We start from the raw sequence: 112,716 nt of genomic DNA, 5'->3' as shown, positions 1-112,716 counted from the left end.
TTCCCGACGCGGTGGTGTTTCCCCGCTCAACGGCGGACGTGGCGCTGATCGCCCGTCTGGCGGCTGAGCCACGCTTTACCTCGCTGATTTTTACCCCCCGCGGCGGCGGCACCGGCACCAACGGGCAGGCGCTGAATCAGGGCATTATCGTCGATATGTCGCGCTATATGAGCCGTATTATCGAGATCAACCCGGAAGAGGGCTGGGTGCGGGTGGAAGCGGGGGTCATTAAAGATCAGCTTAATCAGTATCTCAAACCATTTGGCTATTTCTTCGCGCCGGAGCTGTCAACCAGTAACCGGGCGACGCTCGGCGGGATGATCAACACCGACGCCTCCGGGCAGGGGTCGCTGGTTTACGGCAAAACGTCGGATCACGTGCTTGGCGTACGGGCGGTGCTGCTGGGCGGCGATATCCTCGACACCCAGCCGCTGCCGGTCGAACTGGCGGAAACGCTGGCGAAAAGCAATACCGCCATCGGGCGCATTTACCGCACCGTGCTGGAACGCTGCCGCGATAACCGTCAGCTGATCCTCGATAACTTCCCCAAACTGAACCGCTTCCTGACCGGCTACGATCTGCGCCATGTTTTTAATGATGAGATGACCGAGTTCGATCTCACCCGTATTCTCACCGGCTCGGAAGGTACGCTGGCCTTTATTACCGAAGCGCGGCTGGATATCACGCCGCTGCCGAAAGTGCGCCGCCTGGTCAACGTCAAATATGACTCCTTCGACTCCGCGCTGCGCAGCGCGCCGTTTATGGTGGAGGCCCGGGCGCTCTCCGTTGAAACCGTAGATTCGAAAGTGTTGAACCTGGCGCGGGAAGATATCGTCTGGCATTCGGTGAGTGAACTTATTACCGATGTGCCGGAAAGAGAGATGCTCGGTCTGAACATCGTGGAATTTGCGGGCGATGATGAAGCGCTCATTGACAGTCAGGTTGCCTCGCTGTGCCAGCGCCTTGACGACCTGATGGCGCGTGAAGAGGCGGGGATCATCGGCTGGCAGCTGTGTCACGATCTGGCCGGCATCGAACGTATTTATGCCATGCGCAAAAAAGCGGTGGGGCTGCTGGGCAATGCGAAGGGGGCGGCGAAGCCGATTCCGTTTGCCGAAGATACCTGCGTTCCGCCAGAGCATTTAGCTGACTATATCGCCGAGTTCCGTGCGCTGCTCGACGGCCACGGCCTGAGCTACGGGATGTTTGGTCACGTCGACGCAGGCGTGCTGCACGTGCGTCCCGCGCTGGATATGTGCGACCCGCAGCAGGAGGTGCTGGTGAAGCAAATCTCCGACGAGGTGGTGGCGCTGACGGCAAAATATGGCGGCCTGTTATGGGGCGAACACGGCAAGGGCTTCCGCGCCGAGTACAGCCCGGCCTTTTTCGGCGACGCGCTGTTCGCGGAACTGCGCAAAGTGAAGGCGGCGTTCGATCCGCAGAACCGCCTGAATCCGGGGAAAATTTGTCCGCCGGAAGGCGTGGATGCGCCAATGATGAAAGTCGATGCCGTCAAGCGCGGCGCCTATGATCGGCAGATCCCGCTGGCGGTGCGACAAACCTGGCGCGGCGCGATGGAGTGTAACGGCAACGGCCTGTGCTTTAACTTCGATGCGAAAAGCCCGATGTGTCCGTCGATGAAAATTACCCTCAACCGCATCCACTCGCCGAAAGGACGCGCCACGCTGGTGCGCGAATGGCTGCGCCTGCTGGCGGATCGCGGCGTCGATCCGCTGCGACTGGAAAAGGCGCTGGTCGGCAAGCGGCCCAGCCTGCGCACGCTGATCTCCCGGACGCGCAATAGCTGGCACGCCAGGAAAGGCGAATACGACTTCTCGCATGAAGTGAAAGAGGCGATGTCCGGTTGTCTGGCCTGTAAGGCGTGCTCAACCCAGTGTCCGATTAAAATTGACGTGCCGGAATTCCGCTCGCGTTTTCTGCAGCTTTACCATACGCGCTATCTGCGCCCGCTGCGCGATCATCTGGTGGCGACGGTGGAAACCTATGCCCCGCTAATGGCGCGCGCGCCGGGAACCTTTAACTTCTTTATCAACCAGCCGCTGGTGCGCAGGCTGTCGGCAAAACACATCGGTATGGTCGATCTGCCGCTGCTGTCAACGCCGTCGCTGCAACAGCAGATGGTCGGGCATCGCTCGGCCAATATGACGCTGGAACAGCTGGAAACGCTGACGGAGGAGCAGAAAGCCGGGACGGTGCTGGTGGTGCAGGACCCGTTCACCAGCTATTACGATGCCCAGGTAGTGGCGGATTTTGTTCGACTGATCGAGAAGCTGGGCTTCCGGCCGGTTCTGCTGCCGTTCTCGCCAAACGGCAAGGCGCAGCATATTAAAGGCTTCCTGAACCGGTTTGCGAAGACGGCGAAAAAGACCTCAGAGTTCCTTAATCGCATCGCGAAGCTGGGGATGCCGATGGTGGGCGTCGATCCGGCGCTGGTGCTCTGTTACCGCGATGAATATAAGCAGGCGCTCGGTGAGCAGCGGGGCGATTTTCACGTCCTGCTGGCGAACGAATGGCTGGCGACGGCGCTGGCTTCCAGACCGCCGCGTGAGGTCAGCGGCGAGTCCTGGTATTTCTTTGGCCACTGTACCGAAGTCACCGCGCTGCCCGGCGCGCCCGCACAGTGGGCGTCGATTTTCGCCCGCTTTGGCGCGAAGCTTGAAAACGTCAGCGTCGGCTGTTGCGGCATGGCTGGCACCTATGGACATGAGGCGAAAAACCATGCGAATTCGCTCGGGATCTACGAGCTGTCGTGGCACCAGGCGATGGCGCGTCTGCCGCGTAGCCGTTGTCTGGCGACGGGCTACTCCTGCCGCAGTCAGGTGAAGCGCGTGGAAGGCAGCGGCGTGCGTCACCCCGTACAGGCTTTACTGGAGATGTTGGGATGATCTGGAAACGTGCAGTCACGCTTGAAGCGCTCAATGCGATGGGCGAGGGAAATATGGTCGGGCTGCTGGATATTCGCTTTGAGCATATCGGCGACGATACGCTTGAGGCCACGATGCCCGTCGATGACCGGACGAAGCAGCCGTTCGGCCTGTTGCACGGCGGCGCTTCGGTAGTACTGGCCGAGAGCATTGGCTCCGTTGCCGGCTATCTCTGCACTCAGGGCGAGCAGAAGGTGGTCGGCCTGGAGATTAACGCCAACCATGTGCGCTCAGCGCGTGAAGGTCGCGTAAGAGGGGTCTGTAAGGCGATTCATACCGGTTCCCGCCACCAGGTCTGGCAGATTGACATCTACGATGGGCAGCAGCGGCTTTGCTGTACATCAAGGTTAACCACGGCGATTGTGTGACGTTGTCACCAGAAAAACGTGATCTATATTGCTTTTGGTCATTATTTGCTCAGGGGAAAGTGATATACTGGGCGGGTTTTGACCATAAGCGAGGATGATATGACTAGCCAACTAGACCCGGCCCAACTGGCAATTGAATTTTTACGTCGTGATAAAACGGAGCTTTCCCCGGCTCAGTATCTTAAAAGACTGAAACAGCTGGAGCTGGAGTTTGCCGACCTGCTGACGCTCTCCTCTGCCGAGTTAAAAGAAGAGATCTATTTTGCCTGGCGCCTTGGCGTGCATTGATTCAGCGAAAACGCGCGTAAGATAGCCCTGACCCGGCGCCGGGGTTATTTATTGATCTGGCTTACATAATTGGCGGATCGCAATTTGTGTTAAAAATGACCTTCCGCGATATGAGAACATTCTTATCGCCCCTTCAAGAGCTAAGCCATGATGAGTGCCGGAGATAAGCGCCGGATGGGGCAGGAACCCTTAAGGCTGTTACAGCAACCTTAAGGGTTTTTTCTTTTTCTTCATATTCCTCATTTCACCACGGCTGCTTCAGCCGCTCCTATCTCTGAAATAGACATTTTCTATACATCTTTCCTGTTTTAAGCATAAAGGGCGATTAGCCTGCGCAAAGTCATTATCAATCAATAAATTAAACAAATTCACCCCTTCCTTTTAACCCGTGTGTCAGGGTCTATGCTTAATAAAAGATGTCAAAAAGCGCGAAATAGCCAAATGTCCCTGCTGTTGAGGGGTTGAAGTAATAATCATTATCACTAACATGCTGTTATAGCCTGATGGCTCATTCATGCGAGGTAACCTTATGGAACTGCATTCAGGAACATTTAATCCGGACGATTTTGCCTGGCGCGGGCTGACGTTAACGCCAGCGGCAGCGGCGCATATTCGCGAACTGGTCGCCAAACAGCCCGGTATGCTGGGCGTGCGGCTGGGCGTGAAGCAGACGGGCTGCGCCGGTTTTGGCTATGTGTTGGATAGCGTCCGCGAGCCGCAACAGGACGATCTGCTGTTCGAAAGCGATGGCGCGAAGCTGTACGTTCCGCTTCAGGCCATGCCGTTTATCGACGGAACGGAGGTCGATTACGTCCAGGAGGGATTAAACCAGTTATTCAAATTTCATAACCCGAAAGCCCAGAACGAATGTGGTTGTGGCGAAAGCTTTGGGGTATAGGCGGTACTATGTCTCGTAATACTGAAGCAACAGACGATGTCAAAACCTGGACCGGCGGCCCGCTGAATTACAAAGAAGGTTTCTTCACGCAGCTGCGAACCGACGAGCTGGCGAAAGGGATCAGCGAGGAGGTGGTGCGCGCCATTTCCGCGAAGCGTAATGAGCCGGAGTGGATGCTGGAGTTTCGCCTGAATGCGTATAAAGCCTGGCTGGAGATGGACGAACCGCACTGGCTTAAAGCGCATTACGATAAGCTCAATTATCAGGACTACAGCTACTACTCCGCGCCATCATGTGGCAACTGTGACGACGCCTGCGTTTCGCAGCCTGGCGCGGTGCAGCAAACCGGCGCCAGCGCGTTCCTCAGTAAGGAGGTCGAGGCCGCCTTTGAACAGCTCGGCGTACCGGTGCGCGAAGGGCGGGAAGTGGCGGTCGACGCGATATTCGACTCCGTTTCCGTCGCCACTACCTACCGGGAAAAGCTGGCGCAGCAGGGCATTATCTTTTGCTCTTTCGGCGAGGCGATTCACGATCACCCCGAGCTGGTGAAAAAGTATCTCGGCACCGTCGTGCCCGGCAACGATAACTTTTTCGCCGCGCTGAATGCCGCGGTGGCCTCCGACGGCACCTTTATCTATGTACCGAAAGGCGTGCGTTGTCCGATGGAGCTCTCCACCTATTTCCGTATTAACGCGGAAAAAACCGGTCAGTTCGAACGTACCATTCTGGTGGCGGATGAAGGCAGCTACGTCAGCTATATTGAGGGCTGCTCGGCGCCGGTTCGCGACAGCTATCAGCTGCACGCGGCGGTGGTGGAAGTGATCATCCATAAAGATGCCGAGGTCAAATACTCCACGGTGCAGAACTGGTTCCCCGGTGATAACAATACCGGCGGCATTCTGAACTTTGTGACCAAGCGCGCGCTGTGCGAAGGGGAAAACAGCAAAATGTCCTGGACCCAGTCAGAAACCGGTTCGGCCATTACCTGGAAATACCCGAGCTGCATCCTGCGCGGCGATAACTCAATTGGTGAGTTCTATTCCGTCGCCCTCACCAGCGGTCACCAGCAGGCCGATACCGGCACCAAGATGATCCACATTGGCAAGAACACCAAATCGACGATCATCTCGAAGGGCATCTCCGCCGGTCATAGCCAGAACAGCTATCGCGGACTGGTGAAAATCATGCCGACGGCGACCAACGCGCGCAACTTTACCCAGTGTGACTCGATGCTGATCGGCGCTGACTGCGGGGCGCATACCTTCCCGTACGTTGAATGCCGCAACAACAGCGCGCAGCTGGAACATGAGGCGACCACGTCACGGATTGGCGAAGACCAGCTGTTCTATTGTCTGCAGCGTGGGATCAGCGAAGAGGACGCCATCTCGATGATCGTCAACGGCTTCTGTAAGGACGTGTTCTCTGAGCTACCGCTGGAGTTTGCCGTCGAAGCACAAAAATTATTAGCCATCAGCCTTGAGCACAGCGTCGGTTAAGGAAGTAACATGTTGAATATTAAAGATTTACAGATCAGTGTCGAAGATAAAGCGATTCTGCGTGGACTGAATCTCGAAGTGCGACCGGGCGAAGTCCACGCCATCATGGGGCCTAACGGTTCCGGGAAAAGTACGCTTTCCGCGACGCTGGCGGGGCGTGAAGATTATGACGTCACCGGCGGAAGCGTCGAGTTTAAGGGTAAAGATTTGCTTGAGCTGGCGCCGGAAGAGCGCGCCGGCGAGGGAATCTTCATGGCCTTCCAGTATCCGGTGGAAATTCCCGGCGTCAGCAACCAGTTTTTCCTGCAAACGGCGCTCAATGCGGTGCGTAGCTATCGCGGCCAGGAGACGCTCGACCGCTTTGATTTCCAGGATCTGATGGAGGAAAAAATCGCACTGCTGAAAATGCCGGAAGATTTGCTGACCCGTTCGGTTAACGTCGGTTTCTCCGGCGGCGAGAAGAAGCGCAACGATATTCTGCAAATGGCCGTGCTGGAGCCGGAGCTGTGTATTCTCGATGAGTCTGATTCCGGGCTGGATATTGACGCCCTGAAGGTCGTCGCCGACGGCGTGAATTCGCTGCGGGACGGCAAACGGTCGTTCATTATCGTCACTCACTATCAGCGCATCCTTGACTATATCAAACCTGATTTTGTCCACGTCCTGTATCAGGGACGAATTGTGAAGTCCGGTGATTTCACGCTGGTCAAACAACTGGAGGAGCAGGGGTATGGCTGGCTTACCGAACAGCAGTAATGCGTTGCAGCAATGGCATCATCTGTTTGAAGCGCAGGGCGAGACGCGCTCTGAACAGGCGCAACAGCATTTACAGCAGCTACTGCGTCTGGAGTTGCCGACGCGTAAGCATGAGAACTGGAAATACACGCCGCTGGACGGGTTAACCAACAGCCAGTTCGTCAGCCGCCGGGCAGACATCTCTCCGGCGCAGCGCGATGCGCTAGCGCTGAACGTTGAGGCGCTGCGGCTGGTGTTTGTCGACGGGCAGTTCAGCGAGACGTTGAGCGACAGCCTGGAAGAGAGCGGATTTGATGTTGAGGTCAACGACGATCGGCGGACGCTGCCTGCCGCCGTTCAGCCTGAGGTCTTTTTACACCTGACGGAAAGCCTGGCGCACAGCGTGACCCATATCCGCGTGAAGCGCAACCAGCGCCCGCTAAAACCGCTGCTGCTGATGCACATCACCCAGGGGGTGAACGACGAAGCGGTGAACACCGCGCACTACCGGCATCATCTCGAGCTGGAGGAGGGAGCGGAAGCGACGGTGATTGAGCATTACGTCAGCCTTAATGAGGCGCGCCATTTTACCGGCGCGCGGCTGACCATGAACGTGGCGGCGAACGCCCATCTGCACCATATCAAACTGGCGTTTGAAAACCCGCTCAGCCATCACTTCGCCCATAACGATATCACCCTGGCGGCGGATGCCTCGGCGTACAGCCACAGCTTCCTGCTGGGCGATGCGGTGCTACGGCATAACACCAGCACCCGGCTTAACGGCGAGAACGCCACGCTCCGGATCAACAGTCTGGCGATGCCGGTGAAAAACGAAGTCTGTGATACCCGCACCTGGCTTGAGCACAATAAAGGCTACTGCAACAGCCGTCAGCTGCATAAAACCATCGTCAGCGATAAAGGCCGCGCGGTCTTCAACGGTCTGATTAATGTCGCGCAACACGCCATTAAAACCGACGGGCAGATGACCAACAATAACCTGCTGCTGGGCAAACTGGCGGAGGTGGACACTAAACCGCAGCTCGAAATCTACGCCGATGATGTGAAGTGCAGCCACGGCGCGACAATAGGGCGCATCGACGAAGAGCAGATGTTCTATCTGCGTTCGCGTGGTATCCGCCAGCAGGATGCGCAGCAGATGATCCTTTACGCCTTTGCCGCTGAGCTGACGGAAGCGATTAGCGACGAAGCGCTGAAACAGCAGGTGCTGGCGCGTATCGGCCAGCGCCTGCCGGGAGGCAAAGCATGACTTTTCCCATTGATAAGGTGCGGGCGGATTTCCCCGTTCTGACGCGTGAGGTTAACGGACTGCCGCTGGCCTATCTCGACAGCGCCGCCAGCGCCCAGAAGCCGAATCAGGTCATTGAGGCGGAGGCGGAATTTTACCGCCACGGCTATGCGGCGGTGCATCGCGGCATCCACACGCTGAGCGCGCAGGCAACCGAAAGAATGGAGAACGTGCGCAAGCTGGCGTCGCTGTTTATCAATGCCCGTTCAGCGGAAGAACTGGTATTTGTACGCGGCACCACTGAAGGCATCAACCTGGTCGCCAACAGCTGGGGGCCGGAAAACGTCCATGCGGGCGATAACATCATCATCAGCGAAATGGAGCACCACGCTAACATCGTTCCGTGGCAGATGCTCTGCGCCCGCGTGGGGGCGGAGCTGCGGGTGATCCCGCTGAACGCCGACGGCACGCTGCGACTGGATATCCTGCCGTCGCTGCTGGATGAGCATACCCGTCTGCTGGCGCTGACTCACGTTTCCAACGTGCTGGGCACGGAAAACCCGATTGCCGAAATTACCGCGCAGGCCCATCAGGCCGGGGCGAAAGTGCTGATAGACGGCGCTCAGGCGGTGATGCACCATCCGGTTGACGTCCAGGCGCTGGACTGTGATTTTTATGTCTTCTCCGCCCACAAACTGTACGGGCCGACCGGTATCGGCGCGCTGTATGTCAAAGAGGCGATATTACAGCAGATGCCGCCGTGGGAAGGCGGCGGCTCGATGATCGCCACCGTCAGCCTGACTCAGGGCACCACTTGGACAAAAGCGCCGTGGCGCTTTGAGGCGGGAACGCCAAATACCGGCGGTATTATCGGCTTCGGCGCGGCGCTGGAGTACGTCTCAGCGCTGGGTCTTGCCAATATCAGCGAGTATGAACAAAACCTGATGCATTACGCGCTGGCGCAGCTGGCGGCGGTGCCGGATCTGACGATATACGGTCCGCATAACCGCCTTGGGGTGATCGCCTTTAATCTCGGGAAACACCATGCCTATGACGTCGGCAGCTTCCTCGATAACTACGGCATTGCCGTGCGAACAGGCCACCACTGCGCGATGCCGCTGATGGCGTTTTATCAGGTTCCGGCGATGTGCCGGGCGTCGCTGGCGATGTATAACACGTATGAAGAAGTGGACCGTCTGGTGACGGGGCTGCAACGTATTTATCGCCTGCTGGGCTAACAGGGAGACGCTATGGCCGCGCTGCCGGATAAAGAGAAACTGTTGCGTAACTTTCAGCGTTGCGCGAACTGGGAAGAAAAGTACCTGTATATCATCGAGCTTGGACAGCGGTTGCCGGAGCTGTCGGCGGAGGATCGCCGTGAAGAGAACAAAATAGAGGGGTGTCAGAGCCAGGTATGGATTGTGATGCGTCAGAACGCGCAGGGGCTTATCGAACTGCAGGGCGACAGCGATGCGGCGATTGTTAAGGGGCTGATCGCGGTTGTTTTTATTCTGTATCAGCAGATGACGCCCGAGGATATTGTCAATTTTGATGTCCGCCCGTGGTTCGAACAAATGGCGCTTGCCCGACATCTCACCCCGTCTCGCTCGCAAGGACTTGAAGCGATGATTCGCGCTATCCGTACGCAAGCAGCCACTCTCAGCTAAACTTAACAGACGCACTTTGTCAGCGCCTGACGGCGACGCTAACATGTCTGTCAGGCCTGCAAGCTTCGTAGCCTGGATAAGGCGTGCAGACGCCATCCAATGAAAAATGCCAGGGGGGTAACGATGAAACGCGCGTCTTTGTTAACTGTCATGCTTATCGGCGCTTACAGCGCCATACAGGCCGCCTGGGCGGTGGATTATCCCTTGCCGCCGGAAGGCAGCCGTCTCATTGGCCAGAATCAAACGTATACGGTGCAGGCTGGCGATAAAAATCTCCAGGCGATAGCCCGTCGTTTCGATACTGCCGCAATGCTGATTCTGGAGGCGAACAATACCATCGCCCCGGTGCCGAAGCCGGGCACGTTGATCACCATCCCGTCTCAGATGCTGCTGCCTGACGCGCCGCGTGAAGGCGTTATCGTCAACCTGGCCGAGCTGCGGCTGTACTACTTCCCGCCGGGTGAGAATATCGTTCAGGTCTATCCCATCGGGATTGGCCTTGAGGGGCTGGAAACGCCGGTGATGGAAACGCGGATAGGGCAGAAAATCCCCAACCCGACATGGACGCCGACGGCGGGCATCCGTAAACGCTCGCTGGAGCGCGGCGTGACCCTGCCAGCGGTAGTACCCGCGGGGCCAAATAACCCGCTGGGACGCTTTGCGCTGCGTCTGGCTTACGGCAACGGCGAGTATCTGATTCACGGCACCAGCCAGCCGGACAGCGTTGGGCTACGCGTCAGCTCCGGCTGTATCCGTATGAACGCGCCGGATATCAAGGCGCTGTTCGCCTCGGTGAGAACCGGCACGCCGGTGAAAATCATTAATCAGCCGGTGAAATACGCGGTAGAGCCAAACGGTATGCGTTATGTCGAAGTACACCGACCGCTGTCGCCGGAAGAGGAACAGAACGTGCAGACCATGCCGTATGTTCTGCCGGCGGGCTTTACGCAGTTTAAGGTGGCCAAAGGGGTGGACAGTATGCTGGTCGATAAGGCGCTGTATCGCCGGGCGGGTTATCCGGTTGTGGTTTCGCAGGGTCAGACGCCGACAACCGCTCCCGCAGTGCAATCAGCGCAGAACGGTTCACCAGACAAAGAGATGCAAACCCAGTAGGGGAAAGGAAAACGCGAGGCAAAAAAAATGGCGCACAATGTGCGCCATTTTTATTACTCAGGCACTATTACTTACGGTATTTAGTAGCCTGGTTGTCCAGACGCTGGTTAGCGCGAGCTGCGTCGTCTTTAGCAGCCTGAACGTCGGAACGCATTGCGTTCACGTCGTTGCTCAGCTGGTCAACTTTAGCGTTCAGAGTCTGAACGTCAGAAGACAGCTGATCGATTTTAGCGTTGCTGGAGCAACCAGCCAGCAGAGTAGAACCCAGGATTACCGCGCCCAGTACCAGTTTAGTACGATTCATTATTAATACCCTCTAGATTGAGTTAATCTCCATGTAGCGTTACAAGTATTACACAAAGTTTTTTAGGTTGAGAATATTTTTTTGATGAGAAGATGCTTATTTTTGATCGTTCGCTCAAAGAAGCATCGAATTGTCGGAGAAAGGCAAAAAAAGCTTGTTAAAACAGGATGCTTCCATCGGATTCTTCTTAGATAATCTGCGATTAGATAGTGAAATCCGATTTGCTTTTTTATTAATAGCGACTATCGATAAAATAAAAAAAGCGCCGCGTAGGCGCTTTTTTAAACCAATTAATTCATACGGGAATTATTACAGCACGTGAACAGAGGCGGTGTTGGTAGTACCGCTCGGCACCAGCGCGCCGGAAACCATCACCACCACGTCGCCTTTCTGAGCCAGGCCGCTCTGCAGGGCAACTTCTTTACCCAGACGGTAGAAGTCGTCAGTGGAGGTAATCTCTTTCACCATCTGCGCCACAACGCCTTTGCTCAGCACCAGCTGACGGGCGGTGACTTCGTTGGTGGTCAGCGCCAGGATAGTGGCGTCCGGGAAGTATTTACGTACGGCGCGCGCGGATTTACCGCCCTGGGTGGCGACAACGATCAGCGGCGCTTCCAGTTTCTCAGCGGTTTCAACTGCGCCACGGCATACGGCTTCGGTGATGCGCAGTTTGCGGCTGTCGTTGTTGAAGTCCAGGCGGCTGGACATGACGCGATCGGTACGTTCGCAGATGGTCGCCATGATGGAGACGGCTTCCAGCGGGTATTTACCTTTCGCGGATTCGCCGGACAGCATTACCGCATCGGTGCCGTCAAGGATGGCGTTCGCCACGTCGCCGGCTTCAGCGCGGGTCGGGCGCGGGTTTTTGATCATGGAATCCAGCATCTGGGTAGCGGTGATCACCACTTTACGCGCGCGGATACATTTTTCGATCATCATCTTCTGCGCGAAGATAACTTCTTCTACCGGGATCTCGACGCCCAGGTCGCCGCGGGCAACCATGATGCCGTCGGACGCTTCGAGGATTTCGTCGAAGTTGTTCAGGCCTTCCTGGTTTTCAATCTTGGAGATGATCTGGATGTTCTCGCCGCCGTGCGCTTTCAGGTGTTCACGGATTTCCACCACGTCAGAACGCTTACGGATAAAGGAAGCCGCAACGAAGTCAACGCCTTGCTCGCAGCCGAAGATCAGATCCTGTTTGTCTTTTTCAGCCAGCGCCGGCAGGGCGATAGAGACGCCAGGCAGGTTAACGCCTTTGTTTTCGCCCAGGTCACCGTTGTTCAGCACTTTACAGATAACTTTGTCGCCTTCGATGGCGGTGACTTCCATGCCGATCAGGCCGTCGTCGACCAGAACGGTATTGCCGACGGAGAGGTCGGAAGTGAAGCCTTCATAGGTTACCGCAACGATTTCATTGTTGCCGACAACTGATTTGTCGGTGGTGAAAGTGAAGGTCTGGCCTGCTTTCAGAGAGACGTCGTTGCCGCCTTCCAGTTTGATGGTACGGATTTCCGGACCTTTGGTATCCAGCAGAATCGCGGCTTTCTTGCCGGTTTTGCTCATCACGTTGCGCAGGTTCTGGATACGTTGACCGTGTTCGGCATAGTCGCCGTGAGAGAAGTTCAGACGCATGACGTTCATGCCCGCGTCCAGCATTTTGGTTAACATCTCTTCGGATTCGGTTTTCGGACCGATGGTGCAAACAATTTTCGTCTTTTTCATGACAGTCTTAGTCTTTAAGTTGAGAAGGATAGGGGAAGCCGACTTCCGGGGCGCACCGCCTGGAAGTGAAACCTGTATTACGAAAGTTGTGATGCCTCGCTCTAAGGATAGGTGACATCGAAAGAGCGTGCAGAGGAATGTGTGCTCGCGTTTCAGCCCAACGGGAAGGGATATTTTGTAGTCGTTGAGTTTGACAGGTCAATGTGCTGAAACCATTCAAGAGACAATTGGCGCGCATTATACGCTGATTTTGAACCAAAAGGAAAATGAAAACGGCGTTTCAAATTACATCTGGGCAGTTTCACAACAAATTGTATTTAAAGGCAACATCCTGCCTGAAAGCCCGCGCGCAATAAATGAAGAGGTTGCGCAACGGCGATTTATTCAATTTGGTTATAATCAAATTCTTTTTAATTCATTTCAAATTATTACACTCCTCATTACACTCGTTTGGACATCCATACTGCTATACAGCTAAAAGCGCTGGCAGAGAACACTACGCAGCCGCGGATACCAAAAACCACATGATTGTCCTGAAAAATATTAGCAAAGTGTTTACGCCAGGCCGGCTCTCGATTACCGCTGTCGACAACGTCAATCTGACGGTCGAACAGGGACAAATTTACGGCATCATTGGCTACAGCGGGGCTGGGAAAAGCACCCTGATCCGCCTGCTTAACGGGCTGGAAAAGCCCACGGCGGGCAGCGTGACGATTAACGGCCAGCAGATTTCCACCGCCAGCGGCGAGGCCTTGCGTCAGGCCCGGTTAAAAATCAGCATGGTTTTCCAACATTTCAATTTGCTGTGGTCGCGTACCGTCAGTGAAAACATTGCCTTCTCAATGCAAATTGCCGGGGCGCCGAAGGCGGCGATTAAAGCGCGGGTGGCGGAACTGATTGCGCTGGTGGGGTTAACCGGGCGTGAAAACGCCTACCCTTCACAACTGAGCGGCGGGCAGAAGCAGCGCGTCGGCATTGCCCGGGCACTGGCGAACAGCCCGGACGTCCTGCTTTGCGATGAAGCCACCTCTGCGCTGGATCCGCAAACGACCGATCAAATTCTCGATTTACTGCTGGATATTAACCGTCGCTTTGCGCTGACGATTGTGCTGATCACCCATGAAATGCACGTGGTGCGTAAAATCTGCGACCGGGTGGCGGTGATGGAAAATGGCAAAGTGGTGGAAGAAGGTGAGGTGCTACAGGTTTTCACCCATCCGCAGCAGCCGATTACCCGCCAGTTCGTCAGCCAGGTGGGACAATATGCCGATGAAGAGGCTTTCAACCCGCAGCTGGTGAGTGAACTGGGCGGGACGGTCATCCGTCTGACCTTTACCGGGCACAGCACTCATCAGCCGATCGTCGGCGAACTGACCCTGCGCTACGGCCTGCCGTTCAATATTCTCCACGGCAAGATGAACCAGACGGCGCACGGCGTGTTTGGTCAGCTCTGGCTGCACGTCGCCGCCTCAGAGGAGCAGCTCAATAATATTCTGGCCGATCTGCAAAAAAGCGGCATTGAAACAGAGGTGATTCAACATGGCTGAAAATCTGTTTCCGCATCTGAAATGGGAGCAACTGTTTGCCGCCACCCGGGAGACGCTTTACATGACCGCGCTCTCCGGCGTTGCGACGTTTGTGCTGGGCATCGCCCTCGGGCTGGCGCTGTTTTTAACCGCCCGCGGCGGACTGTTGCAGAACCGCATTCTGTACAGCGTCATTTCGCTGATCGTCAATATCTTTCGCTCGATCCCATTCATCATCCTGATCGTGCTGTTAATCCCGTTCACCAAAGCGCTGGTGGGCACCATTCTCGGCGCAAACGCCGCGCTGCCGGCGCTCATCGTCGGCGCCGCCCCGTTTTATGCTCGTCTGGTGGAGATCGCGCTGCGGGAAGTGGACAAAGGGGTGATTGAAGCGACGCGCTCAATGGGCGCGCGAATGAGCACGTTAATTTTTCGGGTTTTGCTGCCTGAATCCTCTCCCGCCCTGGTGTCCGGCATCACCGTGACGCTGATTGCGCTGGTCAGCTACAGCGCGATGGCGGGAGTGATTGGCGCAGGCGGGTTAGGGAATCTGGCTTACCTGGAGGGATTCCAGCGCAACCACAACGACGTCACGCTGGTGGCGACGGTCACCATTCTGGTCATCGTTTTCATCATCCAGTTCTGCGGCGATGTGATCACTTCTCTGTTAGATAAACGCTAATAACATACGGAACCATCATCATGAAAAAATCACTGACATTACTTGCCGCCGCAACCTTAAGCGCCCTGAGCTTCGCCGCCTGGGTCGAAACGCTGACCGTCGGCGCCTCAAACGTGCCGCACGCCGAAATCCTCGAACAGGCGAAGCCGATTCTGGCAAAGCAGGGGATCGATCTGAAAATTAAACCGTTCCAGGATTACATCCTGCCGAACACCGCCCTTGCCGGGCGCGAAATCGACGCCAACTATTTTCAGCATATTCCCTATCTGAACAGCGTCCTGAAGGATCATGCGGGAGATAAAACCTATGACTTCGTCAGCGCGGGCGCCATCCATATCGAGCCGATCGGTATTTATTCGAAAAAGGTTAAATCGCTGAAAGAGCTGCCGGAGGGCGGGAAGGTGATTATGCGCGATGCGATTTCTGAAGAGGGGCGCATCCTGTCGATTTTCGAAAAAGAGGGGGTGATCAAGCTTAAACCGGGCGTGGATAAGGTCAATGCGCGTATCAGCGACATCGTGGAGAACCCGAAAAAGCTGCAATTCCTGCCGAACGTGGAAGCAGCGCTGCTGCCGCAGATGTACAACAATGATGAAGGCGACGCGGTGGTGATCAACGCCAACTACGCCATCGACGCCGGGCTGGATCCGGTACACGACCCGATCGCCGTTGAAAGCGGCGAGAACAACCCGTATGCCAATATCATTACCGTTCACCGCGGCGACGAAAAGAAAAAAGATATCGTGGCGCTGGTAAACGTTCTTCATTCAAAAGAGATTCAGGAGTGGATCCGCACGAAATATAAAGGCGCGGTGATTCCGGTAAACAACTAATGCCCTTTGCGCCGGGGGAGGTGGACGCCTCTCCCGGTCTGTCGCGCGTTTCATCATAGCATTTCCGTATTTGTTTGATTTTCTTTGTTTTTGGTCATCATCGCCAGAGTGAGATATGCTGTTTATAGATAACCTGCGATGAGAGACAATAATGGGAAACCTGACCAAAGATGATGAACTGTACCGTGAGATGTGCAGAGTAGTGGGCAAAGTGGTGCTGGAGATGCGCGATCTCGGACAAGAACCTAAACATATCGTTATTGCCGGCGTACTGAGAACCGCGCTGGCAAACCAGCGTATTCAGCGCAGCGATCTGGAAAAGCAGGCGATGGAAACGGTGATTAAAGCGCTGGCAGGCTGATGCCTGGGATAAGGGATGGCGAACATCCCTTACAGCCGTCCCGTCAGGCGATTATTAAACTGGAATCTTTAGCAGGGCATTAAATCGACACTGAATAATAAAAAAGGCGCATTTAATTCTCTCATTGTTAATATTTTATAATGCATTGATATCATTTTGCGAAGAGGTTCACAGTTATTTTGAAAATAGTCGGAATAACGTTTTATTCACACAATTGATAATAAATATCACTTCACTTTTAAATATATCCCTTCCCGATTTTAATTGATAACGATCAAAGTCGTACTCCTGGAATATACCCATTATTTATTTCTCTTAACCCTAAAGGATTAGCTCGCTCGCGGTAAAACGCGGCATTTATACGATCCGCTTAGGGCAAGAATTCAGCTGTGGGAGGCAACATCGGGGCGCTGTTTTCATTCGACGTCAAGCCGCCTGGAGCGGGTTGTCAGCACTGCGTTTGCACAGAGGATGCGAAATAAATGAACCAGGTTGAACGTCCAATCTTAGATATCGGCTTAACGCGACTGGAATTCCTGCGCGTATCAGGAAAAGGTCTGGCAGGATTGACCATTGCCCCTGCGTTACTGTCTCTTTTTGGCTGCAGGCAGGAAGATGTCGATAGCGGCACCGTGGGCCTGATTAACACGCCGAAAGGGGTACTGGTCACGCAGCGCGCCCGCTGCACCGGCTGTCACCGCTGCGAAATTTCCTGCACCAACTACAACGACGGCGCGGTGGGGACGTTCTTTTCCCGCATTAAAATTCACCGTAACTATTTCTTCGGCGATAACGGCGTTGGCTCGGGCGGCGGCCTGTATGGCGACCTGAACTATACGCCGGACACCTGTCGGCAGTGCAAAGATCCGCAGTGCATGAAGGTCTGCCCAATCGAGGCTATCCGCTGGCAACCGGAAGAGGGCTGCATCGTCGTCGATCATAAACGCTGTATTGGGTGTAGCGCTTGCACCACCGCCTGCCCGTGGATGATGGCGACCGTTAATACCACCAGCAAAAAATCTTCAAAATGTATTTTATGCGGTGAATGCGCAAACGCCTGTCCGACGGGAGCGCTGAAAATTATCGAATGGAAAGATATTACTGTTTGAGTCTTACAAAGGAAAACATTATGGCTAATGGTTGGACAGGTAATATTTTACGGGTCAATCTTACAACAGGCGATATTACCCTTGAAGATTCCAGTAAATTTAAAAAATTTATCGGCGGAATGGGATTCGGCTACAAAATTATGTATGACGAAGTTCCGCCCGGCACAAAACCTTTTGACGAAGGAAATAAACTGATTTTTGCCACCGGACCGTTAACCGGTTCAGGCGCGCCGTGCAGTTCCCGGGTCAATATCACATCGCTTTCCACCTTTACAAAAGGCAATCTGGTGGTCGATGCCCATATGGGCGGCTTTTTCGCGGCGCAAATGAAATTTGCCGGCTATGACGCCATCATTATTGAAGGCAAGGCGGCGTCGCCGGTGTGGATTAATATCAAAGACGAACGGGTAACGATTGAGAAAGCCGATTTTCTGTGGGGCAAAGGGACGCGCGCCACCACGGAAGAGATCTGCCGCCTGACCTCGCCGGAAACCTGCGTGGCGGCCATTGGTCAGGCGGGTGAAAACCTTGTACCGCTCTCCTGTATGCTCAACAGCCGCAACCACAGCGGCGGCGCAGGGACGGGGGCGATAATGGGGTCGAAAAACCTGAAAGCCATCGCGGTTGAAGGCAGCAAAGGGGTCAATATCGCCGATCGGAAAGAGATGAAGCGCCTCAATGACTACATGATGACCGAGCTGATTGGCGCCAATAACAACCACGTCGTGCCCAGCACGCCGCAGGCGTGGGCGGAATACTCTTCTCCCTCTTCGCGCTGGACCGCGCGCAAGGGGCTGTACTGGGGCGCGGCCGAGGGCGGGCCGATAGAGACGGGCGAAATTCCGCCTGGCAACCAGAACACCGTCGGTTTTCGCACCTGTAAATCGGTGTTCGATCTGGGACCGGCGGCGGAAAAGTACACCGTCAAGATGAGCGGCTGCCACTCCTGTCCGATCCGCTGCATGACCCAGATGAACATTCCGCGGGTGAAAGATTTCGGCGTGCCGAGCACCGGCGGCAACACCTGCGTTGCGAATTTCGTCCATACCACCATTTTCCCCAACGGGCCGAAAGACTTTGAAGATAAAGACGATGGCCGGGTCATTGGCAACCTGATCGGCCTCAACCTGTTCGACGACTACGGCATCTGGTGCAACTACGGCCAGCTGCATCGTGATTTCACCTACTGCTACAGCAAAGGGGTATTCAAACGGGTACTGCCCGCGGAAGAGTATGCCGAAATACGCTGGGATCAGCTGGAAGCGGGCGATCCTCACTTTATTAAAGACTTCTACTATCGGCTGGCGCATCGCGTCGGCGAGCTGAGTCATCTGGCTGATGGCTCGTATGCCATCGCCGAGCGCTGGGATCTGGGGGAAGAGTACTGGGGATATGCGAAAAACAAACTGTGGTCGCCGCTGGGGTTCCCTGTCCACCATGCCAATGAAGCGTCGGCGCAGGTGGGGGCGATTACCAACTGCATGTTCAACCGCGACTGCATGACCCATACCCATATCAATTTCATCGGCTCCGGTCTGCCCTTAAAGCTGCAACGGGAGGTGGCAGCTGAGCTGTTTAGCTCAGAAGACGCCTACGACGAAACCAAAAACTACACGCCGATAAACCCGGCCAAAATCCGTTACGCCAAATGGACGCTGCTGAAGGTGTGTCTGCATAACGCCGTCACGCTGTGCAACTGGGTCTGGCCGATGACCGTATCGCCGCTGAAAAGCCGCAACTATCGCGGCGATCTCGACCTGGAGGCGAAGTTCTTCCAGGCGGTGACCGGCGATGAGACGACCCAGGCCACGCTTGACCTTGCCGCCGAACGCATCTTTACCCTGCATCGCGCCTATACGGTGAAGCTGATGCAAACCAAAGATATGCGCAATGAGCACGATCTCATCTGTTCCTGGGTGTTCGATAAAGATCCGCATATTCCGGCCTTTAGCGAAGGCACCGACAAGATGGATCGCGACGACATGCGCGAGTCGCTGACGCTGTTTTATCAGGAGATGGGCTGGGACCCGCAGCTGGGATGTCCAACGCGCGAAACGCTGAACCGGCTGGGTCTGGAAGACGTCGCTGAGGATCTGGCCGCGCAGAATCTGCTGCCAGCGTAAGGAAAAGAATATGGAACATCCTGAAGTTGCTGGCGTTTGTGACGCGTCAGAGGTGGATCCCGAAAAGCGGCGCTGGCTGCAGCGTCTGCGCCCGACCGGGACGCAGGCGGCGGCAGAGGCCCCGGAAAGTCCGGCAGACATTATGGCGGATTTTATCCGCCAGCATTCGGCTGCGGGTCAGTTGGTGGCGCGCGAACTGTTTTTGCAACCGCCGTATTCAATAGAAGAAACGGAACTTGCGCCGCTGCTGGCGATGCTCGCTGAAGGCTGCGCGGGTAGCGACATTGCCTGCGTACAGGGTTCCCGGGACGACTATTTCTATTCCACCGACAGCATGACCGCCAATTATGCCGGGATGTGTATGCAGGTGGTGGAAAAGGATATGTGTCGCGCTATTGCCGAGGCGGTTCGCTTTGACTGCCGGACCTATCCGCGACCGTATAAGGTCGCCATGCTGGAACAGCCGCCTTATGGCTTTAGCGCCGAACAGATAGCCGCCGCGCTGGCGGCGATGGAGACGCATCCTGACTATGCCGATATCCGTCCGGTGGCGTCATCAAACGGCGTGGCGTATCTGTTCAGCGAACGCGTGATGCGCTACGGAAAAGCCTACGGGCTGTGCGAATGGCTGGAAGTTGAGCAGTTTCAGAACCCCTGAAATTACAGAAAGCGTGGACGCGCGCGACCACAGGATTAGAGGATAACAAGATGTCCTTCACTCGACGAAAATTTGTGCTTGGCATGGGGACGGTCATTTTTTTCAGCGGCGCCGGGCAGACGCTGCTGGCGAATACGAAGCAAACCGGGTCGGCGCGATATGTCATGATCCACGATGAAACCCGCTGCAACGGCTGTAATATCTGCGCCCGCGCCTGTCGGAAAACCAACCACGTTCCGGCGCAGGGAAGCCGTTTATCCATTGCGCATATTCCCGTTTCCGACAGCCAGAGCGAAACCCTGTATCATTTTTTCCGCCAGTCCTGTCAGCACTGCGAGGACGCGCCGTGCATAGAGGTTTGCCCGACCGGCGCCTCCTGGCGCGACGAACGAGGCATTGTCCGGGTTGACGGCTCGCGCTGTATCGGCTGCGGCTACTGTATCGGCGCCTGCCCCTATCAGGTGCGCTACCTCCATCCGCAGAGCAAAGTGGCGGATAAATGCGATTTTTGCGCCGAATCGCGGCTGGCAAAAGGTTTTCCGCCAATCTGCGTTTCGTCATGTCCGGAACAGGCGCTACTTTTCGGGCGCGAGGACAGTCCGCAGATCCAGCGCTGGTTGCACGACAACGTCTGGTATCAGCATCAGCTGCCGGGCGCAGGCAAACCTCAGCTGTACCGTCGGTTCGGTCAACATTTGATTAAAAAGGATAATGTATGAACGCGTCGCAGAATGCTGAACAGTTACATTCCCGGCTGGTGAATTATGTGCCGCTGTTTTCCCCTGAGTACTGGCCGGTGTGGCTGGTGATTGCCGGACTGCTGCTGGTGGCGATGTGGCTGGTGCTGGCGCTGCACGCCTGGCTTCGTTTCCGTTCCGCCGGTAAGGCCGCTGCCGGAGAGGGAGAAAAGGTTTATCTGTATCCGAAAGCGGTGCGACTGTGGCACTGGTCGAACGCGCTGCTGTTTCTCCTTCTGCTCGGCAGCGGTCTGATAAACCACTTTTCACTGGTGAGTCCGCCGGTGATGAAAAGCTTGCTGACGGTTCATGAAATCTGCGGATTCTTGCTGCTGGCGTGCTGGCTGGCTTTTGTGCTGATCAACGCGCTGGGCGGCAACGGCCATCATTACCTCATTCAGCGTCAGGGCTGGGTCGCCAGGGCGATGAAGCAAACCCGCTTTTATCTTTTCGGCATTATGCAGGGACAAGCGCATCCGTTTCCGGCTACGCCGCGGGCAAAATTCAATCCGCTACAGCAGGCGGCCTACGTGGGCGTGATGTACGGCCTGCTGCCGTTGCTGTTGCTGAGCGGACTGTTGTCGCTCTATCCGCAGGCGACTGGCGATCTGTTTCCCGGCGTGCGCTACTGGCTGCTTCAGGTGCATTTCGCGCTGGCGATCGTCAGTCTGTTTTTTATTTGCGGCCATCTCTATCTTTGCACTACCGGACGCACTCCTGGGGAGACATTTCGCTGCATGGTAGATGGCTATCATCGGCATTAACGCAATGATGATCACCCGAGAAGATCTCCGCAGCTGGCGGGTAGGGGCGGTAATGTACCGCTGGTTCCTGCGGCGCTTTCCCGATGGCGGCAGCTACGTCGATGTCCATCGGGCGCTGAGCCGGGAAGGATACCCCGACTGGGCGAACAGCCTGGTGGAATATGCCTGGTCACGCTGGATGGATGACGAAAATTTCGCCCGACAGGATATATCCGCCATGTCGCGCGCCGCGCCAGTCGATGAGGCGGCGAATAGCCAGCAGATAGCCAGCGCCAGCGATAACGCCATGCTGGGATGCGCCGGAGATAATATGAAAATCGCCAGTGCGGGTTACGCGACCCAGATTGCCAGCGCAGGCTACTGCGTGCGGCTTGGCAGCGTCGGTTACAACAGCCATATCAGCAGTTCTGGCGATCGCGCGCGCATTGTCGCTGCGGGAAATTCCACGCGCATCAGCAGCGCCGGTAACGGTACCCGCATCGCCAGCAGCGGGATGCGCGCGCGGGTGAGCGCCTTAGGCGAAAGAAATCGCGTTGCCTGCAACGGCGATTTAAGCCAGCTGGTGAGCTTTGGCGCCGATGCCAGAATTGCCAACGGCGGCGACAACGTTCATATCGTTTGCCACGGCGAAAACGCGGCGATCGCCAGTACCGGCGTCGTTGATTCCGTGGTGCTGGGGCCGGGCGGCTGCGCGGCGCTGGCCTATCATGACGGCGAGCGAATGCGCTTTGCCGTCGCCGTTGAAGGCGAAAAAGGGATCCGCGCCGGCGTGAAATATCGTCTCGACGACGCGCATCAGTTTGTGGAGTGTTGACGGCTTACTGCGTCGCCATTCGCCGTTGGGCGAGTTTTTCCAGTCCGAAGCAGAGCAGATAGTAAACCAGCCCGGTAAAAACAAAGATAGCCATCGGGTAGATTTGCTCCCGGTTATTTACCTGTCCGGCAACCGTCGTCAGTTCGGGCACGTTGACGATAAACGCCAGCGACGTGTCTTTAAGTAAACCGATCGCGATCCCCGTCAGCGAAGGCAAAACGTTACGTAATACCTGCGGCAGCAGGATCAGCGTCAGCGCGCGCAAGGGGCTAAAGCCTTGCGTCACCGCCGCCTCATTTTGCCCGGCGGGAAGGGCGTTAAGCCCGGCGTACACGGAGTGCATGACCGAGGCGGCCGTAAACCACGCCAGCGCCAGCGTGACGGTGAGCGCCGCCGGAAGGTCGCCGCCGGTCAGTACGGGCAACAGATACCACATCCAGAAGATGACAAGAATCAACGGGATGCCGCGAATCAGTTCGGCCCAGACAAACAGCCCCTTGCGGACCACGCCCGGAAAACGCCAGGCCAGACAGGCCAGCGCGATGCCGCCGGGGAAAGCCAGCGCCGCCGCGCCGAGCGCCATCATCAGAGTTAACAGCACGCCGCCGGGCTGGCCGTCGCTGAGTCGTCCCCATAACAGGTAATCCAGGTTATCGGCTAACACCGAAACATTAGCGATCATGCTGTGTCTCCCTGACGTTAAGCGGACGCGTCTGCCGCTTCGCTATCTGACGCGGTGAGGGGCCGAGGCGGGTGAAAAGCAGCCCCAGGACAATCCCGGTGAGCAGATAGAGCACAGTGCCAACGGCAAAGGCTTCCAGCGCATGAGCGTTATAACTCTCGATCTGCCGGATCTGGTAGGTCAGCTCCGCAAAGCCGATGCCGCTGGCTAAGGACGAAAGCTTCATCAGATTCAGATACTGTCCGACCACCGGCTGCCAGGCGTTTGCCAGTCCCTGCGGCAGCAAGATATGACGAAAGAGTCTCCATGAGGAGAACCCCTGCGACACCGCCGCTTCCCGTTGGCCTGGCGAAACGGCCTGTAAACCCGAAGCGATTTCTTCCACCAGAAACGCCGAGGTAAAGGCGGCCAGCCCCCACGCGGAGCAGAGAAATTCCGGCGTCAGCCACCAGACGTTACCGGGTAAAATCGACCAGCTGTGTTCCGCATTAACGAAATCAATGACGCTGCGCGGAAGCAGATTCCATCCCGCGAAGTACCAGAACATCAGCTGTACGAGCAGGGGGGTATTGCGAAACAGCGAAACCCATCCGGCAACCAGGCGGCGGGCCTAGGTCAGCCCGGAAAGACGCAGCGCCAGCAGAAAAACAGCCAGCAGCGTGGCGCCAGCGATTCCCGCCGCGCTGACCCAGAGGGTGGTGCAAAAGCCTGAGATGATCCATTGCAGCGGCAGGCCGCTCAGTACGCCCTGCCAGTCCATGAGCGGCATTATTGTGATGACTCCTGATGCAGAGGGTCCAGCACCTTTTGCAGAAAACGCTGGCTCCGGGGATGCTGTGGACGCCTGAAAAAGTCGGCGGGCGGCGCGACTTCGAGGATCTCGCCGCCGTCGATAAACACGACCCGATCGGCAATTTCCCGGGCGAAATGCATCTCATGGGTGACGACAATCATGGTAATGCCGCTGTGGGCAAGGCGCTGCATGACCTGCAGCACTTCGCCAATCATTTCAGGATCGAGCGCCGAGGTGGGTTCATCAAAGAGGATGATTTGCGGGGAGGAGGCCAGCGCTCTGGCGATGGCGACGCGCTGCTGCTGTCCGCCGGATAGCTGCGGCGGATAAGCATCGGCTTTTGACTCCAGTCCGACCTGTACCAGCATCTCCTGCGCCCGCCGGGCGGCGTCGGCTTTAGACCAGCCGTGGACATACTCAAGCGCAAGGGTGATATTTTGCCGGGCGGTAAGATGCGCATAAAGGTTAAATTGCTGGAACACAAAACCAATGCGGCTACGCAGCTGGCGTAAGGCGGCGCCCTGAAGGTGTCCGACGGGTTTATCATCGATGAAAATCTCGCCGCCGCTCAGTGACTCCAGCTGATTGATCAGACGAATCAGCGTCGATTTACCCGAGCCGGAGGGTCCGAGAATTGTCACCACCTCTCCCGGTTCAACGGTCAGGCTGACGCCGTTCAGAACCTGCTGCTCGCCATAGGTTTTCACCACATCCCGCAACTCGACCCGCGCGTGGCGTAACTGCCTGAAATCCGCAGCCTGCGCTGCGGATGGGGTAAATAAACCGGCCAGCATGTTACTTCGCCTCGATCTTAAACGAGCGCGGCTGTGGATTTTTCGTTTGCGGGCCAAACCAGGCGTCATAAATTTTGGCTGCCTGGCCGTTGGCTTCCAGCTTCAGCAGTTCATCGTTAACGGCCTTGAGCAGCGCCGGTTCGCCTTTTTTCACCCCCACGCCGATCTCTTCTTTGCTCAGCAGATCGGGCAGAATTTTAAAATTCGCTTTATCCGGCGCGCCGCCCAGCAGGCCAGCCAGAATGGTTGAATCCTGAGTAATAGCCTGTACGTTACCGTTGCGCAGGGCGGTAAAGGCCAGCGGAATGTCGTCATAGGCCAGCACGCGCGACTGCGGGAAGCGCTGGTGTAGCGCCTGCTCGCCGGTGGTGCCCTTCACCGCGCCAATGCGCGCGCGGCTGTACTCCTCCAGTTTGTCGGGCGACGTTGCCGGAACCAGGAACTGCTGGCCGGTAACAAAATAGGGCACAGAGAAGTCGATAACCCGGGCGCGTTCGGGCGTAATGGTGATATCCGCCACGATCAGGTCCGCTTTGCCGGACTGTAGAAGCGGAATACGGTTGGCCGGGTTAGTGGCGACCAGCTCAAGCTTTACGCCAAGGGATTGCGCCAGCGCGTTGGCGAAATCGACATCGTAACCGACAATCTGATGCGTTTTCGGATCCACGGAACCAAAAGGCGGATTGGCGTCGAACGTCGCGACCTTAAGCACGCCCGCCGCTTTAATATCGGCCAGTTGATCGGCCTGAGCCGCAGTAACGGTAAGCGCTGCCGCGAGCATAACGCCGAACGCCAGTGGTGATTTTTTCATTGCCATCATTTTTTAAATCCCTGTAGTTATGTTTGTCCTTTAACGCTCCCATATCCCGCTCCGGCTACCAAATAAGAAAAAATACTTATTTATATACAAAAAGTTATTAGTAAATTGTTTGTTAACGCCTGGTTGCTAAATACGAAAGATTTTAGCGATGGCGCAGATCCGGCCTCAGTGCGCCGTGAGCACTTCACAAGGCGTAAAAAAACCGGCGTTGCGCCGGTTTGGTTGTCAGATTTTGCAGGCATCGCCGCAGTCGTCGTCGGCTACTACCGACTCCGCCTGCTTATCCGCCTCCTGCAAACGCCCGGCGTTACGCTCCTGAGCTTCTTCAAGTCCGTCAAAGACCAGATTATCCAGATCAATTTCCATTGCTCACCTGTATTTATTCAGTTTTGATATGCAACAAGTATATGGCAAAAACGCCGCCAAGGGCAGAGCGAAATCGGTAGCCTTAGCGATCGATAACCCACAAGCGCCTGCGAACGCGGGTTGCCGGGGCGAGAACCGCTTTCGCCATCGCCGCGCCAATTTCCGCGCAGGCGGTAATTCCCTGAACGAAAGGACGATCGTGCATCAGGTAAGGCAGGGCGCCAAAGGCGATTTTTCCGCGCGCAATTTCGGGCGCCTGCAACGTATAGTCTTCCCCGATGTCCGGAATCGCATCGCCGCAGGACTGTAGCTGTCTGCGCAGACGCGCAAACGGTAAATCTTTCGTCTCCAGCGGCTTTTGTCCGCGGGCATCGATGAAAACGTCAAAAACGTAGCGGTTATCGTTAGCGAAAATCTCTGTGCGTTTCTCTTTGCGCACCATATCGTAATCCTGACCCAGCGTGACAATGCGGATCAGGCCTGCCGCATGCAACGCCAGCATCCGACGAACTGACTCAGAGGGAATAGCGGCATAGTTATCTATAAACACGCGGGCAAGCCCGGCGCGAAAGCGTTCCGCATCCTGTTCGTTGAGATGGGGAACAATCTCCTGGACAACCTCATGAAGACGAAGGATGGCATAGCGCCAGGGGACGGTGCGCTTATCCCGTTTATTGGCTTCCACTTCTTCAAGGTTGGCGCTGGCCCATGCAAACGGGTCATTTCGCTGCCGGTCAGCGAACAGCGCCGGAGCAAAGCTGTCCGCATCCAGGGTTGGCAGGGCGATTTTCTCCGCCCATAGCGGATCTGCCAGGGCAAGCTCTTGTACCATCAGCCTGAAAACGCGATCGAGCAGACCGGTCGAACCGGCGTCGATTTCACCCATCACGGCCTCTTTGGTGGCAATCTGCAAGGGCTCATAGGGGATAGGGCAGTAAAAGTCGGCTTCCGGAAAAATACCGGAACGCGACATCAGGACAATCTCCAGATCCTCGCTGCCTTTATCGCGCGTAAAGCTTACGTGCGCCTCATCCGACTCATGAAACGTTCCATGCTGTATTGCTACCGCCATTGCGGCATCCAGCGCGCTCAGCGAGGTTCCCATTATGCCGACCTTACAGGCCGGAATATCCGCCGACAATAAACCGGACCACGGGCTGGGGAAAAAGGCGAGTGTCGACGCCTCTTCTTCCGGCCACACGTGGCCGGTGGCGATCGCCGCTAAGTCGACGAAGGTGGCTGAAGGCGCATCCTGCGTCCACAGCAGCACGCCCTCACTGACAGCTTCAATGTCTGTCACTCGTGTGGATTCATGAACAGTGACGCTGAAGCCCTGTTTTTTAGCCTGTTCTACCGCCTGCTGAAACTGAGCATGGAAATAGGCGCCCAGTAAAATACGCGGCAGAAACTGACGGTGATGCAGCGTCTCTTTTTCAACGCCATAACGGGCAAGAAGTTCGCTATCCTGCGTCTGTAGCCACTCAAGGTAAGTGGTAAACAGCGGCGGAATTTCAATACTGGCAATATTTGCCAGCATCATTTTGCTGTTATCATCCCGGCTGTAAGGCATTCCGACGCCGGCTTTTTCTCCTTGTTCATAGAGGACAATTTCCAGAGGAACGTTCTCTTTCAGCAGGGAAAAGAAGGTGTAGATTCCGGTGGGCCCCACGCCGACAATGGCGACTTTTTTCATACTGTCACGTCCATTTTGTTTGTAAGCGGCTCGCCAGAACCGTATTGATATTTACTGAGAGCTCAGATCAACTTTCCAGGGCAACAGATCGCGTACCCGATTTGCCGGCCAGTCCTGGATATGCTCAATGACGTAACGCAGCCATTTTTCTGGCTCCACATTGTTCAGACGGCATGTGCCGATCAGCGAGTACAACACCGCCGCATGTTCGCCACCGCTGTCAGAACCCGCGAACAGCCAGTTTTTCCGGCCTACGGCCACTCCCCTTAAGGCGTTCTCTGCGATGTTGTTGTCGATTTCCACCCAGCCATTACTGCAGTACACGTTCAGGCTATCCCACTGTTTCAGCAGGTATGCGAACGCTTTTGCCGTATCCGAGTGACGCGACAGTGTTTTCATCTGAGTCTGTATCCAGTCATACAGTGACTGCATCAGTGACGCAGCTCTGGCTTTTCTTGCCGCCAGACGCTGTTCTGCTGAACATCCCCGGACTTCTGCTTCGATGGCATACAGTTCACCGATACGCTGCAGGGCTTCCGTGGTGATATCGGTTGGCGCTCTTGCATGCACATCGTGGATTTTTCTCCGGGCATGGGCCATACACGCGGCTTCCGTTATTCTGCCGGATTCGTATAACGCCCGGTAGCCACCGTAAGCATCGGCCTGAAGCACTCCGCTGTAACCGGACAGGTGATTCTGTGGATGTATGCCTTTCCGGTCCGGGCTGTACGCGAACCAGACCGCCGGGGGCATCTGTGAACCGGCGTTACGGTCATCACGGACGTAGACCCACAGCCGGGCTGTCCGGGTTTTACCGCTGCCCGGCTCCTGGACCGGGACGGGGATATCATCAGCATGGACTTTACCGGGCATCAGCACATACTGGCGCAGGACGTCATACAGCGGCTCCAGCAGTTCAGCAACAGCACCTGTCCAGCGCCCCAGTGTGGCACGGCTCAGCTCCACTCCCTGACGACGGTATATTTCTGACTGGCGGTATAACGGCAGATGGTCTGCATATTTCCCGGTGACAACATGGGCCAGAAGCCCCGCTCCGGCATAACTGCGTGCAATGGGTTTTGAAGGTACTGGTGCCTGCACGATATGGTCGCACCGGCAACAGGCCAGTTTCGGACGTTGTGTTTCGATAACCTTAAAGGCGCTGCTGATAAGCTCCAGTTGCTCTGACACATCACATCCCAGAGAACTGAGTTCACCACCACAGGCAGGACAGCATTCCTCTTCCGGCCGGATAACCCGGGTTTCACGGGGAAGTGAGGCCGGTAACGGTTTACGGGCTGAAGACTGGCGCAGGGCGGATGGCAGTGCCGGGTCATATTGCTCACCCAGCGTTTCAGCCATTTCTTCCTGAAGTGCGCTGATTCTCTCCTGTGCATCCTGTATCTGCCGTTCGGTTTTTGCGCGAAGTTTTTCTGAGCTTTTACCGAACTGCATACGTTGCAGTTTCGCAACCAGCGCCTTCAGCCGGTTGATTTCGGAAGCATAAGCCGCCACCCGCTGTGAGAGCAGGCGGTTGTATTCGGCCATCTGGCGGATGGTGTCCTGTTGCGTCTGCAACAGTGCCCGCAGGCGGGCGTTCTCATGAGCAAGTGAGGTGTCCATATCCTCACTTTACAACGGGTTATATGCGGATTCCAGCGCGTTCCGTTCGTTTCGGGTGCTTCCAGTTGATACCTTCAAGAAGCATGGATAACTGAGCCGGAGTAAGGTGCACCTTGCCGTCACGGGTGACTGGCCAGATGAAGCGGCCCCGCTCCAGGCGTTTGGTGAAGAGGCACAGTCCGTCACTGTCAGCCCACAACACTTTTATCTGGTCACCCCGGCGTCCGCGGAAGATGAACAGGTGTCCGGAGAACGGGTCATCCTTCAGGACGTTCTGAACTTTTGATGCCAGGCCGTTAAAGCCATTTCGCATATCGGTGATACCTGCAACCAGCCAGATACGCGAACCTGCAGGGAGAGATATCATCAGTGGCTGCTCCCTTTTATTTCGCGGATAAGTGTCTGTAATAACGCCGGCGTCAGTTTACCTTTAAGCCTGAGAGTTCCGGCCGGCAGAACCAGCTCACAACACAGACTGTCGGACGGTGTATTTATCTGCTCTGGTTCCTGTGCGGGGGCCGGGATTTTATTATCCGGCTCCGGCGTTAACGTCACGGGAAGCAGTGCCGGCATATTTTTTCCGGAAGGCAGCAGGCCACCTTTCCGGTATTGATGGCGCCAGTTGAAGAGCAGGTTATCGTTGATTCCGTTTTCCCGGGCGATCTGCGCCACACAGGCTCCGGGCTGCAGTGACTGCTCCACTAAGGCGATTTTAAACTCATAAGGGAAGTTGGGCCGCCGGGGACGTTTTTTTACCACGGGGGTTTCGGATATAACGGTGCTTTCAGGACGTACGACTGGTACCGTGGAAAATTGTCCGTAAAGGCAGGCATCAAGTTCCTGCTCCGACATGCCTGCGGGCAAAGGCCACGAAAGGCCAGCTCTCCGAAAGCGCACGAACATACTACAAACTGTTGATTTTGGTACACCCAGGCGACGTCCGGCCACAACCCGAGGTAAATGTTCTTCGAAGTGAAGGCGTAAAGCTTCAGTAATCCAGGTCCGGTATTCCATACGATAGTGTCCACTAAAAATGATGGACATTATTTTTGTGGAGCCGGAGGAAACAGACCAGACGGTTTAAATGAGACGCTTACTTTTGTTTTTATCCCATAAGCGGTGATGTCATCACATCTGTTAAGTGTAGACATAGCGGCTGCAGGCGACGGACATTTATTAGCGCATCCTCTGCCATACTTATTCGGGTCGGAAGCATGAGCAGGAGGGGTGATGATTAAACTGTGCAAAGCCTGTGGCACCTCGTATGACGAGACGCAGGGCTATACCGGACGCTGTAAAATTTGTGAGGATGAGCGGCAGTATGTGCCGGTCTCCGGGCAGGCCTGGATCGATTTTAACGCGCTGACGGAGAGTCATTCGAACAAGTGGCGGCAACACATGCCGCACCTGTTCAGTCTCAAAACGGTTCCCTCTTTTGCCATCAACCAGAGAGCCTTTCTGCTGCAAACGCCCGATGGCAATATTCTCTGGGACTGTATCGCCAATCTGGACGCGGCAACAAAATCGCTGATTGCGGCGTCGGGCGGTTTAAGCGCCATCGCTATTTCACACCCGCATTATTACACCACCATGCAGGACTGGGCGGAGGCGTTTAATGCGCCCGTGTACCTGCACGCCGCTGACCGCGAGTGGATCATGCGTGACAGCCGGCATATTCGCCTGTGGGAAGGCGATCTCCTTGACCTGCTGCCCTCCGTATCGCTGCTGCGGCTTGGCGGCCATTTTCCCGGCGGAACCGTGCTGCTGTGGCAGGAGGGCGACGGCACGCTTCTTGCCGGGGATATTCTCCAGGTGACTCCCGGCGCCAGCGCCGTCTCATTTATGTGGAGCTACCCCAATATGCTGCCTTTGTCGGCCGCTTGCGTTGAAGGAATCGTTCAGCGCCTGCGTAACGTTCCGTTTCAGCGTCTCTACGGTGCGTTTGAAGGGCAGGACATTCCCGCCGGTGCGCAGCAGATTGTGCTGCGTTCCGGGGAAAAATATCTCTCCTGTCTGCGCTGACCGGCGGCGGAATTAGCGTTTTTTACGTCGGATTATCAGCCCAACGATCAGCGCGGCGGCGGCAACGGCCGCGCCGGTCGCAACTTTACCCGGAAAGTCGGATGAAAGCGTAACCGCGCGGTTTTTTGCGCCTTCGCCAAACTCGCCGTGCGTGGGGTGATTTCCTCGCCGCGGAGTATAGAGAATATCTGCACTGTCATGCGGGCTGGGATCGTCGGTGAGCTGGCCTTCCCAGGCTTTTTTTACCATCAGCCGGTCGAGCCAGCGCGGAAAGAAAAACTGTCCGATAATCGACTGAACGGTGCTTTTTCCCACCCAAAGTTCGCGAACGGGACGTTTAACTAAGCTGAACACCGCCTCTGCGGCGACCTCGGGTTGATAAACCGGCGGGACAGGCTGCATCGCCGCGTCCATCTTATTGCGCGACCACGCAAACTGCGGGGTGTTCATTCCCGGCATTTGCACCATCGCGATCTGCACCTGGCTGTGTTCATGCATCAGCTCGGTGCGCACGGCGTCAGTAAAACCGCGGATTGCCGCCTTAGCGCCGCAGTAGGCCGACTGGAGCGGTATCGAACGGTAGGCCAGCGCGGAACCCACCTGAATGATAATGCCTCTGTCCCGGGGCATCATCAGCGCCAGCGCCGCGCGGGTGCCGTTGACGAAGCCCAGGTATGTCACCTCGGTAACGCGCTGAAATTCGGCAGGCGTGATTTCGCGAAACGGCGATAACACCGTCGACATGGCGCTATTGACCCAGACATCGATGGCGCCAAGCCGACTTTCAATCTTTTCGGCGGCATCCTGCGTCGCATTGGCCTTCGACACATCAACGCTGATGCCAAGCGTTTTTACGCCATATTGTTCACATGCCTCACAGGTTTCCTGAAGCCCCTCATCATCTCTGGCAATCACCGCAACATCATACCCAGCCTGCGCGAAACGCACGGCGATGGCTTTTCCCGCCCCGGCGCTACCTCCGGTAATCACCACTACAGACATACTGACCTCCCATCCCAAAGACGCGCTAACGGCGACCGACATGAATAACATGTAGTGCCTGGGCGTCAGTCTGTCTATGTCAGGGCGGGTTTAGTCTGCGAAACGGTGAAGGCGCGGGGAAGGGGAAAAAGGGGGCAAAGCCCCCTGAAACGCACGTCTTACGCGACGTGGCTGTGGTTTATCTGGCTTAACGGCACGTTAACGTCAAAGACTTTGGCGATAACCTCGTCAACGCCAAACTGCTTCAGCCGTGCGGTATGCTTTTGCAGATAAGCGAGCGCGGTTTCTTCGTTTTCAAAAAGATAGATGCCGCCAGCCTCTTTATTTTGTTCACTCTCTGTCCAGACCTTCCAGATAAACCCGGGTTCCTGATTAATGGACTCCGCCAGCCCCCGAAGCTGCTCAGACATCTCCTGCCCAAACGGACCCGTAAACGCAAAGTGAAGCTGTAATAATTTGGCCATCGTTACCTCCTTTTAAAAACACCATCATAGCGCTATTTTCCTGCCTGCGCGTGCAGAACATGGAGCGAATTTTCCGCCCCCGCGACCTGCACCGGCGAACGCACCACCAGACTCGGCAGCGCCAGTTCGACCTGTTGTTCATTCAGCGCTTCAATAATACGGATATTAATTTCCTGCTGGATATCCATATATTTATTGTAATCCGCGGTATTGACGATATGAACGACCTCAAAGGTCAACCGGTCCTGGTTAAAGGCGAGAAAATGCGCGCGATCGAACTGCGTTTCGCCGACGTCGTTGATGATCTCCTTCACCAGATCGCCAATGATGCGCAGCTTCTCCGGCGGGGTGGAGGTCGCCACGCCAAAGGTGAACACAATGCGTCGCGTTTGCATCCGCTTGTAGTTATGGATTGTCTGCTGTAACAGCTGGGCGTTGGCGCAGACAATCTGCTCGCCGCTGAGGCTGCGGATCCGCGTGGTCTTCAGGCCGATATGTTCGATGGTCCCAGCGACATCGTTGAAGACCACGAAGTCGCCGATCTCAAAGGGCTTATCAAAGCCAATCGATAGCGAGGCGAAGACGTCGCTGAGGACGGTTTGTACCGCCAGCGCAATGGCGATACCACCCACCCCGAGGCTTGCCACCAGCGCGGTGATGTCCACACCCGCATTCGCCAGGATAGACAGCAGCATCATCGACCAGACGACCACCCGCAGGATCATGCCCAGAATGACCAGCGTAACCGGGTTCTTATGCGTACCGGGCGAGTGGAGCAGATAGCGCATCCACGACTGCACCCCCTGATCCAGCCAGATGGCGATCTGAATCGCGATCACCAGGAACCAGGCGTGGCTGAGGGTGGAAAACAGGCGATCGGGAAGAGCGACGAAGCGCAAACTGAATAAAAACGCGGCGAATAATATCAGTAGTTTACTGGTGCGCTTCAGCATATCGAAAGCGACAATACGCAGGCCCGGATGCTTAATTTCTTTTTTATCCGTACGTTCGATCGTTCGGTAAACGAAGTTCAGCAGCCAGTTGATCAGCCACCAGGTGATTAACGTGACAACGAAAACGATGCCGAGATTGATCCAGAATGTCGTCGACATTAATAACGTAACGACGTTAAGTCGCGCCAGATACTCCATCTTACCTCCCATAACAAAACGTTAACGGTAAAGTATAGACAGCATAGACCGGACCGGTCTGGCATCTGCGGCAACGGGGGAATTAACGGAATTTACTGAGGGGGGGTTGCCGTTCCGGTTCTCGCCAGCAGAACGGTGACGAAAACCTGGCGTGATGTTTTTTCTGAGCCGCTTTCGCGGTTCAGCGGAACGGCGCCGTGATGCAGACTAAATGGGGGTAGCCGTAAATTCCATCATCCCGCGGATTACCGCCTGGCGATCGAACTGGCGGTCATTCGCTATTTCGCTTTCTCCCACGCGCAGGGAGTCACGCCAGATTCGGTAGCATCTGTCGCGTCGGCGCGCATAAAACGCCGCCAGCGCCTGCTCAGGATGGTCATGAATTTGCAGTTCTTCAGCCAGAACCAGCGCATCTTCAATGGCCATTCCGGCACCCTGTCCAAGATGCGGCGTGGTAGCGTGTACGGCATCGCCTGTCAGCACCACCCGTTGGCTAAACCAGGGGGCATCGACAAAAACTTCTTCCATCGGTTTGTATACCACCTGGTCATTGTTGACGATCTGTTCGCGCAGTTCGCCTATTATCCCGTCGCAGAGGGGTAAGCGCTGGCGCATTTGCGCCGCCAGTTCATGATGGGCGAATCGGGGATTATCTGCTTCGTGGGAGGTTACGAACAGATACATCAGCTCTTTACCTAACGGCACCAACCCGCAGTTGCTGTTTTCACCGATAAAACACATTAAGTGATCGACATATTCCGGGCGCGGGAAGTTATAGCGCCAGACCCCTTGCCCGGTAAAACGTGGCGTAAAACGGTCGCCGTAGATCATGCGCCGTACCGAAGAGTAAATCCCGTCCGCGCCAATCAGTAGATCGTAACGGCGGCGGGTTCCATTTGTAAAATCCACCTCCACGCCTTCACTGTCCTGCCGCAATCCTGTTATGGTTTGCCCGGTGGTAATCGCCGCCTCCAGCTCCGTCGCGGTAGAACAAAGCACCTGATGAAGCGCCAGGCGGGAAATGCCCACGTTTGCCGGGAACTGTGCGCCTGCCAGCCTTTTCCCCGGAAAACTCGCCAGATGCTGGCCGCTTAGCGTATGCAGGGAAACGTCCTCGAAAGGCCAGGCCGCATCCAGATAACGCTCCAGTACGCCCAGACGCTGCATCTCACGCACAACATTGTTCTGCTGAATAATACCCACGCCGTAAACCCGCCACTGAGGCTGGATCTCCACCAGATCGACCGCGATACCTGTCCGGCGCAGGGCGATGGCAGCACATAGCCCGCCAATACCGCCGCCGACAATCAATACGTTCTTTATAGCCATTAGCCGTTCTCTTTCCAGGGGGACAAGACCCTGAGCCTAATCAAGCCGGGAAGCAGCCACTAATCGCAAAGTAAGATGATCGCTATCGCAAAAAACAATATTGGTATTTATTAAGTGAATAAAAAGTTATCACAATGTTAATTTGTGGCTTTAGGATAGGCTAACACTCGTTACAGGCAGGATGAGTATGCGTTATCAACACCTCGATCTGAATTTACTGGTAGCTCTGGATGTGCTGCTGGATGAGCAGAACATTACCCGCGCCGCAGGCCGCCTGCATATGACCCAGTCTGCCACCAGCGGTGTGCTCAACCGGCTGCGTACCTATTTTGAAGACGATCTCCTGACGCAGGTTGGACGCAAAATGTTGCCTACGCCGCTGGCGCGGGAACTGCATCCTTCCGTTCAGGAAGTGCTGCTTAAAATTCAGACCTCCATTGCCAGAAGGCCCATTGATGAGCCTGCAACCAGCAAGCGCCACTTTCGCATCATGGCCTCCGATTATGTGATTAATATCATGTTAAAAGATGTGCTACAGGTGGTGCATCAGGAGGCGCCGAATATCACCTTTGCCTTTTTGTCGCCGGACCATCAGTCCCTCGGCATGTTAAACCGCGGCGAGCTCGACATGATGATAGCGCCGGAACGTTTTATGCCGGCAGACCAGCCCTCGGCTTTACTGTTTGAAGAGCAGTTTGTCTGCATGGCCTGGGAGGAGAATCCGGAAGTGGGTAACACGCTCACCCTTGATGACTGGCTGCGGCTGGGGCACGTTGCCGTCGAGTTTGGCCGCGAGCGTCAGCCGGGCCTGGAGGAGACGCTTTTTGCTGAATTCGGCCTTACCCGGCGGCTGGAGGTGGTGGCAAACAGCTATCATTCCTTGCCGCTCCTGCTGATGGGGACCTCGCGTATCGCCACCATGCATCGGCGGCTGGCGGCGCAGTATGCCCGCTATCTGCCGCTGCGTATTTTCCCGGTGCCGGTTGATCTTCCGGTGATGCGTGAATTTGTGAGCTGGCATCGCAGTCTTGATCGCGATCCAATATTTAACTGGTTGAAAGATAAAATTATCGCAGGCGCGATATAGCCCTTCATCTGATCTATTGCCTGAACTGATAGCAGGCATCCTGACATGTGATTGGTCGCAAACAGGCACGATGTGTGAAAGTGCCTGGGTGGCGGAAATTCCGCCACTGGCGATTGACCGTTGAAGGATACCGTTATGTTTCGTTATTTCCCCACTAATTATGTCTGGAACCTGTCGGTGGATCTTTCCATCGAGATGGGGGCGCGCATTGGCGAGATCGAAGAGATGTGCGCGCCGCTGCTGGCGGCCTCGGAGCACCCCGACGCGGAGGGCACTCGCGCTTTTCGTGAAATCTGGTCTGCGATGGCTGACAAACTTTGTGCGCTGGCGCAGGAAGATGAAGCCCGCGGCCAGCGCTTTTCCGCCGGTGAGAAATACCTGCGCGCCGCGAACTACTATCTTACCTGCGAACGCTTACAGGCCCACGGCACGCCCGGACGTGAGGCCTTGTATCGCCGTTTTCTGGAGGTCTTCAGCACAGGTTGCCGCTATAGCGGGGCCAATTGCCAGCGGGTTGAAATTCCCTATGAGGGAACGGTGCTTTCGGCGCTGTATGTTCGCGCGCAAGGCGCTGCCAGCCGCGCGCCGCTGCTGGTGCAGGTTAACGGTCTCGACTCCACCAAGGAGATGAAATATTTCGTCGGCTTACCGCAATGGCTGGCGAAACGCGGCGTTTCGTCGCTGGTGGTCGATCAACCGGGCAGCGGCGAAGCGTTGCGTTTACATAACCTGAAAGCGCGGTTTGACAGTGAACACTGGGCGTCGCGCATTGTTGACTGGCTGGAGCAGCAGCCGGAGGTCGACCCGGCGCGAATTGGCATGGAAGGGGTATCCCTCGGCGGCTATTTCTGCCCGCGAGCGGTGGCTTTCGAACCCCGCTTCGCCTGCGGCGTGGTATGGGGAGCCAACCACGACTGGCGTGATGTACAGAAACGTCGCCTTGAAAAGGAGGGCAGTTTTCCGGTGCCTCACTACTGGGAGCACGTTCGTTGGGTATGGGGCGGCGAGGATATTGAAAGCTTCCTGCGTATCGCCGAAGAGGTCCATCTCGACGGCATTCTCGATCGCATTCGCGTACCTTTTCTGGTCACGCATGGCGAGAAGGATTCGCAAATTCCCCTCAAATGGGCGCAACGCACTTACGACCAGATGGTCAACAGCCCGCGCCGGGAACTGAAAATTTTCACCGCACGCGAAGGTGGCGTTCAACACTCCAGCTTCGATAACTCCATTAATGCCGGTCATTACATTGCTGACTGGGTCGCGCAGACGCTTGGCGGCCGCGTGGCTTAACCTGTTTCAACCAGAGGGGAACAATCATGAATATTCTGGGTCCGGATTATCTGGTGTTTGGCGTTGATGATTTGCCAGGCTGTCGGCAATTCCTGACGGATTATGGCCTCACCGAGACGCAAAACGGCTATTTTCAGGGGCTGGATGGCACGGGCGTTCTGCTGCGCGAGCGCGACGATCCGTCACTTCCCGCGCCGCTGTCAAGCGGCAGCCAGCTTCGTGAGACCGTATACGGCGTCGCTGACGAAGCCACCCTGTCAGCCATTGCCGCTGAACTGTATAAAGACAGGGAAGTGCGTATCGATGATGACGGCGTACTGCACAGTCATGATGACATGGGTTTTGCCCTCGCTTTTCAGGTTTCCCGCCGCCAGCCTGTGAGTCTTAGCGCCGAAAAAATCAATGCCCCTGGCGATGACGACAGGCGTCCGGTCAACCATACCGGCGCCAGCGACACGATGGCCGCCGCGCCGCGCTCGCTCTCCCATGTGGTCTATTTTGTCCCGGACGCAGCCCGCGCCGAGGCGTTTTACCAGCGGCTTGGGTTTGTCTGTACCGACCGCTTTACGCATGTCGGGCCGTTTTTGCGCCCGGGCGGCACGCTGGATCATCACACGCTGTTTTTAATTCAGGCGCCGCCGTTTATGACCGGCATCGAACATTTCACCTTCCATATGGGCGGTCCAACCGAACTGTTGATGGCCGGCAGACGGTTTAGCGAAAAGGGCTACCAGTCTTTCTGGGGACCGGGTCGCCATAAGCTGGGCTCCAACTGGTTCTGGTATTTCAACAGTCCGCTGGGTTGCCACATTGAATATGATGCCGATATGGATCTTCATGACGATAGCTGGCAGCCACGCGAGATGATGCCAGGCGCGGATAACTCGCAATATTTCCTGCTCAAACTGCAGGAAAAATGGGCTCCGGGCCCGGATAACGCACGTTAATCATGCTGCTCCCTCTACCGTTATGCCACGTCGACAATCTGCGGGAAGGCGAGGCGCTGGGCTTTGATCCACAGCACACCGGGCAGGCCACCGTTTTTGCCATACGGTATCGCGATGAGATCTACCTCTGGCGTAACCATTGTCCGCATCTGGGTACGCCGCTGAACTGGCGTAAGAACGCGTTCTTTAACGCCAGCCGCGACAGGCTGGTCTGTTTTGCCCACGGCGCGTTATTTGAACCTGACAGCGGCGTGTGCGTGCAGGGGGCCTGTCTGGGGCAGCGGCTGACGCCGCTGGCCTGGGACATTTCGGCGGAGGGATGGCTACGACTCACGGAGTACGACGATGAAACTGGCAACACGGGATAACGGCGAACGCGACGGGCAACTGATGGTGGTGTCTCGCGACTTGCGCTGGATGGTAAGTGCTGACGGGATTGCCGCCACTCTGCAGGAGGCAATAGAACGCTGGGAAGCCATCGAACCGGCTTTGCAGGCCTGCTACCGGGCGCTGAACGCCGGGGAAATGCAAAACGCAGAACCTTTCAACGCTTCGCGCTTACTGGCGCCACTGCCTCGCGCCTGGCAATGGCTGGACGGCTCGGCCTTTCTCAGCCACGGAGAGCGTATGCAACAGGCGTTCAACCTGCCGCCTGTTGAAGGGGTGGAACAGATACCGCTGATGTACCAGGGCTGCGGCGATGATTTTCTCGGCGCGCAGCAGGACATTTATTGCGCCAACGCAGCCTGGGGGCTGGATTTTGAAGGGGAGTACGCCGTAGTGGTGGATGAGGTGCCGTCCGGCTGTGATGCCAGGGCGGCGCTCTCCCGGATTCGGCTGGTGCTGCAACTGAATGATATCAGCCTGCGCGCGCTGGCGCCGCGCGAAATGAAAACCGGCTTTGGCTTTATCCATGCCAAGCCCGCCAGCGCTTTCGCGCCCGTGGCCGTCACTCCGGATGAACTGGGAAACGCCTGGCGGGAAGGACGGATACATCTGCCGCTAACGGTACGCCGCAACGGCGAGTTTTTCGGTCAGCAGTCGGGAAGTGAAATGCACTTTCACTTTGGCGAACTGATCGCTCACGCCGCGCTAACCCGCCGTTTGCGCGCCGGAACGCTTATCGGCTCCGGCACCGTTTCTGGCTATGACCTGAGTAAAGGGGCCAGTTGCATAGCCGAAATTCGCGCCATCGAAACGATTGCCACAGGTGCGCCGCAGACCCCTTTCTTACAGGACGGCGATCGAGTGTTTATGGAAAGCCGCAGCGAAGAGGACAAGCCGCTTTTTGGCGCAATACAACAACGTGTAGTGATACCGTCTTAAACAGGAGTAGCGCTATGAATTTTTTATCCGGAAAACGTCTTATCGATCTCTCGGTGACGCTTGATAACAACCCCTGGACCGACCCGCCGCCGTTGTTGCCCAAAATTGACTATATCGATCACCAGCAGGGCTGGCCTGAAATGGCGGCGATGTTTCCCGGCCTGGAAAAGCAGCAGTTGCCGGGTCAGGAAGCCTGGGCCAGCGAAAAGCTGACCATTACGCCACATAACGGAACGCATATGGATGCGCCCTGGCACTACAGCTCGACAACCAACGGCGGTGAACCGGCATTCGGTATTGATGAATTACCGCTGGAGTGGTGTTTGCGCCCCGGGGTCAAACTCGATTTTCGCGAGGCGGCGGACGGCGCTATTCTGCAACCGCAGGATCTTAAAGAGGCGCTGCAGCGTATCGGATATACGCTCGCGCCGCTGGATATTGTGCTGATCAACACCGCTGCCGGTGCTTATTATGGCGAAGAGAGCTATCTGCAGCGCGGATGCGGTATTGGCCGGGCAGCCACGCTCTGGCTGCTGGAGCAGGGCGTCAGGGTAGTTGGCACCGACGCCTGGAGCTGGGATGCTCCCTTTAGCTTTACCCGCGAGCGTTTTCGCGAAACCGGCGACGCCGCCCTGATTTGGGAAGGACATAAGGCCGGGCGGGAGATCGCTTACGGCCAGATGGAGAAGCTGACCAATCTGCATCTGCTGCCCGACAGTGGATTCTGGGTCAGCTGTTTCCCTTACAAAATTAAACGGGCGTCGGCTGGCTTTACGCGCGCTGTGGCGATTGTAGAGGAGAGCATGAACGCTCAATGATGCGGGCAGGGAACAACGCGGAGCAGATAACGGCTCCGCGATTTGCCACGGTTAAAACGTAAAGAAGGTGTTCAGCCACAGTTGTGAAATATCAAGGGTATTTTTGCTATAGAGCGCCCGCTTCCAGGAGAAGTAGGCGCCATACTGCGGTGTACCCCAGCCAAACTGCGGGCCGAGGGTCACGGTCGCGATCCTGTTGCCCACCTTTTCCCCATGCAGCTCGTCATCGGTGATCTGGCTGTGCCAGAAACCACTCAGCCCAACAAAATAGTCATGTGCGAAGTAATAGTTCGCAGAGTACTCCAGATTGGTTTCAATACCTGACTGATAATCGGTATCCGGATTACGGGTGTTGTACACCACTTTCGCCAGTCCGCTGAGATCGACATCCGGGCTGGGAAACCAGGTCCATGCCCAGGATGTCTGTATCCCCCAGTAATTTCGCCCGACGTTAGCCAGCCGGTTTTTATCAAAGTCACCGGTAGGCGCGGTAACCAGCAGGGTAAAAATATCGTTATAGGGGCCCAAATGGCGGCCAAGGGAGGGACCGAAGGTGATATCGCCCAGGCCAGAGGCGACAGATTGATCCCGGTAATGCATATCCAGTTTAGTACGGGTATAAACCACGTTCGCTTCGAACCCCAGATCGCCGACGTCTAACCATTCCGGGTTGCTGACGTGCAGGAAGCGAAAGGCATGCGCTTGCGTTTTCATCGTCATGCCGAGGCCATTATCATGACCGTGATTGTCCCGCGCGCTAAACCCTTGCACGAAGGCGTTATAGTTGTAGAGATAATTCCCCGCCGGCATCAACATGCCTGGAAGCATAGATTGAACGCCAACAGGAACGACCGAACCGCCATTTTCCGTTGCCAGGGCAGGCAAAGATAAACTCATTGTCAGCGCGGCCACCAGCGGACGGGAAGTACGACAACCTCTCATTTTTATTCTCCAGCAGGAATTGAGTACTGGATAAAAATGTAGTGCCGCCGCACAGAGGAATTTATCGCGCTCAGTGATGGTCAGTATCAGCGCAGGCGATAGCTGGAAAGGCCGTTTAGTGGAAAATTTTACAAAACAGCCATATTTACATGCAAAATAGGGGGAATCTTCTTTCTGGAAGCCTATCGTCTACAGACTGCGCAGATGCGTTGCGTTATGCTGTGAGCGGTATTCCATTTCAGGGCCTGACTTTCTGCCGAACTGCGGGCTGAAACGGTCTTAGCCTGACGATAAAAATCGAATTGATTGAAAGATTATGGAACAGGCAAGGAAAACATCTTGTTTCGATAGAGAACAGGGAAAAGTCAGGAGTAATGAAGAGATAACGAAATGGTGCGTCCGAGTGGACTCGAACCACCGACCCCCACCATGTCAAGGTGGTGCTCTAACCAACTGAGCTACGGACGCACTGTATAAGATGGTGCGTTCAATTGGACTCGAACCAACGACCCCCACCATGTCAAGGTGGTGCTCTAACCAACTGAGCTATGAACGCAATGTTGTAGGTGACAACGGGGACGAATATTAGCGGCAGAGGCGTGATGAGGCAAGAGGGAAATCGTTATTTTCTTTCCAATTTTATTTGATTGCGGAGGAAGTGCGCAAACTGACGAGAGAATAGCCGCCAGAAGGCGGCTATTGCCGTTTTATCGCGCAGCGCGTTGCAGGATGATAGATGATGGCTGGCGTTGCAGGTAACGCATTCGCAGCATCATCATTATCGCCGCCGAAGTCAGGCCGATAATAAAGCCCATCCAGAATCCGGCGGGGCCCATACGATCCACCACCAGATCGGTCAGCGCAAGGATATAGCCGCTCGGTAGTCCCAATACCCAATAGGCAGTGAAGGTAATAAAGAAAATGGAGCGGGTATCTTTATAGCCGCGCAAAATCCCGCTGCCGATAACCTGTATCGAGTCTGAGATCTGATAAACCGCCGCCAGCAGCATCAGCTGTGCCGCCAGCGTGACCACCTGCGGATTATCGTTATAGAGCATGGCGATCTGCTCGCGTAGCGACACGGTAAAGATCGCGGTGATACACGCCATGCATACCCCCACGCCTAACCCGGTGCGCGCCGCGGTTTGCGCATCCAGCGTTGAACCCTGTCCCAGCCGGTAGCCCACGCGTATCGTCACCGCCGCGGCAAGCGACATCGGCAACACAAACATCAGCGAGCTGAAGTTAAGCGCAATCTGATGTCCCGCGACGTCGATAATACCCAGCGGCGACACCAGCAGCGCCACCACCGCAAACAGCGTGACCTCAAAGAACAGCGCCAGCGCAATTGGCAGGCCCAGCTGCACCAGCCGTTTCATCACCTCGCCGTCAGGCTTGCTGAAGCGCTCTGCGTTACGAATATCGCGCATGGAACGGGCGCGCTTGATCCAGAAGATCATGGCGACGAACATCACCCAGTAGACCGCCGCCGTGGCGACCCCGCAGCCGACGCCGCCAAGTTCCGGCATTCCGAAGTGACCATAAATAAAAATATAGTTCACCGGAATGTTAACCAGCAGGCCGATAAAACCCATTACCATACCGGGTTTGGTTTTCGCCAGCCCTTCGCACTGGTTACGCGCCACCTGGAAAAAAAGATATCCCGGCGCGCCCCACAACAGCGCGCGCAAATAGCCGACGGCTTTATCCGCCAGCGCAGGATCGATATTATGCATCGCGCGGATAATATATCCGGCGTTCCACAACACCAGCATAATGATGACGGAAACAAAGCCCGCCAGCCAGAACCCCTGGCGCACCTGATGCGCAATGCGCTCGCGTCGGCCAGAGCCGTTGAGCTGGGCGATAACCGGCGTCAGCGCCAGCAGCAGGCCGTGGCCGAAAAGAATGGCCGGTAGCCAGATTGAGGTGCCAATCGCGACGGCCGCCATGTCGGTGGCGCTGTAGCCGCCCGCCATCACGGTATCCACGAAACCCATCGCGGTTTGGGCGACTTGCGCAAGAATCACCGGTATTGCCAGAGCCAATAACTGACGCGCTTCACTCATATACTTCTGCACGTGAACACCTATCATTTTGTAGTTATAAGAGAGACTAAAAAAGCCGCCATCAAGGGCAGCAAAAAGAAGATGCGGGGAAATTTCAGTCTATTGTAGCGAGGAATGCATATTTCTCCAGCGAAAAAAAAGGACTGTGGGCGCTTCGCTGGCAACCTGATTTTTCTGCTGCTATTGTGGCAGGCAGAAATGGTTGAACTGAATTCGGGAGTGGCAGTTATGTTTACGGGTATTGTGCAGGGCACCGCCAGAGTGGTGTCGATTGATGAAAAACCAAATTTTCGCACCCATGTCGTGGAATTACCTGAATACATGCTGGATGGGCTGGAAACGGGCGCATCGGTCGCGCATAACGGCTGCTGCCTGACCGTGACCGAAATTAATGGCAATCGCATCAGTTTTGATCTGATGAAAGAAACGCTGCGTATTACCAATCTGGGCGACCTGAAAGTTGGCGACTGGGTTAACGTAGAGCGCGCGGCCAAATTCAGCGATGAAATTGGCGGACATCTGATGTCGGGGCACATTATGACCACGGCGGAAGTGGCGAAAATTTTAACTTCCGAAAACAATCGCCAGATATGGTTTAAAGTGCAGAATCCTGTGCTGATGAAATATATTCTCTACAAAGGCTTTATTGGTATTGATGGCATCAGCCTGACGGTAGGCGAGGTGACCGCCACGCGCTTTTGCGTGCACCTGATTCCGGAAACCCTTGAGCGTACGACGCTGGGTAAGAAAAAACTCGGCGCGCGGGTGAATATTGAAATTGATCCGCAAACCCAGGCGGTGGTGGATACCGTTGAGCGCGTGCTGGCGGCGCGTGAAGCGGCAATAGTGAAGCCCGCGAGCGAAGCGTAAAGAAAAGTCCCGGTAACGAAACCGGGACTTTTTCATTTAGCGAGCGACGCGCAGGCCGTTTTCGACGCCGCGTGTGAACACCACCTGCCAGAGCTGGATGTCACGGGCGCGAAACGCCCCCGCGCAGGCATTGAGATAATAGGTGAACATCCGTTTGAAACGCTCGCTGTAGTTATCCGCAATTTGCGGCCACGCGGCGAGGAAGCGTTCATACCAGGCCATCAGCGTCGTGTCATAATCGGCGCCGAAGTTGTGCCAGTCTTCCATCACAAAGTGGGATTCGCTGGCGGAGGCGATCTGGCGAACCGAGGGCAGACAGCCGTTAGGGAAGATGTATTTATTGATCCACGGATCGACATTATTATCGGTTTTTTTCGAACCGATGGTATGCAGCAGAAAGATCCCATCCGCTTTTAAATTACGGTCCACCACCTCAAAATAGGTGTTGTAGTTTTTCGGCCCGACATGTTCAAACATGCCCACCGACACAATCCGGTCAAACTGATCGCGTAAATCGCGGTAGTCCTCAAGCAGAATAGAGACATCCAGACCGGCACAGCGCGCCTGCGCCATTTTTTGCTGCTCGGCTGAAATCGTCACGCCGACGACGCTGACGTCGAAATTTGTCGCCATATACTGCGCCAGACCGCCCCAGCCGCAGCCAATATCAAGCACCCGCATTCCCGGACGTAGCTGTAATTTTTCGCAGATTAGTTGCAGTTTGGCCTGCTGCGCGGCTTCAAGCGAATCAGCATCCTTCCAGTATGCGCAGGAGTACTGCATATACGGGTCGAGCATACGGCTAAAGAGGTCGTTGCCGAGATCGTAATGTTCTTTACCGACGATCCAGGCGCGTTTTTTTGATTGTAAATTAAACAGGCGGGCGCCAGCGATGCGGAGGGTGTCTTTGAAATGATGGGGAAGCTGATTTTCAAGGCCGGCGCGCAATACTTTGCTAAAAAACATGTCCAGTCGATCGCATTCCCACCAGCCATCCATATAACTTTCACCCAGCCCCAGCGATCCCTCCTGCAAGACACGTTTAAAAAATCCTGGGTTATTAACGTGAATGTCCGAAGGGGCGGAGCCGTTAATGGCAATGCCAGCGCGGCTTAATAATTCGTTAGCGATACGGTACCAGTCATCATCTGGTACATTGATTTCTTCTATACACGATGAACTCATAGCTTCTCCATCACTGGTCGGTGATCAGAACCTTAAAACAGCGTAGACGCTTTTTGGCTTTGTGAGAAATCTCACGGAAGTATTCCGCGAGCCTATAATCCGACGTAGAACAGAGGAAGGGAGGAACCCTTGCCGAAAGGCCATCCGTGGGGAAGCGGGAACGCTCCGGTTCCCGTTAACACATAATTATTATCGTATTTTTACTAACTGGAATTGAGTATAGGCCTCAAAAACCAATCATACAACCAAAAATTGTTAGCGAACTAATTGATTAGGTTGAGTTGGTATATCAATGCGTTTCCCCATGAGCAATCCCGTCGCTGTCATGCGATTGTCTGGCAACGCGTGGCTGAGATTGCATTTTGTAACCCAGCAAAGCCAGCAGTACCGTTGTCAGCATTACGCTGGTGGTGGTCAGTAGCGGCGTGCTGATTAGCCCGGAGACGACGAGGCTTGCAAGAAAGCACAGACCCAGCTGCAACGTGTTCTGTAAAGCCGCTGCGCGCCCGGTGGCCTGCGGGAACGGACGTAACGCCTGGGCGACCACAATCGGGTAGATCGCGCCGTTGGCGATTGCCATCACGCAGAAGGGGATAAGAATCTCCGTCAGCGTGACGTGACTGAGGAAGCTTGCCCCCCATGTGGCGATGACGCTCAGGGCGTAGAGCGCCAGCAGCCACGGCAGCATTTGTTGCCCCTGCCATTTTTGCAGCGCAGCGCGACAGCCATACCCGCCAATGAGAAACGCGATGGTCTGAGGAACATAGCTCAGGCCGATGATGGCCGGGGTATAGCCCATCGCGTTAAGGATAAACGGCGAGCCGGTAAGCCAGGCAAAAAAGCTGGCGGAACAGGCGGCGTAGATCAGCACGTTCCCGCGATAGCTCCTGGTGCGCAGTAACGTGGCGAAAGTCAGTTTATGTTCGCTGTCACTGCGCGCTTTTTGCGCTGGCCTGAGACGCAGAGCAGGCAGCATTAGCACCAGCGTGATAGCAAACAGAGTGGCGAAAATCGCCTGCCAGCTAAAGTGGGTGAGGATCCAGCTGCCCAGCAGCGGCGCCAGCGCAGGGGAGAGCCCCACCAGCGGCATGATGGTGGCGAAAATGCGGTTAATTTTTTGCGACGGATAATAATCCGTCACCAGCGCCTGCCAGATAACGGATGCGGCGCAAACCCCCACCGCCTGAATAAAGCGCAGCGCCAGTAAGGCGGCGGCGCTCTCCACCCACAGCATCCCCAGACTGCCAAGAGCGAAAATAGCTAATCCCAACAGCAGTACCGGTTTACGTCCATAGCGATCGGAAAGCGGTCCCCACAGCAGCTGCGCCACGGCAAAGCCGGCCAAAAACAGACTGAGGCTGGCGCTGACCGCGGAAGCGGACGTTTGCAGGTCACTCTGAATGGCGGCGAAGGCAGGGAGATACATATCCGTTGCCAGAAATCCCAGCACGCTAAGGCCCGCCAGCCAGACTAAAAACCCTTTTCCTGGTTGCATAGTTGTTCTCTTATTTTTAATGAAAAACTCTGGCGCAGAGTGTAGGGAGTGTCTTTTACCTTGTGAAACGGTAATATTTGCTTATTGCGTTCAAAAATTTTGCAGGCAGATTATGTGGTCAGAATACGCGCTGGAAGTGGTGGATGCGGTGGCGCGCAACGGGAGTTTCAGTTCGGCAGCGCAAGAGTTGCACCGGGTGCCTTCGGCGGTAAGCTATACGGTACGTCAACTGGAAGAGTGGCTGGCGGTGCCGCTGTTTGAGCGGCGGCACCGGGATGTGGCGCTGACGCCTGCCGGCGTATGGTTTTTAAAAGAAGGGCGTTCTGTTATCAAAAAAATGCAGGACACCCGTCGGCAGTGTCAGCAAATTGCTAACGGCTGGCGCGGGCAGTTGCCGATCGCGGTGGACAATATTGTTCGGCCTGAGCGCACCGGGCAGATGATCGTCGATTTCTATCGCCACTTCGACGATGTGGAGCTGCTGGTGTTTCAGGAGGTCTTTAACGGCGTCTGGGATGCGCTCTCTGACGGCAGGGTGGAACTCGCCATCGGCGCGACCCGCGCCATTCCGGTAGGGGGACGCTACGCCTTTCGGGATATGGGGATGCTGAGCTGGAGCTGCGTGGTCGCCAGCCATCACCCCCTGGCGGCGATGGCTGGACCGATAAGCGATGACACGCTGCGAAACTGGCCCTCGCTGGTGCTGGAAGATACCTCGCGCAATTTGCCTAAACGGGTAACGTGGCTGCTGGACAATCAGAGGCGGGTGGTGGTGCCGGACTGGGATTCGTCCGCCACCTGCATCAGTGCCGGACTCTGTATCGGCATGGTGCCGACCCACTTTGCCAAACCGCATCTTAACGCGGGACGATGGGTGGCGCTTGAGCTGGAAAATCCCTTCCCGGACGCCGCCTGCTGTCTGACCTGGCAGCAAAATGATATGTCGCCCGCGCTGGCGTGGCTGCTGGAATATCTGGGAGACAGCGAAACGCTGAACCGGGAGTGGCTGCGGGAGCCTGATGAGACGCCCGCAGAGAAGGCTTAGCGGCGATAGTCGCGGAACGGGCCGTCGGCCACCGAACGACGCTCAATCAGGCGCGGATGCACCTCTATTGACTGCGACTCCTCACGCTTGTTGACGATGCGGTCCAGCAGCATATTAAAGGCCGTTTCACCCAGCGAATCTTTTGGCTGGTGGATAGTGGTCAATGCCGGGGTAAAGAAGCGGGCGTTGCGCACGTTGTCATAGCCAATCAGCGACACATCCTGCGGAACGCGCAGGCCCATTTCGTCAGCGGCGCAGAGCGCACCCATTGCCATGATGTCGCCGCCGCAAAATACTGCCGTCGGGCGATGCGACTGCGACAGGATCTGCTGCATGGCGCGATAGCCGGACTCGGGTTCAAAATCGCCCTGCACAATCCAGTTTTCCGGCACTTTAATCAGCGCCTCTTCCATCGCTTTCATAAAGCCGGCCAGGCGGCCCGCGCCGGTGTTGCGCTCCAGCGGACCCGGAATTACGCCGATTTCACGATGTCCGCGCTCCACCAGGTAGCGACCCGCCATATAACCGCCCTCAAAGGCGTTATCGATCACCGAGTCGGTAAAGTCGGCTTTCGCTTCGCCCCAGTCCATCACCACCATAGGGATATGGCGATACTCCTCCAGCATTGCGAGCAGGGGATCGGGATACTCAGAGCACATCACCAGCAGACCGTCGACGCGCTTCTGCGCCATCATCGACAGATAGGCGCGCTGTTTTTCCAGGTTGTTCCAGGCGTTGCCGAGGATCAGGGTGTAGCCTTTCTGGAAGCAGTTTTTTTCCACCGCTTCAATAATTTCGGCAAAATACGCGGCTTCGCTGCTGGTCGCCAGCAGGCCAATGGATTTGGTGTGATTCACCTTCAGGCTGCGGGCAACGGCGCTGGGGGAATAGTGCAATTCTTTGATTGCCGCCCACACCGCGTTACGCGTTTCCTCTGCAACGAAACGCGTTTTATTGATTACGTGTGATACGGTTGTAGTGGAAACGTTTGCTCGCTTCGCTACATCTTTAATGGTTGCCATTACATCTCACTCCAGACCCTGCCTGAACATTAAATACGCTAAGTAATCGTTTGCCTTTACACACCCCGATCGCAACATCAGGGTTGCGGCACGCCGGGAAAACGACACGGAACGTCAGGAAGGGGTCAATGGCCGGTACGCTAAACAAGTAAGCGTCGAATTTTGGCTGATCTTAACGAAAAGGGGAAGTGTTAAAAACAGATATCACTCTAAAACATGGGAGATTTTTACCGTCAAGTGTGCAAAAATGCGCTATATCACTTTTTGTGTGGGTATAAAAAGGAGAAAACTTGATGAGCACCGATCTGAAATTTTCATTAATCACCACGTTTATTGTTCTGGCCCTGATTGTTGCGGGTGGTTTAACCGCAGCGCTGCACTGATTCATCGCTGAGGGGGCGGTTGCTCCCTCACGCTCGCCGCTATTGTTATCGGTTTTGCAAAAGTCTTTTGTAAAATTGTAAACTTCTCTTTTTTTGTGATTAGCATCATACTTTTGACTTTCCTTAGCATCGCGAATAAACGCGGACAGGCGGAGTCATTACCGTATGAAAATAAATTATCCCTTACTGGCGCTGGCCATTGGCGCATTCGGTATCGGTACGACTGAATTCTCTCCAATGGGCTTATTGCCGGTTATTGCCCGCGGCGTCGATGTGTCGATACCCGCAGCAGGGATGCTGATCAGCGCTTACGCCGTTGGGGTGATGGTCGGCGCGCCGCTCATGACGCTGCTGCTTTCGCACCGTGGCCGCCGTAATGCCTTGATCTTTCTGATGGCTATCTTCACGCTGGGGAACGTGCTTTCCGCTATCGCGCCTGATTACGCCACGCTGATGCTGTCCCGCATCCTCACCAGCCTCAACCACGGCGCATTTTTCGGCCTCGGTTCCGTTGTCGCCGCAAGCGTGGTGCCAAAGCACAAGCAGGCGAGCGCGGTCGCCACTATGTTTATGGGGCTGACCATCGCCAACATTGGCGGCGTGCCGGCGGCAACCTGGCTTGGGGAAACCATTGGCTGGCGCATGTCGTTTATTGCGACCGCCGGACTGGGGGTGATCGCCATAGTGAGCCTGTTTTTCTCCTTGCCGAAAGGCGGCGCCGGTACGCGTCCGGAGGTGAAAAAAGAGCTGGCTGTGCTGATGCGCCCGCAGGTGCTGTCGGCATTACTGACCACGGTGCTGGGCGCCGGCGCTATGTTCACGCTTTATACTTATATCGCGCCGGTATTGCACAGCATCACCCATGCCACGCCAGCGTTTGTCACCGGGATGCTGGTGCTGATTGGCGTTGGCTTCTCTATCGGCAACTATCTTGGCGGTAAACTGGCCGATCGCTCGGTTAACGGCACGCTGAAAGGCTTTCTGCTGTTGCTGATGGTGATTATGCTGGCGATCCCGTTCCTTGCGCGCAATGAACTGGGGGCGGCCATTAGTATGGTGGTCTGGGGGGCGGCAACCTTTGCGGTCGTGCCGCCGCTGCAAATGCGCGTGATGCGTGTGGCGCACGAAGCGCCGGGCCTGTCGTCCTCGGTCAACATTGGCGCCTTTAATCTCGGTAACGCGCTGGGCGCCGCCGCGGGCGGGGCGGTGATTTCCGGGGGGCTGGGCTACAGTTTCGTGCCGGTAATGGGGGCGATTGTCGCCGGGCTGGCGTTACTGCTGGTGTTTGTCTCGGCGAGAAAACAGCCTCAGCCAGAGTGCGTCGCCAGCTAAAATAAAAAGCCGGATGGCGGCAATTGCCCCGTCCGGCCTGTATTCACGCCCGATGCGCGGGCGTTGAGGCAGTTACGCGGCGAAGTTCTTCGCTACAAACGCCCAGTTAACCAGCGCCCAGAAATTTTCCAGATAACCCGGACGCGCATTGCGATAGTCAATGTAATAGGCGTGTTCCCATACGTCGACCGTCAGCAGCGGCGTGGCGTCGGTGGTCAGCGGCGTACCGGCGTTTGAGGTGGAGACGATCGCCAGCTTGCCGTCTTTTCCTTTGACCAGCCAGGTCCAGCCAGAACCGAAATTCTTGATTGCGGCATCGGTAAACTGTGCTTTGAAGTCGGCGAAGCTGCCGAAAGAGGCGACTATCGCATCAGCCAGCTCACCCGTCGGTTCTCCCCCGGCGTTCGGCGCCAGGCAGTTCCAGTAGAACGTGTGGTTCCAGACCTGCGCGGCGTTATTAAACACGCCGCCGTCGGCGCTACGCACGATCTCTTCCAGCGACTTGCCTTCAAACGCAGTGCCTTTGATCAGGTTGTTCAGGTTAGTGACATAGGTCTGATGGTGTTTGCCATAGTGATATTCCAGCGTTTCAGCGGAAATATGCGGTGCAAGCGCATCTTTGGCATACGGTAATGCAGGTAATTCAAACGACATTGCTTCTCTCCTTATTATTTATAGTGCAGCGCACAATAACCTTATTGTACGTAAGGATAGGGTAGCAAATTGAAAGGTGTGACAAAAGAAGAACTTACCCTGTTGTAACACAACAGGGCAAAATTTTAACGGATGGTTTTCGGCGTCATTACCCGCCGGGCGCCGACGTAGTGGCGCTGCCAGTAATCTTCGCTCAGCGAGGTGATCTGAATTTCACGGCCGGTGCGCGGTGACTGAATAAATTTGCCGTTACCGACGTAAACGCCAACGTGATCGGCAGTACCTCGTCCCTGAGTGCGGAAAAAGACCAGATCGCCGTTTTTCAGCTCGTCGCGTTTGATCGGCGCCGCATCGCGCAGGTGATACATTTCATTTGCCGTGCGTGGAATCGGGAACTTAACAAGATCCTTGTAGGCGTAATAGACCAGACCGCTGCAATCGAACCCGGTACGCGGTGACGCGCCGCCCCAGCGATAAGGCTTGCCTATCTGGCTCATCAGCTTATTCATCGCCGTGCGGGTCGCTTTCTGCACCTTTATTTTATGCGCATCAGCAAGGGTGGCATTCGCGGCGCTTTTCACTTTTATACATTTCGGCTTACGGTCTTTACGCGGCGTGCATTTTTCCGTCCAGCTTACGGCGGCTGTCTTTGCGACGGTAGTTTTACTCCGGCGGCTGGCGGTTCGGGAAGTCCTGGCGGCGGTGGCGATGCGTTTTTTACTGGAAGAAGCGGAGTGTGATGCGGTTTTGCGTGTGGTTTTCTTTGTCTTTTTGGCTGTTGCAGTGCTTCTTTTTTTCGGGTCTGCGACTTTCTTATTGTGCGAAACATCAGATGTTGCCCTGGCCTGCCGGGAGGCATTAGCCACGGACATAAAAGGAATAGTGATAAATAACAAAGCACAGAGCGTGATGGAGAGTCGGTTTATCCGCGCCACTGAGCATTCCTCGGTTAAGGCAGGTGCAGTCATACCTGCGGGTGATTTACAAAGCCTGATGATTCTAATCTATAGAAATAGAGAAAGTTAATAGCTTTTATTGTTAAAAATAGTGTTTCGTTATTAAGTGCAAAAAAATTCAGCAGCCAAAGCGAAATCTGCGCCTTCGGTCAGCCGCCTGACGAAAAGCGCGAACTGAAGAGATATTTGCGATGCAACTTAATCCCTCAGACGATAAAATAGTAAAGCGTGATAAAAATGTTATTTTCCGATGTCGGCCTGACCCGCTACAATGTCTGCCGATTGCCGTAAAAGAAGTTAAGGAAGCAAGACAATGACCACCACTATCGAAAAAATCCAGCGCCAGATCGCTGAAAACCCAATCCTGCTGTACATGAAAGGATCGCCAAAACTGCCGAGCTGCGGCTTCTCTGCCCAGGCTGTGCAGGCGCTTTCCGCCTGTGGTGAGCGTTTTGCCTATGTCGATATTCTGCAGAATCCGGACATTCGCGCTGAGCTGCCGAAATATGCCAACTGGCCGACCTTCCCGCAGCTGTGGGTTGACGGCGAACTGGTCGGCGGCTGCGACATTTTGATTGAAATGTATCAGCGCGGTGAATTACAACAGCTGATCAAAGAGACAGCGGCGAAATACAAAACGGAAGAGTCCGGTAACGAGTAATCGTCCGGGCGGACAGCCCAGGCGTATCCGGCCTGCGCGTTGTACGCCAGAGATTAACCGTTATCTGGCGACAGAAAAAAAGCGACCGAAGGGTCGCTTTTTTATCGCCTGCGTTACGCCTCCGGCGTCGCCAGCGGCCAGCCGCCGAGTCGCTTCCAGCGGTTTACGATCTCGCAAAACAGTACGGCGGTGCGTTCGGTATCATACAGCGCCGAATGGGCCTGGGTGCCGTCAAATTCCATGCCTGCCGCCAGACATGCTTTGGAGAGCACCGTCTGGCCCAGCGCCAGCCCGCTCAGGGCGGCGGTATCAAAGGTGACGAACGGGTGGAAAGGGTTGCGCTTCAGTGAGGCGCGCTCCGCCGCGGCCATCATAAAGCTGTGATCGAACGTGGCGTTATGCGCCACCATAATCGCGCGGTTGCAGCCGTTGTCTTTGATCCCTTTTCGCACCATTTTAAAAATAGCGTGCAGGGCGTCATATTCGCTTACCGCGCCGCGCAGCGGGTTGTTCGGGTCGATGCCGTTAAACGCCAGCGCTTCCGGCTGCAGATTCGCCCCTTCAAACGGTTCGACGTGGAAGTGCAGGGTAGTGTCCGGCATCAGCCAGCCTTGTTCATCCATTTTCAGCGTGATGGCGGCTATTTCAAGCAGCGCATCGGTTCTGGCGTTAAATCCGGCCGTTTCAACATCAATAACGACGGGATAAAAACCACGAAAACGGTCGCACAGACCGGTAAGTTGAGCGTTATCGGACATCAGGGTCTCTTAAATACGGAAAAAATGCAGCGCGTAGTATGCCAAAAAAAGCGCTTCGATGCAGTAAAACAACGGGCGCAGAGCTCTGCGCCCGGCGGGGATTAGTTACCCAGGCCGCGACCAGCGTCTTTTTCTTCGATCAGTTCGATTTTGTAACCGTCCGGATCTTCAACGAAGGCAATTACCGTGGTGCCGCCTTTTACCGGACCGGCTTCGCGGGTGACGTTGCCGCCGTTCTGGCGAATGCGCTCGCAGGCCTGCGCGGCGTTGTCGACGCTCAGGGCGATATGGCCGTAAGCGGTGCCCAGCTCGTATTTATCCACGCCCCAGTTATAGGTCAGCTCAATGACCGCTTCCTGGCTTTCTTCGCCGTAGCCGACGAAAGCCAGTGAGTACTTGTACTCCGGGTTTTCACTGGTGCGCAGGAGTTTCATGCCCAGCACGTTAGTGTAAAAATCGATGGAGCGCTGCAGATCGCCAACGCGCAGCATGGTGTGAAGTAGACGCATTGCTTATCCCCTTAAAAATGGTGAATACATTCAAAAAGTTGTTTTAGTATAGCGGCGTTTTTGCGCCGCTATCAATGAAGGAATGCGTCGTTACAGCGTCGGGTAATCGGTGTAACCTTCCGCGCCGCCGCCGTAGAAGCTTTCGCTGCGCTGCGGGTTAAGTTCGGCTTTACGCTGCAGACGGGCAACAAGATCCGGGTTGGCAATGTAATCGCGACCAAAGGCCACGGCATCGATCAGACCTTTCTCAATCAGGGCTTCCGCTTTTTCGCGGGTATAGGCGCCAGCGCCGATAATCGACCCCGGGAAGCGCGCGCGCACTTTTTCGCGGAAGGCTTCAGTGTACGGTGTACCGCCGGCCCAGTCCGGCTCCGACATGTGCAGATAAGCAATGCCGCGCTTAGCCAGCTCTTCAATCAGATACAGGGCGTCAGCTTCCTCATTCGGGCCGTTATCGACGTTCTGGAAGGTGCCGACAGGGGAGACGCGGATACCGATGCGATCGGCGCCCCATTCTTTAATCCCGGCATCCACCACTTCCAGCACCAGCCGCGCGCGGTTCTCTACGCTGCCGCCATAGCAATCGGTGCGATGGTTAGAAGACGGAGAAAGGAACTGGTGCAGCAGATAGCCGTGGGCGGAATGCAGTTCCACCATATCAAAACCGGCTTCGCGGGCATTGGCGATCGCCTGGCGGAAATCGTTAACGATGCCAGGAATTTCTTCTGTTTTCAGCGCGCGCGGCATCGAGGTTTCGACGCGGATCGCATTGCCGTTTTCATCGCGCAGGGAGGTGCGCGTACCGGCGCTGATGGCGGAAGCGGAAACCGGCGACTGGCCGCCCGGCTGCAGGCTGGCGTGGGAGATACGCCCGGTGTGCCACAGCTGGACCGCGATATGGCCATTCTCCGCATGTACGCCGTCAGTGATTTTTTTCCACGCGGCGATCTGTTCTTCACTGTGCAGACCCGGCGCGCCCGCATAGCCTTTCGCCTGCGCGGAAATTTGCGTCGCTTCGCTAATGATAAGCCCGGCGCTGGCGCGCTGACGGTAGTATTCCGCCATTAACGGCGTCGGGATATCGCCTGGCTCAATGCTGCGCAGGCGCGTCAGCGGGGCCATGAAGATACGGTTTGGGGCGGTGATCGCGCCCACTTTCAGTGGGGTAAATAGTTTTTCAGATGACATAGTGGCTCCAGTTATGAATAGACCGGTCGTCTAGTAATGAAATAAATAAAACGCCCGTTATCGGTCGGGCGCGGCAATGATGGTCTGAACATGCGCCAGCGCGTTTTCGAGCGGTGCGGCGCTGCGTGAAATCTTGGCCTGCAAATTGGCGCCGAGCCATAGCGCATACAGGATCTGCGCCTGTTGCAACGGTTCGCCGACAAATGACAGACAGCGGGCAGCGCGGCCTTTTTCCAGCGCCTGCGCCAGAAGGGCGATGATCCCGCGGGCGCCGTTGTCCATGGCGGTACGCATATCTTCCGAAAGATCGCACACTTCGGCAGAGAGTTTGACCGTCAGACAGCCGCTGATCGTGCCCTGCTGGCAAAACTGATTCAGGGTCTCCTGATAGTAAGCCAGAATGCGGTCACGATAATTTCCACTGCCGCTGGCGAAATGCTGCGCCAGCCGCTGATGATAACCGGCAAAATAGCGCTCCAGCATCGCGACGCCGAAGGCTTCTTTTGAGCGAAAGTAGTGATAAAACGACCCTTTAGGCACTTCGGCGGTTTTCAGCATTTCGCTCAGCCCCATGCCAGTAAAGCCGCGTTGCATACACAGGCTCTCGCCGGTCGCCAGTAACTGTTCGCGGGTGTCGTAGTCAGTTTGCTTGTTCATGGTAAAGGAGTGTAATAGACCAGTCGGTCTAATGCAAGTCGGGTTGCCAGAAAGCCGGTTTACGTCTTCAATAGGGGAACAGGTTAATGATGAGGAGGGGATGTGGCAGAACAATTAGAATTTTTCCCCGTCCAGAGTCCGTGCCGCGGGATCTGTCAGAGCGATGAGCGGGGCTATTGCCGCGGCTGTTTTCGCAGCCGCGAAGAACGCTTCAACTGGCAAAAGATGAGCGACGGCGAGAAACAAGAGGTGTTGCGGCTATGCCGTCAGCGCCTGCTGCGTAAATTACGCGCAAACAAACCTGCCGGGCCGGAAGAACCTCAACAGCCTTCACTCTTTTAAGCGGCTAATTGTATATACTCGGGGCAGTTTATTTCACGAGGAAACGGTTATGGTTCAGCGTATTACTATTGCGCCGCAAGGCCCGGAATTTTCCCGCTTTGTGATGGGGTACTGGCGGCTGATGGACTGGAATATGTCCTCCCGCGAACTGGTCAGCTTTATTGAACAGCATCTGGATTTGGGCGTCACCACCGTGGATCATGCCGATATTTACGGCGGCTATCTGTGTGAAGCGGCGTTTGGCGACGCGCTGAAGCTGGCGCCGCACCTGCGGGAGCGGCTGCAGATCGTCACGAAATGCGGCATCGCCACCACCGCGCGCCCGGAAAACGCGCTTGGGCACTACATTACCGATCGCGACCATATCGTAAAAAGCGCCGAACAGTCGCTGGTGAATCTCGCCACCGATCGCCTGGACCTGCTGTTGATCCATCGTCCTGACCCCTTAATGGACGCCGATGAGGTGGCGGAGGCCTTCCAGCATCTTCATCAGAGCGGGAAAGTGCGCCACTTTGGCGTCTCTAACTTTACCCCGGCGCAGTTTTCGCTGTTGCAGTCGCGCCTGCCGTTTACGCTGGCGACCAATCAGGTTGAAATTTCACCGGTTCATCAGCCGCTGCTGCTGGACGGCACCCTCGATCAGCTTCAGCAATTACGTATCCGTCCGATGGCGTGGTCCTGCCTCGGCGGCGGGCGTCTGTTTAACGACGATGCCTTCCAGCCGCTGCGTAATGAACTGGCGGTCGTGGCGGAAGAGTTAAACGCGCCGTCTATCGAGCAGGTGGTTTACGCCTGGATACTCCGTCTGCCGTCGCAGCCGCTGCCGATCGTCGGTTCCGGGAAAATTGAGCGCGTGCGTGCGGCAGTGGGAGCCGAAGCGCTGCAAATGAGCCGTCAGCAGTGGTTCCGCATTCGTAAAGCCGCGCTGGGGTATGACGTGCCGTAATCGCAAAATCGGGGATCTGCCGTTCAAAATTGTGTCACTGGTTTACACTTAAGCCTGATACCCACAAAACGGAGGTCCCATGAAACGATTAAGTCTGGCCGTGTTAACCTTGTTAGCCTGCACGGGAGCGCAGGCCGCCAGTGAAAAAGTGGAAATGAATCTGGTCACCGCCCAGGGTATCGGGCAATCCATCGGTGAGGTGACCATCAATGAAACCGAAAAAGGGCTTGAATTTACCCCCGATCTGAAAGCGTTGCCGCCCGGCGAGCACGGCTTTCATCTGCATGCTAACGGCAGCTGCGAACCGGCCATGAAAGACGGTAAAGCCAGCGCCGCCGAGGCCGCAGGCGGCCATTATGATCCGCATAAAACCGGGAAACACGCCGGTCCCGATGGCGACGGCCATTTAGGCGATTTGCCGGTGCTGGTGGTCAATAACGAAGGTAAAGCCGTGACTCCCGTTACCGCGTCGCGACTGAAATCGCTTGATGAAATCAAAGACAAAGCGCTGATGATCCACGTCGGCGGCGATAATATGTCCGATCAGCCCAAACCGCTGGGCGGCGGCGGGGCGCGATTTGCCTGCGGCGTGATCAAATAATCAGGACGTCAGGGTTCCCTCTGGCGGCGCCTGTTCAAGCTGGGAAAGCGAGCAGTACAGCCGCCAGACAATCGCCGCCAGCTCCTGCGCAGCCGGCTGGTGGTGGCGGGAAAGCGCTTCGCAGATGCGTAACAGCTCCGTAAGCGTCGCGGCCAGCGGTCGCTGCTGAACGCCGCGCTCGCTCATCACATCGCGCAGCAGGGTGATACAGATATCTCTTACCCTCGACAGCGGGTCCGAACGCGACTCCCATGCGCGAAGCTGCCACACCACGTGCGAACAGTTCAGCAGCACCACTCCCCAGCGTAAAAGCCAGCGCCGCGCCAGCGCATCCTGGCTGTTGCTTAACTGACTGACGTGATGATAGGTCAACGACTCAAATTCATGTTCGCTGAGCGCAGGGCGGCGGCTGAGCTGGTCGACAAAATCGCGCCGCAGCGCGCGAATATGGCGACGGCTTTTACGCGCATCGGAACCGGGACGAAGAATGGCGAAGGCCAGCCATGACAGCGCAACGCCGACAATTTTCGCCGTATTGTCATTCAGAAATTCAGCAAAATCATAGACCGGCGGATTGGTGACGGCGATAAACGAGCCCATAAAGACAATTAGCTGTCCCCACAGCCCCGCAAGCTTAGGCATTTGCAGTTTGAGTAACTGCATGGTCGTCAGCAGTGGAAACAGAAACAGTAAGAATTGCCAGAGATCGCTAATCTGCACCATCAGGCCGAACTTTACCACAAAGCTGAATAACGACAGCAGCACCAGTGTGCGCATCAACAGGGAGAGCGATTTAAACGGCGTGGCGACGATGGAGTAGAGCACACAGCTGATCGCTGCCAGGGTCAGCGCGCCGGAGCCGGACTCCCACTGCGAGCCGATGCTCCAGGCGCCTATCGTCATCAGGGTCGCAAAGGTGCGCACGCCGCTCCAGACCGCTTCCGCGTTATCGGTATGACGGGCGAGGGCCGGCGCGCGGGGAACGTTGATTTGCGCAGAGGTGGCGCCGTCTTCCAGCAGCCTGAGCTGTCGGCTGCTCTGCAGGTACAGACGGCAGAAATAGCGCAGCCGTTGCCAGAACGCGACATGACAAAAATCAGAGCCGTCCGGCGGCGCGAGCGGGGCGATGATTTTCGCCACGGCATAACTGTCGGCCTGCGGGCTGGCAAGCGCGGCCAGAAGCCTGTCGATAACATCGCGGGTCTGGGGCGGCGGCGCAGGCCAGTTCAGCAGCATCCTGCGCAGACTGGAGATGACGCTGGTCAGGCGCAGCTGCTGGTGTAAAAGAGCGTTCAGCAGCGTATTCTGCCGACGAAACCGGTAGTGGCTCCAGAACGCCTGAATACGCAGCAGATTCATGGTCAGAATTTGTCCGATCACCCCTTCATGAGCGGAACGTATGGCATCGGTGGTGTCCGGCTGCCACAGCAGGCTGGCGTGCTCCAGCAGGCGCGCATGCATGTTTTTCAGCGCCGCCAGCAGGGCGACGCCGTCCGAGGTGCTGGGCAGGATCATCATCATCGTGCCGCCGCAAAGGATACCGACGATCACTTCGCATACCCGCGCCTGCGCGATATCCCAGAGCTGGGTGATTTCCACGATATTGACCATCGGAAAAGCGATTATCGCCGCCGTATAGCCCGCCAGCTGAAACGCGTAGGCCACGTTGTTGGTGAAGTGTGCGCAGGCCCAGGTACAGAATCCTATCCATGCGGACATGCTCAGCAGAAACAGCCACGGCTCATTAAGCGTGTGCCCGGCCAGGATCAGGGCGGCGGTGGCGCCGAGCAGGCTACCGGCAATCCGCCCAAGGCTTTTACTGATCACCCCGCCGACGGTGGGAAAACTGACCACTGCGGCAGAGGTCATCGCCCAGTACGGCTCATCCAGATTGAGGTAGTAGGCGAAGGTCAGCGCCAGACACATTGCAATGGCGTTGCGTAACGCGTAGCGCCACTGTCCGGCGGTGGCTTTCAGCCACGGCGTGTTGCGCAGGGTGAGGCGTGGCAGCGTCATTTATTGCCCAATTGCCACGCTGCAGGTGGTTCCTGCGACCAGGGTCACGTCGCGGGGCAGTTCGTTGAATTCGATGCGTACCGGCACCCGCTGCGCCAGCCGGACCCACGGGACGTTAGGTTTAATATCCGGCACCAGACCCGAATCGCTTTCCACGCTCTGATCGTAAATAGCGCGCCCGATGCTGGAGACGTGACCCTGTAACTTTATGTTGCCGCTGTAGAGGGTAATGCGCGCGGGCGCGCCTTCCCGGATATGGCGCAGCTTGGTCTCTTCAAAATACCCCATCACATAAAAGGAGTGGCTGTCGACCAGCGCAAACAGCGGCTGCCCGGTTGAGGCGAAGTCGCCGGCGCGGGTGGTAAGATTGGTAATCCATCCGGCGACCGGGGCACGAACGTCCGTCTGGCTGAGCTGCCATTGCGCCTGCTTCAGCGTCGCCTGCGCCGCATCGACGCTGGCCTGCATGGCTTTAACGTTAAGATTAGCGGTATCGACCTCTTCAGCGGAGATGACGTTTTGGGTTAAATGGCGGCGACGGTTGGCTTCGTTGCTGGCTTTCGCCAGATCGGATTGCGCGCGGGCCAGCTGCGCCTGAGCATTCAGTACGGCGATATGAAAGGGAGTCTTGTCGAGGCTGAAAAGCAGATCCCCGGCGTTCACGAACTGGTTATCTTTCACCTTCAGAGCGACAATGGTTCCCGACACCTGCGGCGTAATGCTGACCTGCTCCGCCCGCACCTTTCCGTCGCGCGTCCACGGCGACTGCATGTAGTAGTTCCACATCCACCATCCCACCAGAACCGCGGCGGTAGCGATAATGATCGTAGAGAAGTATTTGACCGTTTTAAGCGACATCATGACCACACTACCAGTATAAAAAAGCCGGAACCGACGCAGAGAACAAAGATTGACAGGTCCATCAGTAAGGGATGCCAGATTTCACCAGAATAGATGCGGTCGCGCAGTAAATGGTGGAGAAAAAGCCAGAGAATGAATCCGAGCGCGAAAGCGTTAAACAAGGGAGGAAAGTAAACAGATGCGCCAATCACCATGTCTTGCAGGGGCATTCCTGTTGCATCAAGTGGGAAGATCACAAGCAATTATCCTTTGCGTCAGGTCGCGTTTCTTCAGTTTTAGCAAAAAATACGACAGAAGGCGTTTTTTCCGCGTAATGTCTGAAAATTATGTCAAGGGGTGAGCAAATGCCGCAATACATTTGTTTTAGTAATACAAATGCTGCACACTATTCTAAAATCAGTATAATATCTTAGCAAGCTAATTATAAGGAGATGAAATTGGAATCGCCACTTGGTTCTGATCTGGCACGGTTGGTGCGCATATGGCGTGCTTTGATAGACCACCGTCTTAAGCCTCTGGAATTAACGCAGACACACTGGGTAACGCTGCACAACATTCATCAATTGCCGCCCGATCAGTCACAGATACAGCTGGCAAAAGCGATTGGCATTGAACAGCCGTCACTGGTGCGCACGCTGGATCAGCTGGAAGAAAAAGGGCTTATCTCACGTCAGACGTGCGCCAGCGATCGCCGGGCGAAACGTATCAAGCTGACCGAGAAGGCTGAACCGCTGATCGCCGATATGGAAGGGGTTATTAACAAAACCCGCGGCGAGATCCTCGAAGGGATTTCCGCGCAGGAGATTGAACTGTTGATCAAACTTATTGCCCGGCTCGAGCACAATATTATTGAACTTCAGTCGCGGGATTGAGAAAGCAACGTGTGGCCAGCGCTGACCACACGTTAATTTATTTAGCGCGGAGAGACGGTAACCTGACGGCCATTGCTGGCCAGGACTACGCGCTGTCCTGCTGAGAAGCGGGTATTACCCTGTTTCTGCACTACCATGATGGTATTGCCATCATCCTTACGGATTTCCAGCTCAACGCCCTGCGTTTTGTTCATCGCGCCCTGAACGCCCTGACCTGCGACGCCGCCAGCGACAGCGCCTGCCGCGGTTGCAAGGGAACGACCGGTGCCGCCGCCGATGGTGTTACCAAGGAAACCACCGAGTACTGCACCGCCAATCGCACCGATCACGTTTTCATCATTACCCGCCTGAATCTGGACCGGACGAACGTTAACAATCGTGCCGTAAGTGACGTTCTGAACTTGTTTCGCTTCAGAAGCGGTATACACATCGCCAGACAGGCTATCAGTGTTGGCACAACCCACCAATGACAAGCCAGCCAGTGAAACGATCAGCACACGTTTAATCATTTAAAATCTCCTGTTCACCATGAAACGCTACGCCAGCATCCCTCATGGTCAAATTATATGGTATTTGCGTGTTTAAGGTCACTTAATCTGCTCAGATCAGGCAGAAATCATAGTAACAGCCCCATTAACCAACTTTAAACGAACTATTCAGGGAATTTATGCCACAGAGCAAGCGAAAGCGTTTTTCAGATAAAAACGTTAAGAAGCGTAGCATTGCCGGGGCGATTATGTTGGAGTGTGACGCAGAGTCATGGTTAACAAGGAACCTATATGAAATCGGGGCGTTATATTGGCGTGATGTCCGGCACCAGTCTCGATGGTGTTGATGTGGTACTGGCGACGATAGATGACACGATGGTGGCGCAACAGGGAAGCCTGAGCTGGCCGATGCCGGTTTCGCTTAAACAGGCGATTCTGGATATTTGCCAGGGCCAGCCGCTGACCCTTTCGCAGTTAGGCCAGCTTGACAGCCAGCTCGGGCAGCTGTTTGCCGATGCGGTTAATGGCCTGCTGGCGCAGGAAAAACTGCATCCGAGGGAGATTGTGGCGATAGGCTGTCACGGTCAAACGGTCTGGCATGAGCCGGGCGGGAGTGTGCCGCACACGATGCAGATTGGCGACAATAATCAGCTTGTCGCGCGCACCGGCATCACCGTGGTCGGCGATTTTCGCCGCCGCGATATGGCGCTGGGCGGACAAGGCGCGCCGCTGGTGCCCGCTTTTCATCATGCGCTGCTGGCGCATCCGGGCGAACGACGGACGGTGCTAAATATCGGCGGCATTGCCAATCTCTCGCTGCTGATCCCCGGCCAGCCCGTTCGCGGGCACGATACGGGACCGGGCAATATGCTGATGGACGCCTGGATCTGGCGCCAGTGCGGTAAGCCTTATGATAAAGATGCCGAATGGGCGCGCGGCGGAACGGTGATTCTTCCTCTGTTACAGGCCATGCTCAGCGATCCGTGGTTCGCGCTGCCGGCGCCGAAAAGCACCGGGCGAGAGTATTTTAACTATGGCTGGATTGAACGCCAGCTGGCGGCGTTTCCGGGCGTTCAGCCTCAGGACGTGCAGGCCACCCTTACCGAGCTGACCGCGGTGACCATCGCCGAACAGGTGCTGCTGAGCGGCGGCTGTGAACGCCTGCTGGTCTGCGGCGGAGGAAGCCGCAATCCGCTGCTGATGGCGCGGCTGGCGGGACTGCTGCCGGGGACGGAAGTGTCCGCCACCGATGAGGCGGGCATCAGCGGCGACGATATGGAGGCGCTGGCGTTTGCCTGGCTGGCATGGCGGACTCTTGCCGGGCTACCGGGCAATTTGCCGTCGGTGACCGGCGCCCGGGAAGCAAGCGTGCTGGGGGCAATTTATCCCGCTACCCCGCGAACTCAGAGTTAACTGAATTTTTCCTCGCCGTTCTGTCGGTACACTCAGGATGTTAGGGAGGGCGACTTCGCCCTCCGGGACCAGGAAAGTCTTCAGGATACGTCTATGAAAAAACTGTTACTCCTTTGCCTGCCGCTTATGCTGTCGGGCTGTAGCGTCTACAACCAGTTTGTCGAACGTTTGCAAACCAACACGCTGGAATACCAGTGCGATGAAAAACCGCTGACCGTCAAAGTCAATAACACCCGTCAGGATGTGAGTTTTGTCTATGACAATAAGCTCCTCACCCTGAAGCAGGGCGTTTCCGCGTCAGGCGCGCGCTACACCGACGGAATTTATGTCTTCTGGTCGAAAGGCGACAGCGCGACCGTCTATAAACGTGACCGCATCGTGTTGAATAACTGCCAGTTACAAAATCCGCAGCGTTGAGATTTCCAGCAGGGCGGCGCACAATAGCGCCACCCACTGACAATCCGTAGCGAACACCATGTCTGATAACGACGAATTGCAGCAAATCGCGCATCTGCGCCGTGAATACACCAAAGGCGGTCTGCGTCGCCACGACCTTCCCGCCGAACCGTTAACCCTCTTCGAACGCTGGCTGGCTCAGGCATGTGACGCCAGGCTGGCGGACCCGACCGCGATGGTGGTCGCCACCGTTGATGAAACTGGCCAGCCGTATCAGCGCATCGTCCTGCTCAAACACTACGATGAGCGCGGACTGGTGTTTTATACCAACCTTGGCAGTCGCAAAGCGCATCAGATTGAAAATAATCCGCGCGTCAGCCTGCTGTTTCCCTGGCATATGCTGGAACGCCAGGTAATGGTCATCGGCCAGGCCGAGCGGCTATCGACGCTGGAGGTGGTGAAGTATTTCCACAGCCGCCCGCGCGACAGCCAGATTGGCGCCTGGGTCTCTAAGCAGTCCAGCCGGATTTCCGCGCGCGGCATCCTCGAAAGCAAGTTCCTCGAACTGAAACAGAAATTCCGGCAGGGAGAGATCCCGCTTCCCAGCTTCTGGGGCGGTTTTCGCGTCAGCATTGAGCAAATGGAGTTCTGGCAGGGCGGCGAACATCGATTGCACGATCGCTTTTTATACCAGCGCGAAAATAACGCGTGGAAAATTGATCGGCTTGCGCCTTAAACCCGGAAATTTGTTGTTTTAAGCGCTAGCGCTGCGTGCGTCGGCGCTTTATTCTATAGAGCTTTCGCGTCTGGCGAAAAGTCGTGTACCGGCAGAGGTGCAGTCGTTTTATACATGGAGATTTTGATGGCAAGCAGTAACTTGATTAAACAATTGCAAGAGCGGGGGCTTATCGCCCAGGTGACGGACGAGGAAGCGTTAGCAGAGCGACTGGCGCAAGGCCCGATCGCGCTCTATTGCGGCTTCGATCCTACCGCTGACAGCTTGCATTTGGGGCATCTTGTTCCATTGTTATGCCTGAAACGCTTTCAGCAGGCAGGGCACAAGCCTGTCGCGCTGGTCGGCGGCGCAACGGGCCTGATTGGCGACCCGAGCTTTAAGGCTGCCGAGCGTAAACTGAACACCGAAGAAACCGTTCAGGAGTGGGTAGACAAAATCCGTAAGCAGGTTGCCCCGTTCCTTGACTTCGACTGCGGCGAAAACTCCGCCATCGCGGCTAATAACTACGACTGGTTCGGCAGCATGAACGTGCTGACCTTCCTGCGCGATATCGGTAAGCATTTCTCCGTTAACCAGATGATCAACAAAGAAGCGGTGAAGCAGCGTCTGAACCGCGACGATCAGGGCATCTCGTTTACCGAATTCTCCTATAACCTGTTGCAGGGTTACGACTTTGCCTGCCTGAATAAGCTGCACGGCGTGGCGCTGCAAATCGGCGGTTCCGATCAGTGGGGCAACATCACCTCCGGTATCGATCTGACCCGTCGTCTGCATCAGAACCAGGTGTTCGGTCTGACCGTACCGCTGATCACCAAAGCCGATGGCACCAAATTCGGCAAAACCGAAGGCGGCGCGGTCTGGCTGGATCCGAAGAAAACCAGCCCGTACAAATTCTACCAGTTCTGGATCAACACCGCCGATGCGGACGTTTACCGCTTCCTCAAATTCTTCACCTTTATGGACATTGCGGAAATCAATGCTCTGGAAGAAGAAGATAAGAACAGCGGAAAAGCGCCGCGCGCCCAGTACGTGCTGGCCGAGCAGGTCACGCGTCTGGTTCACGGCGAAGAAGGACTGGCGGCGGCGAAGCGCATCACCGAAAGCCTGTTCAACGGTACGCTGAGCGCGCTGAGCGAGGCCGACTTCGAACAGCTGGCGCAGGATGGCGTGCCGATGGTGGAGATGGAAAAAGGCGCGGATCTGATGCAGGCGCTGGTGGATTCCGAACTGCAGCCGTCGCGCGGCCAGGCGCGCAAGACCATTGCGTCGAACGCCATCACCATTAACGGCGAGAAACAGTCCGATCCGGAATACATTTTTGTTGACGACGATCGTCTGTATGGCCGCTATACGCTGCTGCGTCGCGGGAAAAAGAATTACTGTCTGGTGTGCTGGAAGTAACAACAAGTCAGCGGGGGCGTGGGAGACTACGCCCCTTTATTTTTTCAGGGTTGTGGTAAGTAAAAAAATGAAGAATATCCTCGCCATCCAGTCCCACGTTGTTTTTGGACATGCTGGCAATAGCGCCGCGGAGTTTCCGATGCGCCGTCTTGGCGCCAACGTCTGGCCCCTCAATACGGTTCAGTTCTCTAACCACACGCAGTACGGTAAATGGACCGGCTGCGTGATGCCGCCGTCGCATCTGACGGAGATTGTACAGGGTATTGCCGACATCGATCAGCTCAGGCGCTGCGACGCGGTGCTGAGCGGCTATCTCGGTTCAGCGGAGCAGGGCGAGCATATCCTGGGTATTGTCCGGCAGGTGAAATCGGCAAATCCTGCGGCAAAATATTTCTGCGATCCGGTGATGGGCCATCCGGAAAAGGGCTGCATCGTGGCGCCCGGCGTGGCGGAATTTCACCTTCGCTATGCTCTGCCGGCCAGCGATATCATCGCGCCGAACCTGATTGAGCTGGAGATCCTCTGCGAACATGCGGTGAACACGGTTGACGAAGCGGTGGCGGCCGCCCGCGAACTGATTGCCCAGGGACCGCAGATCGTGCTGGTGAAACATCTGGCGCGGGCGGGATTTAGCCATGAGCGTTTCGAAATGCTGCTGGTGACCGCAGAGGAAGCCTGGCATATCAGCCGTCCGCTGGTGGATTTCGGTATGCGTCAGCCGGTAGGCGTGGGTGACGTCACCAGCGGTTTACTATTAGTGAAGCTCCTGCAAGGGGCAACCATTCAGCAGGCGCTGGAGCATGTAACCGCAGCGGTGTATGAGATTATGATTGCGACAAAAGCCATGCAGGAGTATGAACTGCAGGTGGTCGCGGCGCAGGATCGTATCGCCCGGCCTGAGCATTATTTTAGCGCCACGCGCCTTTAGTTTTTTCCGCCGTGCTTATCCGGCCTGCAGGTTTTGCAGACCGGGTAAGGCGTTTACGCCGCTCTCCGACAGTAACCTGCCGGAGAGGCTTCACCGCTTACTGTAACCCCTCCGCTTTCAGCGCTGCGGCAACCGCAGGCCGTTCCGCCACTCGCGTCATATAGTCGGCAATATGCGCCAGTCCTTCCATCTTCAGCTTCACCGCATAAGCCCAGCGCAGAACGGTAAACAGATAGGCGTCTGCGATGGTAAAGCGCTGACCGCAAATCCACGGTTCGTCTTTCAGGACGTCATCAACATACTGTAGCTTCTTCTCCAGTAGCGCGCGCACGGTGGGCTTGTACTCCTCCGGCGTATCGGGGCGAAACAGCGGCGTAAAGCCTTTGTGCAGCTCGGTCGCAATGTAGTTCAGCCACTCAAGCGTCTTGTAGCGTGAAATGCTGTTAACCGGCGCCAGCAGCTGACGATCCGGCACGCTGTCCGCAAGGTACTGCATGATCGCTACGCCTTCGGTCAGCAGCGTGCCGTCATCAAGCAGCAGTGCGGGAACCTGTCCCTTTGGGTTCACCGCCAGAAAATCATCGCCGTTTTCGAGGCGCTTTTTCATCAGGTCAACGCCGTCAAGAGTGAAATCTTTTCCGCTCTCGCGAAAGGTAATGTGGGAGGCGAGGGAACAGGCGCCCGGCTTATAGAACAGTTTCATCGGTTACTCCTTTCAACGGGGGGTTAACCTATCCTAGTGCGGGAGCGGGTAAAAAAAAAGCCGCTAACCTGAAGTTAGCGGCCCGTAATTTGTGTTTCCCGACGTCTTACGCAGTCGCAGTTTTCGACGCTTTCTCGCTGTCGTCCTGCGTCATGCGGTTCAGTTTCGGCGCTGTCAGCAGCATCAGAACGGCGATAACTGCGGTCGCCACGCCAATCTGCATAAACACGCGTCCGTAAACTTCCAGAGACATCAGCGGGTCGGTTACGTTTTCCGGCACAGCCATCATGTTAGCGACGTAACCGCCGATGATGTTTGCGCCTGCGGTGGTCAGGAACCAGCTACCCATGATGAAGCCCATCAGGCGCTGCGGCACCAGCTGCGCTACCATCGCCAGGCCAAGACCGGAGATCATCAGTTCGCCGATACTTTGCAGGCCGTAGCTCATGATCAGCCAGTTAACGGAGACGATACCCGCGTCGGTGGCGAATTTCGCGCCCAGCGGCAGCACCAGGAACGCACCGGAGCACAGCACCATCCCGAGGGCGAATTTCATCGGCATCGGCAGGTTGTCGCCCATTTTGTTGTAAATGGCGGCCAGAATCGGGCTACCGATGATGATCCAGAACGGGTTCAGCGCCTGATACTGCTCCGGTTCAAACGCGATACCCAGAATGGAATGCTCAACGTTACGAATGGCAAAGAAGTTCAGTGAGGTCGGCATCTGGCTGTACAGCACGAAGAAGATGATTGCTTCAAGCATCAGAATGAAGGCGACGATCATTTTACGACGCGCCGCACCCTGCATGGAGAAGGCTTCTTTGGCAAAGATAATGACGATACCCAGAGCGATCACGCCCAGCGCCATACGGGCGATACCCTGGTTGTGCAGCAGCCAGGTGGCGATGGCGATCAGGGCAACCACGCCGACGATAGTCAGCAGCAGGTTACGATAGTTGATCGGCTCGAAGTCTGGTTTAGAACCGTAGTTTTTCACCCAGCGCTGGCAGAAAGCGAAGTTTACGACGGTGATCAGCATACCGACCACGCTCAGGGCAAATGCGGTGCTCCAGCCATAACGCGCGGCCAGCCACGGCGTCGCCAGCATGGAGAAGAAAGAACCGATGTTGACGGACATGTAGTACATGGTAAATGCACCATCAAGACGCGGGTCATCTTTTGCGTAGCAGGTAGAGAGCAGAGAAGACGGGTTGGCTTTAAACAGACCGTTACCGACCGCAATGGCCGCCATACCCATATAGACGATACCGGCATCGTGACCGGACCATGCCACCAGCGCATAACCAATCGCCAGGACGATGGCGCCCAGCATAATTACGCGCTTGGTGCCGAGAACTTTATCCCCTAACCAACCGCCGATGGCGACCAGACCATAAACCAGCGCGCTAAAGGAGGAGAAAAGAGTGATTGAATCCGCTTCAGACATCCCCAGTTGTTTAACCAGGTAGACGGCCATAATCCCTTGCAGGCCGTAATAACCAAAACGTTCCCAAAGCTCAATAGAGAAGATGAGATAGAACGCTTTCGGTTGTTTGAAAGCGTTCAGACTCACGCTTTCCGTTGGTTTTTTGTTTGCAGTAGACACTTTTACCTCTTTTTTTACATCCCATATTAACGGGGGTGTTCAGTCACGTGCGGCGTTTTGCGCAGCCGTGAAATTGTTATAGTGGGAGGGGAAACGGCGAGTAATGTTCACTATCTTGCCCTTTCAGACAAGTGCTTTGTAATAATCTGTTACATATAACTTGTATGGTGAATTCATCGGTTCATGAAAATGTTATCCAGCGTTAAATTTCTTTAATCGTCAAAAGGCAGTTTTTTACGCTACGAGACAGGGTGGTATAACGGGTTATGGCGATATCTTCTGCTATTTGCCGTTTAATGTAGTGATATGGGCCAATATCTGAAAAATAACCAGTGTAATATCTTGTATGGAAAGAATTTCTTCAGCGCAATGAATGGCATTTTTAACCTGAATGATTCAAAAAATTCACATCAAGTTATCAGGTTGATCTGGATCACAATCAGATAGAAATTTTTGCTATTAAAAAAATGTTTAATCTGAATAACCGTTTTAACCCAGCAAGAAAGACCGGAAAAGAAATAATCAGACGGGATGATTGTGGGTAAATGAAGGAATAAGAAGAGAATAACAGAAAGAGAGGGGCGGCATCCGCCCCGACCGTTCAGAACTCTACCTTCTCTTTGTATTCGCACAGATCTTCGATAATACAGGAGCCGCAGCGGGGCTTACGCGCGATGCAGGTATACCGCCCGTGAAGGATCAGCCAGTGGTGGCAGTCGACTTTAAACTCCGCCGGAACCACTTTAAGCAGCTTTTCCTCAACCTGTTCGACGTTTTTGCCTGGCGCAAACTGGGTGCGGTTGCAGACGCGAAAAATGTGCGTATCCACGGCAATCGTCGGCCAGCCAAAGGCGGTATTCAGCACCACGTTCGCTGTTTTGCGACCAACGCCCGGCAGGGCCTCCAGCGCAGCGCGATCTTCCGGCACCTGGCCCTGATGCTTTTCGAGCAGAATGCGGCAGGTTTTAATCACATTCTCGGCTTTGCTGTTAAACAGGCCGATGGTTTTGATGTACGACTTCACGCCTTCCACACCCAGCTCAAGCATCGCCGCGGGGGTATTCGCCACCGGATAGAGCTTTGCCGTCGCTTTGTTGACGCTGACGTCAGTAGCCTGCGCCGAAAGCAGTACGGCGATCAGCAGTTCAAACGGTGAACTGAAGTTGAGTTCCGTCGTTGGGTGAGGGTTACTGGCGCGTAAACGCGTTAAGATTTCCAGCCGCTTTGCTTTGTTCATGATGCATTCCCTGGTTCGCCGGAGGGCAATTCCGCTGCGGTTGCCGCACTGGCGCGGCGTTTTTTCATTTTCTCATCAATAAGATACTTTATCGCCAGCATCATGCCCAGACCAATAAACGCGCCCGGCGGCAGCATCGCCAGCAGAAAAGGCGAGTCGGTATGGAAAATTTCCACCCGCAGCGCCTTCGCCCAGCTGCCGAGCAGGCCGTCAGCGCCGTCAAACAGCGTTCCGTTACCGAGAATTTCGCGCAGGGAGCCAAGAACGAACATCGCCCCGGTAGCGCCCATGCCAATAGAAAAACCGTCCAGCGCGGAAAGGAGCGGTCCTTTTTTCGCCGCAAAGGCTTCCGCGCGTCCCACCACGATACAGTTAGTCACGATAAGGGGGATAAAAATACCGAGCGACTGATAAAGGCCAAAGGCAAAGGCGTTAATCAGCATCTGTACCGCGCTGACCACCGAGGCGATGATCATCACATAGATCGGGATGCGGATCTCGGCGGGCGTCCAGCGGCGCAGCGCCGAGACGGTAAAGTTGGTCAGCGTCAGCATCAGCGTAGTGGCAAGCCCGAGTCCCAGCGCATTGGTGGCCGTGGAGGTCACCGCCAGCAGGGGACACAAGCCAAGCAACTGAACCAGCGCGGAGTTGTTTTTCCATAACCCCTGGACAATAACGTCTTTAATTTCGCTCATGGTCTATTCTCCACAGGCGGGAAGGTGAGAAAGCTGTTCGGGTAAGGTTTGCGCGTAGAGACCCGCGCGCTTCACCGCGTTGACCACTGCCCGGGGCGTAATGGTCGCGCCGGTAAACTGGTCAAAGTCGCCGCCGTCTTTTTTGACCGCCCAGCGGCTGTCATTTTGGCCCTGAATCTGTTTACCGCTGAAATGGGTGATCCAGTCCGACAGACGCAATTCGATTTTATCGCCCAGACCCGGCGTCTCATGATGTTCCGTGACGCGGGCGCCTGAAACGATGCCGTTAAAATCAGCGCCAACCAGTAAGCGGATCGCGCCGGAATAGCCATCGGGGGCTGTTGCTTCCAGCACCGCCGCAACCGGATTTCCATCCTGCCGGGCGATCCAGACGCGGTGTTCGCCTTTGCCCAGCGCCATATCGCTGACGATAAAGCAACTCGCCTGGAGCGAATTGTTATAGCGATCGGCTGGCAGCACCTGGTCAAACAGCGCATTTTGCTGAATCACAGCCTGCTCATCGATGGTTGTTCTGGTCATCTGGTTGATCGCGGCGGTGAGGCCGGTCGAACCCGCCGCGAACAGCGCCAGGGTGATGCCATGTTTTCGAATCGTTTTCAGCATGGTTTATCCTTTGCGATGTCCGTACACCCGCGGACGGGTGTAGTAGTCAATCAGGGGTACCGTAATGTTGGCTAACAGTACGGCAAAGGCCACGCCGTCCGGATAGCCGCCAAAGCTGCGGATAAGCCATACCAGCACCCCGGCGAGCACGCCGAACACCAGACGACCGCGATTGGTCGTTGAGGCGGTCACCGGGTCGGTCAGAATAAAGAATGCGCCGAGCATGGTCGCTCCGGAAAGCAAATGAAGCTGCGGCGATGCAAGGGTATCGGGGGCAATCAGCCAGCCGATACCGGAACAGAGCGTTAACGAGAGCAAAAAGCTAAGCGGAATATGCCAGCGGATCGCCTTTTGCCACAGCAGCCAGAGGCCGCCCGCCAGCCAGGCGAGATTGATCCACTGCCAGCCGACACCGGCCAGGATGCCGCTGAAAATGGGATACTGCATAATTTGCTCAACGCTGCGGCCTGCATGCTGAGAGGTTTTGAAGGTATCCAGCGGCGTCGCCTGGCTGATGCCGTCAATACCCATTCGCAGCGCGTTCATATCCATACCCGTTGCGGTATGGCCGGTAAAAATAATTTGCAGCGCATCCAGCAGGCCCGGCGTGGTTGCGGCGATGTCATGCGGCGGCAGCCAGCTCGTCATCTGAACGGGGAAGGAGATGAGCAGCACCACATAGCCGATCATTGCCGGGTTGAACGGATTCTGCCCCAGGCCGCCATACAGCTGTTTAGCGATGATTACCGCAAAAGCGGTGCCGAGAACGACCATCCACCAGGGGGCCAGCGGCGGAATACTCACCGCCAGCAGCAAACCGGTGAGCAGCGCAGAATTATCTTTCAGGATTGCCGCAACCGACTGTTTGCGCAGCCTGAGTACCAGGGCCTCGGCAAGAAGCGCGCTCGCACAGGCGAGAACAAGCTGAAACAGCGTTCCCCAGCCAAAAAACCACACTTGCGCGGCAATACCCGGCACGGCGGCAAGTATAACCAGCAGCATAATGCGCGAGGTCTGGCGCTGGTTATGGGTATAGGGAGAGCTTGCGATTCTGAATACCATTTATTCCTCGTTAACTACCTGCTGCTGAGCGGCTTTTTTCGCCTGAGCACGCGCTATCGCGGCGGCGATGGCGGCTTTGCGCGGATCGACCGGTTCCGCAGGCGCGGCGGGTTCTTCGCTGGCCTGCTGCGCAAGCTTGCGGGCTTTGGCGCGGGCAATCGCCGCTTCAACGGCGGCTTTGCGCGGATCGACCGGTTCCGCAGGCGCGGCGGGTTCTTCGCTGGCCTGCTGCGCGAGCTTGCGGGCCTTGGCGCGGGCAATCGCCGCTTCAACGGCGGCTTTGCGCGGATCGACCGGTTCCGCAGGCGCGGCGGGTTCTTCGCTGGCCTGCTGCGCGAGCTTACGGGCTTTGGCGCGGGCAATCGCCGCTTCAACGGCGGCTTTGCGCGGATCGGCGTCGGTCTGTTCCGTTTTTTCCGCCTGTCTGGCGCGCGCCTGGGCTTTGCGCGCCTCGCGGGCGGCAATGACGGCGCTGTTATCCGGTTTTTCCCCGGCCTTAACGATAACCGGCTGCGTCGCCTGCGCCTGTTCCTCTTTCACCCGCGCCAGCGCGGCGGCAATGGCATCCTGATCTTTAGCCCCCGGCTGCACTGCGGCCTTCTTGTGACGCTCCAGGCGAGCGGCTTTTTCACGTTCCAGACGCGCCTGACGCGCCTCGAAGCGCGCTTTGGCCTCCGCCGCGCGTTTTTCTTCCTGGCTTATCGCCGCAATTTCCGCTTTTTCCTGCCGGAAATATTGCACCAGCGGAATGTTGCTGGGGCAGACCCAGGCGCAGGCGCCGCATTCAATGCAGTCGGCAATATTATGCGCCGTGGCTTTATCGTGCTGCTGCCCTTTACTGAACCAGTAGAGCTGCTGGGGCAACAGATCCGCCGGACAGGCATCGGCGCAGGCGCTGCAGCGAATACAGCCTTTTTCTTCCTGCGGCTCACCCATCTCAGTGGCAGAGGGAGCAAGCAAACAGTTAGTGATCTTCACTACCGGCACATCAAGCCACGGCAAGGTAAAGCCCATCAGCGGGCCGCCCATGATGACCATTTGATCGGCAGAAGGGCAGAACCCCGCATCATTCAGCAGGTGGCGAACCGGCGTACCCAGTCTGGCCCAGACGTTGCCGGGACGTCTGACCGCTTCGCCCGTCAGCGTCACCACGCGCTCGGTGAGCGGTTCGCCGTCGATAACCGCGCGCTTAACGGCCCAGGCGGTACCGACGTTCTGCATCAGCACGCCGATATCGGAGGAGCGGCCGCCGTGGGGCACCTGCTTCCCGGTGAGGATTTGCGTCAGCTGCTTCGCGCCGCCCGAAGGATATTTGGTCGGTATCACCCGTACCGCGATATCGTGGGCGTCGGCCAGTACCGCGCGCAGCATTGAGATTGCCTGCGGTTTATTATCTTCGATGCCAATCAGCACCTCACGCGGTTGCAGGATATGCGCAAGGATACGAATCCCCTCGACGATCTCCGCCGCGCAGTCCTGCATCAGCCGATCGTCGGCGGTGATATAGGGTTCGCACTCGGCGGCGTTAATAATCAGCGTTGCGATTTTATCGCCGCCGCCCTGCAGCTTGACGCCGGTCGGGAACCCCGCGCCGCCAAGCCCGGCCACGCCGTACTGGTGAATACGGGTGATAAGCTCATCGCGGCTATGGGAAAGATAGTCCGGCCAGCCTTCACGCTCAATCCAGCGGTCTTCGCCATCGGCTTCAATAATGACGCTCAGTTCCGCAAGCGCGGAAGGGTGGGCGGTGGAGTGCGGGGCGATCGCCACTACCGTACCGGAGGTCGGCGCGTGGACCGGCAGCATCCTGCCGCGCCCGCGGGTCAGCGGCTGGCCGCGTAACACGTGTTCTCCCTGCGCGACGCACAGTTCCCCCTCAGCGCCAAGGTGCTGCCTGAGAGGAATCACAAAGCGCTGCGCAAGGGGGACCTGGCGCAGCGGCGTACCGTTTGACCGGGATTTCATTTCCGGTGGATGGATGCCCCCGTCGAAATCCCAGATTTTATCTTTTCTGAAAGCAGAGAATAACTTAAGCATGTTGTTCCACAGGAATAATACGCACGGGGATGGTGTTCAAATCCCACTTCCAGGTATCGGGCGTGTCGGCAACCGGGCGGAGCGTAATGCATTGGGTCGGGCAGGGGTCAACGCACAGGTTGCAGCCCGTACACAGATCGCTCATCACCGTATGCATGGCGCGCGTGGCGCCCACAATAGCGTCGACCGGACAAGCCTGAATGCACTTGGTGCAGCCGATGCAGTTGGCTTCATCAATGACCGCCAGCATACGTACCGGAGCAGGGTCTTGCTCATCGCCGTTTATAGGCTGCGGATCGACATTGAGCAGTTCAGCGATTTTAAGCATCACCGCCTCGCCGCCTGGCGCGCAGCGGTTAATTTTTTCCCCCTGACTGCCGACTGCTTCCGCATAAGGGCGACAGCCTGGGTAACCGCACTGTCCACACTGACTTTGCGGCAGAATCTGATCGATTTTTTCAACGACGGGGTCGTCTTCCACCGCATAGCGGCGGGAGGCATAGCCCAGAATGGCGCCGAACACCAGACCCAGTAAGCTCAGGGCGGCAACGGCAATCCAGATAGCATTCATTACAACTTCACCAAACCACTAAAGCCCATAAAGGCCAAAGACATTAACCCTGCGGTAATCAGCGCAATCGCATTACCGCGAAAAGGCGCGGGAACGTCCGCCACGGCGAGGCGTTCGCGAATAGCGGCAAACAGCACCATTACCAACGAGAAGCCGACCGCGGCGGAAAAGCCGTACAGCGCCGACTGCAAAAAGTTGTGCCCAAGGTTGATATTCAGCAGCGCGACGCCGAGAACTGCGCAGTTGGTGGTGATCAGCGGTAAAAAAATGCCCAGCAGGCGATAGAGCGCCGGGCTGGTTTTGCGCACCACCATTTCGGTAAATTGCACCACCACCGCGATCACCAGAATAAAAGCCAGCGTGCGCAGATAGATAAGATTGAGCGGAATCAGGATCCAGGTATCAATCAGCCACGCGCAAATGGAGGCGAGCGTCAACACAAACGTCGTGGCCAGCCCCATCCCCATCGCCGTCTCCAGCTTTTTGGAGACGCCCATAAAGGGACAAAGGCCCAGAAACTTCACCAGTACAAAGTTATTGACCAGCACAGTTCCGACAAACAGCAGCAGGTAATCAGTCATTTTTCGGCCTGAAATAAAAAAGCCGCCTATTATCTGACAATCTACAGCAGGCGACAACAGGTTAACTGTATGGTTATTACGGATTCACAAACGTTGTTTTCACGCGCGCGGCGCGCTTGAAATAGGGTACTAACAGGGCCGCTGCGAGCAGCGGGAACAGCAGTTGACGAACCGCCAGCGCATCGGGCACCGGTGAAAAGGCAAAGGATTTAACCGCCAGCAACACCGAAACCAGCAGCCAGATAATATAGTGCTTCGGCACACAGCGCCGGCGTTTGAAGAAGGCGATCGTCAACCACAGGGTGTAATACCACATGGCGATGGCGGTAAGAAAGGAAACGCCCCACAGCGCCAGATTGTCAGCGCTTTGCGCCGACAGCATTCTGAAGGTTTGCGGCGTGGCGATCGTTGTCGCGTAGAGAAAAAGAGCCAGCGAAGCACTTAACAACGCGAGTAACAGCCAGGCTAAAGGGCCCAGCAACCAGCCTCCGATGCGTTGTGCCGGTGTTGTGGTCATAAAATCTCCGGAATTGCCAGACGTACCGTTCTTTTCGGGGCGCTTATTATAAAGCTTTTGCTGGCGAGCGCTACTTTCTTATTGTACGTAACGCCAGACTGACTTGGGCACCTGACCCACGTCAAAGAGGCGGCCGCCGGAAACCAGCTCAGCGCGACGGTGATCGGCAGCGCGATACATATTGATAATGTCCTGATCGTCGGTAAGGGTGTAGTGCAGATGATCAAATAGCTTTTCCAGACTTTCCAGCGAACTAATTTTGCGGAATTTTAATAAATAATCCTGAACGGTCATAAACAGGTATCCCTATTATAAAAATAATGCTTACAGAGTCGTGAACGTAAAAAATAAAAGGCCATTTCCCGGATCGCAGCCCGGGATGCAAATGCAAAAATAAGTCTCTTACTTGAGTGAGGTTTCGGCGCGAGAGCGCAGGCGTGAAGGGTAGCGCGCTTCATCGAAACTGGCAATAAGCGCAAACGCTGGAAACGTCACATTCATTTTTTTCAGATAATTTTTCAGTCTTTTCTGTAAAAGACGGCCAGAGAGCGTGGGCAAGAACGTTATTTCTTCTGCGCCGTAGCGGTCTGTTCCGGCGGCTGGTAATTATCGATATGATTAGCGACGCCCAGCAGCACCACTGAACATGCGAGAACAATCCAGCCGGTTAATTCGATAAGTCGATTGATAACTGATGACATTTTGCTTTGTTTTATCCATAAACACAGACTGTAAATGTTACTCATCAATAAGCATTGCGCAAGAGGTTCGACAACGATTTCAGCGACTTTCGCCCGTAAACGGACCGAAAGTGATATTTGTTTGATATAAGTTAAACATTGGCCTTGGTTGGCGCGGGGATATTAATCTATTGTTTGTCGTTTATGGATGGTGTGAAATGGTCTGCAGACTGCAACGAGAGGCAATTTTATGAGTGACAATATCCGTGTAGGATTGATTGGCTACGGATACGCCAGCAAAACGTTCCATGCTCCGCTGATTGACGGCACGCCGGGCCTGGAGCTGGCGGTAATTTCCAGCAGCGATGCGGCGAAAGTGAAAGCGGACTGGCCTGCCGTGGCGGTTGTCTCTGAACCAAAGCATCTGTTTAACGACCCGGGCATTGACCTGATCGTCATACCGACACCGAACGATACCCATTTCCCGCTGGCAAAAGCCGCACTGGAAGCCGGCAAGCACGTAGTGGTGGATAAGCCTTTTACCGTGACACTGTCACAGGCACGTGAGCTGGATGCGCTGGCGCGCAGTCTGGGGCGGGTGCTGTCCGTGTTCCATAACCGCCGCTGGGACAGCGATTTTTTAACCCTTAAAGCGCTGCTGGCGGAAGGCGTTCTGGGGGAAGTCGCCTATTTCGAATCCCATTTTGATCGCTTTCGTCCGCAGGTGCGCGACCGCTGGCGTGAACAGGGCGGGCCGGGGAGCGGCATCTGGTACGATCTGGCGCCGCATCTGCTGGACCAGGCGATTAGCCTGTTCGGCCTGCCGGTCAGCATGACGGTGGATTTGGCCCAGCTGCGTCCGGGGGCGCAGGCCACCGACTATTTCCATGCCACGCTCTCTTACCCGCAGCGGCGGGTGATTTTACACGGCACGATGCTGGCGGCGGCGGAGTCGGCGCGCTACATCGTTCACGGCTCACGCGGCAGTTATGTGAAATACGGTCTTGACCCGCAGGAAGAGCGCCTGAAAAACGGCGAGCGTCTGCCGCAGGAGGACTGGGGATATGACATGCGTGACGGTGTTGTCACCCACGTGGAAGGCGAAACGCGAGTGGAAGAAACCTGGCTGACCGTGCCGGGTAACTATCCGGCCTATTACGCCGGGATCCGCGATGCGCTGAACGGCGCGGGGGAAAATCCGGTGCCCGCCAGCCAGGCGATCCAGATTATGGAGCTAATTGAACTGGGCATTGAGTCAGCAAAGCACCGCGCGACGCTCTGCCTGGCCTGATTCTCTACATTGCCGGCGCCATCCGGCAATGAGTCAGTTGTAGGCCGGATAAGGCGCAGCCGCCATCCGGCAATGCGTTTGCTGTAGGTCGGATAAGGCGCAGCCGCCATCCGGCAATGCGTCTGCTGTAGGCCGGATAAGGCGCAGCTGCCATCCGGCAATGTGTCAGTTGTAGGCCGGATAAGGCGCCGCTGCCATCCGGCAATATGTCAGTTGTAGGCCGGATAAGGCGCAGCCGCCATCCGGCAATGTGTCAGTTGTAGGCTGGATAAGGCGTAGCCGCCATCCGGCATCACCGCTTACGCCGCCGCCACTTTCTCGCGCAGCGCCTGTTTTTCCGCAGCGCTCAGAAAAGCGATTTCAAGTCCGTTTATCTGTGCCTGGCGGATCTGTTCGCGGCTCAGTCCCGCTGCCGGGGCCGCAACAGTATATTCATGAATAATATCCACTCCCTGTACCGCCGGATCGTCGGTGTTCAGGCTCGCCAGCACGCCATGTTCAAGGAAGGTTTTCAGCGGATGCGCCGCCAGCGAGGCGACGGTACTGGTCTGGATATTAGAGGTCAGGCACGACTCAATGCCGATGCGCTGTTCGGCGAGGAACGCCATCAGCGCCGGATCTTCCACCGCTTTCACGCCGTGACCGATGCGCTCTGCGCCCAGTTCGCGAATGGCCTGCCAGATGCTTTCAGGACCGGCGGCCTCTCCGGCATGGACGGTAATGCGCAGGCCAGCGTCGCGGGCGCGGTTAAAATGCGACAGGAACAGGCTGCCGGGAAAACCCAGTTCATCACCGGCCAGATCGAGAGCGGTAATGTGTTCACGATGCGCCAGCAGCGCGTCAAGCTCCTGCAGACAGGCCGCCTCGCCGAAAGTGCGGCTCATAATACCAATCAGCCGCGCCTGCACGTCAAAGGTCTTACAACCTTCACGCACGCCGTCGATCACCGCTTCCACAACCCCGGCTACCGGCAGCTGATGGCTCATCGCCATATAGCCCGGCGAAAAGCGTAATTCCACGTAGTGCAGACCGTTGCGCGCGGCGTCTTCGATGTTTTCAAACGCCACGCGGCGACAGGCGTCAAGAGAGGCTAAAACTTTAACTCCCCAGTCCAGCTTCGCAAGAAAGCTCACCAGGTCAGGTTCGGTCGCAGTCACCTGAACATGGGGGATCAGCGTTTCGAGGGTGCGGGCGGGAAGAGGTAAATTATACTGGCGACCCAGGTCAAGAATGGTCCGGGCGCGAATATTGCCATCGAGGTGGCGATGAATGTCAGTTAACGGCAGGGAAGTATCAATCATGGTCGCACTCATTTTTCTGAGATAAAAGTGCGCGCTATTATAAAAACAAAAGCAGCGTAAAATCTATGTTGCGCAATGATTAATTTCATTGCGCAACAAGGAATCAGCGTACTGAACGAAGGGCGTTTATCAGACCGGCAACGCCTTTTTCAAGCTTTGAACGCGGACAACCGGCATTTAACCGCACAAAGCCGCGGCCTTCATCGCCATAGGTGTAACCCGGCATAATGGCGATTTTTTCCCGCTCAATCAGCGCTTTTTGCAGCGCGCCGTCGTCAATGCCCAGCGGACGCAGATCGATCCAGGCGAGATAGGTGGACTCCGGCGGCTGCCAGTTCAGCGTCGGGAAAGCGTCGTTCAGGGCATCTGCGACGTAGCGCAGATTATCCCTGAGATAGTTCCGCAGCGCATCAAGCCAGGGGCCGCCCTGTTCATAGGCCGCAATATGCGCGACCAGCGCCAGGACGGCGGGAGAAGAGAGGCCATCGCGACCTTTCAACGCGCTGAGGTACTGATTCCGGCTTTCCGCATCTTCAATCAGCCCATATGCGCCGGTGAGCGCAGGGATGTTGAAGCTTTTGGATGCTGAGGTGAGCAGCGCCCAGCTGCCGCGCGCCACGTTGCTCCACGGAATATGCGGCTGCTCTCCCCAGACCATATCCATATGAATCTCATCGGATATCACCCGCACGCCGTGCCGTTGGCAGAGCTCCGCCATGATCTCCAGCTCGGTGCGCGTCCAGACTTTCCCGGTCGGGTTTTGCGGACTGCACAGCAGCAGAATCTTGCTCTGCGGTTGCGCCAGCGCCGCTTCCAGTTTATCCATATCGCAGCGCCATCCGCCATCGCGCTTCTCCAGGGCGACGGGCAGTACGCTTCGCTGATTGCCCTCAATCGCCTTATAGAAGGCGTCATAGGCGGGGGTGTGGATCACCACGCTGTCATCCGCCGACGACCACTGACGGATCAGTTCCGACACCATATAGATAACGGAAGGGCCATACACCAGCGACCCGGTATCAATGGCGCTGGCGTGGCGGCGGGCGAACCAGTGGGCAACCGCGCCGAGAAATTCCTCATTCTGCCAGCGGCTGTAGCCCAGTACGCCATGCGCCAGACGCTGACTGAGCGCTTCAAGAATACAGGGAGCCGTGGCGAAATCCATATCGGAAATGGTAAACGGCAGCAGATCGGCAGCGCCAAAACGGTCGGCCACATAATCCCACTGGGTGCACCACGTACCGTGCCGATCCACGACTTTTGAAAAATCGAACATAGGTTTGTCCTTATGCCTCAACGGTATTCATCAGGCCCGCCATTTCATCTTTAACAGACTGCACCTGCGGACCGATCACCACCTGCAGATTATGCTGATTCAGCTGAACGACGCCAATGGCGCGATTGTCCTTCAGCGCCTGCACATTCACAAGCGACATATCTTTTACCGACAGACGCAGGCGGGTAATGCAGTTATCCAGACTAACGATATTATCCGCGCCGCCGAGCGCCGCGAGGATCGCCGGTACGTTATAGCCTGATTTACCCGGCGCGCCGGCAACGACTTTTTCAATGCTGCTGGCGATTTCGCTATCGCGGCCCGGCGTTTTGAGATTAAAGCGGGTAATGGCGAAACGGAAGATAACGTAGTACACCGCAAACCAGATCGCCGCGACCACCGGCACCAGATACCATTTAGTCGACAGGCCGTGCAGGATGCCAAACACCACAAAGTCGATAATATTGCCGTCCGTGTTGCCGATAGTGACGCCCAGCACGGACATGATGGTAAAGCCCAGACCGGTCAGCAGCGCGTGGATCACATACAGAACCGGAGCGACAAACAGGAACAGGAACTCCAGCGGCTCGGTGGTGCCGCCTACCACGCAGGCAATCAGACCGGAAATCAGCAGCCCTTTAATTTTATGGCGATTCTCAGGGCGCGCGCAGTGGTACATCGCCAGCGCCGCCCCCGGCAGGCCGCCGAGGAACGCCGGCATTTTTCCCTGTGACAGGAAGCGGGTCGCGCTTTCAGAGAAGCCCTGGGTGGTCGGACAGCTCAGCTGCGCCTGGAAGATGGTCAGGGCGCCGCTTACCGTATGGCCGCACACCTCCTGCGTGCCGCCGGCATCGGTAAAGCGGATCAGCGCCACCAGAATATGGTGCAAACCAAACGGCAGCAGCAGGCGTTCGCCGGTGCCAAACAGCATCGGTCCAAAGTCACCGGCGCTGTTGATCATATGACCGAGTCCGCTAATGCCCATCGCGAATACCGGCCACACCAGCGGGATCATCAGCCCTACCAGACCCATCACGACCGAAGAGACAATCGGCACAAAGCGGGTGCCGCCGAAGAAGGCCAGCGCGTCCGGCAGACGAATATTATGGAAGCGCTCGTGCAGCATCCAGACGAGGATGCCGGCAATCACCGCACCGAGGATCCCGGTGTCAATCGACTGGATGCCAAGGATGTTCTGGACGTTATTGGCTTTCAGCACCGCGGCGTCGGTCGTCGGCAGAATGCCTTTCGCGGTCAGCCAGAAGTTAACCGCGAGGTTCATTACCGCATAGCCGACAAAGCCGGCAAAGGCGGCGACGCCTTTATTTTCCCGCGCCAGCCCTAACGGAATGGCAATACAGAACATTACCGGCAGGAAGCTGAAGGCGAACGAACCGACTTTACTCATCCAGGTAAAGATTGCCTGCAGCAGCGGATTACCCAGCGCCGGAAGCAGGGTGATAACATCATGGCTGCTTAATGAACTGCCAATCCCCAGCATAATGCCGCAAAACGAGAGTAAGGCGACGGGGAGCATAAAGGTTTTGCCCAACTGCTGGAAAAATTCCCATAACGTAATTTTTGGTGTTGTTTTCGCCGTCATCTAACGACTCCTTGTGAAAATGCAACTGTAGCGCGTAAATTTGAGCGAAAAGATAAAACGTTTTACCTGATTTTAGTGCGGCACAACTCACATTATCGAACGATAATAGCGCGTATAAATATATGTGATTGATAAAACGTTTTATCGATCACGTTATCAGGGAGTTTGCGGTTTTCATGGCTACAGCCAAAAAAATTACTATCCATGATGTTGCGCTGGCGGCAGGCGTCTCGGTCAGTACGGTATCGCTGGTGCTCAGCGGCAAAGGCCGTATCTCAACCGCCACCGGCGAACGGGTGAATGCGGCGATCGAGGAGCTGGGCTTTGTGCGTAATCGCCAGGCATCGGCATTACGCGGCGGGCAGAGCGGGGTAATCGGGCTAATCGTCCGCGACCTCTCCGCGCAGTTTTATGCCGAACTGACGGCCGGTCTGACCGAAGCGCTGGAGTCTCAGGGGCGGATGGTCTTTTTGCTGCACGGCGGTCACGATGGCGAACAGCTGGCGCAGCGCTTCACCATGCTGCTGAATCAGGGGGTCGACGGAGTGATCGTCGCCGGCGCCGCAGGCAGCAGCGAGGTTCTGCGCACGATGGCGCAGGAGAAGGGCATTCCGGTGGTGTTTGCTTCGCGCGCCAGCTATCTCGACGATGTGGATACCGTGCGCCCTGATAATATGCAGGCCGCGCAGCTGCTGACGGAACATCTGATCCGCCACGGTCATCAGCGTATTGCCTGGCTGGGCGGGCAAAGCGCATCGTTAACCCGTGCGGAACGGGTTGGCGGCTATTGCGCGACGCTGCTGAAGTACGGTCTGCCGTTTCACAGCGACTGGGTGCTGGAGTGCGCCTCCAGCCAGAAGCAGGCGGCAGAAGCGATAACCGGTTTATTACGCCGTAATCCGACGATCGGTGCCGTGGTCTGTTATAACGAAACCATTGCGATGGGGGCGTGGTTTGGCCTGATGCGCGCCGGTCGTCAGAGCGGCGAGGTCGGGGTCGATCGCTATTTCGAACAGCAGGTTTCGCTGGGCGCCTTTGCCGATGTGCCGGAGAACGCGCTGGATGATTTGCCGATCGTCTGGGCGACCACGCCCGCGCGGGAAATGGGCTATACCCTCGCGGAGCGGATACTGCAGCGCATTGCGCAGGATGAAAGTCATACGCGTAACCAGACCTTATCCGCGCGGCTGGTGGTGCAAAAATAAACCCCTCTGGCGAGGGGGTTATATTGCCGGATGGCAGCGTAACGGTTTATTGCTGCGGCAGCGTCGGAACGTCAGGCGTTGGCAGCGCCGCCAACCCGAACAGGCCGACAAACTCTTCCAGCGGCATTTTGTTGCCGTTCAGGGTCACCTGACCGTTCGCGTACTGCAGGCTGACGCCGATAGTGTTGTCCTCAAGGGTGGTCACGCGGAACATCTGCCCCATTGCGGCCAGGCCTTTCACCTGCTGGGCGGCCAGTTTCTCCGCCTGCTCCTGCTGATACCCTTCCAGTCTGGCGATTTGGGTCATAAATTCAACCGCCATATCCATCGGAATGGTTAATTTGCCTTCGAGCGATTTCACCGAACGATCGACTTCATCCGCCAGCGTTTGCGGTTCGCCTTTGGCGGCTACCGGATCTTTCAGAAACAGCGACAGATTAAATGCGCTTTCGCCTTTAGCGTTTTTCCAGCTCAACGGCGCAACAGTGATCACCGGTTCGCCTTTCAGCAGCAGCGGCAGGGCGCTGAAGAACGCTTCCGTCAGTTTTTGCTGATACAGCTGAGGGTTTTCAACCACTGCCGGCTGCGACAGCAGCGCTCTGTTCTGCGCGTTATATTGTTGGCTGAACTGATGCCATGCTTCGCCGTCAATCTGTCCGACCTTCAGATGGAACTTACCGCTGCCCAGATCCTGGTTTTGCACCTTCAGGCTGTTAAGGGTGTAATCCAGTTGGCTGTTAACGGTTTTACCGTCGTTAACCAGATCGCTTTTTCCGTTAACTTCCATGCCTTCAAGCAGCGCCATCTCTTTGCCTTCAACCGAGATAGTCATTTTGTCGAGGGTCAGTTTCTGGTCGCCGACGTACTCGCCGAAGCTGGCGAGGGTGCTGGAACCGTCGGTTTTAAGATTGTTAAAGGTGAACTGCACCTGCTGGCCATATTTGTTAACCGTATCAACCAGACCGCTTTGCACTTCCCCGGCAAGCGACATTGCCTTCCCGTCTTTATCGACATTGACGGTGAACTCGCCGCCGCTAAAGGCAACCTTATCGGTCTTATTTTCGTAATTCAGCGGCTTAATGGTTAACACTGAGCGCGTATCGCCGCCGTAGCCGATGCGTGAGTTAGCTTCAAACGGCGTTTCGCCTTTGGCCAGATCAAACAGCGGCTTGCTGGCGTCGTTGTTTTGCAGAGTGGTTTTCACCGAGGCCATTGACGGAATGAGGTTGAAGGTTTTCAGCTGAGCGAACGGGAAAGGTCCATGATCGACCGACTCATTGAACACCAGGTTCTGACCCTCTTTCAGCCAGGGATTACTTTTTCCGGCGACGGGCTTAAGCACGAGCTGTAGCTGGCTGCTGAACACGCCGCGCTGATAGTTCTGATAGCCAAGCTCGACGTTAGCCTGTGGCGCGCTGCGCTTAATTTGCTCATTGGCCTGGCTGACCATCTCAGAAAGATGGCTTTCCAGTTTTTTTCCTGTGTACCATGCACCGCCCGTCCAGACGATACCGAGTGCGACGATGACACTCGCAGCTACCAGCGATTTTTTCATATTGTTTATCCATAAAATGAAACCAGGCAGCACGGGCCGCCTGGAGAACGCTAAGACCTTCTACTAGCTTAGCAAGAGTTGTTAAAAAATTCAGTAAGTTGCTATAACTTGTTATACACCCGTGCCAGACGGCCTGCGCCGCTGACGCTGACCGGGGACTCCGCGGCGCTAATGAACGCCGATTCGCCGGGCTTAAGCGTCAGACTTTGCTCGCCTTTACGGAGCGTGGCTTCTCCCTCCACGCAAAACAGGATTGCCGCGCTCTGCTGAGCGATTTCCGCCTGTTGCGCGCTGAGATCGTGCAGCGAGAAGGCGAAATCATCAACCGGAATAGGGAAGTCCTGTTCCGCACCACTGGTCAGCGGAGCGGTTAGCAGCCGATCCGCTGGCTTGGCCTCAAACTTAACGTTGGCGACCAGCTCCGGAATATCGATATATTTTGGCGTCAGGCCAGCGCGCAGTACGTTATCGGAGTTCGCCATCACCTCCAGCGCCACCCCCTGCAAATAGGCGTGCGGCGTCTCGGCGAACAGGAACATCGCTTCGCCGGGATTCAGCTTCACCACGTTTAACAGCAGCGGCGAGAAGAGGCCGCTGTCATCGGGATAAAATTCGCCGATCAGGCGAATTGTTTGCCACGGCTCGCCGCTCTGCGTCTCCAGCGCGGCTTTCAGAATCGCCAGCGCGCGCGACTTTTCTTCCCCCTGCATATTCAGCAGAGCGGCAAACAGGGCGCTCAGGCGCTCAGCGTCTGGCGCTTCAAGAAAATGGGCGATAGCGGTATGGGCGCCCGCGACCGGCTGCAGCAGGGAAACAATCTCGGAGAATTCGCGAAACGCGTTCATCGCCAGGAACGGCGTCAGGGCAAAAACCAGCTCTGGTTTATGGTTCGGATCTTTATAGTTGCGCTCAGCGGCATCCATTGGGATGCCGGCGACGTTCTCTTTCGCGAAGCCAAGCTCAGAGTTGCGCTTGTTGGGGTGCACCTGGATAGAGAGCGGCTGCGCGGCGCACAATACTTTAAACAGGAAAGGCAATTCGCCGAAGCGTCGGGCGACGGCATCGCCCAGCAGTCTGGATTTATCCGCTTCAATAACGTCGCGCAGCGATACGCGCTGACCGCTGGCGTCAACCACCTGCGAGCTGCTTTTCGGGTGCGCGCCCATCCACAGTTCCGCCATCGGCAACTGCTGCGGATTGGCGATGCCGTAAAGCTCCGTCAACGCCGTTTTACTGCCCCATGCGTAGTTCTGCACCGAGTTGATCAGTTTTTGCATTTCAATGCCCTGTTTCAATTTAGAAAATGATGTCGAAATGAATGCGGTTATTAAACCAAGAAACCTGCGGGAAGTAACCTCTGCGCGCAAAAAGTCGTACTTGTCTCAGTTTTTGTTAAAAAATTGTGTAGGATAGTGTTACTCGCTTTTAACGAGGGCAACGGAACATCTGCCCTGAAGCCTAAGAAAATCAGACCGAGCAGTAAGTGAGAGAACAATGTCAAACAAACCCTTCCATTATCAGGAACCTTTTCCCCTCAAAAAGGATGATACCGAATATTACCTGCTGACCAGCGAACACGTTTCCGTTACCGAATTTGCCGGTCAGGAGATCCTGAAGGTCGCTCCCGAAGCCCTCACGCTGCTGGCGCGCCAGGCTTTCCACGATGCTTCGTTTATGCTGCGTCCGGCGCATCAGCAGCAGGTCGCCGATATTCTGCACGACCCCGAGGCCAGTGAAAACGACAAGTACGTCGCGCTCCAGTTTCTGCGTAACTCCGACATTGCGGCGAAAGGTATCCTGCCAACCTGCCAGGATACCGGCACGGCCATCATCGTCGGTAAAAAAGGGCAGCGCGTATGGACCGGCGGCGGCGATGAAGCCGCGCTGGCGCGTGGGGTATATGACACCTATACCGAAGACAACCTGCGCTACTCGCAAAATGCCGCGCTGGATATGTATAAAGAGGTCAATACCGGCACTAACCTGCCTGCGCAAATTGACCTGTACGCCGTGGACGGCGATGAGTACAAATTCCTCTGCATTGCCAAAGGCGGCGGCTCGGCAAACAAGACATACCTCTACCAGGAAACCAAAGCGCTGTTAACGCCGGGCAAACTGAAAAACTATCTGGTCGATAAAATGCGCACTCTCGGCACCGCGGCCTGTCCGCCGTATCACATCGCCTTTGTGATTGGCGGAACCTCTGCCGAAGCGACGCTGAAAACCGTAAAACTGGCTTCGGCGAAATATTACGACGAGCTGCCGACGGAAGGAAACGAGCACGGCCAGGCGTTCCGCGACGTAGCGCTGGAAAAAGAGCTGCTGGTCGAGGCGCAGAATCTGGGGCTGGGCGCGCAGTTCGGCGGCAAATATTTCGCTCACGATATCCGGGTGATCCGTCTGCCGCGTCACGGCGCCTCCTGCCCGGTCGGTATGGGCGTCTCCTGTTCTGCCGATCGCAATATTAAAGCGAAGATTAACCGTAAGGGGATCTGGATCGAGAAGCTGGAGCATAATCCGGGGAAATATATTCCGCCGGAACTGCGCCAGGCGGGTGAGGGAGAGGCGGTGCGCGTTGATCTGAACCGTCCAATGCAAGAAATCCTGGCGCAGCTGTCGCAATATCCGGTTTCCACGCGCCTGTCGCTGAACGGAACCATTATTGTTGGTCGCGATATCGCCCACGCCAAACTGAAAGAACGTCTGGATCGCGGCGAAGGGCTGCCGCAGTACGTGAAAGATCATCCCATCTATTACGCCGGTCCGGCCAAAACGCCGGAAGGGTATGCCTCCGGTTCGCTCGGTCCGACCACCGCCGGACGGATGGACTCCTATGTCGATCAGCTCCAGGCGGCTGGCGGCAGCATGATTATGCTGGCGAAAGGCAACCGCAGCCAGCAGGTCACCGACGCCTGCCGCAAGCATGGCGGCTTCTATCTCGGCAGCATCGGCGGTCCGGCGGCGGTGCTGGCGCAGGGCAGTATTAAGAGCCTTGAATGCGTCGAGTATCCTGAACTTGGCATGGAAGCGATCTGGAAAATTGAAGTGGAGGATTTTCCGGCCTTTATCCTGGTGGATGATAAAGGTAACGACTTCTTCCAGCAGATTCAGACGTCGCAGTGCGCACGCTGCGTTAAGTAACGTCAGCCGCCCTCCGGGGCGGTTTTTTTATCGCACGAACCACCAAACGAACGGGCGATCATCGTTAATACTGATAAGACCGTAAGCAAGCGGGCAATGTCGAACTTAACCTAATCAACATATTATGTAAGGAGCAGGTCATGGTAACGGTACGCCGCGAGAAAGATTCGATGGGTGCGATAGATGTTCCGGCGGATAAGCTATGGGGCGCGCAAACTCAACGTTCTCTGGAGCATTTTCGCATTTCCACTGAGAAAATGCCCGTCTCGCTGATCCACGCGCTGGCGCTGACCAAACGCGCCGCGGCAAAAGTTAATGAGGATTTAGGTCTGCTGTCAGCCGAAAAGGCGTCTGCCATTATGCAGGCGGCGGATGAAGTGCTGGCGGACAAACATGCCGATGAATTTCCGCTGGCGATCTGGCAAACCGGGTCGGGTACGCAGAGCAATATGAACATGAACGAAGTGCTGGCGAACCGGGCAAGCGAACTGCTGGGCGGCGTGCGCGGCATGGAGCGTAAAGTGCATCCGAATGATGACGTCAACAAGAGCCAGAGTTCGAACGACGTTTTCCCGACGGCAATGCACGTCGCCGCGCTGCTGGCGCTGCGTAAACAGCTGATTCCGCAACTGAAAGCCTTAACGCAAACGTTAAGTGATAAATCCCATGCCTTTGCGGATATCGTCAAAATTGGCCGCACCCACTTACAGGACGCCACGCCGCTGACGCTGGGGCAGGAGATCTCCGGCTGGGCGGCGATGCTGGAACACAATCTTAAGCACATCGAGAACAGCCTGCCGCACGTAGCGGAGCTGGCGCTGGGCGGTACGGCGGTCGGCACGGGGCTAAACACCCATCCGGAATATGCCCGCCGGGTCGCGGATGAGCTGGCGGTTATTACCTGCGCGCCTTTCGTCACCGCGCCAAATAAATTTGAAGCGCTGGCGACCTGCGATGCGCTGGTGCATGCCCACGGCGCGCTCAAGGGGCTGGCCGCCTCGCTAATGAAAATCGCCAACGATGTGCGCTGGCTGGCCTCCGGTCCGCGCTGCGGTATCAGCGAAATCGCCATTCCGGAAAACGAACCGGGCAGCTCGATCATGCCGGGGAAGGTGAACCCGACCCAGTGTGAAGCGCTGACAATGCTCTGCTGTCAGGTGATGGGCAACGATGTGGCGATCAACATGGGCGGCGCGTCGGGGAACTTTGAGCTGAACGTCTATCGTCCGATGGTGATCCATAACTTCCTGCAATCGGTGCGTTTGCTGGCTGACGGAATGGAGAGCTTTAACACCCACTGCGCGGTCGGCATTGAACCGAACCGTGAGCGTATCAGTCAGCTGCTTAATGAGTCGCTGATGTTGGTGACCGCGCTGAATACCCATATTGGCTATGACAAAGCGGCGGAAATCGCCAAAAAAGCGCATAAAGAGGGGCTGACGCTGAAGGCGGCTGCTCTGGCGCTGGGCTATCTCAGCGAAGAGGAGTTTGACCGCTGGGTGCGGCCAGAGCAGATGGTCGGTAGTCTGCCGACGGCGCGTTAATCCGCCACGTACAGGTGCAGCCGCGGAATGATAAGTCGTAGCGGCTGCGCCTGCGGTTTGTAACGATGCTGTACGTTGGCGGCATCGTAGTCCAGCAGTCCGCCAATATCAGGCACGCCTGCGCCATTATCGGTATTGATCAAGGCAATCAGCGGCGTCGGACAGGCGTGCTGGACCTGTTTCTGCACGCCTTTATACCAGACCCTGGCGATGGGCTGCACTTTTACCGGGCGCTTAATTTTCAGTTTTGCCTGCTGCGGCAGCGCGGCGATATCCTGATATTCGCGTTCCAGCTTTGCCTGCCACTGTTCCCGCGTCCACGGATGTACGCTACGGGGTGATTTAAGACTCTTCTCCAGCTGCGCCAGTACCTCATCGCGGCTCAGATTCTTGATGATGTGCTTGTTGGCCCAGCCAAAACGCAGCGTTGCCGGATCGTGAATCACCGTCAGGGTCCGGTAGGCGTTCAGCGTGATCAGACCGGGCAGATGACGATGCACCCATTCAAAACGCGCGGCGGAGGGGAGGCCGGATTCCACCGTCACAATATGCTCAAAGGTGGTTTTAAGCTGGTTAATATGCTGTACCTGACGTTGCAGGGCAGTCTGACTGGCGTTATCCACCTGATAGCAGAGCACGCCGGGCAGACGCACCGCCGCTTTACTGCTGCGCCTCTCGGACTGTTGCTGAATAAACAGATGCCGGTAATGCTGGAGCGCGAGCGCGGCGGCCTCTTTGCCGAGGTGCTGTTTCACCGCAATAGCGTTCAGCGGGTTATGCTCATCTTCTTTGCTCACTTCCGGCAGCGAAAAGACGCGGGCAATCATCAGACGATGCTGCCCAAGCTCTTCGGTCAGGGCGGCGAGCGCCTGCTCCATCTGGCGAAAGGTGCTGTTCAGTCGGTCAACGATATCGTAACGGGCCATTAGACTACCTAATTAGTTACAACATACTATATGTATAGCACGATTTATCGCCTGTGACCACGGTGTAATTTGTGTCAGGCAGGAGGGAATTAACCCGCCAGCTGGCGTACCGGCCAGCGGAAGATAAACCGCGCGCCGCCCATCTCGCTCTGCTCACAGCTCACGGTGCCCTCCATCGCCTGAGAAACCGATCGGACGATTGCCAGTCCCAGGCCGCAGCCGCCGGTGGCCCGATCGCGACTGGGGTCCAGACGAACGAAAGGCTCAAATACCGTCTCGCGCGCCTGCGGCGCAATTCCGGGGCCATCGTCATCGACCCGCAGCGTCGCCAGATTGCCGTGTAACTGGAGGCTAATCTGTACGGTCGAGCGGCAGTAGCGCAGGGCGTTGTTGAGCAGATTATCCACCACCCGTTCCATCAGCCGCAGATCCAGCGCGCCGTAATCGCCGGAAACGAGCGGGGAGAGAAGCAGCGTTCGCTCAGGGTTCACGCTCTGCACATCCTCAATGTGCGAGGCAAGCCAGGCGGGGAGGTCAGGTTTGCTCAGTTGCAGTTCGTTCTGCGGTCTGTCGAGGCGAGCATAGGTGAGCAGCTCCTCAATGAGCGCTTCGAGTTGCCCGATATCCCGATTGAGGGCCTGCGTTTCCTGCTCGCTGAGGTTTTCACTCATCTCCAGCCGATAGCGCAGGCGAACCAGCGGAGTGCGCAGCTCATGGGCAATGCCATCGGTCAGCTGCTTTTTACTGGCGATCAGCGCAGCGATATTGTCCGCCATCTGATTAAAAGCAATGCCCAGCCGTTCGAAGCTGGAACCGCTGTCAAAATGCAGACGCTCGCTCAAATGGCCTGTGCCGAAACGCTGGGCGGCGGCCTCCAGGCGAAGCATCTCCTGCCAGTGCGGGCGCATCCAGATAAACACCGGCAGGGCGAGGGAAATGGCGATAAACGCCATCAGTGCGATATCCAGCAGGCGCATCTGATGCAAAAAATAGAGATAGGGCACCGGACCGACGGTCAGCACATAATGGCTGCGCGGAATACGCTGAATAAAGGTGTACTCTTCGTCCAGCGCAATAATATCGCCCTGACGCAGACGCTGCATCGATGCCGCATCCAGCCGGAATTTTGACAGCGGCTCGACGCGCAGATCGAATGAGAGATTCAGGTCCATGCGTTTAATCGTTTTGCCCCAGTCGCGCGGTGGGATTTCACGCAGTTCGCTGCGCATCAGGTACAGCGAGCTTTTCATCAGGTCATCCAGCGACTGCCTTCCGGCGCGTTCGGCGGTGAATTTATACACCAGCCCGACCAGCAGGGTCATCACCAGAAAGCAGACGAACAGCAGGAGATAAAACTGCACAAACAGCTTTTTCATGGCAAGCTCCGGTCAGCGCGCAGGCTCATCGTCCCATGCCTGCGGGGCAAAAAGATACCCTTTGTTGCGCACGGTTTTGATGCGATAGGGTTCACTGGCGTTATCGCGGAGCTTTTTACGCAGGCGGGAAATGGCGACGTCCACGCTGCGATCCATTCCGTCGTAACTGACGCCGCGCAGGTTTTTCAGCAGCGCGTCGCGGTCCATAACCTGTCCGGCGTGAGTCGCCAGTTCCCACAACAATTCAAAATCAGCGGTGGAAAGCGCAATCAGCTCGCCGCAGAGGCGCACCGAACGATTGACCGGATCGACCGTCAGCGAGCCAAACCGCAGGGGATTATGCGACGCCAGGCCCGCGCTTTGAATGCCGTTGGCATGGGGCGCACGGTCGTGCTGGCGTAAATGCAGACGCAAACGCGCCAGCAACACCGCAGGCGGCGTGGTTTTCAGAATGTAGTCGCAGGCGCCCATTTCCAGCGCCAGAATATGGTTCATATCGCTGTCGAGAGAGGTCAGCAGCACGACAGGCCCCTGCCAGCGCCCCTGTAAATCGCGACACAGCGTCATGCCATCTTTACCGGGAAGCATGATATCGAGCAGCACCAGATCCGGCTGCACCTCAAAAATTCGCGCTTCCGCCATATCGCCGCGCGGCTCCACAACCACGTCGAAGTCATGCTTTGCCAGATAAGCGGCAATCAGCGCGCCGACTTCCGGATCGTCTTCAACAAATACAATCTTATTCATAGCATTTGCAGTATGCGAAAAACGTTAACATACACCGCGGCGTTATTGCCTTCCATTAATCTTTCCTCAACGGCGTTGCTTCCGTTATGCTGAACGCTAATGTTATTGATGTGTTAAGGCAAGGCAATGGGACTTATGATTAAGGCCGCTCTCGGGGCGCTGGTAGTGGTGATAATTGGTTTACTGGCAAAAACGAAAAATTACTATATTGCGGGCCTGATTCCCCTGTTCCCGACGTTTGCGCTGCTGGCCCACTATATCGTCGCCAGCGAGCGCGGGATTGAAGCGCTGAGAACCACCATCATTTTCAGCATGTGGTCCATTATTCCCTATTTTGTTTATCTGCTCTCGCTGTGGTATTTCATCGGCTTTCTGAAGCTGCCGCTGGCGCTCGGCGGGGCGGTTGTCTGCTGGTGCCTGAGCGCCTGGCTACTGATTTTTTGCTGGGTCAGACTGCATTAACGCAGGTGCCGCCCGCCGTCCACTGCGAAACTCCGCCCGGTTACAAAGCAACTGGTCAGAAGATAATCGATGAGATCGATAACCTCCTTTTCGCCGGGTGCCGTTTTCATCAGCGATTTATTCAGCGCCAGCTGGCGATACTCCGCGTCGTCGCCTTCGTTAAACAGGATTAGCGACGGAGCAATGGCGTTCACTTTCACTTCCGGCGCCAGTTTACGGGCAAACGATCGGGTCATGTTGTCCAGCGCGGCTTTACTGGCGGCATACGCGATATGCTTATCGCTGCCGCGCTCCACCACGTAATCGGTAAAATGGATAATGTCGCTGGCCGCATGGCCGTGACCGCGCAGCATACCTTCCAGCGCATGATTGAGCAGATAGGGGGCATTGACGTGGATCTGCAACATGCACTCCAGTACGTCGGTCAACGGTGTTCCGGGCTTCTCCGCCATCCAGGCGCTGGCATTATGAATAATCGCCCGTAGCCCGTTGGCGCTCTCTTTCACCTTGTCGGCAAAGGCCAGCACGCCGTCGTTAGTGGAGAAGTCGGCCTGCAGACATAACGCGCCGGCTTTCGCCAGCCCGTCAATGGCCGGATAGTGCGTGCGATAGCTGACAATCACCGGCTGCTGCTGGTGGATAAAATGCCAGGCGATCGCAAGTCCGATGCGACGGCCGCCACCGGTGATCAGAATGGGCAGGGGATGTTGTTTTCCCATCGAAAGCTCCTTATGCGCCTGCAATTGCACAGCCGTTCGTATCAAACGATGGGGCGGCGTTTACCCCACTAACAGCCAGGTTGCCGGAACGGCGGCGATGAGCAACAGGCCAATCAAAACGAGTTCCTGACGATTCAGGACAGTATCATGCGTATGCGTTTTACGCGCATACAAAAATACCAGCAGGCCCGGAGCATAAAGCACCACGGAGAGCAGCAGATGCATCGGGCCCGAGGCATACAATAACCATAAGCCATAAATGCATGCGCCGATACCCACCGCCTGATGCAATGGACGAGTGGCAATCTTCAACAGGAACGCGCCGACCAGGAAATAGGGCACCAGAATCATCTCTGAGGCGATAGTGAGCAGCGTGTTGTAATCTGAACCGGTGAGCCAGATCAGCACCAGAGAGATCTGAACGCAAAGGTTGGTCAGCCACAGCGATGCCGACGGCGCGCCCTGCGCGTTCTGGCGAGCAAAAATCCGCGGGAAGGCTTTATGCGTTGAGGCGAGGAACGGCACCTCGGCGGCCATAATCGTCCAGCTCAGATAGGCGCCGCAGACGGAAACCACCAGTCCTGCGGCAATAATGATCTCTCCCCACGACCCCATCATTTTGACCATCAGACCGGCCATTGACGGGTTACGCATTTCCGCCAGTTCCGGGCGTGCCACCACGCCGAGCGACAGCAGCGTTACCAGCAGGTAAACGCCAAGCGCCGCAAGGACCGCCAGCAGCGTGGCGCGACCAACGTCATGCTTATTGCGCGCGCGTGCGGAAACCACCACGGCGCCCTCCACGCCAATAAACACCCATAGCGTGATCAGCATCGTGTTCTTGACCTGTTCCCAGACAGGGACGCCCAGTTTTACGCCGGTGAAGTCGAGATTAAAGGTATCCAGACGAAACGCCATCATGGCCAGAACGACAAATAACCCCAGCGGCAGCAGTTTAGCCAGCGTCGCCGCCAGATTGATGCTTGCGGCGGTCTGTACGCCGCGTAACACCAGAAAATGCACCACCCACAGCAGCACCGACGCGCCGACAATGGACTGCCACGTGTTGCCGTCGCCAAACAGGCGAAGTTCCGGGGTATCAGTGAAAAAACTGAGCGCGGAAAAGACGATAACAAGGTAGGAGACGTTGGCGATAACGGCGCAGAGCCAGTAGCCCCAGGCGGAGCAAAAACCGATCAGTTCGCCGAAGCCTTCACGGGCGTAGGTAAAGATACCGCCGTCAAGATCCGGACGGATACGTGTAAGGATCAGCATGGCAAATGCCAGCAGCAAAATTCCCGCGCCGGTGATAGTCCAGCCGATAAGCAGCGCTGACGGACTGGCAACAGCGGCCATGTTCTGTGGCAGACTGAAAACACCTGCGCCAAGCATCGAGCTTAAAACCAGCGCGGTGAGCGCGCTCAGTCCCAGTTTTTTTTCCATGATTACCCAGTTTCAAACGAACGGTGGAGAATATTTATTATGGCAAAACGCATAAAAATGGTGAAAGCCACTAAGGCGCGGGATTTTACGGAGAGAAGGGGTTGCATGCAATGATTGCCGAAAGATTTGTGACTAATCGTGCGAAAAGCAGGCCCTGAAAGGGTTAACAAAAATTGCCCGGTGGCGTTGTCGCTTACCGGGCCTGGGGCTGACTTTTATTCCGGATAGGGCGTAGCCGCATCCGGTGGGGCATTACTTATACAGGTCGGCGCTGATGGTCATGTTGTTACCACGTTCCTGCCACTGGCGGGTAATGTGGTAATACTTCGCGCCTTTCTTCGCCGCGCGTTTCGCTACCTGATAAGAGATTTCGGTCATGTTGCCGTAGTTACCGGTGAACTTGATGCTGTCAAACGGCACCATCATCGCGGCGGTCGCTTTGTTTAATTCTTCTACTTTAGTTCCGTCCGGAAGCGTGACAGTGTAACGTCCGCCTTTGGAGGACTGCGTTTCGAAGAAGCGGCCTACCTCAGCGCTCGGTGAGGCGGTAGTGGCGACGCCCGGAATTTCCACTTTCTTCGCTGCTTCACCACCCGCCGCCAGTGCGGCGCGTCCGGCGTCAGAATCGGCCGGAATAACGTCCGGGCTCTGAACAATGCGTTTTTTGGCATCTTTTTTATAGATAAACGCGGTAATACGCTGGTTACCGCCCTGGTTCGCATCGACCTGACGCACAATATAGAAGGAGTGGGCGCCTTTTTCTTTCGCTGCTTTGGTGATGGCGTCGTTCACTTCCGGCTGGCTGCGGTAGAAGCCCTGCACCGTCACGGTGTCGTAAGGTTCCAGCAGAACCGCCTGATCTTTAGGCAGTTCCATCATCCCGTTAATCACGCGGTTTTTGGTAACTTCCGCTTTTTCGGCGTCAGCTTTATACAGATCGGCGACGACGCGCCAGTTGCCGCTGTTACCAAAGTCGGAGGTGTCGACAACGTAAAACGAGGCGGCGCCTTCTTTATCCGCGCGGCGGTTAACGGCTTTCACCGCATCGCCGATAGCGTTAAAACGACCCGTCACGACGACACGGTCGTAAGGTTTCAGCGCTGCTGCTTGCTCCGGCGTCAGTTCTGTGGCTGCATTTGCTGAAAAAGCAGTCGCAGAGAGCAGTGCGGACGCCAGGAGAGTGTTCTTAAGCTTCATAAAAATAATCCTTCGCCTTGCGCAAACCAGGTACTGGTATTGTTATTAACTGGAAACGTCGCTGATTATTGCATTTAAAGCCGGTGAATGTCTGCGTCATTTTTCAATCAACATGATGAATGCGGTCACAAGGTTGATAACAAATTATGATATGTTGAAAAAATGGCCATTTGACGGCTAAAACTGATGAAAGCATTGAATTTCATAAGTTAATTTAATGTTAATTAATTGATCCATGCTGGCGCTTGATCATGTTTTGCCGCTTCGCCTGAGAGAATTATCGGCCTTTGCCGAAGAATTAAAGGTCTTTATCCCGCTCAGAGGGCTGAATCGTTCCTGTTTTGCCGATTAGCTAACAAATACTGATTTTTGGCGCTAGATCACAGGCGCTATTTTCAGTACGTTATACGAAGTTTGTTACTGTTTTATTGAGTCGGGGTAACGCCTTACCTCCAGCGTGGAATTGCCTGTGCAACTCCACGATCACAGACAAACCATCATCAAAAATAACGATGGAAGGGAACATTATGCGAATTGGCATACCAAGAGAACGGTTTACCAATGAAACCCGTGTCGCAGCGACGCCGAAAACGGTGGAACAACTGCTGAAGCTGGGTTTCACCGTCGCGGTAGAGAGCGGCGCGGGTGGACTGGCGAGTTTTGACGATAAGGCTTTTGTGGATGCGGGTGCGGAAATTGTCGACAGCAGTGCGGTCTGGCAGTCAGACGTCATTCTGAAGGTCAACGCTCCGCAGGACGACGAAATTTCATTACTTAATCCGGGCACGACGCTGGTGAATTTTATCTGGCCCGCGCAGAATCCTGAATTAATGCAGAAACTCGCCGAGCGTAATGTCACGGTAATGGCGATGGATTCGGTGCCGCGTATTTCGCGCGCTCAGTCGCTGGACGCCTTGAGCTCAATGGCCAACATCGCCGGTTACCGGGCGATTGTTGAGGCGGCTCATGAGTTTGGCCGCTTCTTTACCGGGCAAATCACGGCGGCGGGGAAAGTGCCGCCGGCGAAAGTGATGGTAATTGGCGCGGGCGTGGCGGGACTGGCAGCCATCGGCGCGGCGAACAGCCTCGGCGCTATCGTGCGCGCGTTTGATACCCGTCCGGAAGTAAAAGAACAGGTTCAGAGTATGGGCGCTGAATTCCTCGAGCTGGATTTTAAAGAGGAAGCGGGCAGCGGCGATGGCTATGCCAAAGTGATGTCTGAAGCGTTCATCAAAGCGGAAATGGAACTCTTCGCCGCCCAGGCGAAGGAAGTGGACATTATCGTGACGACCGCGCTGATTCCGGGCAAACCGGCTCCGAAGCTGATCACCCGTGAAATGGTCGATTCGATGAAAGCGGGCAGCGTGATTGTTGACCTGGCGGCGCAAAACGGCGGTAACTGTGAATACACGGTAGCGAATCAGGTCACCACCACGCCTAACGGCGTCAAAGTCATTGGCTATACCGATCTGCCGGGCCGCCTGCCGACGCAGTCCTCCCAGCTGTATGGCACCAACCTCGTTAACCTGCTGAAGCTGCTGTGCAAAGAGAAAGACGGCACCATCACCGTCGATTTTGATGACGTCGTGGTGCGCGGCGTGACGGTGGTGCGTGAAGGTGAAATTACCTGGCCTGCGCCGCCAATTCAGGTTTCCGCTCAGCCGACGGCTGCGGCTAAAGCCGCCCCGGCGCAGGAAAAAGAGCCTGAAAAACCGGCGTCGCCGTGGCGTAAATACGCGCTGATGGCGCTGGCGATTATTCTGTTCGGCTGGCTGGCGGACGTGGCGCCGAAAGAGTTCCTCGGCCACTTCACCGTGTTCGCGCTCTCCTGCGTGGTGGGTTACTACGTGGTGTGGAACGTTTCTCACGCTCTGCATACTCCGCTGATGTCGGTCACTAACGCCATTTCAGGGATTATCGTGGTTGGCGCGTTGTTGCAGATCGGCCAGGGCGGCTGGGTCAGCTTCCTGAGCTTTATCGCGGTGCTGATTGCCAGCATTAATATTTTCGGTGGCTTCACCGTGACTCAGCGTATGCTGAAAATGTTCCGGAAAAACTAAGGGGTAACACATGTCTGGAGGATTAGTTACAGCTGCATACATTGTTGCCGCGATCCTGTTTATTTTCAGCCTGGCGGGTCTTTCAAAACATGAAACGTCCCAGCAGGGGAATAATTTCGGCATCGCCGGGATGGCGATTGCGCTGCTTGCCACGATTTTTGGCCCGGATACCGGCAACGTCGCCTGGATTCTGGTGGCGATGATCATCGGCGGCGCGATTGGTATCCGCCTGGCGAAGAAGGTCGAGATGACCGAAATGCCGGAGCTGGTGGCGATCCTGCACAGCTTTGTCGGTCTGGCGGCGGTGCTGGTTGGTTTTAACAGCTATCTGTATCACGAAGCGGGCCTTGATCCGGTACTGGTGAACATTCACCTGACGGAAGTGTTCCTCGGCATCTTTATCGGTGCGGTTACCTTTACCGGTTCGGTGGTGGCATTTGGTAAGCTGCGCGGCAAAATTTCCTCTAAGCCGCTGATGCTGCCGAATCGTCACAAGATGAACCTGGCGGCGCTGGTGGTCTCTTTCCTGCTGCTGGTGGTCTTTGTGCGTACCGAGAGTGTGGGCCTGCAGGTGCTGGCGCTGCTGCTGATGACCATCATCGCGCTGGCGTTCGGCTGGCACCTGGTGGCCTCTATCGGCGGGGCGGATATGCCGGTGGTAGTGTCGATGCTGAACTCCTACTCAGGTTGGGCGGCGGCGGCGGCGGGCTTTATGCTCAGCAACGACCTGCTGATCGTCACCGGCGCGCTGGTAGGTTCTTCCGGTGCGATCCTTTCTTACATCATGTGTAAGGCGATGAACCGTTCGTTTATCAGCGTTATTGCCGGTGGTTTCGGTACCGACGGTTCCGCCGCCAGCGGTGATGAAGAGGTCGGTGAGCATCGTGAGATCAGCGCGGAAGAAACCGCCGAGATGCTGAAAAACTCGCATACGGTGATCATCACCCCGGGCTACGGAATGGCGGTGGCGCAGGCGCAGTATCCGGTGGCGGAAATCACCGAGAAGCTGCGCGCGCGCGGCATCAAGGTGCGTTTTGGCATCCATCCGGTCGCCGGACGTCTGCCGGGGCATATGAACGTGCTGCTGGCGGAAGCGAAAGTGCCTTACGACATTGTGCTGGAGATGGATGAGATCAACGATGATTTCTCCGATACCGACACCGTGCTGGTAATTGGCGCCAACGACACCGTTAACCCGGCGGCGCAGGACGATCCGGGCAGCCCGATTGCCGGGATGCCGGTGCTGGAAGTGTGGAAGGCGCAGAACGTTATCGTCTTCAAGCGCTCAATGAATACCGGCTATGCTGGCGTCCAGAACCCGCTGTTCTTTAAAGAGAACACCCATATGCTGTTTGGCGATGCCAAAGCCAGCGTGGATGCGATTCTGAAAACGCTGTAAGCGGTGGTTGTGCCTGATGGCGCTATGCTTATCAGGCCTATGGATCGTTGACTGACGGCCTCTGCGGAGGCCGTTTTTTATCATCACGCTTTGTTCACGTCGCCCAGCAGGATGGCGATGCTCTGTCCGGCGACGGTTTGTTCAAGGGCAATCTTCACAATAATCGTCAGCGGCACCGAAAGCAGCATACCGACCGGTCCCAGCAGCCAGCCCCAGAAGATTAACGAGAGGAACACCACCAGCGTCGACAGCCCCAGGCCGCGTCCCATAATCCGCGGTTCCAGAATATTGCCGAACACCAGATTAATGACCAGATAACCCGCCAGCACCACCAGCGCGTCATACAGCCCGCCAAACACCAGCATCTGCGCGATAGGGGGGATTGCCGCCAGCACCGAGCCAATATTTGGAATGTAATTCAGCGCAAACGCCAGCAGTCCCCAGACAAAAGCGAAACGCACCTCAAGCGCCGCCAGCATTGCCCATACCACCAGCCCCGTGACGATGCTGATAGCGGTTTTCAGCACCAGATAGTGCGATACGCTGTCGATTGCGCGCTGGATGGCCGCCATGCCTTCCACCGGACGGGTCATGAGATGTTTAAATTTGGTGGGCAACTGCGGCACTTCCAGCAGCATAAACACCACCGTCAGCAGCAGCAGGAAGATGGACGACATCGCATTAGAAAGCTGCGTCAGCAGGCTGGTGACCAGCGTCATGGCCGCATTCGGGTCGATATATTTCACCAGCTCATCAACCGACACGCCGATGCCTGAGCGCAGCAGCCAGGGCTCAATATGCTTAAGCGGAATGACCAGCGACGATCGATATTGCGGCAGCGTACGCGCCAGTTCGTTTAACGATGTGCCGAGGTAGGCCAGCAGAACCACCATGACCATAACGATAATCGCCATCAGGATGCTAATCGCCAGCACGCGCGGGACGCGCAGTTTTACCATCCGCTGAACCAGCGGATTGAGCACCACGGCAATAAACAGCGCCAGAATAAACGGAACAATGATATCCGCCGCGAACCGGATACCGGTAAGAATGATAACCAGCATTCCCAGCATAATAACGATCTTAAGACCGTTAAGCGTAATGATTGGTTTTGCCATAAGACGTCCTGTATTTTTAGGCTTGCCGCGTATAATAATGTGATTTATATCGCGCCGTCCTGGTAAAAATCAAAAGGCGCTGGTAAAGAAATGAAAAGGTTTTGAGTTAATTCTGATGCTGTGGTACAAATCAGATGTGTTCAACTACCGAGGACAATTTTCATCCGCGATGACGAGAAGCAACACTGCGGATAATTGTAATATTATGGACAATTCGTTCAGGATGTTTTTTTCTACCCAGCCTTACCTACACATGTCTTCCTCTTTCCTGCCCGCAGGTGAGCAACACTGGCGCAACGCGCTTTAGTCTCTTTCTTCTGCCTTGCTTGCGCTATGCGCTGAGCACCCTGATTTTATTTTCTGATTTGCTGAGTTCAGCAAGTCCCATGGATTATATTCTCAAGCAGGAGAAGCACTATGTTTTACTGGATTTTATTAGGCCTGGCGATTGTGGCTGAAATTACCGGAACGCTATCGATGAAATGGGCAAGCATAAGCAGTGGCAATACCGGATTTATTTTGATGCTGGTAATGATTGCCCTGTCGTATATTTTTCTGTCATTCGCGGTTAAAAAAATCGCACTCGGCGTGGCGTATGCGCTGTGGGAAGGCATCGGTATTTTATTTATTACGCTGTTTAGCGTGCTGCTATTTGATGAAGCGCTGTCGGCCATGAAAATAGCCGGTCTGACAACGCTGGTACTGGGCATCGCCTTAATTAAATCCGGCACCCGCAAGTCTCGCCAGCCGGTAAAAGGGGTAACCCATGCAACAGTTTGAATGGATTCACGCCGCATGGCTGGCGGTGGCGATCGTACTGGAAATTATCGCCAACATCTTTCTGAAATTTTCCGACGGGTTTCGACGTAAAATTTACGGCATCCTTTCGCTGGCCGCGGTGCTCGCCGCGTTCAGCGCGCTTTCTCAGGCGGTAAAAGGCATCGATCTGTCGGTGGCCTATGCGCTGTGGGGAGGCTTTGGTATCGCCGCTACGCTTGCCGCGGGCTGGATTTTATTTGGTCAGCGACTGAACCATAAAGGGTGGGTTGGCGTGGCGTTACTGATTGTCGGTATGGTAATGATTAAGCTTGCCTGACGATCTGCTGCCCGCATTTGCGGGCAGCGCAGGTTGTTTTATCGCGACTCAGCCAGCGCTTCCAGCTTGTCGCGAAAGCCGGTCACCGAAATGGCCCGGTTGTCTGCCCGCCAGCGATCTTTAGCGGCAGGCGCGGAGCTTTGTACGCCAATCAACTGCCAGCCAGCCGCCGTTTTCAGCATCAGCGGCGAACCGCTGTCGCCGGGCAGGGTGTCGCACTGATGCGATAACACTGCGTTTTGCGCCCATCCCGTGACGATGCAGTTCTGATGGGAATAGAGCATATTCAGATGATCCTGCGGATAGCCCGACTGGGTAACTTTTCGCCCGGCATCCTTCAGCGCCGCAGTCAGCGCCTCTTTATCGCCGTCGAATAACGGCAAAGGCGTGATGCCGGAAGGCGGATAGCGCAGCACCACCAGACCGAAATCCCAGGCAGCGGCGGCAGGCGGCACGATCCAGCCATCGCCATCGGCCTTCAGCCGTTTGCCTAATCCCGGATCCACACGTCCTTCAATACCGTGTATTTCGTAGCGCCAGAGCCCCTTTTGGGAGACAAAGCGCAGCACCACCGCTTTATCCTGCTTACCTTTAGGCGGCGTTAACAGACAATGGCCGGCGGTCAGCGCCAGACGGGGAGAGATCAGCGTGGCGGTGCATAAATTTCCACTGGCGGTTTCCAGCTGGCCGACGGCATCCCACGGCGAGAGCGTCGGATCGCTGACCGGCACGCGATCGTCCTGACCAAAAAACAGCGTTTTGACTTCACTGGTGTCGCTGTCTGCATCAGGCTTATCAGCATACGCAACGCCAGATGAAAAACATAACGCGCCCAACATTACCGCAACGGTTTTATGCATATCTCACTCTGGTGGGTAATTATGATTATTAAAAGAAAACCCTCAGTAAATACTATAGACGTAACGACAGAAAAGGGAGAGTAAAATCAGCGCTATACCATCAGGCGAACCACAGGCCAATGGCGATCAGGGCGCAGCAGATAAGCGAGATAAGGATGACCTCAAAACGATAGTGACGCACGCTGAAATCCTCCGGGTGACGGCGCTGAACGGAGGCGTTCAGCGCCGAAGAGACGAAGCGCGAGGGGGCGCGCTTGTGTTAACGAGACTTACGCGGCAGGCTGGGCAGCCGGTTTGCCGGACTTGTGCGAGGAGGTTTTCTTACTGTGCTTTTTAGCGGCCTGCGCTTTTTGCTCCGGCGCCTTCTGGCTTGCCGCTTTGTGATGTTTTTTGTGATGTGTGGTTTTCGCTGACGTGGTTTTGGCTGTCGGCGCGTTCGTCGCCGTTTCAGCGGCAAAGGCGGCAGAAGAGAGGCCCATAGCAGCGGCAACAACCAGAGCTAAGACTTTTTTCATTTTCGTACCCTCGATTTGGCTTTTCATTCAACCCCACTGCGGGGCCGTTGAAAGCACTATATCGCTGATAATCGGGGGCTTCCGTGAGTCATTGGTATCGGCGTGTAACCATATGTACAACGCCGATAACCCGCTATCCGGCGAAACAACGCGCCGTCGCTCAGACGTGCAGACGATGGTGCAGGCGCGTGCCGACCGCGATCGCCAGCAGTAGCATAATGGCGATGAATGCGCCGACGCCATTCCAGCCGTAGTGATGCCAGAATACGCCGCCCAGCGTCCCGGCGATGCTGGAGCCGACATAGTAGCTGAACAGATACAACGACGATGCCTGACCTTTCGCGCGCCGCGCCCGTGGGCCAATCCAGCTGCTGGCTACCGAGTGAGCGGCAAAGAAACCGGCGGAAAAGAGCAGCATTCCGGCGAAAATCAGCCAGAGCGAGCTGAACAAAGTCATTAACAGCCCGAACAGCATCACGCCGGTTGAAACAATCATCACCGGGCCGCGTCCGTAACGTACCGTCATGGAGCCCGCTTTCGGTGAACTCCAGGTGCCGGTCAGGTAGGCGACGGAGAGCAAGCCAACTACCGCCTGGCTTAATTCCCACGGCGAAAGCATCAGCCGATAGCCAATATAGTTAAACAGGGTGACGAACGAGCCCATCAGCAAAAAGCCCTCTGCGAACAGCAGCGGCAGACCGCGATCGCGCCAGTGCAGGCGAAAGTTAATAAACAGCGTTTTTGGCCGCAGCGATGTGGGGCGAAAATGGCGTGATTCCGGGAGGACCTTCCAGAACATTAAGGCCGAAGCAAGGGCGAAACAGCCGATAGCGGCCAGCGCGATTCGCCAGTTGAAAAAGTCGGTCGCCACGCCGCTGATCAGGCGACCGCTCATGCCGCCTATCGAGTTGCCGCTGATGTACAGCCCCATTGAGAAGGCGACGAAGCTGGGGTGGATCTCCTCGCTCAGATAGGTCATACCGACCGCTGCCACGCCGCTTAATGACAGGCCGATCAGCGCGCGCATAATCAGAATGCCGTGCCAGCTGGTCATCATGGTGGAAAGTAACGTACAGCAGGAGGCGAGCAGCAGGGCGGTGACCATTACCGGTTTGCGGCCAATCGCATCCGACAGCGGGCCGGTAAACAGCAGGCCTATCGCGAGCATCCCGGTGGCGATCGACAGTGAAATACTGCTGCTGGCCGGCGAAACGCCGAACTCATGCGACAGCACCGGCAGAATCGGCTGCACGCAGTAAAGCAGCGCGAAGGTCGCCAGTCCTGCCGAAAAGAGCGCCAGGGTGACGCGCATAAAAGTTGGTGTACCACGTTTGATAAACTGAACCGGCTGAGAAACGCTTTGCTGTTCGTCAATGTCGCTTGCCGTTGCGTCACTGACCGTAGTTGTACGACTCACGGGAAATCCTTGCTCAACAACCCCGTAATTCTAAGGGACGGGTATAACCTTGTTGATCAGAGTAGAAAAAAGCGATTAATCTGTCTAATATATTAATGGTCTCAAATAATACTTTATAAATATGAATATCGAGTTGCGCCATTTGCGTTACTTTGTCGCCGTTGCCGAAGAGTTGCATTTTGGCCGAGCCGCCGCGCGCCTGAACATTTCACAGCCGCCCTTAAGCCAACAAATTCAGCTGCTTGAGCAACAGGTTGGCGCGCGTCTGCTGGCGCGAACCAATCGCAGCGTGGCGCTGACCGCCGCCGGAAAGCAATTTCTCGCCGACAGCCGCCAGATCCTGGGACTGGTAAACGAAGCCGCCGCGCGTGCCGAACGGCTTCACCAGGGGGAGGCGGGGGAACTGCGCATCGGTTTTACCTCCTCAGCGCCGTTTATCCGCGCCGTCTCTGATACTTTGTCATTGTTTCGTCAGCACTACCCTGACGTGCATCTCCAGACCCGTGAGATGAATACCCGCGAGCAGCTCGCGCCGCTGGGCGAAGGGGCGCTGGATCTCGGGCTGCTGCGCAATACGCCGTTGCCGGATACCCTGCATCATGAGGTGATTCTTCGCGAGCCGCTGATGGCGATGATCCCGAGCGCCTGTGCGCTCGCGCAAAAGCCGGTGGTGACGCTGGCGGAACTGGCGAAAGAGCCTTTCGTGTTTTTTGATCCGCACGTCGGCACCGGGCTGTATGACGATATTCTTGGCCTGATGCGCCGCTATAATCTGTCGCCGGTGATTACCCAGGAAGTTGGCGAAGCGATGACCATTATCGGGCTGGTCGCCGCCGGTCTGGGGGTGTCGATCCTGCCGGCGTCGTTTAATAAAGTTCAGCTTCACGAAATGCGCTGGGTGCCGCTTGCGGAGGAGGATGCGGTTTCCGAAATGTGGCTGGTGTGGTCCGGACATCATGAACAAAGCCAGGCGGCGATACGTTTTCTCCAGCAGCTGATTCGAACTGTCAGGAATACTTAAATTAATTTAATAACAGCTAAAAATGTGCGGTTAATCACACCGCTAAGTAAAAGTTGACGTTGCGTATTGAAGTACTTCACCATAGCCCGCAGATTATTTCGGAGCGCGAAAATAAAGGGAGTCAGAGGTGGTTGCTGATAGTCAGCCTGGGCACATCGATCAAATAAAGCAGACCAATGCGGGCGCGGTATATCGCCTGATTGATCAACTGGGGCCGGTATCGCGAATCGATCTTTCTCGTCTCGCCCAGCTCGCGCCAGCCAGTATCACGAAAATTGTCCGCGAAATGCTTGAAGCGCATCTGGTACAGGAACTGGAAATTAAAGAGGCAGGCAGCCGCGGACGCCCCGCAGTGGGGCTGGTGGTTGAAACCGAAGCCTGGCACTATTTATCCATTCGTATCAGCCGGGGCGAAATCTTCCTCGCCCTGCGCGATCTCAGCAGTAAGCTGGTGGTTGAGGAGTGTCTGGATCTCCCGCTCAGCGACGAAAATCCGCTGCTGACGCGCATTATTACGCTTGTCGATCAATTCTTTATCCGCCATCAGCAGCAGCTTGAACGGCTGACCTCCATTGCCATTACCCTGCCTGGCATTATTGATACGGAAAACGGCATTGTGCATCGCATGCCGTTTTATGACGATGTTAAAGAGATGCCGCTCGGCGAGGCGCTTGAGCAGCACACCGGCGTGCCGGTTTATATTCAGCATGATATCAGCGCCTGGACGATGGCGGAGGCGCTGTTTGGCGCTTCCCGCGGCGCGCGCGATGTGATTCAGGTGGTGATCGACCATAACGTCGGCGCTGGCGTGATTACCGACGGACATCTGCTGCATGCGGGCAGCAGCAGCCTGGTGGAGATTGGCCACACTCAGGTCGATCCCTACGGCAAGCGCTGCTACTGCGGCAATCATGGCTGCCTGGAAACCATTGCCAGCGTGGAGAGCGTGCTGGAACTGGTGCAGCTGCGGCTGGGGCAGTCGATGAGTTCAGCGCTTCACGGGCAGCCGCTGACCGTCGATTCGTTGTGTCAGGCCGCAATAGAGGGCGACCTGCTGGCGAAAGATATTATCAGCGGCGTCGGCACCCACGTCGGGCGGATTCTGGCAATAATGGTTAATTTATTTAACCCGCAAAAGATCCTGATTGGCTCGCCGCTTAATAAAGCGGCCGACGTACTGTTTCCGGCGATAGCGGACAGTATTCGCCAGCAGGCGCTACCGGCCTACAGCCAAAATATGGTGGTGGAGAGCACTCAGTTTTCCAATCAGGGGACGATGGCGGGCGCGGCGCTGGTAAAAGATGCGATGTATAACGGTTCTTTGTTGATTCGTCTATTACAAGGTTAACAATTTTTAACTGTTCTACCAAAATTTGCGCTAACGCAAACTGAGTCTTTTCAGCATACCTTAGACTTTCTGCACTGTATTATTTTCCTGGCTTATATTTTTGAAGCATAACGGTGGAGTTAGTGATGCTGAAGCGTTTCTTTATTACCGGTACAGATACTTCCGTTGGGAAGACGGTGGTTTCCCGCGCATTACTACAAGCGTTAGCGTCAGGTGGTAAAAGCGTCGCGGGGTACAAGCCGGTGGCGAAGAGCAGTAAAGAGACGCCTGACGGGCTGCGCAACAAAGATGCGCTGGTGCTGCAAAGCGTCTCGACCCTCGAGCTGCCCTATGAGGCGGTGAACCCGATCGCGCTAAGCGAAGACGAAAGCAGCGTGGCGCACAGTTGCCCTATCAATTACACCCTGATCTCCAACGGGCTGGCCAGCCTGACGGAAAAAGTCGATCACGTGGTGGTGGAGGGAACCGGCGGCTGGCGCAGCCTGATGAACGATCTGCGTCCGCTGTCGGAGTGGGTCGTGCAGGAACAGCTGCCGGTGCTGATGGTGGTCGGTATTCAGGAAGGGTGCATCAATCATGCGCTGCTGACCGCTCAGGCGATAGCCAACGACGGCTTACCGCTGATTGGCTGGGTGGCGAACCGGATCAATCCCGGCCTTGCGCATTACGCGGAAATTATCGACGTGCTGAGTAAAAAGCTGCCAGCGCCATTAATTGGCGAACTGCCTTACCTGCCGCGCGCCGAGCAGCGCGAGCTGGGACAGTATATCCGTCTGTCAATGCTGGGTAGCGTGCTGGCGGTAGATCGAATCATGGCGTAACGTTCGCGACAGAACGGGCGTCACACGCAGGCAATCAATAAACCGGGGAGCAGCTGATACTCCCCGGTCATTTCGCAAATCATCCGTCCCGACAACGCCAGCGTAGCCAATGGGACAATTACTCGTGAATATTCAGCGCCCGGCGGGTGCGTCCGGAGCTGAGGTAATCGGCGATATAATCCTGCGAGATCTCGCCGTTATAGCGCCCGTCCTCATCGACGATAGGCATCCAGCTGGTGTTGCTCTCATACAGTTTCGACAGCACGATACGCAGGTTATCTTCCGCTTTGCCGGTAATGCGGAACGGATGCAGAATATCGCCACAGCTGCCGGAGGCGTTGCGCGCTTCGCGGCGTTTCACATATCCCAGCGGCTTCCCGTCGGCATCCACCACCGTGATCGCCCGAATGTCGTTGTCATCCATAATGCCAAAGGCTTCGTGCAGCGGAGTGGATGGCCGCACGGTGAGCGTCGGCTGCTGGTCGGTGACATCGCCAGCAGAAACCAGCAGCAGACGTTTGAGCGTCCGATCCTGACCGACAAATGAACCCACAAAGTCGTTGGCCGGTTTTGCCAGCAGTTCATCCGGGCTGGCGCACTGAACGATGCGTCCCTGGCGGAAGACGGCAATCCGATCGCCAAGCTTCAGCGCCTCGTCAATATCATGGCTCACCAGCATCACCGTTTTTTTCAGGGCGCGCTGCATTTCCAGAAACTGGTTCTGAATAACCTCACGGTTGATGGGATCGACCGCGCCAAACGGTTCGTCCATCAGCAGTACCGGCGGATCGGCGGCCAGCGCGCGAATCACGCCGATGCGCTGCTGCTGGCCGCCGGACATTTCCTTCGGATAGCGGTGAAGAAATTTCTTTGCATCCATCGCCACCATATCCATCAGCTCCTCGGCGCGGCGCTTACAGCGCGTTTTATCCCAGCCCAGCATCCGCGGCACCACGGTGATGTTCTCTTCAATGGTCATATTCGGGAACAGGCCAATCTGCTGGATCACATAGCCGATATTGCGGCGCAGCGTCACGGTATCCATGCCGCTGGTATCTTCCCCGTTGAGCAGAATATTACCGCTGGTCGGCGTAATCAGACGGTTAATCATTTTCAGGGTGGTGGTTTTACCGCAGCCCGACGGCCCCAGCAGTACGCACATTTCACCTTCCGGAACGTTGAGGTTGACGTTGTCCACGGCTTTCTGCGGCTGGCCCTTTTTCTGCGCAAAGTGTTTGCTGAGATTTTCCAGTTTTATCATTATCGAATCCCCTTCGGTGTCAGTACGACCTGCAGGCGGTGGAGCAGCCAGTCAAGTACAATGGCTAACAGACAAATCAGTAGCGCCCCGGCGATGAGCATACGAATGTCGCTGCCGCCGATGCCGTTAAGTAACAGTAATCCCAGGCCGCCGGCGCCGATGACGGCGGCGATGGCCATTACGCCGATGTTCATGACCACTGCCGTGCGAATACCGCCAAAAATCACCGGCAGCACCATCGGAATTTCCACCCACCGCAGACGCTGCCAGAAGGTCATGCCAATGCCGCGTCCGGCCTCACGCAGGCCCGGCGGCAGGCTGTCCAGCGCGGTATGGGTATTGCGCACAATCGGAAGCAGGGAGTAGAGAAACACGGCGGTAATCGCCGGCAGCGCGCCAATACCCTGACCGATCAGCGAAAAAAGCGGGATCATCAGGCCAAACAGGGCGATGGAGGGAATGGTTAACATCAGTGTGGCGAAACTTAGCACCGGCGTCGCCAGCCATTTATGGCGAACAATCAGTACCCCGAGTGGAACGCCAATAATAATCGCCAGCCCGACGGCGAGCAGCACCAGCCACAGATGTTCAAAGGTGAGGCTGGCCAGATAGCCCGCGTTATCAATCATAAAATGAATCGTGTCCATATCGGCTCCTTACAGCAGCTTTTTCTGTTGCAGGAACTGGCGCGCAACCTGCTCAGGCGACTGATGATCAATATCCACTTTCGCGTTGAGGGTGCTGATCACGTCATTGTTCAACAGATCGGAAAGGGTATTCAGCGCCTCTTCCAGACCCGGATTGGCATCCAGAATCGGTTTGCGCACCACTGGCGTGACCGCATAGCTCGGGAAGAAACCTTTATCATCCTCCAGCACCTTCAGGTCGAAACCTTTCACCCGTCCGTCGGTGGTGTACACCAGCCCGGCGTCGACAAAACCATCACGCACGGCGTTGTACACCAGGCCGGGGTCCATCTGACGGATCTGCGGACGATCAAGGTTCATCTGATAGGTCTGCTGCAGCGGCTTCATTCCGTCGCTGCGCCCGGCGAATTCGAGATCGAGCCCCAGCAGCCAGTTGTTGTCGGGGTCGGTCTGACGGATATGCTCAATTTTCGCCACCATCTGCGACATGGTAGTGATATTTTCCGCCTCCGCCCGCTTGCGCTGCATGGCAAACGCGTAGGTATTGTTCATATCGGCGGGCTTCAGCCAGACCAGTCCTTTTTTCGCATCCAGCCGTTTTACCGTGTCGTAAGACTCCTGCGCGCTCATCCGCTTATTAATCCGGTTGAAAATGATCAGCGAAGTGCCGGTATATTCCCAGGTAACGTCGATCTGGTTATTCTCCATGGCATTGCGGGAAATCACCGCCGCGATGTTGGTGCGCGGCTGTACCTGAAATCCTTTCTTTTGCAGATACAAAACGGTCATTGCGGAAAGGATATGCTGTTCGGTAAAGCCTTTGGTGGCGAGGATAATCGGCGCGGCGTGGACTTGCGCGCTCAACAGCAGCGTGGCGGCAAGCCAGCCGAGCAGGTGTTTTTTAAGATTCATTTAGCGCTCCATATTCTTATCATGGTCTTCATGCTGCGTGCGGACTCAGCGCCCGGCCAAGCCAGGCGAGCAGGCTGTCGAGGATGAGGGCGAAGAGCGCGGTGGCCGTAGCGCCGAGAATCAGCGTCGGGAAATCGTTCAGATAGATGCCCGGGAAGATCAGTTCGCCATAGCTGCTGGCGCCAATCAGAAACGCCAGCGGCGCGGTACCGACGTTAATCGCCGTAGCGATACGAATGCCAGAAAGCATTACCGGCCAGGCGTTTGGCAACTCTACCTGACACAGCCGCTGCCAGCGGGTCATACCGATACCTTTTGCCGCTTCAGTCAGCGACGCCGGAACGGCGCAAAGTCCCGCATAGGTGTTGCGCACAATCGGCAAAAGCGAAGCCAGGAACAGCGCCACAATGGCCGGAAAGTCGCCGATGCCGATAATCACCATCGCCAGCGCCAGCACTGCCAGAGGTGGAAGCGTATTGCCGACGTTAAAGATCTGCATCACGTATTCGGCGATGCCTTTCGCTGCCGGACGGCTGAGCAAAATGCCGCTCGGAATGCCCACCAGCAGTGCCAGAAACATAGAGCTAAAGACTAAAAACAGATGCTGTTTCCCGAGATAAAGCAGATCAACCTGACGGGCTTGCAGCGTGTCGATTCCGACTCCCCAGACCACCAGCGCCAGAACGATAATAATGGCGAAAGTAAAGCCTGCGACGCGTTTTAACGCAGAGGTGTGCATTGCGATGTGTCTCCCTGTTTGCATGCGTTATGGCAACGTGTTTGACGCTGCGTGTTGTTATGCCATGTATCGGCAGGG

At 56.0% G+C, this 112,716-nt stretch carries 116 protein-coding genes, 2 tRNA genes and 3 pseudogenes (1 of these 121 cut by a window edge); 55 read left to right on the top strand and 66 right to left on the bottom strand.

The window, feature by feature from the left end:
- The 10 genes from ydiJ to ldtE all read left to right on the top strand — a co-directional run.
- Positions 1-2,906, top strand: partial view of a D-2-hydroxyglutarate dehydrogenase YdiJ gene (gene ydiJ, locus K7R23_RS19660; RefSeq protein ID WP_012905630.1) — the 3' portion only. 151 nt of this gene lie to the left of the window's left edge; only the last 2,906 of its 3,057 coding nucleotides appear in the window; the start codon falls outside the window, past its left edge; it ends in the stop codon at positions 2,904-2,906.
- Positions 2,903-3,313, top strand: coding sequence for a 1,4-dihydroxy-2-naphthoyl-CoA hydrolase (gene menI, locus K7R23_RS19655; RefSeq protein WP_012905631.1), 411 nt, complete (start codon positions 2,903-2,905; stop codon positions 3,311-3,313). The genes ydiJ and menI overlap by 4 nt, the downstream gene beginning before the upstream one ends.
- Positions 3,314-3,412: 99 nt before the next feature.
- On the top strand, positions 3,413-3,601 hold the full coding sequence (locus tag K7R23_RS19650) for a YdiH family protein (protein ID WP_024132638.1): 189 nt from the start codon (positions 3,413-3,415) through the stop codon (positions 3,599-3,601).
- Between the two features lie 529 nt (positions 3,602-4,130).
- Positions 4,131-4,499, top strand: coding sequence for a Fe-S cluster assembly scaffold SufA (gene sufA, locus K7R23_RS19645; protein ID WP_024132639.1), 369 nt, complete (start codon positions 4,131-4,133; stop codon positions 4,497-4,499).
- Positions 4,500-4,507: 8 nt separating this feature from the next.
- Complete coding sequence (sufB, locus tag K7R23_RS19640) at positions 4,508-5,995, top strand: Fe-S cluster assembly protein SufB (protein WP_012905634.1); 1,488 nt, start codon at positions 4,508-4,510, stop codon at positions 5,993-5,995.
- A gap of 9 nt (positions 5,996-6,004) precedes the next feature.
- Entirely contained in the window at positions 6,005-6,751 is a 747-nt protein-coding gene (gene sufC, locus K7R23_RS19635) for a Fe-S cluster assembly ATPase SufC (protein WP_012905635.1), read from the top strand.
- Positions 6,726-7,997, top strand: a complete 1,272-nt coding sequence (gene sufD, locus K7R23_RS19630) for a Fe-S cluster assembly protein SufD (RefSeq protein WP_012905636.1) — start codon at positions 6,726-6,728, stop codon at positions 7,995-7,997. Before sufC ends, sufD begins: the two co-directional genes overlap by 26 nt.
- A complete protein-coding gene (gene sufS, locus K7R23_RS19625) occupies positions 7,994-9,214 on the top strand; it encodes a cysteine desulfurase SufS (protein ID WP_012905637.1) in 1,221 nt (406 codons plus the stop codon). Before sufD ends, sufS begins: the two co-directional genes overlap by 4 nt.
- Before the next feature lie 12 nt (positions 9,215-9,226).
- Positions 9,227-9,643, top strand: coding sequence for a cysteine desulfuration protein SufE (sufE, locus tag K7R23_RS19620; protein WP_012905638.1), 417 nt, complete (start codon positions 9,227-9,229; stop codon positions 9,641-9,643).
- Between the two features lie 123 nt (positions 9,644-9,766).
- Entirely contained in the window at positions 9,767-10,756 is a 990-nt protein-coding gene (ldtE, locus tag K7R23_RS19615; RefSeq protein WP_012905639.1) for a L,D-transpeptidase LdtE, read from the top strand.
- 67 nt (positions 10,757-10,823) lie between these two features.
- Here the strand turns inward: ldtE and lpp are convergent, their stop codons facing one another.
- From lpp to ynhH, 3 genes are all read right to left on the bottom strand, one after another.
- Positions 10,824-11,060 carry a murein lipoprotein Lpp gene (gene lpp / locus K7R23_RS19610; protein WP_001082307.1) on the bottom strand — a complete coding sequence of 79 codons (237 nt, stop codon included), beginning with the start codon at positions 11,058-11,060 and terminating at the stop codon, positions 10,824-10,826.
- Positions 11,061-11,369: 309 nt separating this feature from the next.
- Entirely contained in the window at positions 11,370-12,782 is a 1,413-nt protein-coding gene (gene pykF, locus K7R23_RS19605) for a pyruvate kinase PykF (protein ID WP_012905640.1), read from the bottom strand.
- 7 nt (positions 12,783-12,789) lie between these two features.
- Complete coding sequence (gene ynhH, locus K7R23_RS26000) at positions 12,790-13,020, bottom strand: protein YnhH (protein WP_420830966.1); 231 nt, start codon at positions 13,018-13,020, stop codon at positions 12,790-12,792.
- On the opposite strand from ynhH, the gene K7R23_RS19600 reads away from it, so the two are divergent.
- The 11 genes from K7R23_RS19600 to ydhT all read left to right on the top strand — a co-directional run bounded on the left by K7R23_RS19600 (position 12,967) and on the right by ydhT (position 22,389).
- Complete coding sequence (locus tag K7R23_RS19600; protein WP_024132640.1) at positions 12,967-13,260, top strand: hypothetical protein; 294 nt, start codon at positions 12,967-12,969, stop codon at positions 13,258-13,260. The two genes, ynhH and K7R23_RS19600, sit on opposite strands and share 54 nt — an antisense overlap.
- 46 nt (positions 13,261-13,306) lie before the next feature.
- The gene (locus K7R23_RS19595; RefSeq protein ID WP_012905641.1) at positions 13,307-14,329 is read left to right on the top strand and encodes a methionine ABC transporter ATP-binding protein; all 1,023 of its coding nucleotides are present in this window, start codon (positions 13,307-13,309) and stop codon (positions 14,327-14,329) included.
- Complete coding sequence (locus K7R23_RS19590; protein ID WP_012905642.1) at positions 14,322-14,990, top strand: methionine ABC transporter permease; 669 nt, start codon at positions 14,322-14,324, stop codon at positions 14,988-14,990. Before K7R23_RS19595 ends, K7R23_RS19590 begins: the two co-directional genes overlap by 8 nt.
- Positions 14,991-15,010: 20 nt before the next feature.
- Positions 15,011-15,823, top strand: a complete 813-nt coding sequence (locus tag K7R23_RS19585; protein ID WP_012905643.1) for a MetQ/NlpA family ABC transporter substrate-binding protein — start codon at positions 15,011-15,013, stop codon at positions 15,821-15,823.
- 151 nt (positions 15,824-15,974) lie between these two features.
- Positions 15,975-16,184: a fumarate hydratase FumD gene (fumD, locus tag K7R23_RS19580; protein WP_012905644.1), complete on the top strand. Its 210-nt coding sequence runs from the start codon at positions 15,975-15,977 to the stop codon at positions 16,182-16,184.
- A 482-nt stretch (positions 16,185-16,666) separates the two neighbouring features.
- Positions 16,667-17,293 carry a ferredoxin-like protein gene (locus tag K7R23_RS19575; RefSeq protein WP_012905645.1) on the top strand — a complete coding sequence of 209 codons (627 nt, stop codon included), beginning with the start codon at positions 16,667-16,669 and terminating at the stop codon, positions 17,291-17,293.
- Between the two features lie 20 nt (positions 17,294-17,313).
- Positions 17,314-19,416, top strand: coding sequence for an aldehyde ferredoxin oxidoreductase (locus K7R23_RS19570; RefSeq protein WP_012905646.1), 2,103 nt, complete (start codon positions 17,314-17,316; stop codon positions 19,414-19,416).
- 10 nt (positions 19,417-19,426) lie between these two features.
- On the top strand, positions 19,427-20,074 hold the full coding sequence (locus tag K7R23_RS19565) for a YdhW family putative oxidoreductase system protein (RefSeq protein WP_012905647.1): 648 nt from the start codon (positions 19,427-19,429) through the stop codon (positions 20,072-20,074).
- A 50-nt stretch (positions 20,075-20,124) separates the two neighbouring features.
- Positions 20,125-20,793 carry a 4Fe-4S dicluster domain-containing protein gene (locus K7R23_RS19560; RefSeq protein ID WP_012905648.1) on the top strand — a complete coding sequence of 223 codons (669 nt, stop codon included), beginning with the start codon at positions 20,125-20,127 and terminating at the stop codon, positions 20,791-20,793.
- Positions 20,790-21,575, top strand: a complete 786-nt coding sequence (gene phsC, locus K7R23_RS19555; protein ID WP_012905649.1) for a thiosulfate reductase cytochrome B subunit — start codon at positions 20,790-20,792, stop codon at positions 21,573-21,575. Before K7R23_RS19560 ends, phsC begins: the two co-directional genes overlap by 4 nt.
- 4 nt (positions 21,576-21,579) lie before the next feature.
- Positions 21,580-22,389: a protein YdhT gene (gene ydhT / locus K7R23_RS19550; protein WP_012905650.1), complete on the top strand. Its 810-nt coding sequence runs from the start codon at positions 21,580-21,582 to the stop codon at positions 22,387-22,389.
- Positions 22,390-22,393: 4 nt separating this feature from the next.
- Here the strand turns inward: ydhT and K7R23_RS19545 are convergent, their stop codons facing one another.
- The 9 genes and pseudogenes from K7R23_RS19545 to tnpA all read right to left on the bottom strand — a co-directional run bounded on the left by K7R23_RS19545 (position 22,394) and on the right by tnpA (position 30,204).
- Positions 22,394-23,071, bottom strand: coding sequence for an amino acid ABC transporter permease (locus K7R23_RS19545; protein WP_012905651.1), 678 nt, complete (start codon positions 23,069-23,071; stop codon positions 22,394-22,396).
- Positions 23,061-23,843: pseudogene (locus K7R23_RS19540) on the bottom strand (amino acid ABC transporter permease). The gene K7R23_RS19545 and the pseudogene K7R23_RS19540 overlap by 11 nt, the downstream one beginning before the upstream one ends.
- A complete protein-coding gene (locus K7R23_RS19535; RefSeq protein WP_012905652.1) occupies positions 23,840-24,658 on the bottom strand; it encodes an amino acid ABC transporter ATP-binding protein in 819 nt (272 codons plus the stop codon). Before K7R23_RS19535 ends, K7R23_RS19540 begins: the two are co-directional and overlap by 4 nt.
- 1 nt (position 24,659) lies before the next feature.
- A complete protein-coding gene (locus K7R23_RS19530; RefSeq protein WP_231851617.1) occupies positions 24,660-25,469 on the bottom strand; it encodes an ABC transporter substrate-binding protein in 810 nt (269 codons plus the stop codon).
- A gap of 234 nt (positions 25,470-25,703) precedes the next feature.
- Entirely contained in the window at positions 25,704-25,844 is a 141-nt protein-coding gene (locus K7R23_RS19525) for a hypothetical protein (RefSeq protein ID WP_148222079.1), read from the bottom strand.
- 82 nt (positions 25,845-25,926) lie between these two features.
- A complete protein-coding gene (locus K7R23_RS19520) occupies positions 25,927-27,537 on the bottom strand; it encodes an FAD-NAD(P)-binding protein (RefSeq protein WP_012905654.1) in 1,611 nt (536 codons plus the stop codon).
- 51 nt (positions 27,538-27,588) lie between these two features.
- Positions 27,589-29,160 carry an IS66-like element ISCro1 family transposase gene (locus K7R23_RS19515; RefSeq protein ID WP_012904571.1) on the bottom strand — a complete coding sequence of 524 codons (1,572 nt, stop codon included), beginning with the start codon at positions 29,158-29,160 and terminating at the stop codon, positions 27,589-27,591.
- 19 nt (positions 29,161-29,179) lie between these two features.
- On the bottom strand, positions 29,180-29,527 hold the full coding sequence (tnpB, locus tag K7R23_RS19510) for an IS66 family insertion sequence element accessory protein TnpB (protein ID WP_012904570.1): 348 nt from the start codon (positions 29,525-29,527) through the stop codon (positions 29,180-29,182).
- Positions 29,527-30,204 carry an IS66-like element accessory protein TnpA gene (gene tnpA / locus K7R23_RS19505; protein ID WP_012904569.1) on the bottom strand — a complete coding sequence of 226 codons (678 nt, stop codon included), beginning with the start codon at positions 30,202-30,204 and terminating at the stop codon, positions 29,527-29,529. The genes tnpB and tnpA overlap by 1 nt, the downstream gene beginning before the upstream one ends.
- 186 nt (positions 30,205-30,390) lie before the next feature.
- On the opposite strand from tnpA, the gene K7R23_RS19500 reads away from it, so the two are divergent.
- Positions 30,391-31,182 carry an MBL fold metallo-hydrolase gene (locus K7R23_RS19500; protein ID WP_012905655.1) on the top strand — a complete coding sequence of 264 codons (792 nt, stop codon included), beginning with the start codon at positions 30,391-30,393 and terminating at the stop codon, positions 31,180-31,182.
- 12 nt (positions 31,183-31,194) lie between these two features.
- Here the strand turns inward: K7R23_RS19500 and K7R23_RS19495 are convergent, their stop codons facing one another.
- From K7R23_RS19495 to K7R23_RS19480, 4 genes are all read right to left on the bottom strand, one after another.
- The gene (locus tag K7R23_RS19495) at positions 31,195-32,184 is read right to left on the bottom strand and encodes an SDR family oxidoreductase (RefSeq protein WP_012905656.1); all 990 of its coding nucleotides are present in this window, start codon (positions 32,182-32,184) and stop codon (positions 31,195-31,197) included.
- A 158-nt stretch (positions 32,185-32,342) separates the two neighbouring features.
- Complete coding sequence (locus K7R23_RS19490) at positions 32,343-32,648, bottom strand: monooxygenase (RefSeq protein ID WP_012905657.1); 306 nt, start codon at positions 32,646-32,648, stop codon at positions 32,343-32,345.
- 32 nt (positions 32,649-32,680) lie between these two features.
- The gene (locus K7R23_RS19485; protein ID WP_012905658.1) at positions 32,681-33,799 is read right to left on the bottom strand and encodes a mechanosensitive ion channel family protein; all 1,119 of its coding nucleotides are present in this window, start codon (positions 33,797-33,799) and stop codon (positions 32,681-32,683) included.
- A 207-nt stretch (positions 33,800-34,006) separates the two neighbouring features.
- On the bottom strand, positions 34,007-35,128 hold the full coding sequence (locus K7R23_RS19480) for an FAD-dependent oxidoreductase (protein WP_012905659.1): 1,122 nt from the start codon (positions 35,126-35,128) through the stop codon (positions 34,007-34,009).
- 187 nt (positions 35,129-35,315) lie between these two features.
- On the opposite strand from K7R23_RS19480, the gene K7R23_RS19475 reads away from it, so the two are divergent.
- From K7R23_RS19475 to K7R23_RS19450, 6 genes are all read left to right on the top strand, one after another.
- Positions 35,316-36,215 (top strand): LysR family transcriptional regulator, encoded by a 900-nt coding sequence (locus tag K7R23_RS19475; RefSeq protein ID WP_012905660.1) that lies wholly within the window; start codon positions 35,316-35,318, stop codon positions 36,213-36,215.
- Between the two features lie 135 nt (positions 36,216-36,350).
- Positions 36,351-37,508, top strand: coding sequence for an alpha/beta hydrolase family protein (locus K7R23_RS19470; protein ID WP_012905661.1), 1,158 nt, complete (start codon positions 36,351-36,353; stop codon positions 37,506-37,508).
- A 26-nt stretch (positions 37,509-37,534) separates the two neighbouring features.
- Complete coding sequence (locus tag K7R23_RS19465) at positions 37,535-38,455, top strand: VOC family protein (RefSeq protein ID WP_012905662.1); 921 nt, start codon at positions 37,535-37,537, stop codon at positions 38,453-38,455.
- A gap of 2 nt (positions 38,456-38,457) precedes the next feature.
- On the top strand, positions 38,458-38,823 hold the full coding sequence (locus K7R23_RS19460) for a Rieske (2Fe-2S) protein (RefSeq protein WP_024132643.1): 366 nt from the start codon (positions 38,458-38,460) through the stop codon (positions 38,821-38,823).
- Positions 38,801-39,781 (top strand): fumarylacetoacetate hydrolase family protein, encoded by a 981-nt coding sequence (locus K7R23_RS19455; RefSeq protein ID WP_012905664.1) that lies wholly within the window; start codon positions 38,801-38,803, stop codon positions 39,779-39,781. Before K7R23_RS19460 ends, K7R23_RS19455 begins: the two co-directional genes overlap by 23 nt.
- 14 nt (positions 39,782-39,795) lie before the next feature.
- The gene (locus K7R23_RS19450) at positions 39,796-40,599 is read left to right on the top strand and encodes a cyclase family protein (protein ID WP_012905665.1); all 804 of its coding nucleotides are present in this window, start codon (positions 39,796-39,798) and stop codon (positions 40,597-40,599) included.
- Between the two features lie 51 nt (positions 40,600-40,650).
- On the opposite strand, the gene K7R23_RS19445 is transcribed toward K7R23_RS19450, so the two are convergent.
- The 4 genes from K7R23_RS19445 to mdtK form a co-directional block, all read right to left on the bottom strand.
- Positions 40,651-41,541 (bottom strand): SphA family protein, encoded by an 891-nt coding sequence (locus tag K7R23_RS19445; RefSeq protein ID WP_012905666.1) that lies wholly within the window; start codon positions 41,539-41,541, stop codon positions 40,651-40,653.
- A 391-nt stretch (positions 41,542-41,932) separates the two neighbouring features.
- Positions 41,933-42,009, bottom strand: a tRNA-Val gene (locus tag K7R23_RS19440).
- 11 nt (positions 42,010-42,020) lie between these two features.
- A tRNA-Val gene (locus K7R23_RS19435) sits at positions 42,021-42,097 on the bottom strand.
- Positions 42,098-42,248: 151 nt separating this feature from the next.
- Complete coding sequence (gene mdtK, locus K7R23_RS19430) at positions 42,249-43,622, bottom strand: MdtK family multidrug efflux MATE transporter (RefSeq protein WP_012905667.1); 1,374 nt, start codon at positions 43,620-43,622, stop codon at positions 42,249-42,251.
- A gap of 216 nt (positions 43,623-43,838) precedes the next feature.
- Between mdtK and K7R23_RS19425 the strand changes: the two genes are divergently transcribed.
- Positions 43,839-44,480, top strand: coding sequence for a riboflavin synthase (locus K7R23_RS19425; RefSeq protein WP_012905668.1), 642 nt, complete (start codon positions 43,839-43,841; stop codon positions 44,478-44,480).
- Between the two features lie 36 nt (positions 44,481-44,516).
- On the opposite strand, the gene cfa is transcribed toward K7R23_RS19425, so the two are convergent.
- Both cfa and punC read right to left on the bottom strand, forming a co-directional pair.
- Positions 44,517-45,665: a cyclopropane fatty acyl phospholipid synthase gene (gene cfa / locus K7R23_RS19420; protein WP_012905669.1), complete on the bottom strand. Its 1,149-nt coding sequence runs from the start codon at positions 45,663-45,665 to the stop codon at positions 44,517-44,519.
- Positions 45,666-45,954: 289 nt separating this feature from the next.
- Complete coding sequence (gene punC / locus K7R23_RS19415; protein ID WP_012905670.1) at positions 45,955-47,160, bottom strand: purine nucleoside transporter PunC; 1,206 nt, start codon at positions 47,158-47,160, stop codon at positions 45,955-45,957.
- A 112-nt stretch (positions 47,161-47,272) separates the two neighbouring features.
- Here punC and punR point away from each other — a divergent pair, with 112 nt between their 5' ends.
- Complete coding sequence (punR, locus tag K7R23_RS19410) at positions 47,273-48,205, top strand: DNA-binding transcriptional activator PunR (protein WP_012905671.1); 933 nt, start codon at positions 47,273-47,275, stop codon at positions 48,203-48,205.
- Here punR and purR read toward each other — a convergent pair.
- On the bottom strand, positions 48,202-49,227 hold the full coding sequence (purR, locus tag K7R23_RS19405) for an HTH-type transcriptional repressor PurR (protein ID WP_012905672.1): 1,026 nt from the start codon (positions 49,225-49,227) through the stop codon (positions 48,202-48,204). The genes punR and purR overlap by 4 nt on opposite strands.
- A 293-nt stretch (positions 49,228-49,520) precedes the next feature.
- Between purR and cydH the strand changes: the two genes are divergently transcribed.
- Both cydH and K7R23_RS19395 read left to right on the top strand, forming a co-directional pair.
- Positions 49,521-49,610: a cytochrome bd-I oxidase subunit CydH gene (gene cydH / locus K7R23_RS19400; protein WP_148222080.1), complete on the top strand. Its 90-nt coding sequence runs from the start codon at positions 49,521-49,523 to the stop codon at positions 49,608-49,610.
- 165 nt (positions 49,611-49,775) lie between these two features.
- On the top strand, positions 49,776-50,942 hold the full coding sequence (locus K7R23_RS19395) for an MFS transporter (RefSeq protein WP_012905674.1): 1,167 nt from the start codon (positions 49,776-49,778) through the stop codon (positions 50,940-50,942).
- A 72-nt stretch (positions 50,943-51,014) separates the two neighbouring features.
- Here K7R23_RS19395 and sodB read toward each other — a convergent pair whose 3' ends face one another.
- Positions 51,015-51,596, bottom strand: coding sequence for a superoxide dismutase [Fe] (sodB, locus tag K7R23_RS19390; protein WP_012905675.1), 582 nt, complete (start codon positions 51,594-51,596; stop codon positions 51,015-51,017).
- 125 nt (positions 51,597-51,721) lie between these two features.
- Positions 51,722-52,531 carry a C40 family peptidase gene (locus tag K7R23_RS19385; protein ID WP_012905676.1) on the bottom strand — a complete coding sequence of 270 codons (810 nt, stop codon included), beginning with the start codon at positions 52,529-52,531 and terminating at the stop codon, positions 51,722-51,724.
- Between the two features lie 334 nt (positions 52,532-52,865).
- Between K7R23_RS19385 and K7R23_RS19380 the strand changes: the two genes are divergently transcribed.
- Complete coding sequence (locus K7R23_RS19380) at positions 52,866-53,213, top strand: Grx4 family monothiol glutaredoxin (protein ID WP_012905677.1); 348 nt, start codon at positions 52,866-52,868, stop codon at positions 53,211-53,213.
- A 113-nt stretch (positions 53,214-53,326) separates the two neighbouring features.
- Here K7R23_RS19380 and rnt read toward each other — a convergent pair whose 3' ends face one another.
- The 4 genes from rnt to K7R23_RS19360 form a co-directional block, all read right to left on the bottom strand.
- Positions 53,327-53,971 (bottom strand): ribonuclease T, encoded by a 645-nt coding sequence (gene rnt, locus K7R23_RS19375; protein ID WP_012905678.1) that lies wholly within the window; start codon positions 53,969-53,971, stop codon positions 53,327-53,329.
- A gap of 101 nt (positions 53,972-54,072) precedes the next feature.
- Positions 54,073-54,480 (bottom strand): lactoylglutathione lyase, encoded by a 408-nt coding sequence (gene gloA / locus K7R23_RS19370; RefSeq protein ID WP_012905679.1) that lies wholly within the window; start codon positions 54,478-54,480, stop codon positions 54,073-54,075.
- Positions 54,481-54,570: 90 nt separating this feature from the next.
- On the bottom strand, positions 54,571-55,668 hold the full coding sequence (gene nemA / locus K7R23_RS19365) for an alkene reductase (RefSeq protein ID WP_012905680.1): 1,098 nt from the start codon (positions 55,666-55,668) through the stop codon (positions 54,571-54,573).
- Positions 55,669-55,725: 57 nt separating this feature from the next.
- On the bottom strand, positions 55,726-56,325 hold the full coding sequence (locus tag K7R23_RS19360; RefSeq protein ID WP_024132645.1) for a TetR/AcrR family transcriptional regulator: 600 nt from the start codon (positions 56,323-56,325) through the stop codon (positions 55,726-55,728).
- A gap of 102 nt (positions 56,326-56,427) precedes the next feature.
- Between K7R23_RS19360 and K7R23_RS19355 the strand changes: the two genes are divergently transcribed.
- From K7R23_RS19355 to sodC, 3 genes are all read left to right on the top strand, one after another.
- The gene (locus tag K7R23_RS19355; RefSeq protein ID WP_024132646.1) at positions 56,428-56,667 is read left to right on the top strand and encodes a DUF1289 domain-containing protein; all 240 of its coding nucleotides are present in this window, start codon (positions 56,428-56,430) and stop codon (positions 56,665-56,667) included.
- Between the two features lie 49 nt (positions 56,668-56,716).
- The gene (locus tag K7R23_RS19350; RefSeq protein WP_012905682.1) at positions 56,717-57,613 is read left to right on the top strand and encodes an aldo/keto reductase; all 897 of its coding nucleotides are present in this window, start codon (positions 56,717-56,719) and stop codon (positions 57,611-57,613) included.
- 79 nt (positions 57,614-57,692) lie between these two features.
- Positions 57,693-58,214: a superoxide dismutase [Cu-Zn] SodC gene (gene sodC / locus K7R23_RS19345; RefSeq protein WP_012905683.1), complete on the top strand. Its 522-nt coding sequence runs from the start codon at positions 57,693-57,695 to the stop codon at positions 58,212-58,214.
- Here sodC and K7R23_RS19340 read toward each other — a convergent pair.
- The 3 genes and pseudogenes from K7R23_RS19340 to K7R23_RS19330 all read right to left on the bottom strand — a co-directional run bounded on the left by K7R23_RS19340 (position 58,157) and on the right by K7R23_RS19330 (position 61,327).
- Positions 58,157-60,230 (bottom strand): annotated as a pseudogene (locus K7R23_RS19340) (FUSC family protein). The gene sodC and the pseudogene K7R23_RS19340 sit on opposite strands and share 58 nt — an antisense overlap.
- Entirely contained in the window at positions 60,231-61,088 is an 858-nt protein-coding gene (locus tag K7R23_RS19335; RefSeq protein WP_012905685.1) for an efflux RND transporter periplasmic adaptor subunit, read from the bottom strand. It abuts the pseudogene before it with no gap.
- The gene (locus K7R23_RS19330) at positions 61,088-61,327 is read right to left on the bottom strand and encodes a DUF1656 domain-containing protein (RefSeq protein WP_024132648.1); all 240 of its coding nucleotides are present in this window, start codon (positions 61,325-61,327) and stop codon (positions 61,088-61,090) included. Before K7R23_RS19330 ends, K7R23_RS19335 begins: the two co-directional genes overlap by 1 nt.
- A gap of 195 nt (positions 61,328-61,522) precedes the next feature.
- On the opposite strand from K7R23_RS19330, the gene slyA reads away from it, so the two are divergent.
- Positions 61,523-61,963: a transcriptional regulator SlyA gene (gene slyA / locus K7R23_RS19325; RefSeq protein ID WP_071820578.1), complete on the top strand. Its 441-nt coding sequence runs from the start codon at positions 61,523-61,525 to the stop codon at positions 61,961-61,963.
- 41 nt (positions 61,964-62,004) lie between these two features.
- On the opposite strand, the gene slyB is transcribed toward slyA, so the two are convergent.
- Positions 62,005-62,472 (bottom strand): outer membrane lipoprotein SlyB, encoded by a 468-nt coding sequence (gene slyB, locus K7R23_RS19320; protein ID WP_012905687.1) that lies wholly within the window; start codon positions 62,470-62,472, stop codon positions 62,005-62,007.
- Positions 62,473-62,742: 270 nt separating this feature from the next.
- On the opposite strand from slyB, the gene anmK reads away from it, so the two are divergent.
- The 5 genes from anmK (at position 62,743) to pdxY (ending at position 67,325) form a co-directional block, all read left to right on the top strand.
- Positions 62,743-63,864, top strand: coding sequence for an anhydro-N-acetylmuramic acid kinase (gene anmK / locus K7R23_RS19315; protein ID WP_012905688.1), 1,122 nt, complete (start codon positions 62,743-62,745; stop codon positions 63,862-63,864).
- A 93-nt stretch (positions 63,865-63,957) separates the two neighbouring features.
- Positions 63,958-64,281, top strand: coding sequence for a C-type lysozyme inhibitor (gene mliC, locus K7R23_RS19310; protein ID WP_012905689.1), 324 nt, complete (start codon positions 63,958-63,960; stop codon positions 64,279-64,281).
- A 58-nt stretch (positions 64,282-64,339) separates the two neighbouring features.
- A complete protein-coding gene (pdxH, locus tag K7R23_RS19305) occupies positions 64,340-64,996 on the top strand; it encodes a pyridoxamine 5'-phosphate oxidase (protein ID WP_012905690.1) in 657 nt (218 codons plus the stop codon).
- Positions 64,997-65,122: 126 nt separating this feature from the next.
- The gene (gene tyrS / locus K7R23_RS19300) at positions 65,123-66,397 is read left to right on the top strand and encodes a tyrosine--tRNA ligase (RefSeq protein ID WP_012905691.1); all 1,275 of its coding nucleotides are present in this window, start codon (positions 65,123-65,125) and stop codon (positions 66,395-66,397) included.
- 67 nt (positions 66,398-66,464) lie between these two features.
- Positions 66,465-67,325, top strand: a complete 861-nt coding sequence (gene pdxY, locus K7R23_RS19295; protein WP_012905692.1) for a pyridoxal kinase PdxY — start codon at positions 66,465-66,467, stop codon at positions 67,323-67,325.
- A 97-nt stretch (positions 67,326-67,422) separates the two neighbouring features.
- Here pdxY and gstA read toward each other — a convergent pair whose 3' ends face one another.
- From gstA to blr, 12 genes are all read right to left on the bottom strand, one after another.
- Positions 67,423-68,028, bottom strand: a complete 606-nt coding sequence (gene gstA / locus K7R23_RS19290; protein WP_012905693.1) for a glutathione transferase GstA — start codon at positions 68,026-68,028, stop codon at positions 67,423-67,425.
- 106 nt (positions 68,029-68,134) lie between these two features.
- The gene (dtpA, locus tag K7R23_RS19285; RefSeq protein WP_012905694.1) at positions 68,135-69,634 is read right to left on the bottom strand and encodes a dipeptide/tripeptide permease DtpA; all 1,500 of its coding nucleotides are present in this window, start codon (positions 69,632-69,634) and stop codon (positions 68,135-68,137) included.
- Between the two features lie 601 nt (positions 69,635-70,235).
- Complete coding sequence (gene nth / locus K7R23_RS19280; protein WP_012905695.1) at positions 70,236-70,871, bottom strand: endonuclease III; 636 nt, start codon at positions 70,869-70,871, stop codon at positions 70,236-70,238.
- Positions 70,868-71,566: an electron transport complex subunit E gene (locus K7R23_RS19275; protein ID WP_012905696.1), complete on the bottom strand. Its 699-nt coding sequence runs from the start codon at positions 71,564-71,566 to the stop codon at positions 70,868-70,870. The genes nth and K7R23_RS19275 overlap by 4 nt, the downstream gene beginning before the upstream one ends.
- A gap of 3 nt (positions 71,567-71,569) precedes the next feature.
- The gene (rsxG, locus tag K7R23_RS19270; RefSeq protein ID WP_012905697.1) at positions 71,570-72,190 is read right to left on the bottom strand and encodes an electron transport complex subunit RsxG; all 621 of its coding nucleotides are present in this window, start codon (positions 72,188-72,190) and stop codon (positions 71,570-71,572) included.
- A gap of 3 nt (positions 72,191-72,193) precedes the next feature.
- Positions 72,194-73,252, bottom strand: a complete 1,059-nt coding sequence (gene rsxD, locus K7R23_RS19265; RefSeq protein WP_012905698.1) for an electron transport complex subunit RsxD — start codon at positions 73,250-73,252, stop codon at positions 72,194-72,196.
- Complete coding sequence (gene rsxC, locus K7R23_RS19260) at positions 73,253-75,289, bottom strand: electron transport complex subunit RsxC (RefSeq protein WP_012905699.1); 2,037 nt, start codon at positions 75,287-75,289, stop codon at positions 73,253-73,255.
- A complete protein-coding gene (gene rsxB / locus K7R23_RS19255; protein ID WP_012905700.1) occupies positions 75,282-75,860 on the bottom strand; it encodes an electron transport complex subunit RsxB in 579 nt (192 codons plus the stop codon). Before rsxB ends, rsxC begins: the two co-directional genes overlap by 8 nt.
- Positions 75,860-76,441, bottom strand: coding sequence for an electron transport complex subunit RsxA (gene rsxA, locus K7R23_RS19250; RefSeq protein ID WP_012905701.1), 582 nt, complete (start codon positions 76,439-76,441; stop codon positions 75,860-75,862). Before rsxA ends, rsxB begins: the two co-directional genes overlap by 1 nt.
- A 76-nt stretch (positions 76,442-76,517) precedes the next feature.
- Complete coding sequence (locus tag K7R23_RS19245) at positions 76,518-76,958, bottom strand: DUF2569 domain-containing protein (protein WP_012905702.1); 441 nt, start codon at positions 76,956-76,958, stop codon at positions 76,518-76,520.
- A gap of 78 nt (positions 76,959-77,036) precedes the next feature.
- The gene (gene ydgT / locus K7R23_RS19240) at positions 77,037-77,252 is read right to left on the bottom strand and encodes a transcription modulator YdgT (protein WP_012905703.1); all 216 of its coding nucleotides are present in this window, start codon (positions 77,250-77,252) and stop codon (positions 77,037-77,039) included.
- A 269-nt stretch (positions 77,253-77,521) separates the two neighbouring features.
- Positions 77,522-77,647 (bottom strand): division septum protein Blr, encoded by a 126-nt coding sequence (gene blr, locus K7R23_RS19235; protein WP_024132649.1) that lies wholly within the window; start codon positions 77,645-77,647, stop codon positions 77,522-77,524.
- A 241-nt stretch (positions 77,648-77,888) separates the two neighbouring features.
- On the opposite strand from blr, the gene K7R23_RS19230 reads away from it, so the two are divergent.
- On the top strand, positions 77,889-78,929 hold the full coding sequence (locus K7R23_RS19230; RefSeq protein WP_012905706.1) for an oxidoreductase: 1,041 nt from the start codon (positions 77,889-77,891) through the stop codon (positions 78,927-78,929).
- Between the two features lie 299 nt (positions 78,930-79,228).
- Here K7R23_RS19230 and add read toward each other — a convergent pair whose 3' ends face one another.
- The 3 genes from add to malX form a co-directional block, all read right to left on the bottom strand.
- Complete coding sequence (gene add, locus K7R23_RS19225; RefSeq protein ID WP_012905707.1) at positions 79,229-80,230, bottom strand: adenosine deaminase; 1,002 nt, start codon at positions 80,228-80,230, stop codon at positions 79,229-79,231.
- Positions 80,231-80,333: 103 nt separating this feature from the next.
- The gene (locus K7R23_RS19220) at positions 80,334-81,506 is read right to left on the bottom strand and encodes a MalY/PatB family protein (RefSeq protein WP_012905708.1); all 1,173 of its coding nucleotides are present in this window, start codon (positions 81,504-81,506) and stop codon (positions 80,334-80,336) included.
- Between the two features lie 10 nt (positions 81,507-81,516).
- On the bottom strand, positions 81,517-83,109 hold the full coding sequence (gene malX, locus K7R23_RS19215) for a PTS maltose transporter subunit IICB (RefSeq protein ID WP_012905709.1): 1,593 nt from the start codon (positions 83,107-83,109) through the stop codon (positions 81,517-81,519).
- A gap of 176 nt (positions 83,110-83,285) precedes the next feature.
- Here malX and K7R23_RS19210 point away from each other — a divergent pair, with 176 nt between their 5' ends.
- Complete coding sequence (locus K7R23_RS19210; protein WP_012905710.1) at positions 83,286-84,314, top strand: Mal regulon transcriptional regulator MalI; 1,029 nt, start codon at positions 83,286-83,288, stop codon at positions 84,312-84,314.
- Positions 84,315-84,360: 46 nt separating this feature from the next.
- Here the strand turns inward: K7R23_RS19210 and K7R23_RS19205 are convergent, their stop codons facing one another.
- The gene (locus tag K7R23_RS19205) at positions 84,361-85,869 is read right to left on the bottom strand and encodes a YdgA family protein (RefSeq protein ID WP_012905711.1); all 1,509 of its coding nucleotides are present in this window, start codon (positions 85,867-85,869) and stop codon (positions 84,361-84,363) included.
- A gap of 101 nt (positions 85,870-85,970) precedes the next feature.
- Positions 85,971-87,146: a mannose-6-phosphate isomerase gene (gene manA / locus K7R23_RS19200; protein ID WP_012905712.1), complete on the bottom strand. Its 1,176-nt coding sequence runs from the start codon at positions 87,144-87,146 to the stop codon at positions 85,971-85,973.
- Positions 87,147-87,363: 217 nt separating this feature from the next.
- Here manA and fumB point away from each other — a divergent pair, with 217 nt between their 5' ends.
- Together fumB and fumC are read left to right on the top strand one after the other, a co-directional pair.
- A complete protein-coding gene (gene fumB, locus K7R23_RS19195) occupies positions 87,364-89,010 on the top strand; it encodes a class I fumarate hydratase (RefSeq protein ID WP_012905713.1) in 1,647 nt (548 codons plus the stop codon).
- A gap of 140 nt (positions 89,011-89,150) precedes the next feature.
- A complete protein-coding gene (gene fumC, locus K7R23_RS19190; RefSeq protein WP_012905714.1) occupies positions 89,151-90,554 on the top strand; it encodes a class II fumarate hydratase in 1,404 nt (467 codons plus the stop codon).
- Here fumC and tus read toward each other — a convergent pair.
- The 3 genes from tus to rstA all read right to left on the bottom strand — a co-directional run bounded on the left by tus (position 90,551) and on the right by rstA (position 93,603).
- Positions 90,551-91,480, bottom strand: a complete 930-nt coding sequence (gene tus / locus K7R23_RS19185; protein ID WP_012905715.1) for a DNA replication terminus site-binding protein — start codon at positions 91,478-91,480, stop codon at positions 90,551-90,553. The two genes, fumC and tus, sit on opposite strands and share 4 nt — an antisense overlap.
- 89 nt (positions 91,481-91,569) lie before the next feature.
- On the bottom strand, positions 91,570-92,856 hold the full coding sequence (gene rstB / locus K7R23_RS19180) for a two-component system sensor histidine kinase RstB (RefSeq protein ID WP_012905716.1): 1,287 nt from the start codon (positions 92,854-92,856) through the stop codon (positions 91,570-91,572).
- A 12-nt stretch (positions 92,857-92,868) separates the two neighbouring features.
- Entirely contained in the window at positions 92,869-93,603 is a 735-nt protein-coding gene (gene rstA, locus K7R23_RS19175; protein ID WP_012905717.1) for a two-component system response regulator RstA, read from the bottom strand.
- Between the two features lie 126 nt (positions 93,604-93,729).
- On the opposite strand from rstA, the gene K7R23_RS19170 reads away from it, so the two are divergent.
- The gene (locus tag K7R23_RS19170) at positions 93,730-94,065 is read left to right on the top strand and encodes a GlpM family protein (protein WP_012905718.1); all 336 of its coding nucleotides are present in this window, start codon (positions 93,730-93,732) and stop codon (positions 94,063-94,065) included.
- Here K7R23_RS19170 and folM read toward each other — a convergent pair.
- The 3 genes from folM to ydgH form a co-directional block, all read right to left on the bottom strand.
- Complete coding sequence (folM, locus tag K7R23_RS19165; RefSeq protein WP_012905719.1) at positions 94,062-94,784, bottom strand: dihydromonapterin reductase; 723 nt, start codon at positions 94,782-94,784, stop codon at positions 94,062-94,064. The genes K7R23_RS19170 and folM overlap by 4 nt on opposite strands.
- A 60-nt stretch (positions 94,785-94,844) precedes the next feature.
- Positions 94,845-96,227 carry an amino acid permease gene (locus K7R23_RS19160; RefSeq protein ID WP_012905720.1) on the bottom strand — a complete coding sequence of 461 codons (1,383 nt, stop codon included), beginning with the start codon at positions 96,225-96,227 and terminating at the stop codon, positions 94,845-94,847.
- Positions 96,228-96,479: 252 nt separating this feature from the next.
- Complete coding sequence (gene ydgH, locus K7R23_RS19155) at positions 96,480-97,424, bottom strand: DUF1471 family protein YdgH (RefSeq protein ID WP_012905721.1); 945 nt, start codon at positions 97,422-97,424, stop codon at positions 96,480-96,482.
- A 527-nt stretch (positions 97,425-97,951) separates the two neighbouring features.
- Here ydgH and pntA point away from each other — a divergent pair.
- Both pntA and pntB read left to right on the top strand, forming a co-directional pair.
- On the top strand, positions 97,952-99,484 hold the full coding sequence (gene pntA, locus K7R23_RS19150; protein WP_012905723.1) for a Re/Si-specific NAD(P)(+) transhydrogenase subunit alpha: 1,533 nt from the start codon (positions 97,952-97,954) through the stop codon (positions 99,482-99,484).
- Between the two features lie 10 nt (positions 99,485-99,494).
- Complete coding sequence (pntB, locus tag K7R23_RS19145) at positions 99,495-100,883, top strand: Re/Si-specific NAD(P)(+) transhydrogenase subunit beta (RefSeq protein ID WP_012905724.1); 1,389 nt, start codon at positions 99,495-99,497, stop codon at positions 100,881-100,883.
- An 83-nt stretch (positions 100,884-100,966) separates the two neighbouring features.
- On the opposite strand, the gene K7R23_RS19140 is transcribed toward pntB, so the two are convergent.
- The gene (locus K7R23_RS19140) at positions 100,967-102,001 is read right to left on the bottom strand and encodes an AI-2E family transporter (protein WP_012905725.1); all 1,035 of its coding nucleotides are present in this window, start codon (positions 101,999-102,001) and stop codon (positions 100,967-100,969) included.
- A gap of 136 nt (positions 102,002-102,137) precedes the next feature.
- Here K7R23_RS19140 and K7R23_RS25995 point away from each other — a divergent pair, with 136 nt between their 5' ends.
- From K7R23_RS25995 to mdtI, 3 genes are all read left to right on the top strand, one after another.
- Positions 102,138-102,308, top strand: a complete 171-nt coding sequence (locus K7R23_RS25995) for a protein YdgV (RefSeq protein WP_012905726.1) — start codon at positions 102,138-102,140, stop codon at positions 102,306-102,308.
- 110 nt (positions 102,309-102,418) lie between these two features.
- Positions 102,419-102,781, top strand: a complete 363-nt coding sequence (gene mdtJ, locus K7R23_RS19135) for a multidrug/spermidine efflux SMR transporter subunit MdtJ (RefSeq protein WP_012905727.1) — start codon at positions 102,419-102,421, stop codon at positions 102,779-102,781.
- Positions 102,768-103,097: a multidrug/spermidine efflux SMR transporter subunit MdtI gene (gene mdtI, locus K7R23_RS19130; RefSeq protein ID WP_012905728.1), complete on the top strand. Its 330-nt coding sequence runs from the start codon at positions 102,768-102,770 to the stop codon at positions 103,095-103,097. The genes mdtJ and mdtI overlap by 14 nt, the downstream gene beginning before the upstream one ends.
- A 38-nt stretch (positions 103,098-103,135) precedes the next feature.
- Here mdtI and K7R23_RS19125 read toward each other — a convergent pair whose 3' ends face one another.
- The 4 genes from K7R23_RS19125 to K7R23_RS19115 form a co-directional block, all read right to left on the bottom strand.
- Positions 103,136-103,957, bottom strand: a complete 822-nt coding sequence (locus K7R23_RS19125) for a trypsin-like serine peptidase (RefSeq protein WP_012905729.1) — start codon at positions 103,955-103,957, stop codon at positions 103,136-103,138.
- Positions 103,958-104,057: 100 nt separating this feature from the next.
- A complete protein-coding gene (gene ydgU, locus K7R23_RS26060; RefSeq protein WP_456151634.1) occupies positions 104,058-104,138 on the bottom strand; it encodes a small membrane protein YdgU in 81 nt (26 codons plus the stop codon).
- 88 nt (positions 104,139-104,226) lie between these two features.
- Positions 104,227-104,472 carry an acid resistance repetitive basic protein Asr gene (gene asr / locus K7R23_RS19120; protein ID WP_024132650.1) on the bottom strand — a complete coding sequence of 82 codons (246 nt, stop codon included), beginning with the start codon at positions 104,470-104,472 and terminating at the stop codon, positions 104,227-104,229.
- Between the two features lie 160 nt (positions 104,473-104,632).
- Complete coding sequence (locus K7R23_RS19115; protein ID WP_012905731.1) at positions 104,633-105,889, bottom strand: MFS transporter; 1,257 nt, start codon at positions 105,887-105,889, stop codon at positions 104,633-104,635.
- A 121-nt stretch (positions 105,890-106,010) separates the two neighbouring features.
- Between K7R23_RS19115 and K7R23_RS19110 the strand changes: the two genes are divergently transcribed.
- The 3 genes from K7R23_RS19110 to bioD all read left to right on the top strand — a co-directional run bounded on the left by K7R23_RS19110 (position 106,011) and on the right by bioD (position 109,079).
- The gene (locus K7R23_RS19110; RefSeq protein ID WP_012905732.1) at positions 106,011-106,910 is read left to right on the top strand and encodes a LysR family transcriptional regulator; all 900 of its coding nucleotides are present in this window, start codon (positions 106,011-106,013) and stop codon (positions 106,908-106,910) included.
- Positions 106,911-107,037: 127 nt separating this feature from the next.
- A complete protein-coding gene (mlc, locus tag K7R23_RS19105; protein ID WP_012905733.1) occupies positions 107,038-108,258 on the top strand; it encodes a sugar metabolism global transcriptional regulator Mlc in 1,221 nt (406 codons plus the stop codon).
- 125 nt (positions 108,259-108,383) lie between these two features.
- Positions 108,384-109,079 carry a dethiobiotin synthase gene (bioD, locus tag K7R23_RS19100; protein WP_012905734.1) on the top strand — a complete coding sequence of 232 codons (696 nt, stop codon included), beginning with the start codon at positions 108,384-108,386 and terminating at the stop codon, positions 109,077-109,079.
- Here bioD and K7R23_RS19095 read toward each other — a convergent pair.
- The 5 genes and pseudogenes from K7R23_RS19095 to osmY form a co-directional block, all read right to left on the bottom strand.
- Positions 109,035-109,222: pseudogene (locus K7R23_RS19095) on the bottom strand (voltage-gated ClC-type chloride channel ClcB); the annotation flags it as partial. The gene bioD and the pseudogene K7R23_RS19095 overlap by 45 nt on opposite strands.
- Entirely contained in the window at positions 109,198-110,340 is a 1,143-nt protein-coding gene (osmV, locus tag K7R23_RS19090) for an osmoprotectant ABC transporter ATP-binding protein OsmV (RefSeq protein ID WP_012905735.1), read from the bottom strand. The gene osmV and the pseudogene K7R23_RS19095, both read right to left, overlap by 25 nt.
- Complete coding sequence (gene osmW / locus K7R23_RS19085; protein WP_012905736.1) at positions 110,340-110,987, bottom strand: osmoprotectant ABC transporter permease OsmW; 648 nt, start codon at positions 110,985-110,987, stop codon at positions 110,340-110,342. The genes osmV and osmW overlap by 1 nt, the downstream gene beginning before the upstream one ends.
- 9 nt (positions 110,988-110,996) lie before the next feature.
- Positions 110,997-111,899 carry an osmoprotectant ABC transporter substrate-binding protein OsmX gene (gene osmX / locus K7R23_RS19080; protein ID WP_012905737.1) on the bottom strand — a complete coding sequence of 301 codons (903 nt, stop codon included), beginning with the start codon at positions 111,897-111,899 and terminating at the stop codon, positions 110,997-110,999.
- A gap of 28 nt (positions 111,900-111,927) precedes the next feature.
- Positions 111,928-112,638, bottom strand: a complete 711-nt coding sequence (gene osmY / locus K7R23_RS19075) for an osmoprotectant ABC transporter permease OsmY (protein ID WP_012905738.1) — start codon at positions 112,636-112,638, stop codon at positions 111,928-111,930.
- Positions 112,639-112,716 lie beyond the last annotated feature (78 nt).

It is taken from the genome of Citrobacter rodentium NBRC 105723 = DSM 16636, from assembly GCF_021278985.1.
Taxonomy (GTDB): Bacteria; Pseudomonadota; Gammaproteobacteria; order Enterobacterales; family Enterobacteriaceae; genus Citrobacter_A; species Citrobacter_A rodentium.
The sequence above is the reverse complement of the archived record's forward strand: the minus strand, read 5'-3'. Positions and strand labels throughout refer to the sequence as shown.

Bases quoted from the DNA above. Each gene is read 5' to 3' on its own strand.
- menI (WP_012905631.1), top strand. From the start codon at position 2,903: ATGATCTGGAAACGTGCAGTCACGCTTGAAGCGCTCAATGCGATGGGC.
- K7R23_RS19650 (WP_024132638.1), top strand. From the start codon at position 3,413: ATGACTAGCCAACTAGACCCGGCCCAACTGGCAATTGAATTTTTACGT.
- sufA (WP_024132639.1), top strand. From the start codon at position 4,131: ATGGAACTGCATTCAGGAACATTTAATCCGGACGATTTTGCCTGGCGC.
- sufB (WP_012905634.1), top strand. From the start codon at position 4,508: ATGTCTCGTAATACTGAAGCAACAGACGATGTCAAAACCTGGACCGGC.
- sufC (WP_012905635.1), top strand. From the start codon at position 6,005: ATGTTGAATATTAAAGATTTACAGATCAGTGTCGAAGATAAAGCGATT.
- sufD (WP_012905636.1), top strand. From the start codon at position 6,726: ATGGCTGGCTTACCGAACAGCAGTAATGCGTTGCAGCAATGGCATCAT.
- sufS (WP_012905637.1), top strand. From the start codon at position 7,994: ATGACTTTTCCCATTGATAAGGTGCGGGCGGATTTCCCCGTTCTGACG.
- sufE (WP_012905638.1), top strand. From the start codon at position 9,227: ATGGCCGCGCTGCCGGATAAAGAGAAACTGTTGCGTAACTTTCAGCGT.
- ldtE (WP_012905639.1), top strand. From the start codon at position 9,767: ATGAAACGCGCGTCTTTGTTAACTGTCATGCTTATCGGCGCTTACAGC.
- lpp (WP_001082307.1), bottom strand. From the start codon at position 11,060: ATGAATCGTACTAAACTGGTACTGGGCGCGGTAATCCTGGGTTCTACT.
- pykF (WP_012905640.1), bottom strand. From the start codon at position 12,782: ATGAAAAAGACGAAAATTGTTTGCACCATCGGTCCGAAAACCGAATCC.
- ynhH (WP_420830966.1), bottom strand. From the start codon at position 13,020: ATGCGCGCCAATTGTCTCTTGAATGGTTTCAGCACATTGACCTGTCAA.
- K7R23_RS19595 (WP_012905641.1), top strand. From the start codon at position 13,307: ATGATTGTCCTGAAAAATATTAGCAAAGTGTTTACGCCAGGCCGGCTC.
- K7R23_RS19590 (WP_012905642.1), top strand. From the start codon at position 14,322: ATGGCTGAAAATCTGTTTCCGCATCTGAAATGGGAGCAACTGTTTGCC.
- K7R23_RS19585 (WP_012905643.1), top strand. From the start codon at position 15,011: ATGAAAAAATCACTGACATTACTTGCCGCCGCAACCTTAAGCGCCCTG.
- fumD (WP_012905644.1), top strand. From the start codon at position 15,975: ATGGGAAACCTGACCAAAGATGATGAACTGTACCGTGAGATGTGCAGA.
- K7R23_RS19575 (WP_012905645.1), top strand. From the start codon at position 16,667: ATGAACCAGGTTGAACGTCCAATCTTAGATATCGGCTTAACGCGACTG.
- K7R23_RS19570 (WP_012905646.1), top strand. From the start codon at position 17,314: ATGGCTAATGGTTGGACAGGTAATATTTTACGGGTCAATCTTACAACA.
- K7R23_RS19565 (WP_012905647.1), top strand. From the start codon at position 19,427: ATGGAACATCCTGAAGTTGCTGGCGTTTGTGACGCGTCAGAGGTGGAT.
- K7R23_RS19560 (WP_012905648.1), top strand. From the start codon at position 20,125: ATGTCCTTCACTCGACGAAAATTTGTGCTTGGCATGGGGACGGTCATT.
- phsC (WP_012905649.1), top strand. From the start codon at position 20,790: ATGAACGCGTCGCAGAATGCTGAACAGTTACATTCCCGGCTGGTGAAT.
- ydhT (WP_012905650.1), top strand. From the start codon at position 21,580: ATGATGATCACCCGAGAAGATCTCCGCAGCTGGCGGGTAGGGGCGGTA.
- K7R23_RS19545 (WP_012905651.1), bottom strand. From the start codon at position 23,071: ATGATCGCTAATGTTTCGGTGTTAGCCGATAACCTGGATTACCTGTTA.
- K7R23_RS19535 (WP_012905652.1), bottom strand. From the start codon at position 24,658: ATGCTGGCCGGTTTATTTACCCCATCCGCAGCGCAGGCTGCGGATTTC.
- K7R23_RS19530 (WP_231851617.1), bottom strand. From the start codon at position 25,469: ATGAAAAAATCACCACTGGCGTTCGGCGTTATGCTCGCGGCAGCGCTT.
- K7R23_RS19525 (WP_148222079.1), bottom strand. From the start codon at position 25,844: ATGGAAATTGATCTGGATAATCTGGTCTTTGACGGACTTGAAGAAGCT.
- K7R23_RS19520 (WP_012905654.1), bottom strand. From the start codon at position 27,537: ATGAAAAAAGTCGCCATTGTCGGCGTGGGGCCCACCGGAATCTACACC.
- K7R23_RS19515 (WP_012904571.1), bottom strand. From the start codon at position 29,160: ATGGACACCTCACTTGCTCATGAGAACGCCCGCCTGCGGGCACTGTTG.
- tnpB (WP_012904570.1), bottom strand. From the start codon at position 29,527: ATGATATCTCTCCCTGCAGGTTCGCGTATCTGGCTGGTTGCAGGTATC.
- tnpA (WP_012904569.1), bottom strand. From the start codon at position 30,204: ATGTCCATCATTTTTAGTGGACACTATCGTATGGAATACCGGACCTGG.
- K7R23_RS19500 (WP_012905655.1), top strand. From the start codon at position 30,391: ATGATTAAACTGTGCAAAGCCTGTGGCACCTCGTATGACGAGACGCAG.
- K7R23_RS19495 (WP_012905656.1), bottom strand. From the start codon at position 32,184: ATGTCTGTAGTGGTGATTACCGGAGGTAGCGCCGGGGCGGGAAAAGCC.
- K7R23_RS19490 (WP_012905657.1), bottom strand. From the start codon at position 32,648: ATGGCCAAATTATTACAGCTTCACTTTGCGTTTACGGGTCCGTTTGGG.
- K7R23_RS19485 (WP_012905658.1), bottom strand. From the start codon at position 33,799: ATGGAGTATCTGGCGCGACTTAACGTCGTTACGTTATTAATGTCGACG.
- K7R23_RS19480 (WP_012905659.1), bottom strand. From the start codon at position 35,128: ATGGCTATAAAGAACGTATTGATTGTCGGCGGCGGTATTGGCGGGCTA.
- K7R23_RS19475 (WP_012905660.1), top strand. From the start codon at position 35,316: ATGCGTTATCAACACCTCGATCTGAATTTACTGGTAGCTCTGGATGTG.
- K7R23_RS19470 (WP_012905661.1), top strand. From the start codon at position 36,351: ATGTTTCGTTATTTCCCCACTAATTATGTCTGGAACCTGTCGGTGGAT.
- K7R23_RS19465 (WP_012905662.1), top strand. From the start codon at position 37,535: ATGAATATTCTGGGTCCGGATTATCTGGTGTTTGGCGTTGATGATTTG.
- K7R23_RS19460 (WP_024132643.1), top strand. From the start codon at position 38,458: ATGCTGCTCCCTCTACCGTTATGCCACGTCGACAATCTGCGGGAAGGC.
- K7R23_RS19455 (WP_012905664.1), top strand. From the start codon at position 38,801: ATGAAACTGGCAACACGGGATAACGGCGAACGCGACGGGCAACTGATG.
- K7R23_RS19450 (WP_012905665.1), top strand. From the start codon at position 39,796: ATGAATTTTTTATCCGGAAAACGTCTTATCGATCTCTCGGTGACGCTT.
- K7R23_RS19445 (WP_012905666.1), bottom strand. From the start codon at position 41,541: ATGAGAGGTTGTCGTACTTCCCGTCCGCTGGTGGCCGCGCTGACAATG.
- K7R23_RS19425 (WP_012905668.1), top strand. From the start codon at position 43,839: ATGTTTACGGGTATTGTGCAGGGCACCGCCAGAGTGGTGTCGATTGAT.
- cfa (WP_012905669.1), bottom strand. From the start codon at position 45,665: ATGAGTTCATCGTGTATAGAAGAAATCAATGTACCAGATGATGACTGG.
- punC (WP_012905670.1), bottom strand. From the start codon at position 47,160: ATGCAACCAGGAAAAGGGTTTTTAGTCTGGCTGGCGGGCCTTAGCGTG.
- punR (WP_012905671.1), top strand. From the start codon at position 47,273: ATGTGGTCAGAATACGCGCTGGAAGTGGTGGATGCGGTGGCGCGCAAC.
- purR (WP_012905672.1), bottom strand. From the start codon at position 49,227: ATGGCAACCATTAAAGATGTAGCGAAGCGAGCAAACGTTTCCACTACA.
- cydH (WP_148222080.1), top strand. From the start codon at position 49,521: ATGAGCACCGATCTGAAATTTTCATTAATCACCACGTTTATTGTTCTG.
- K7R23_RS19395 (WP_012905674.1), top strand. From the start codon at position 49,776: ATGAAAATAAATTATCCCTTACTGGCGCTGGCCATTGGCGCATTCGGT.
- sodB (WP_012905675.1), bottom strand. From the start codon at position 51,596: ATGTCGTTTGAATTACCTGCATTACCGTATGCCAAAGATGCGCTTGCA.
- K7R23_RS19380 (WP_012905677.1), top strand. From the start codon at position 52,866: ATGACCACCACTATCGAAAAAATCCAGCGCCAGATCGCTGAAAACCCA.
- rnt (WP_012905678.1), bottom strand. From the start codon at position 53,971: ATGTCCGATAACGCTCAACTTACCGGTCTGTGCGACCGTTTTCGTGGT.
- gloA (WP_012905679.1), bottom strand. From the start codon at position 54,480: ATGCGTCTACTTCACACCATGCTGCGCGTTGGCGATCTGCAGCGCTCC.
- nemA (WP_012905680.1), bottom strand. From the start codon at position 55,668: ATGTCATCTGAAAAACTATTTACCCCACTGAAAGTGGGCGCGATCACC.
- K7R23_RS19360 (WP_024132645.1), bottom strand. From the start codon at position 56,325: ATGAACAAGCAAACTGACTACGACACCCGCGAACAGTTACTGGCGACC.
- K7R23_RS19350 (WP_012905682.1), top strand. From the start codon at position 56,717: ATGGTTCAGCGTATTACTATTGCGCCGCAAGGCCCGGAATTTTCCCGC.
- sodC (WP_012905683.1), top strand. From the start codon at position 57,693: ATGAAACGATTAAGTCTGGCCGTGTTAACCTTGTTAGCCTGCACGGGA.
- K7R23_RS19335 (WP_012905685.1), bottom strand. From the start codon at position 61,088: ATGTCGCTTAAAACGGTCAAATACTTCTCTACGATCATTATCGCTACC.
- slyA (WP_071820578.1), top strand. From the start codon at position 61,523: ATGAAATTGGAATCGCCACTTGGTTCTGATCTGGCACGGTTGGTGCGC.
- slyB (WP_012905687.1), bottom strand. From the start codon at position 62,472: ATGATTAAACGTGTGCTGATCGTTTCACTGGCTGGCTTGTCATTGGTG.
- anmK (WP_012905688.1), top strand. From the start codon at position 62,743: ATGAAATCGGGGCGTTATATTGGCGTGATGTCCGGCACCAGTCTCGAT.
- mliC (WP_012905689.1), top strand. From the start codon at position 63,958: ATGAAAAAACTGTTACTCCTTTGCCTGCCGCTTATGCTGTCGGGCTGT.
- pdxH (WP_012905690.1), top strand. From the start codon at position 64,340: ATGTCTGATAACGACGAATTGCAGCAAATCGCGCATCTGCGCCGTGAA.
- tyrS (WP_012905691.1), top strand. From the start codon at position 65,123: ATGGCAAGCAGTAACTTGATTAAACAATTGCAAGAGCGGGGGCTTATC.
- pdxY (WP_012905692.1), top strand. From the start codon at position 66,465: ATGAAGAATATCCTCGCCATCCAGTCCCACGTTGTTTTTGGACATGCT.
- gstA (WP_012905693.1), bottom strand. From the start codon at position 68,028: ATGAAACTGTTCTATAAGCCGGGCGCCTGTTCCCTCGCCTCCCACATT.
- nth (WP_012905695.1), bottom strand. From the start codon at position 70,871: ATGAACAAAGCAAAGCGGCTGGAAATCTTAACGCGTTTACGCGCCAGT.
- K7R23_RS19275 (WP_012905696.1), bottom strand. From the start codon at position 71,566: ATGAGCGAAATTAAAGACGTTATTGTCCAGGGGTTATGGAAAAACAAC.
- rsxG (WP_012905697.1), bottom strand. From the start codon at position 72,190: ATGCTGAAAACGATTCGAAAACATGGCATCACCCTGGCGCTGTTCGCG.
- rsxD (WP_012905698.1), bottom strand. From the start codon at position 73,252: ATGGTATTCAGAATCGCAAGCTCTCCCTATACCCATAACCAGCGCCAG.
- rsxC (WP_012905699.1), bottom strand. From the start codon at position 75,289: ATGCTTAAGTTATTCTCTGCTTTCAGAAAAGATAAAATCTGGGATTTC.
- rsxB (WP_012905700.1), bottom strand. From the start codon at position 75,860: ATGAATGCTATCTGGATTGCCGTTGCCGCCCTGAGCTTACTGGGTCTG.
- rsxA (WP_012905701.1), bottom strand. From the start codon at position 76,441: ATGACTGATTACCTGCTGCTGTTTGTCGGAACTGTGCTGGTCAATAAC.
- K7R23_RS19245 (WP_012905702.1), bottom strand. From the start codon at position 76,958: ATGACCACAACACCGGCACAACGCATCGGAGGCTGGTTGCTGGGCCCT.
- ydgT (WP_012905703.1), bottom strand. From the start codon at position 77,252: ATGACCGTTCAGGATTATTTATTAAAATTCCGCAAAATTAGTTCGCTG.
- K7R23_RS19230 (WP_012905706.1), top strand. From the start codon at position 77,889: ATGAGTGACAATATCCGTGTAGGATTGATTGGCTACGGATACGCCAGC.
- add (WP_012905707.1), bottom strand. From the start codon at position 80,230: ATGATTGATACTTCCCTGCCGTTAACTGACATTCATCGCCACCTCGAT.
- K7R23_RS19220 (WP_012905708.1), bottom strand. From the start codon at position 81,506: ATGTTCGATTTTTCAAAAGTCGTGGATCGGCACGGTACGTGGTGCACC.
- malX (WP_012905709.1), bottom strand. From the start codon at position 83,109: ATGACGGCGAAAACAACACCAAAAATTACGTTATGGGAATTTTTCCAG.
- K7R23_RS19210 (WP_012905710.1), top strand. From the start codon at position 83,286: ATGGCTACAGCCAAAAAAATTACTATCCATGATGTTGCGCTGGCGGCA.
- K7R23_RS19205 (WP_012905711.1), bottom strand. From the start codon at position 85,869: ATGAAAAAATCGCTGGTAGCTGCGAGTGTCATCGTCGCACTCGGTATC.
- manA (WP_012905712.1), bottom strand. From the start codon at position 87,146: ATGCAAAAACTGATCAACTCGGTGCAGAACTACGCATGGGGCAGTAAA.
- fumB (WP_012905713.1), top strand. From the start codon at position 87,364: ATGTCAAACAAACCCTTCCATTATCAGGAACCTTTTCCCCTCAAAAAG.
- fumC (WP_012905714.1), top strand. From the start codon at position 89,151: ATGGTAACGGTACGCCGCGAGAAAGATTCGATGGGTGCGATAGATGTT.
- tus (WP_012905715.1), bottom strand. From the start codon at position 91,480: ATGGCCCGTTACGATATCGTTGACCGACTGAACAGCACCTTTCGCCAG.
- rstB (WP_012905716.1), bottom strand. From the start codon at position 92,856: ATGAAAAAGCTGTTTGTGCAGTTTTATCTCCTGCTGTTCGTCTGCTTT.
- rstA (WP_012905717.1), bottom strand. From the start codon at position 93,603: ATGAATAAGATTGTATTTGTTGAAGACGATCCGGAAGTCGGCGCGCTG.
- K7R23_RS19170 (WP_012905718.1), top strand. From the start codon at position 93,730: ATGGGACTTATGATTAAGGCCGCTCTCGGGGCGCTGGTAGTGGTGATA.
- folM (WP_012905719.1), bottom strand. From the start codon at position 94,784: ATGGGAAAACAACATCCCCTGCCCATTCTGATCACCGGTGGCGGCCGT.
- K7R23_RS19160 (WP_012905720.1), bottom strand. From the start codon at position 96,227: ATGGAAAAAAAACTGGGACTGAGCGCGCTCACCGCGCTGGTTTTAAGC.
- ydgH (WP_012905721.1), bottom strand. From the start codon at position 97,424: ATGAAGCTTAAGAACACTCTCCTGGCGTCCGCACTGCTCTCTGCGACT.
- pntA (WP_012905723.1), top strand. From the start codon at position 97,952: ATGCGAATTGGCATACCAAGAGAACGGTTTACCAATGAAACCCGTGTC.
- pntB (WP_012905724.1), top strand. From the start codon at position 99,495: ATGTCTGGAGGATTAGTTACAGCTGCATACATTGTTGCCGCGATCCTG.
- K7R23_RS19140 (WP_012905725.1), bottom strand. From the start codon at position 102,001: ATGGCAAAACCAATCATTACGCTTAACGGTCTTAAGATCGTTATTATG.
- mdtJ (WP_012905727.1), top strand. From the start codon at position 102,419: ATGTTTTACTGGATTTTATTAGGCCTGGCGATTGTGGCTGAAATTACC.
- mdtI (WP_012905728.1), top strand. From the start codon at position 102,768: ATGCAACAGTTTGAATGGATTCACGCCGCATGGCTGGCGGTGGCGATC.
- K7R23_RS19125 (WP_012905729.1), bottom strand. From the start codon at position 103,957: ATGCATAAAACCGTTGCGGTAATGTTGGGCGCGTTATGTTTTTCATCT.
- asr (WP_024132650.1), bottom strand. From the start codon at position 104,472: ATGAAAAAAGTCTTAGCTCTGGTTGTTGCCGCTGCTATGGGCCTCTCT.
- K7R23_RS19110 (WP_012905732.1), top strand. From the start codon at position 106,011: ATGAATATCGAGTTGCGCCATTTGCGTTACTTTGTCGCCGTTGCCGAA.
- bioD (WP_012905734.1), top strand. From the start codon at position 108,384: ATGCTGAAGCGTTTCTTTATTACCGGTACAGATACTTCCGTTGGGAAG.
- osmV (WP_012905735.1), bottom strand. From the start codon at position 110,340: ATGATAAAACTGGAAAATCTCAGCAAACACTTTGCGCAGAAAAAGGGC.
- osmW (WP_012905736.1), bottom strand. From the start codon at position 110,987: ATGGACACGATTCATTTTATGATTGATAACGCGGGCTATCTGGCCAGC.
- osmX (WP_012905737.1), bottom strand. From the start codon at position 111,899: ATGAATCTTAAAAAACACCTGCTCGGCTGGCTTGCCGCCACGCTGCTG.
- osmY (WP_012905738.1), bottom strand. From the start codon at position 112,638: ATGCACACCTCTGCGTTAAAACGCGTCGCAGGCTTTACTTTCGCCATT.